This is a genomic window from Bradyrhizobium monzae, from assembly GCF_021458635.1.
Classification (GTDB): Bacteria; Pseudomonadota; Alphaproteobacteria; order Rhizobiales; family Xanthobacteraceae; genus Bradyrhizobium.
Window position 1 is genome coordinate 1237433 of sequence record NZ_JAIRDQ010000001.1, and the last position, 111326, is coordinate 1348758.

At 64.7% G+C, this 111326-nt stretch carries 107 protein-coding genes, 1 other RNA gene, 1 pseudogene and 1 riboswitch (2 of these 110 running past the window's edge); of the genes and pseudogenes, 47 read left to right on the top strand and 62 right to left on the bottom strand.

Going from position 1 to position 111326, the window contains the following annotated elements; genetic code table 11:
- On the bottom strand, window positions 1-203 hold the 5' portion of the coding sequence (locus tag K3F49_RS06065; protein ID WP_234679972.1) for a hypothetical protein. 121 nt of this gene lie to the left of the window's left edge; 203 of the gene's 324 nt are visible here — the first part of the coding sequence; the start codon lies at window positions 201-203; the stop codon falls past the left edge of the window.
- A gap of 304 nt (window positions 204-507) precedes the next feature.
- On the opposite strand from K3F49_RS06065, the gene K3F49_RS06070 reads away from it, so the two are divergent.
- Window positions 508-1299, top strand: a complete 792-nt coding sequence (locus K3F49_RS06070; RefSeq protein WP_234679973.1) for a L,D-transpeptidase — start codon at window positions 508-510, stop codon at window positions 1297-1299.
- Window positions 1300-1351: 52 nt separating this feature from the next.
- On the opposite strand, the gene K3F49_RS06075 is transcribed toward K3F49_RS06070, so the two are convergent.
- Window positions 1352-1708, bottom strand: coding sequence for a hypothetical protein (locus tag K3F49_RS06075; protein ID WP_234679974.1), 357 nt, complete (start codon window positions 1706-1708; stop codon window positions 1352-1354).
- Window positions 1709-1723: 15 nt separating this feature from the next.
- Here K3F49_RS06075 and K3F49_RS06080 point away from each other — a divergent pair, with 15 nt between their 5' ends.
- Window positions 1724-2182, top strand: a complete 459-nt coding sequence (locus K3F49_RS06080; protein WP_234679975.1) for an acyl carrier protein — start codon at window positions 1724-1726, stop codon at window positions 2180-2182.
- A gap of 26 nt (window positions 2183-2208) precedes the next feature.
- Window positions 2209-3909, top strand: a complete 1701-nt coding sequence (locus tag K3F49_RS06085) for a fatty acyl-AMP ligase (RefSeq protein ID WP_234679976.1) — start codon at window positions 2209-2211, stop codon at window positions 3907-3909.
- Between the two features lie 6 nt (window positions 3910-3915).
- On the opposite strand, the gene K3F49_RS06090 is transcribed toward K3F49_RS06085, so the two are convergent.
- The 3 genes from K3F49_RS06090 to K3F49_RS06100 are packed head-to-tail and all read right to left on the bottom strand — an operon-like array spanning window position 3916 to window position 7281.
- On the bottom strand, window positions 3916-4863 hold the full coding sequence (locus K3F49_RS06090; protein WP_234679977.1) for a hypothetical protein: 948 nt from the start codon (window positions 4861-4863) through the stop codon (window positions 3916-3918).
- A gap of 37 nt (window positions 4864-4900) precedes the next feature.
- Window positions 4901-6283, bottom strand: coding sequence for an MBOAT family O-acyltransferase (locus K3F49_RS06095; RefSeq protein WP_234679978.1), 1383 nt, complete (start codon window positions 6281-6283; stop codon window positions 4901-4903).
- A gap of 38 nt (window positions 6284-6321) precedes the next feature.
- Window positions 6322-7281, bottom strand: coding sequence for an acyl-CoA desaturase (locus tag K3F49_RS06100; RefSeq protein WP_234679979.1), 960 nt, complete (start codon window positions 7279-7281; stop codon window positions 6322-6324).
- Window positions 7282-7440: 159 nt separating this feature from the next.
- On the opposite strand from K3F49_RS06100, the gene K3F49_RS06105 reads away from it, so the two are divergent.
- A complete protein-coding gene (locus K3F49_RS06105) occupies window positions 7441-8424 on the top strand; it encodes a glycerophosphodiester phosphodiesterase (protein WP_234679980.1) in 984 nt (327 codons plus the stop codon).
- An 8-nt stretch (window positions 8425-8432) separates the two neighbouring features.
- Here the strand turns inward: K3F49_RS06105 and K3F49_RS06110 are convergent, their stop codons facing one another.
- Window positions 8433-10715, bottom strand: coding sequence for a spermidine synthase (locus K3F49_RS06110; RefSeq protein ID WP_234679981.1), 2283 nt, complete (start codon window positions 10713-10715; stop codon window positions 8433-8435).
- A gap of 169 nt (window positions 10716-10884) precedes the next feature.
- Here K3F49_RS06110 and K3F49_RS06115 point away from each other — a divergent pair, with 169 nt between their 5' ends.
- A complete protein-coding gene (locus K3F49_RS06115; protein WP_234679982.1) occupies window positions 10885-12495 on the top strand; it encodes a phytoene desaturase family protein in 1611 nt (536 codons plus the stop codon).
- 306 nt (window positions 12496-12801) lie between these two features.
- Here K3F49_RS06115 and K3F49_RS06120 read toward each other — a convergent pair whose 3' ends face one another.
- Window positions 12802-12957 carry a Flp family type IVb pilin gene (locus K3F49_RS06120; protein ID WP_452100727.1) on the bottom strand — a complete coding sequence of 52 codons (156 nt, stop codon included), beginning with the start codon at window positions 12955-12957 and terminating at the stop codon, window positions 12802-12804.
- A 164-nt stretch (window positions 12958-13121) separates the two neighbouring features.
- Here K3F49_RS06120 and K3F49_RS06125 point away from each other — a divergent pair, with 164 nt between their 5' ends.
- Complete coding sequence (locus K3F49_RS06125) at window positions 13122-14009, top strand: 50S ribosomal protein L11 methyltransferase (protein ID WP_234679984.1); 888 nt, start codon at window positions 13122-13124, stop codon at window positions 14007-14009.
- Between the two features lie 59 nt (window positions 14010-14068).
- On the opposite strand, the gene K3F49_RS06130 is transcribed toward K3F49_RS06125, so the two are convergent.
- Entirely contained in the window at window positions 14069-14248 is a 180-nt protein-coding gene (locus tag K3F49_RS06130; protein WP_234679985.1) for a hypothetical protein, read from the bottom strand.
- 185 nt (window positions 14249-14433) lie between these two features.
- On the opposite strand from K3F49_RS06130, the gene K3F49_RS06135 reads away from it, so the two are divergent.
- Window positions 14434-16260, top strand: coding sequence for an aminopeptidase P family protein (locus K3F49_RS06135; RefSeq protein ID WP_234679986.1), 1827 nt, complete (start codon window positions 14434-14436; stop codon window positions 16258-16260).
- 219 nt (window positions 16261-16479) lie between these two features.
- On the top strand, window positions 16480-17760 hold the full coding sequence (locus K3F49_RS06140; protein WP_234679987.1) for a multidrug effflux MFS transporter: 1281 nt from the start codon (window positions 16480-16482) through the stop codon (window positions 17758-17760).
- A gap of 66 nt (window positions 17761-17826) precedes the next feature.
- Here the strand turns inward: K3F49_RS06140 and ligA are convergent, their stop codons facing one another.
- From ligA to rsmH, 20 genes are all read right to left on the bottom strand, one after another.
- Window positions 17827-19974, bottom strand: coding sequence for an NAD-dependent DNA ligase LigA (ligA, locus tag K3F49_RS06145; RefSeq protein WP_234679988.1), 2148 nt, complete (start codon window positions 19972-19974; stop codon window positions 17827-17829).
- Window positions 19975-20137: 163 nt separating this feature from the next.
- Window positions 20138-21808 (bottom strand): DNA repair protein RecN, encoded by a 1671-nt coding sequence (gene recN / locus K3F49_RS06150; protein ID WP_234679989.1) that lies wholly within the window; start codon window positions 21806-21808, stop codon window positions 20138-20140.
- A 23-nt stretch (window positions 21809-21831) separates the two neighbouring features.
- Window positions 21832-22719: an outer membrane protein assembly factor BamD gene (locus K3F49_RS06155; protein ID WP_234679990.1), complete on the bottom strand. Its 888-nt coding sequence runs from the start codon at window positions 22717-22719 to the stop codon at window positions 21832-21834.
- 231 nt (window positions 22720-22950) lie between these two features.
- The gene (gene lpxC / locus K3F49_RS06160; protein ID WP_234679991.1) at window positions 22951-23913 is read right to left on the bottom strand and encodes a UDP-3-O-acyl-N-acetylglucosamine deacetylase; all 963 of its coding nucleotides are present in this window, start codon (window positions 23911-23913) and stop codon (window positions 22951-22953) included.
- A 363-nt stretch (window positions 23914-24276) separates the two neighbouring features.
- Complete coding sequence (gene ftsZ / locus K3F49_RS06165; protein WP_234679992.1) at window positions 24277-26052, bottom strand: cell division protein FtsZ; 1776 nt, start codon at window positions 26050-26052, stop codon at window positions 24277-24279.
- Window positions 26053-26139: 87 nt separating this feature from the next.
- The gene (gene ftsA, locus K3F49_RS06170) at window positions 26140-27462 is read right to left on the bottom strand and encodes a cell division protein FtsA (protein WP_234679993.1); all 1323 of its coding nucleotides are present in this window, start codon (window positions 27460-27462) and stop codon (window positions 26140-26142) included.
- Window positions 27459-28475, bottom strand: coding sequence for a cell division protein FtsQ/DivIB (locus K3F49_RS06175; protein WP_234679994.1), 1017 nt, complete (start codon window positions 28473-28475; stop codon window positions 27459-27461). Before K3F49_RS06175 ends, ftsA begins: the two co-directional genes overlap by 4 nt.
- Before the next feature lie 348 nt (window positions 28476-28823).
- On the bottom strand, window positions 28824-29810 hold the full coding sequence (locus tag K3F49_RS06180) for a D-alanine--D-alanine ligase family protein (protein WP_234679995.1): 987 nt from the start codon (window positions 29808-29810) through the stop codon (window positions 28824-28826).
- A 70-nt stretch (window positions 29811-29880) separates the two neighbouring features.
- Window positions 29881-30801, bottom strand: a complete 921-nt coding sequence (gene murB, locus K3F49_RS06185; protein WP_234679996.1) for a UDP-N-acetylmuramate dehydrogenase — start codon at window positions 30799-30801, stop codon at window positions 29881-29883.
- A gap of 187 nt (window positions 30802-30988) precedes the next feature.
- Window positions 30989-32392, bottom strand: coding sequence for a UDP-N-acetylmuramate--L-alanine ligase (gene murC, locus K3F49_RS06190; protein ID WP_234679997.1), 1404 nt, complete (start codon window positions 32390-32392; stop codon window positions 30989-30991).
- Between the two features lie 137 nt (window positions 32393-32529).
- Window positions 32530-33630 (bottom strand): undecaprenyldiphospho-muramoylpentapeptide beta-N-acetylglucosaminyltransferase, encoded by a 1101-nt coding sequence (gene murG / locus K3F49_RS06195; RefSeq protein WP_234679998.1) that lies wholly within the window; start codon window positions 33628-33630, stop codon window positions 32530-32532.
- Window positions 33631-33683: 53 nt separating this feature from the next.
- A complete protein-coding gene (ftsW, locus tag K3F49_RS06200) occupies window positions 33684-34835 on the bottom strand; it encodes a putative lipid II flippase FtsW (RefSeq protein WP_234679999.1) in 1152 nt (383 codons plus the stop codon).
- Window positions 34836-34936: 101 nt separating this feature from the next.
- Complete coding sequence (locus tag K3F49_RS06205; RefSeq protein WP_234680000.1) at window positions 34937-35335, bottom strand: hypothetical protein; 399 nt, start codon at window positions 35333-35335, stop codon at window positions 34937-34939.
- Window positions 35336-35338: 3 nt separating this feature from the next.
- The gene (gene murD, locus K3F49_RS06210) at window positions 35339-36736 is read right to left on the bottom strand and encodes a UDP-N-acetylmuramoyl-L-alanine--D-glutamate ligase (protein ID WP_234680001.1); all 1398 of its coding nucleotides are present in this window, start codon (window positions 36734-36736) and stop codon (window positions 35339-35341) included.
- Between the two features lie 10 nt (window positions 36737-36746).
- Window positions 36747-37850 (bottom strand): phospho-N-acetylmuramoyl-pentapeptide-transferase, encoded by a 1104-nt coding sequence (gene mraY, locus K3F49_RS06215; RefSeq protein ID WP_234680002.1) that lies wholly within the window; start codon window positions 37848-37850, stop codon window positions 36747-36749.
- Between the two features lie 176 nt (window positions 37851-38026).
- Window positions 38027-39406: a UDP-N-acetylmuramoyl-tripeptide--D-alanyl-D-alanine ligase gene (locus K3F49_RS06220; RefSeq protein ID WP_234680003.1), complete on the bottom strand. Its 1380-nt coding sequence runs from the start codon at window positions 39404-39406 to the stop codon at window positions 38027-38029.
- A complete protein-coding gene (locus K3F49_RS06225) occupies window positions 39403-40860 on the bottom strand; it encodes a UDP-N-acetylmuramoyl-L-alanyl-D-glutamate--2,6-diaminopimelate ligase (protein WP_234680584.1) in 1458 nt (485 codons plus the stop codon). The genes K3F49_RS06220 and K3F49_RS06225 overlap by 4 nt, the downstream gene beginning before the upstream one ends.
- Before the next feature lie 81 nt (window positions 40861-40941).
- Window positions 40942-42693 carry a peptidoglycan D,D-transpeptidase FtsI family protein gene (locus tag K3F49_RS06230; protein WP_234680004.1) on the bottom strand — a complete coding sequence of 584 codons (1752 nt, stop codon included), beginning with the start codon at window positions 42691-42693 and terminating at the stop codon, window positions 40942-40944.
- Window positions 42690-43082, bottom strand: coding sequence for a cell division protein FtsL (gene ftsL / locus K3F49_RS06235; RefSeq protein WP_234680005.1), 393 nt, complete (start codon window positions 43080-43082; stop codon window positions 42690-42692). Before ftsL ends, K3F49_RS06230 begins: the two co-directional genes overlap by 4 nt.
- A 3-nt stretch (window positions 43083-43085) precedes the next feature.
- Window positions 43086-44075 carry a 16S rRNA (cytosine(1402)-N(4))-methyltransferase RsmH gene (gene rsmH, locus K3F49_RS06240; RefSeq protein ID WP_234680006.1) on the bottom strand — a complete coding sequence of 330 codons (990 nt, stop codon included), beginning with the start codon at window positions 44073-44075 and terminating at the stop codon, window positions 43086-43088.
- Window positions 44076-44611: 536 nt separating this feature from the next.
- On the opposite strand from rsmH, the gene K3F49_RS06245 reads away from it, so the two are divergent.
- Together K3F49_RS06245 and K3F49_RS06250 are read left to right on the top strand one after the other, a co-directional pair.
- A complete protein-coding gene (locus tag K3F49_RS06245; protein WP_234680007.1) occupies window positions 44612-45397 on the top strand; it encodes an N-acetylmuramoyl-L-alanine amidase in 786 nt (261 codons plus the stop codon).
- Between the two features lie 124 nt (window positions 45398-45521).
- The gene (locus K3F49_RS06250; protein ID WP_234680008.1) at window positions 45522-46544 is read left to right on the top strand and encodes a D-cysteine desulfhydrase family protein; all 1023 of its coding nucleotides are present in this window, start codon (window positions 45522-45524) and stop codon (window positions 46542-46544) included.
- On the opposite strand, the gene K3F49_RS06255 is transcribed toward K3F49_RS06250, so the two are convergent.
- From K3F49_RS06255 to K3F49_RS06265, 3 genes are all read right to left on the bottom strand, one after another.
- Window positions 46541-47776: an RNA polymerase sigma factor gene (locus K3F49_RS06255; protein ID WP_452100521.1), complete on the bottom strand. Its 1236-nt coding sequence runs from the start codon at window positions 47774-47776 to the stop codon at window positions 46541-46543. The genes K3F49_RS06250 and K3F49_RS06255 overlap by 4 nt on opposite strands.
- Window positions 47773-48123, bottom strand: coding sequence for a YciI family protein (locus tag K3F49_RS06260; protein WP_234680009.1), 351 nt, complete (start codon window positions 48121-48123; stop codon window positions 47773-47775). Before K3F49_RS06260 ends, K3F49_RS06255 begins: the two co-directional genes overlap by 4 nt.
- 87 nt (window positions 48124-48210) lie before the next feature.
- The gene (locus tag K3F49_RS06265; protein ID WP_234680010.1) at window positions 48211-48561 is read right to left on the bottom strand and encodes a YciI family protein; all 351 of its coding nucleotides are present in this window, start codon (window positions 48559-48561) and stop codon (window positions 48211-48213) included.
- A gap of 149 nt (window positions 48562-48710) precedes the next feature.
- Here K3F49_RS06265 and rnpB point away from each other — a divergent pair.
- An RNA gene (gene rnpB, locus K3F49_RS06270) (RNase P RNA component class A) lies at window positions 48711-49190 on the top strand.
- Window positions 49191-49439: 249 nt separating this feature from the next.
- Here rnpB and K3F49_RS06275 read toward each other — a convergent pair.
- Window positions 49440-50153 carry an alpha/beta fold hydrolase gene (locus K3F49_RS06275; protein ID WP_234680011.1) on the bottom strand — a complete coding sequence of 238 codons (714 nt, stop codon included), beginning with the start codon at window positions 50151-50153 and terminating at the stop codon, window positions 49440-49442.
- A 74-nt stretch (window positions 50154-50227) separates the two neighbouring features.
- A complete protein-coding gene (locus K3F49_RS06280) occupies window positions 50228-50689 on the bottom strand; it encodes a DUF983 domain-containing protein (protein WP_276575351.1) in 462 nt (153 codons plus the stop codon).
- Between the two features lie 49 nt (window positions 50690-50738).
- Here K3F49_RS06280 and K3F49_RS06285 point away from each other — a divergent pair, with 49 nt between their 5' ends.
- Both K3F49_RS06285 and K3F49_RS06290 read left to right on the top strand, forming a co-directional pair.
- Window positions 50739-52109, top strand: a complete 1371-nt coding sequence (locus K3F49_RS06285; protein ID WP_234680013.1) for an aminotransferase-like domain-containing protein — start codon at window positions 50739-50741, stop codon at window positions 52107-52109.
- 97 nt (window positions 52110-52206) lie between these two features.
- The gene (locus K3F49_RS06290) at window positions 52207-52950 is read left to right on the top strand and encodes a sulfite exporter TauE/SafE family protein (RefSeq protein ID WP_234680014.1); all 744 of its coding nucleotides are present in this window, start codon (window positions 52207-52209) and stop codon (window positions 52948-52950) included.
- Here the strand turns inward: K3F49_RS06290 and K3F49_RS06295 are convergent.
- From K3F49_RS06295 to K3F49_RS06315, 5 genes are all read right to left on the bottom strand, one after another.
- On the bottom strand, window positions 52947-54224 hold the full coding sequence (locus K3F49_RS06295) for an O-antigen ligase family protein (RefSeq protein WP_234680015.1): 1278 nt from the start codon (window positions 54222-54224) through the stop codon (window positions 52947-52949). The two genes, K3F49_RS06290 and K3F49_RS06295, sit on opposite strands and share 4 nt — an antisense overlap.
- 68 nt (window positions 54225-54292) lie before the next feature.
- Entirely contained in the window at window positions 54293-55699 is a 1407-nt protein-coding gene (locus tag K3F49_RS06300; RefSeq protein ID WP_234680016.1) for an MATE family efflux transporter, read from the bottom strand.
- 55 nt (window positions 55700-55754) lie between these two features.
- Complete coding sequence (locus K3F49_RS06305) at window positions 55755-57554, bottom strand: ABC transporter ATP-binding protein (protein WP_234680017.1); 1800 nt, start codon at window positions 57552-57554, stop codon at window positions 55755-55757.
- 390 nt (window positions 57555-57944) lie between these two features.
- Window positions 57945-59531 (bottom strand): DHA2 family efflux MFS transporter permease subunit, encoded by a 1587-nt coding sequence (locus K3F49_RS06310; protein ID WP_234680018.1) that lies wholly within the window; start codon window positions 59529-59531, stop codon window positions 57945-57947.
- Between the two features lie 30 nt (window positions 59532-59561).
- Window positions 59562-60863: an HlyD family efflux transporter periplasmic adaptor subunit gene (locus K3F49_RS06315; RefSeq protein WP_234680019.1), complete on the bottom strand. Its 1302-nt coding sequence runs from the start codon at window positions 60861-60863 to the stop codon at window positions 59562-59564.
- Window positions 60864-61057: 194 nt separating this feature from the next.
- Between K3F49_RS06315 and K3F49_RS06320 the strand changes: the two genes are divergently transcribed.
- Window positions 61058-61693 (top strand): TetR/AcrR family transcriptional regulator, encoded by a 636-nt coding sequence (locus K3F49_RS06320; RefSeq protein ID WP_234680020.1) that lies wholly within the window; start codon window positions 61058-61060, stop codon window positions 61691-61693.
- 54 nt (window positions 61694-61747) lie between these two features.
- Entirely contained in the window at window positions 61748-62089 is a 342-nt protein-coding gene (locus K3F49_RS06325; protein WP_234680586.1) for a DUF6665 family protein, read from the top strand.
- Window positions 62090-62098: 9 nt separating this feature from the next.
- On the opposite strand, the gene K3F49_RS06330 is transcribed toward K3F49_RS06325, so the two are convergent.
- The 8 genes from K3F49_RS06330 to K3F49_RS06365 all read right to left on the bottom strand — a co-directional run bounded on the left by K3F49_RS06330 (window position 62099) and on the right by K3F49_RS06365 (window position 70766).
- Window positions 62099-62827: a Crp/Fnr family transcriptional regulator gene (locus K3F49_RS06330; RefSeq protein ID WP_234680021.1), complete on the bottom strand. Its 729-nt coding sequence runs from the start codon at window positions 62825-62827 to the stop codon at window positions 62099-62101.
- A gap of 72 nt (window positions 62828-62899) precedes the next feature.
- Complete coding sequence (locus K3F49_RS06335) at window positions 62900-64255, bottom strand: amidase family protein (RefSeq protein WP_234680022.1); 1356 nt, start codon at window positions 64253-64255, stop codon at window positions 62900-62902.
- Window positions 64256-64319: 64 nt separating this feature from the next.
- Complete coding sequence (locus K3F49_RS06340) at window positions 64320-65330, bottom strand: taurine ABC transporter substrate-binding protein (protein WP_234680023.1); 1011 nt, start codon at window positions 65328-65330, stop codon at window positions 64320-64322.
- A gap of 28 nt (window positions 65331-65358) precedes the next feature.
- Entirely contained in the window at window positions 65359-66198 is an 840-nt protein-coding gene (locus K3F49_RS06345) for an ABC transporter permease (RefSeq protein ID WP_234680024.1), read from the bottom strand.
- The gene (locus tag K3F49_RS06350; protein WP_234680025.1) at window positions 66195-67493 is read right to left on the bottom strand and encodes a M20 family metallopeptidase; all 1299 of its coding nucleotides are present in this window, start codon (window positions 67491-67493) and stop codon (window positions 66195-66197) included. Before K3F49_RS06350 ends, K3F49_RS06345 begins: the two co-directional genes overlap by 4 nt.
- 205 nt (window positions 67494-67698) lie before the next feature.
- Window positions 67699-68298, bottom strand: coding sequence for a histidine phosphatase family protein (locus K3F49_RS06355; protein WP_234680026.1), 600 nt, complete (start codon window positions 68296-68298; stop codon window positions 67699-67701).
- Window positions 68299-68314: 16 nt separating this feature from the next.
- Window positions 68315-69514, bottom strand: a complete 1200-nt coding sequence (locus tag K3F49_RS06360; protein ID WP_234680027.1) for an extensin-like domain-containing protein — start codon at window positions 69512-69514, stop codon at window positions 68315-68317.
- A 415-nt stretch (window positions 69515-69929) separates the two neighbouring features.
- Window positions 69930-70766 (bottom strand): DUF2147 domain-containing protein, encoded by an 837-nt coding sequence (locus tag K3F49_RS06365; RefSeq protein WP_234680028.1) that lies wholly within the window; start codon window positions 70764-70766, stop codon window positions 69930-69932.
- Window positions 70767-70961: 195 nt separating this feature from the next.
- On the opposite strand from K3F49_RS06365, the gene K3F49_RS06370 reads away from it, so the two are divergent.
- A complete protein-coding gene (locus tag K3F49_RS06370; RefSeq protein WP_234680029.1) occupies window positions 70962-71657 on the top strand; it encodes a DUF2147 domain-containing protein in 696 nt (231 codons plus the stop codon).
- Window positions 71658-71979: 322 nt separating this feature from the next.
- The gene (locus K3F49_RS06375; protein WP_234680587.1) at window positions 71980-73422 is read left to right on the top strand and encodes a FecR family protein; all 1443 of its coding nucleotides are present in this window, start codon (window positions 71980-71982) and stop codon (window positions 73420-73422) included.
- A gap of 198 nt (window positions 73423-73620) precedes the next feature.
- On the opposite strand, the gene K3F49_RS06380 is transcribed toward K3F49_RS06375, so the two are convergent.
- Together K3F49_RS06380 and asd are read right to left on the bottom strand one after the other, a co-directional pair.
- Window positions 73621-74190 carry an NUDIX hydrolase gene (locus K3F49_RS06380; RefSeq protein WP_234680030.1) on the bottom strand — a complete coding sequence of 190 codons (570 nt, stop codon included), beginning with the start codon at window positions 74188-74190 and terminating at the stop codon, window positions 73621-73623.
- A 66-nt stretch (window positions 74191-74256) separates the two neighbouring features.
- Window positions 74257-75120: an archaetidylserine decarboxylase gene (gene asd / locus K3F49_RS06385; protein ID WP_234680031.1), complete on the bottom strand. Its 864-nt coding sequence runs from the start codon at window positions 75118-75120 to the stop codon at window positions 74257-74259.
- Window positions 75121-75155: 35 nt separating this feature from the next.
- On the opposite strand from asd, the gene K3F49_RS06390 reads away from it, so the two are divergent.
- The gene (locus K3F49_RS06390; protein ID WP_234680032.1) at window positions 75156-76820 is read left to right on the top strand and encodes an aminotransferase class III-fold pyridoxal phosphate-dependent enzyme; all 1665 of its coding nucleotides are present in this window, start codon (window positions 75156-75158) and stop codon (window positions 76818-76820) included.
- An 86-nt stretch (window positions 76821-76906) separates the two neighbouring features.
- On the opposite strand, the gene K3F49_RS06395 is transcribed toward K3F49_RS06390, so the two are convergent.
- The 3 genes from K3F49_RS06395 to K3F49_RS06405 all read right to left on the bottom strand — a co-directional run bounded on the left by K3F49_RS06395 (window position 76907) and on the right by K3F49_RS06405 (window position 79496).
- Complete coding sequence (locus tag K3F49_RS06395) at window positions 76907-77566, bottom strand: hypothetical protein (RefSeq protein ID WP_234680033.1); 660 nt, start codon at window positions 77564-77566, stop codon at window positions 76907-76909.
- Window positions 77567-77720: 154 nt separating this feature from the next.
- Window positions 77721-78410, bottom strand: coding sequence for a class I SAM-dependent methyltransferase (locus tag K3F49_RS06400; RefSeq protein WP_234680034.1), 690 nt, complete (start codon window positions 78408-78410; stop codon window positions 77721-77723).
- 33 nt (window positions 78411-78443) lie between these two features.
- Complete coding sequence (locus tag K3F49_RS06405) at window positions 78444-79496, bottom strand: glycosyltransferase family 4 protein (RefSeq protein WP_234680035.1); 1053 nt, start codon at window positions 79494-79496, stop codon at window positions 78444-78446.
- A 274-nt stretch (window positions 79497-79770) separates the two neighbouring features.
- Here K3F49_RS06405 and K3F49_RS06410 point away from each other — a divergent pair, with 274 nt between their 5' ends.
- Window positions 79771-80466 carry a L,D-transpeptidase gene (locus K3F49_RS06410; RefSeq protein ID WP_234680036.1) on the top strand — a complete coding sequence of 232 codons (696 nt, stop codon included), beginning with the start codon at window positions 79771-79773 and terminating at the stop codon, window positions 80464-80466.
- Window positions 80467-80546: 80 nt separating this feature from the next.
- Here the strand turns inward: K3F49_RS06410 and K3F49_RS06415 are convergent, their stop codons facing one another.
- Together K3F49_RS06415 and K3F49_RS06420 are read right to left on the bottom strand one after the other, a co-directional pair.
- The gene (locus K3F49_RS06415) at window positions 80547-80816 is read right to left on the bottom strand and encodes a hypothetical protein (protein WP_234680037.1); all 270 of its coding nucleotides are present in this window, start codon (window positions 80814-80816) and stop codon (window positions 80547-80549) included.
- Window positions 80813-81598 carry a DUF899 domain-containing protein gene (locus K3F49_RS06420; protein WP_234680038.1) on the bottom strand — a complete coding sequence of 262 codons (786 nt, stop codon included), beginning with the start codon at window positions 81596-81598 and terminating at the stop codon, window positions 80813-80815. Before K3F49_RS06420 ends, K3F49_RS06415 begins: the two co-directional genes overlap by 4 nt.
- Before the next feature lie 99 nt (window positions 81599-81697).
- On the opposite strand from K3F49_RS06420, the gene K3F49_RS06425 reads away from it, so the two are divergent.
- From K3F49_RS06425 to K3F49_RS06460, 8 genes are all read left to right on the top strand, one after another.
- Window positions 81698-82918, top strand: a complete 1221-nt coding sequence (locus K3F49_RS06425) for a helix-turn-helix domain-containing protein (RefSeq protein ID WP_234680039.1) — start codon at window positions 81698-81700, stop codon at window positions 82916-82918.
- A 27-nt stretch (window positions 82919-82945) separates the two neighbouring features.
- Entirely contained in the window at window positions 82946-83584 is a 639-nt protein-coding gene (locus K3F49_RS06430) for a Vgb family protein (RefSeq protein WP_234680040.1), read from the top strand.
- Window positions 83585-83726: 142 nt separating this feature from the next.
- The gene (locus tag K3F49_RS06435; protein WP_234680041.1) at window positions 83727-85295 is read left to right on the top strand and encodes a DUF4403 family protein; all 1569 of its coding nucleotides are present in this window, start codon (window positions 83727-83729) and stop codon (window positions 85293-85295) included.
- A 113-nt stretch (window positions 85296-85408) separates the two neighbouring features.
- Window positions 85409-86512, top strand: coding sequence for an ABC transporter ATP-binding protein (locus K3F49_RS06440; protein ID WP_234680042.1), 1104 nt, complete (start codon window positions 85409-85411; stop codon window positions 86510-86512).
- 63 nt (window positions 86513-86575) lie between these two features.
- Complete coding sequence (locus K3F49_RS06445; RefSeq protein ID WP_234680043.1) at window positions 86576-87634, top strand: ABC transporter substrate-binding protein; 1059 nt, start codon at window positions 86576-86578, stop codon at window positions 87632-87634.
- A 22-nt stretch (window positions 87635-87656) separates the two neighbouring features.
- Window positions 87657-88919, top strand: coding sequence for an ABC transporter permease (locus K3F49_RS06450; protein ID WP_234680044.1), 1263 nt, complete (start codon window positions 87657-87659; stop codon window positions 88917-88919).
- Complete coding sequence (locus K3F49_RS06455) at window positions 88916-89746, top strand: ABC transporter permease (protein WP_234680045.1); 831 nt, start codon at window positions 88916-88918, stop codon at window positions 89744-89746. Before K3F49_RS06450 ends, K3F49_RS06455 begins: the two co-directional genes overlap by 4 nt.
- A 328-nt stretch (window positions 89747-90074) precedes the next feature.
- A complete protein-coding gene (locus K3F49_RS06460) occupies window positions 90075-91289 on the top strand; it encodes an ABC transporter substrate-binding protein (RefSeq protein ID WP_234680046.1) in 1215 nt (404 codons plus the stop codon).
- A gap of 167 nt (window positions 91290-91456) precedes the next feature.
- Here K3F49_RS06460 and K3F49_RS06465 read toward each other — a convergent pair whose 3' ends face one another.
- Complete coding sequence (locus K3F49_RS06465) at window positions 91457-92002, bottom strand: PRC-barrel domain-containing protein (protein WP_234680047.1); 546 nt, start codon at window positions 92000-92002, stop codon at window positions 91457-91459.
- Window positions 92003-92220: 218 nt separating this feature from the next.
- Window positions 92221-92790 carry a hypothetical protein gene (locus tag K3F49_RS06470; protein WP_234680048.1) on the bottom strand — a complete coding sequence of 190 codons (570 nt, stop codon included), beginning with the start codon at window positions 92788-92790 and terminating at the stop codon, window positions 92221-92223.
- 179 nt (window positions 92791-92969) lie between these two features.
- On the opposite strand from K3F49_RS06470, the gene K3F49_RS06475 reads away from it, so the two are divergent.
- Together K3F49_RS06475 and K3F49_RS06480 are read left to right on the top strand one after the other, a co-directional pair.
- Window positions 92970-93710: a response regulator gene (locus tag K3F49_RS06475; protein WP_234680049.1), complete on the top strand. Its 741-nt coding sequence runs from the start codon at window positions 92970-92972 to the stop codon at window positions 93708-93710.
- Between the two features lie 15 nt (window positions 93711-93725).
- Window positions 93726-95063: an ATP-binding protein gene (locus K3F49_RS06480; protein WP_234680050.1), complete on the top strand. Its 1338-nt coding sequence runs from the start codon at window positions 93726-93728 to the stop codon at window positions 95061-95063.
- A gap of 10 nt (window positions 95064-95073) precedes the next feature.
- On the opposite strand, the gene K3F49_RS06485 is transcribed toward K3F49_RS06480, so the two are convergent.
- Entirely contained in the window at window positions 95074-95304 is a 231-nt protein-coding gene (locus K3F49_RS06485; protein ID WP_234680051.1) for a hypothetical protein, read from the bottom strand.
- Between the two features lie 235 nt (window positions 95305-95539).
- Between K3F49_RS06485 and K3F49_RS06490 the strand changes: the two genes are divergently transcribed.
- The 7 genes from K3F49_RS06490 to K3F49_RS06520 all read left to right on the top strand — a co-directional run bounded on the left by K3F49_RS06490 (window position 95540) and on the right by K3F49_RS06520 (window position 101646).
- Entirely contained in the window at window positions 95540-96091 is a 552-nt protein-coding gene (locus K3F49_RS06490; RefSeq protein ID WP_234680052.1) for a lytic transglycosylase domain-containing protein, read from the top strand.
- A gap of 27 nt (window positions 96092-96118) precedes the next feature.
- Window positions 96119-96264: riboswitch (TPP riboswitch) on the top strand.
- Entirely contained in the window at window positions 96252-97277 is a 1026-nt protein-coding gene (locus K3F49_RS06495) for an FAD-dependent oxidoreductase (RefSeq protein ID WP_234680053.1), read from the top strand. (Overlaps the previous riboswitch by 13 nt.)
- Complete coding sequence (thiS, locus tag K3F49_RS06500) at window positions 97268-97465, top strand: sulfur carrier protein ThiS (protein WP_234680054.1); 198 nt, start codon at window positions 97268-97270, stop codon at window positions 97463-97465. The genes K3F49_RS06495 and thiS overlap by 10 nt, the downstream gene beginning before the upstream one ends.
- Window positions 97466-97469: 4 nt before the next feature.
- Window positions 97470-98252, top strand: a complete 783-nt coding sequence (locus tag K3F49_RS06505; protein WP_234680055.1) for a thiazole synthase — start codon at window positions 97470-97472, stop codon at window positions 98250-98252.
- Window positions 98239-98847, top strand: coding sequence for a thiamine phosphate synthase (locus K3F49_RS06510; protein ID WP_234680056.1), 609 nt, complete (start codon window positions 98239-98241; stop codon window positions 98845-98847). Before K3F49_RS06505 ends, K3F49_RS06510 begins: the two co-directional genes overlap by 14 nt.
- Before the next feature lie 168 nt (window positions 98848-99015).
- Window positions 99016-100914, top strand: a complete 1899-nt coding sequence (gene thiC, locus K3F49_RS06515; protein WP_234680057.1) for a phosphomethylpyrimidine synthase ThiC — start codon at window positions 99016-99018, stop codon at window positions 100912-100914.
- A gap of 129 nt (window positions 100915-101043) precedes the next feature.
- Window positions 101044-101646: an SPFH domain-containing protein gene (locus K3F49_RS06520; protein WP_234680058.1), complete on the top strand. Its 603-nt coding sequence runs from the start codon at window positions 101044-101046 to the stop codon at window positions 101644-101646.
- 286 nt (window positions 101647-101932) lie between these two features.
- On the opposite strand, the gene K3F49_RS06525 is transcribed toward K3F49_RS06520, so the two are convergent.
- Both K3F49_RS06525 and K3F49_RS06530 read right to left on the bottom strand, forming a co-directional pair.
- A complete protein-coding gene (locus K3F49_RS06525; protein WP_234680059.1) occupies window positions 101933-102478 on the bottom strand; it encodes an HD domain-containing protein in 546 nt (181 codons plus the stop codon).
- A 22-nt stretch (window positions 102479-102500) separates the two neighbouring features.
- Window positions 102501-103094: a DUF4262 domain-containing protein gene (locus tag K3F49_RS06530; protein ID WP_234680060.1), complete on the bottom strand. Its 594-nt coding sequence runs from the start codon at window positions 103092-103094 to the stop codon at window positions 102501-102503.
- Here K3F49_RS06530 and K3F49_RS06535 point away from each other — a divergent pair.
- The 5 genes and pseudogenes from K3F49_RS06535 to K3F49_RS06555 form a co-directional block, all read left to right on the top strand.
- Window positions 103084-103323 (top strand): annotated as a pseudogene (locus K3F49_RS06535) (mismatch-specific DNA-glycosylase); the annotation flags it as partial. The gene K3F49_RS06530 and the pseudogene K3F49_RS06535 sit on opposite strands and share 11 nt — an antisense overlap.
- Window positions 103324-103358: 35 nt before the next feature.
- Window positions 103359-103646 (top strand): hypothetical protein, encoded by a 288-nt coding sequence (locus K3F49_RS06540; RefSeq protein ID WP_234680061.1) that lies wholly within the window; start codon window positions 103359-103361, stop codon window positions 103644-103646.
- Entirely contained in the window at window positions 103643-103936 is a 294-nt protein-coding gene (locus tag K3F49_RS06545; RefSeq protein ID WP_234680062.1) for a type II toxin-antitoxin system RelE/ParE family toxin, read from the top strand. The genes K3F49_RS06540 and K3F49_RS06545 overlap by 4 nt, the downstream gene beginning before the upstream one ends.
- A 21-nt stretch (window positions 103937-103957) precedes the next feature.
- Window positions 103958-104470: a mismatch-specific DNA-glycosylase gene (locus K3F49_RS06550; protein WP_234680063.1), complete on the top strand. Its 513-nt coding sequence runs from the start codon at window positions 103958-103960 to the stop codon at window positions 104468-104470.
- Window positions 104471-104801: 331 nt separating this feature from the next.
- On the top strand, window positions 104802-105452 hold the full coding sequence (locus K3F49_RS06555; RefSeq protein WP_234680064.1) for a glutathione S-transferase family protein: 651 nt from the start codon (window positions 104802-104804) through the stop codon (window positions 105450-105452).
- A 154-nt stretch (window positions 105453-105606) separates the two neighbouring features.
- On the opposite strand, the gene K3F49_RS06560 is transcribed toward K3F49_RS06555, so the two are convergent.
- Both K3F49_RS06560 and K3F49_RS06565 read right to left on the bottom strand, forming a co-directional pair.
- A complete protein-coding gene (locus tag K3F49_RS06560) occupies window positions 105607-106335 on the bottom strand; it encodes an SDR family oxidoreductase (protein WP_234680065.1) in 729 nt (242 codons plus the stop codon).
- 271 nt (window positions 106336-106606) lie between these two features.
- Window positions 106607-107044: a VOC family protein gene (locus tag K3F49_RS06565; protein WP_234680066.1), complete on the bottom strand. Its 438-nt coding sequence runs from the start codon at window positions 107042-107044 to the stop codon at window positions 106607-106609.
- 279 nt (window positions 107045-107323) lie between these two features.
- Here K3F49_RS06565 and K3F49_RS06570 point away from each other — a divergent pair, with 279 nt between their 5' ends.
- The gene (locus K3F49_RS06570) at window positions 107324-107716 is read left to right on the top strand and encodes a hypothetical protein (protein WP_234680067.1); all 393 of its coding nucleotides are present in this window, start codon (window positions 107324-107326) and stop codon (window positions 107714-107716) included.
- Between the two features lie 122 nt (window positions 107717-107838).
- Here the strand turns inward: K3F49_RS06570 and K3F49_RS06575 are convergent, their stop codons facing one another.
- Window positions 107839-108273: a hypothetical protein gene (locus K3F49_RS06575; protein WP_234680068.1), complete on the bottom strand. Its 435-nt coding sequence runs from the start codon at window positions 108271-108273 to the stop codon at window positions 107839-107841.
- Window positions 108274-108697: 424 nt separating this feature from the next.
- Here K3F49_RS06575 and K3F49_RS06580 point away from each other — a divergent pair, with 424 nt between their 5' ends.
- From K3F49_RS06580 to K3F49_RS06595, 4 genes are all read left to right on the top strand, one after another.
- A complete protein-coding gene (locus K3F49_RS06580; protein WP_234680069.1) occupies window positions 108698-109084 on the top strand; it encodes a RidA family protein in 387 nt (128 codons plus the stop codon).
- Window positions 109085-109203: 119 nt separating this feature from the next.
- Window positions 109204-109464, top strand: a complete 261-nt coding sequence (locus tag K3F49_RS06585) for a hypothetical protein (RefSeq protein WP_234680070.1) — start codon at window positions 109204-109206, stop codon at window positions 109462-109464.
- Window positions 109465-109682: 218 nt separating this feature from the next.
- Complete coding sequence (locus K3F49_RS06590; protein ID WP_234680071.1) at window positions 109683-109934, top strand: hypothetical protein; 252 nt, start codon at window positions 109683-109685, stop codon at window positions 109932-109934.
- A gap of 110 nt (window positions 109935-110044) precedes the next feature.
- Complete coding sequence (locus K3F49_RS06595) at window positions 110045-110683, top strand: hypothetical protein (protein ID WP_234680072.1); 639 nt, start codon at window positions 110045-110047, stop codon at window positions 110681-110683.
- A gap of 6 nt (window positions 110684-110689) precedes the next feature.
- Here K3F49_RS06595 and K3F49_RS06600 read toward each other — a convergent pair whose 3' ends face one another.
- Entirely contained in the window at window positions 110690-111175 is a 486-nt protein-coding gene (locus K3F49_RS06600; RefSeq protein ID WP_234680073.1) for a J domain-containing protein, read from the bottom strand.
- A gap of 111 nt (window positions 111176-111286) precedes the next feature.
- On the opposite strand from K3F49_RS06600, the gene K3F49_RS06605 reads away from it, so the two are divergent.
- Window positions 111287-111326 carry the 5' portion of an SDR family NAD(P)-dependent oxidoreductase gene (locus K3F49_RS06605; protein ID WP_234680074.1) on the top strand. It continues 728 nt past the right edge of the window, so only the first 40 of its 768 coding nucleotides appear in the window; it begins with the start codon at window positions 111287-111289; the stop codon falls past the right edge of the window.

Consider the following 111326-nt stretch of genomic DNA (forward strand, 5'->3'; position numbering starts at 1 on the left):
ACGACACCACCGACAGCGCCGCCCACGGGACCGGCAATACGGTTACCCTCGTAAGAACCTTCTTGGGCGCCACGCACGATGCCCTGGGCGCGGCTGGCTTGCGGCAGGCAAGTCAGGGCAAGAACGACGGCGGTGCCCGCGAAGAGCAGGCGAACGGGTAGACCCGCCGGCAAATGCGCGGCGGCGATACGAGCTTTGTTCATCTTGAGTCCCCGGGAGTGGACGGCGGCGACAGCCGCCAATTGACAGGCCGTATTCAACGCCCCAAGCGTCCAAATGGTTGCGCCTTTGTGACGAATTGTCGGCATTGTGACAGCCGCTCCCGCTCGCGAAAATGTCAGCATCGCCAGAGCCGGCGCGGCACAAAGCGGCCTTGCTTACGCCCGGCATGACGTTAACGATGGGTGGCCAGGCCGGTGGAACGACAGCCGGATTGCAGGCATAGTGCACGCCGGGGGACGGAGAGCCGCGGCGCCTAGCTTGAACAGGCCGGAGGCCAGAATTCAAATGCGTTCGTTTTTCATTGCGTTTACTTCCCTGATGCTTTTGAACGCGGGCACCGCGCAGGCCAAGGTCGACATTACCGTCGACAAGGACAATCAGCAGATGACCGTCGTGGTCGACGGCGTCACGCGCTACCACTGGCCGGTGTCGACCGGCATCCCCTCGCGCGAGACGCCGGGCGGTTCGTTCCGCGCCTTCCGCATGGAAGAGGATCACTACTCCAAGGAATTCGACGACGCGCCGATGCCGCACTCGATCTTCTTCACGAAAGTCGGACACGCCATCCACGGCACCGACTCGATCGGACGATTGGGCACGCCCGCCTCACATGGCTGCGTGCGGCTGTCGCGCCAGAACGCTTCGACGCTCTACGCGCTGGTGCAGGAGCAGGGCGTGCTCAACACCACGGTGACGCTGACCGGCTCGGCGCAGGTGGCGCTGGCCCGCAACCCGCGCGGCCGGACCAACAATGCGGTGGCCCGCGCCCAGCAGCCGGCTGACGAGCAGTATGCCACCTCAGGCGATCCCGTGAATCTGGCGCCGCCGATGCAGCCGGCCCGCCGCTACGTGCCGCAGGATGACAACTACATTTATCCCGCCGACGGCAGCGACTCCGGCGCGCGCTATCCGGCGCCGCGCCCGATCGACCGCCCCAATGGCGCGCAGATCTACCAGCAACTGCCGCAACCGCAGCCGGGCTACAGCTACGACCCGGCGTATAGCCAGCAAGGCTACTACTATCAGCAGCAGCAACCCCGGCAGTATTATCAGCCGCGCGGCTACTACCAGAACTGACCTTATTATTTGAGCACGATCTCTTCGGAAAACCGCTCTACACTTTTCCGGATCATGCTCTATCTGAACGCGGCCTCGCCGCGTTCGACGATCTTCCGCACAGCGTCGAAACATCGAATGTTACCGAGACGCCCGACGCGAGCGCTCGCTCGAACGTACCGCGGGCCTTGGCGCCGACCACCATCACCGGCACCGAACATGGTGCGTCCTCCTGCGTCACGTTGTAGGCAAAGCGGTCATCTGCGGGATTGCCGATCATCAGCAGGATGGCGGCCCAGCGCCCTCCTTGCGTCGCCCTATTAATCTGCGCCAGCGGCGAATCAAAATCATTGCCGCGCCCGGCGGTGGCTGGCTTCGATACGGTCAGGGCCGCGGGCAAAAGGGCGGCGTACAAGCGGGCGCGGCTCATGCGAAAATCCGGTCCATGCGCGTCAAATTGCAATTTTCGCAGGATAAGGCGGCCGCGGCCCCTGTCGACCACGGGAAATCGCGCCAGCCTGTGCACGAAATGAGCATCCGGCGACGCAGGAAAGCAACAGTCCCCAACCTTCAACGCCGCGGCGTCTGGGCCAAATTGACAACCTTGAGGTCGGCCGTATTGTCGTTCCGATTGTTTCTGGGAAATAACATGACACACGAGCAGATTTCGGATTTTTGCGTTACGGCGCTGGCCAATATCCTGAGAATCTCAAAGGATCGCGTCGACACCGGCACAAAATTCAGCCGTCTCGGCCTCGATTCGGCGATGCTCGTCTATCTGATGATGGAACTCGAGGAGAAGCTCGACCTCGAACTGTCGACGGACGACTTCTACGACCACCCTACTGTTGAGGCGCTGTCGCGATTTCTCGCCGACAAGCGCGCGCTCCGCTCCGCCGCCTGAGGGCGGCCGAAGCCGGCACAATCCAGATGGACAACCTCCACTCGCTTGTCGCGCTACTGGCCCGGCGCGCGGCGGAGCAGGCCGACGATCGCGCCTATGTCTTCGTCTCCGATCGCGGGGTGGAGGAAGCAGCCCTCACCTTCCGTCAATTGCACGATGCCGCGCGCGCCCTCGCCGCGCGCCTGACCGCGTCCGCGCAGCCCGGCGATCGCGCGATCCTGGTGTTTCCGCCGGGCATCGAGTTCATGGTGGCGTTCTTCGGCTGCCTGATGGCCGGCGTGATCGCCGTACCGATGATGATGCCCCGGCGAAACAGCGCCCGCGATTCCAGCGCCGCGATCCTCGCCAATTGCACGCCGGCGCTCGCGCTGACGACCACTGCATTCGCAATGCGCGGTGACCTGCAGGCGCGTTTCGCGCAGGAGAATATCCGGTGGATCGAGGTCGACCTCACTGAAGCGAGTGGTGCGACGGTCGACTTGCAGGCGCCTGCGCCCGACGACGTCGCGTTCCTGCAATACACCTCCGGTTCGACCTCTGAACCGAAGGGCGTGATGGTCAGCCACGCCAATCTGCTCGCCAATCTCGAGATGATCCGGATCGCGCTCGGCAACACCAGGCAATCGACCTATGTCAATTGGGTGCCGCTCTATCATGACATGGGACTGATCCTGAACGCGCTGCAGGCACTCTATGTCGGGTCGACGTGCGTGTTGATGGCGCCGAACGCGTTCATGCAGCGGCCGCTAGGCTGGCTGCGCGCGATCTCGCATTATCGTGCGGAGGTCGCCTGCGGGCCCAATTTCGGCTTCGACCTCTGCGTCAGCCGCTATCGCGCCGATCAGATGGACGGCGTGGACCTGTCCTCGCTCAGGATCGCGCTCAACGGCGCAGAACCGGTGCGCGCCGATACCATCGCGCGCTTCATCGAAACATTTGCGCCGTACGGCTTCGATTCTCGCGCGATGTATCCCGCCTATGGCATGGCGGAAGCCACGCTCCTGATTTCCGGCGGCACGCGCGGCGGCGGCCACGTCACCCGCAGCGTCAGCCGCGCCGCGCTTCAGGCCCATGCCGCCGACGCGCCGGCCGATCCCGACGACGCCCAGCTCGTTGTCGGTTGCGGCCACGCGCTGACCGGCGAGCAGATTGCCATTGTCGACCCCGAGCGCCACGTGCGGCTCTCGGCCGACCGCGTCGGCGAAATCTGGGTCAGCGGCGCCAATGTGGCCCTCGCCTACTGGCGCAACGATGCGGCGACGCGCGAAGAACTCAATGCGGAGATCACGGGCGAGGATGGCCGATGGCTGCGCACCGGCGACCTCGGCTTTCTCGATCAGACGGGCGAATTGTTCGTCACCGGCCGGATCAAGGACCTCATCATCATCCGCGGCATCAACCACTATCCGCAGGACATCGAGCACACGGTGCAATCGCAGGACAGCGCCTTGCGCGAGAACTGCGGTGCGGCCTTTTCCGTGCCGGACGAAAATGGCGAGGAAAGTCTGGTCATCGTCCAGGAGGTCGAGCGCACCGCCCGCCACACGATCGACACCGCCGAGATCAAGGGCCAGATCCGCGAGGCCATCGCCGACGGCCACGAGCTCTCCGCGCGACACATCGCATTGATCCGTCCCGGCGCGCTGCCAAAAACCACCAGCGGCAAGATCCAGCGCAAGCTTGCGCGCAGGCTCTGGCTCGACGGCGGCTTCGACGAGGTCGGCTGACCCGGTTCAGAAATCGATCTTCGCGCTCTCGCCATCGCGCAGGCTGTCGATGATGCCTTGCTCGATCCGGCGCGCGAGTTTCGGGCGATAGTGGATGAAATCCGCAAAGTTGCCGCGATCGCGCGTCAGCTCGTTGTCGACACGATAATTGATGAAATTGCTGCGTGGGCGGCCCGCGATGACGGATTTCAGCGCGGCATCGCAAGCAACGCGCGCCAGCGCCATATCCGTGCCCGATTTCGGCACGGTGGGCGCGAGAGTCGGCGGCACGATGATGACGATGGGCACGTCGGCCGGCAGCTTCCGGACGATCTCTACCAGCGCAGCGATCTCGGGAAATGTCGCCCGCGTCGCGGCGGATGGAGCCGGCGCAGGATCCCGGGGCCAGCCAACCTCCCTGAATTGGCCGGGCGGCCAGATGTCCTCATAGCTGACGAAGCCGTCCGGATTCATCCGCTGCCGCCAGCCGAGCCCGATGCTGAGCCGCTGAAACGCCTGCTCGATCGCCTGCCAGGAGATCAGCCGCACCGCATAGGTGACGACACTGCTGTCGTAGAGCCAATAAGGGAACGGAGCGCCCTCCTCCTTCGGCTGCGCATGCACGCACCAGCCGGGATCGGCTGCGATCACCAGTGCGCCGACTCGGCCGTGATTGCGCAGGAAGAAGTCGAGCACCGCAAGCTGCTCGCGCGGAGCCGAGCCGGTGGTGTAAAGCTGCACGAAGCGCAGGCCCGTCGCGCGGGACAATTCCGCCGGCTCGATCATCTGCGCCGTCGAGTTGCCGAGGATGGCGGCATTGAAATTCGGGTCTCTGGCCCGGCTCGCGGCCGTGATCTGGGTGAGACGATTGTCGACGCCGTCGATGCCGAGCAGGCCGAGCTTGCCGCTGTCATAGGGATCGACGACCACCATCAACACCAGCACGAGCACGGCCGCGCCGATCAGCGCGCCCATGCAGGCGGTGATGCTCCTCCCCCAGCGGGGATCGGTCTCAGAACTTGAAGTAGACGAATTCATGGAGATCCCGACCACCCATGTGGAGCAGCAAAGCGAAAAGGCAGATCCCGAGCACACCCGCAAGCCAGGGACTCGGGCGGCGCGTGAAGAACGCGACGATGTCCTGGCTCGCGGGCAACAGGAAGGCGAACATCGGCGCCACAATCAGCGGCCAGAGGTGCTTCCCGCGCGCGAGCGGCAGCGGCTGGACGAGCCCGGTAAAGACATGCCAGGCGGCCTCGACCGAGCCGGCGCGAAAGATCACCCCGGTCGCCAGCACGAACAGCACGGTCAGAGCCCAGCCGAGCCATGACGGGATGCGTGGGCCATAGCGCCGCCACAACGAACAAACCACCTGAGCAACACCGTGCAGCACGCCCCAAAGGACAAAAGCCCAGCTCGCGCCATGCCACAAGCCGCACAGTGCCATGGTGATAAGCATCGCGCCGAAGAACTGCACCGGCAGAAAGCGCCGCGGCAGGACGCGCTGATTGACCAGCGGATAGAAGACATAGTCGCGCAGGAAAAACATCAGCGTGATGTGCCAGCGCTGCCAGAAATCCTGGATATTGGTCGAGCGCAGTGGCGCATTGAAATTGTAGGGCAGCTGCACGCCAAACAGCAGCCCGAGGCCGATCGCGATGTCGGAATAGCCGGAGAAGTCGAACAGGATCTGGAACGAAAAACAGAAGGCGAGCCAGGCGTCGCCGCTTGCAAGTGCTCCGGCCGCCGCCTGCCTGTAAATGGGATCGAGCAGGTGCGCGATGCTGTCGGCGATCACGACCTTCTGGAACAGGCCGAGCGCGATGAAGCAGATCGCGATGCAGAACTGTCGCTGCCAGCCCGGAACATAGACCTGCCTTCCGAACTGGTGCATCACCTCCGACCAGCGCGCCAGCGGACCTGCGATCGCCTGCGGGAAGAAGGCGATGTAGAGCGCATAGCGATCGAGCGCGTAGAGCGGCGCCTTGCCGCGCTTCAGATCGACCAGATACATGATGTGGTGGAAGGTGAAGAAGGAGATGCCGAGCGGCAGCCCGATGTCGAGCGTCGGCAGCGTTGCACCCAGCACATGTCCGAGATTGACCAGAATGAAGTTGGCGTATTTGAACAACGCCAGCACGCCGATATCGAGCACGATCACCAGCGTCAGCACCGCCTTCCACTTCACGCGCCCATAGGCGATCGAGGCGAGCCAGTTGATGAGGATTGAGGCGATCAGGAGCAGGATGAAGGACGGACTGCCCCAGGCGTAGAACGCCAGCGACAGCGCCACCTGCACGCCAATGCGCAAATGCGGGTAGGGATCGACCAGGCGGTAGATCAGCAATGCCGCCGGCAGGAACACAAGGAGGAAGGGGTAGTCGTTGAACAGCATCGGTTCAGCGCTGCGCCGTCATCGCCGGACGCCGTTCACTAGTTCGTTTCCAGATCGGGCGCTGCATCACCCGGCTGCCGCAGCATGCGCCGCGCGATCTTCTCCTTGCTCGGCACCTTGACGTCCCAGGCGAGCCCGAGCGCCTCCAGCGCACGGATGAAGATGAAGCCGGGATCGAACTCGTACCAGCGCAGGCCGAAGGCCGCCGAATACGGGAAGGCGTGGTGGTTGTTGTGCCAGCCCTCGCCCCAGGCGAGCCACGCCATCACGCCGAGATTGCGGCTGTTGTCGTCACGGGTAACGAAGGGCTGCGCGCCAAATGTGTGCATGATGGAGTTGATGGCGGACATGGTCTGCTCGACCACGAACATGCGCACCACGCCGCCCCACAGCAGGCCCGTCAGCGCGCCCCACAGGCTCATGGTGGCGAGGCCGCCGATCGCGGCCGGCAGCGCCAGGCCGAGCACAACCCAGCTGTAGTAATAGCTGTTGATGGCGACCAGCCTGCGGTCGGCCATCAGATCCCGCACGTAATGGGCGACGTTGGGATAGTCGTGCGCGATCATCCAGGTCAGATGCGCATGCAGGAAGCCGCGCAGGCGCCCCAGCATGCCGTCCCCGTGCAGGTGCGGCGAATGCAGATCGCCATCGTGGTCGGATAATTCGTGGTGTCGGCGGTGCATGGCCGCCCAGGACAGCATCGGACCGCGCCCGGCCATCGATCCCATCACGATCAGGATCGCGCTCATCGCGGTCGAGGTGGCAAAGGCGCGATGGGTGAAGAGGCGGTGATAGCCGACGGTCAGCCCAAGGCCGGTAATCAGCCAGAAGCCGAAGAACAGGCTGAGCTCGGTCACCCCGATCGGACGGTAGAACAGCAGGCCCAGCGCAATCAGCACACCGACGAAGGGCAAAACGTCGAAAATGATGAAATGCCGCCGCTGCATCTTATGAAAATGCCGGCTGCGGATGATGCGGTGATCGCGTTTCTGTTGCAAGTTCGGGATTCCAAGACGGCGTCTATGAGTACATACCCGGCGGACGAGCGCAACCCAAGCGGCAGCCCCAGGTTTCAACAGGCGCAAAAGGCTATAAAGCAGACCGGACGCACCCTGCCGCGTTCAAACACTGCCGTTTCCCTTGCCCCCGGAACTGTGATGACGTCACGTACTGCGATATTTTTGACTGTGCTGTCCGTTCTCATTCCGGGAAAAGTCATGGCCTTCGATCTCGAGGCGCATCGCGGCGGGCGGGCGCTGATGCCGGAAAATACCCTGCCGGCCTTTGCCAATGCCCTCTCGATGGGCGTGGACACGCTGGAACTCGATGTCGGCGTGACCGCCGACGGCGAGGTGGTCGTGTCGCATGAGCGCGGGCTCAATCCCGATCTCGCGAGGGGCGCGAACGGCGCCTATATTGCTGCGCCCGGCACGCCTTTCGTGAAGCTGCGGTTCGTCGATGTCAGGACCTACGAGGTCGGACAAATCCGGCCCGACAGCGCCTATGCGAAGCAATTTCCCGATCAGCGCGCCGTGCCGGGGACCCGCATTCCCACGTTGAAGGAGCTGTTCGCGCTGGTGCGCAAATCCGGCAACGAACGCGTGCGCTTCAACATCGAGACCAAGATCGATCCGGACCATCCGGATGAATCGCTGGAGCCGCAGGCCTTCGTCGCAAAGCTGCTCGGGGTGATCGCGGACGAGAAATTTTCCGACCGCGTCATGATCCAGTCGTTCGACTGGCGGACCCTGCTGCTGGTCCAGCAGCAGGCCCCGACAATTCCGACCGCTTATCTGACGCTGCAGCGCGGCTCGGCACCGACCATCGCCCTCGACAAGGCCACCAGTTGGACGGCCGGTTACAGCCCGGCCGATCACGCCGGCTCGCTGCCACGCACGATCAAGGCCGCGGGCGGCGCGGTGTGGTCGCCCTATTTCGGCGACGTGACCGCGGCGCTTGTCGCTGAAGCCCATACGCAGGGATTGCGCGTGGTGGTCTGGACCGTCAACAAGCCCGACGACATGGCGCGGATGATCGAGATCGGCGTCGACGGCATCATCTCGGACCGGCCGGACCTGTTGCGGCAGATTGCCGATGACAAGGGAATTGCGCTGCCGCCGCGGACGCCGGTCGAGCCGTAAGGCTCGCGTTACTGCTCCCCGTACCGCAAACGCCGGTACAGCGCGCCCAGGATGTTGGAATAGTCGTCGGTCCAGACCCGCACCTTCTCGTCCGCGTCGGTCTCCTCCCATTGCTTGGAGGAAGCGAGCTTGCCGACGTCATCAGCCTCGCGCGCGGAGATGACGACGTCGGTCGAGAAGATGTAATCGGCGTCACGGCCGGAATCCTCGTCGTAGACCCAGCTCTTCAGATCGTTGGCATCGGCAATGCCGACCACGACGGGCTCGAGGTCGAGATGCCGGTTGGAGACGTGCATCACCACGGCGCCGTGCGGGGCGAGCTTGTCCTTGTAGATCTTCATCGCCTCTTCGGTCGCGAGATGAATCGGGATCGCATCCGACGAATAAGCGTCGACGATGATGAGGTCGTAGACGCCGTCGGGCTCCCTGGCGAAGGTGAGCCGCGCATCCCCGATCACCGGCTTCAGGTCCGGCAGGCAGCTCGAGATGTAGCGGAAGTTTTTCGGGTCACGCGCGGCATCCACCATCGACTGGTCGATCTCGAAGAATTTCCAGTGCTCGCCGGGCTCGGCGGCGCAGGCCAGCGTGCCGGAGCCAACGCCGATCGCCGCGACCTTCAACGGCGCGCCCTTGCGCTCGCGGATCGCACTGATGGCCTGACCAATGCCGCCGTCCTTGTGATAATAGGTGATCGGCTCGGGCCGGCCGGTGACTGGCGTGCCGTCATTGTTGAGGAAACGCTCGGCGCCGTGAATCGTGGTGCCGTGCATCAGCACGTGGAAATAGCCGCCAGGCGTCACCACGATCTTGTGCACCCCGAAGAAGCTGCGGACGGTGGTGACACGGCCCTCGTCGGCCGGATAAATCCGCGTCAAGGCCAGCGCCAGCGCCACAGTGGCAAATATCTTCCAGCGATCAGCGTTGACCACGAGCGCCAGCAGCGCCGCCAGCACGCCGATGGTCGCGGCGATCCAGACGCGGTGATCCTCGAACCAGGTCGAGAGTTCGCCGGTCGTGTAGGACGGCACAACAAGCGCCACCGCGAGCGCGGCCAGCACCAACCAATACCATCTCGCGATGCCCGCAAAACGCTCGTTCACCGAGGGCCGGCATAGCGCCGCGAGCGCGATCAGGATTGGATATTCGGCGATCCAGGAGAAGGTGAAGGGCGCAACCAGGCCCGCGAAGAGGCCGCCGACCATGCCGCCGAACGACAGCGCGACATAGAATCCCGTGAGATATTTCGCTGCGGGGCGCGTCCGCGCCAATTCGCCGTGGCAGGCCATGGCGATGACGAAGAAGCACAATTGATGGCCGCCGAGCGTCAGCAGCAAATTCTGCTCGCCGCCGAAGGCGAGCAGAAAGATGACGCCCGCGATCGCGACCGGCTGGAGCATCAGCATCCATTTGTGCGGCAACAGCGGCCGCGACTGGAACACCACGACCCAGGTCAGGAGGTACAGCGACAGCGGCAGCACCCACAGCAGCGGCGCCGCCGCGACGTCGGTCGAGATATGGGCAGTCACCGCGATGAGCAGTCCTGACGGCACTGCGGCGAGGAAGATCCAGCGCACCCGTGTCACGATGCTTGGCGGCGGCGCATTCACCTCCTCCGCCTGGACATCAGTCACTGCCAGCTTCGGCGAGCGCAGCAACAACACGCCGCAGGCGGCTATCAGCAGGATCAAAAGGCCATAGCCGCCGGTCCAGAGCCGGTTCTGCGTGTGCAGCGTGAAGATCGGCTCCAGCAGGAACGGATAGGACAACAGCGCGAGGAAGCTGCCGATGTTGGAGGAGGCATACAGGAAATAAGGATCGCGGCCATCAGGATGGCCGGTGCGGACGAACCAGGCCTGCAGCAGCGGATTGTTGGCGGCGAGCGCGAAGAACGGCAGGCCGATCGACATCACGAACAGGCCGAGCAACCAGAACGCATAGCCTGTGCTGGGCGGCTCGCCATAGGCGCTGGCAATGCCGAGCGGCAGTGTCACGAAAGCCGTGATCAGCAGCACCAGATGCACCACGACCGGGACCACGCGGTTCTTGATCTGCATCAGGAGATGCGCGTAGGCATAGCCCGCCAGCAGCAGCGACTGGAAGAACACCATCGCCACCGACCACACCGCCGGCGAGCCGCCGAGCCGCGGCAGCACCATTTTCGTGAACAGCGGCTGCACCGAGAACAGCAGAAGCGCACTGACGAAGATCGCGGCGGTGTAGACCGTCAGCAGCAGCCGGTTGCGCGACGAGGATGGCAGCTCCGTGGCGGCGGGTTGCACGATCGAATCCATGGGAGCTCCGGCTTATCTCCGGCGGGCGCCGGGCGCGCGCAATGGAGCACACCGCGGCTGAACGGGCAATAAATGCTCTCGTGATGTTGCAGGGAGGAATGCTTGATATACAGGTGTTACTTCGGATCAGGTCCGACGGACCATCCCCAATGGAACAGCTCGAGCTTTCATGACCGAAACCGACGTCGTCATCATCGGCGCTGGCCATAACGGCCTCACCTGCGCGGCTTATCTCGCGATGGCAGGCTTGCGCGTGCATGTGGTCGAGCGCCGCAAGGTGGTCGGCGGGGCGGCGGTCACGGAGGAGTTTCATCCGGGCTTCCGCAACTCGGTCGCGGCCTACACGGTGAGCCTGCTCAACCCGCAGGTCGTCCGTGATCTGGGCCTCGCCGAGCAGGGCCTGCGCGTGGTCGAGCGGCGCGCGCAGAACTTTCTGCCCGCACCCGAAGGCGACTATCTCCTCACCGGCGAGGGCCGGACCAAGGCCTCCGTCGCGCGGCTGAGCGCTCGCGACGCCGATGCGCTCGACGGGTTTTCGCGCGAGCTCGAGGACATCGCCGACGTGTTGCGGCAGTTCGTGCTGCGTGCGCCGCCGAACCTGCTCGGCAGTTTTGGCATCGGCGCCATCCGCGAGGCAGCGAACGCGTTGACGACGGCCAACATCCTGCGCGGCCTGACGCTGGAGCAGAGCCGCAACCTGCTCGATCTCTTCACCCGCTCGGCCGGCGAGATGTTGGACGAGCGATTCGAGCACGATCTGGTCAAGGCGCTGTTCGGCTTCGATGCCATCGTCGGCAATTATGCGAGCCCTTACGCCGCCGGCTCAGCCTACGTGATGCTGCATCACGCCTTCGGCGAGGTGAACGGCAAGAAGGGCGTCTGGGGCCACGCCATCGGCGGCATGGGCGCGATCACGCAGGCGATGGCGCGCGCTGCGCGCGGGCGCGGCGTCACGATCGACCTTGATGCCGGCGTGCGCGAAGTGATCGTCGAGCGCGATCGCGCCGTCGGCGTCGTGCTGGAGAACGGCGCGACCATTCGCGCCAAATATGTCGCGGCCAACGTCAATCCAAAGCTGCTCTATACGCGGTTGATTGCGGCCGATGCCCTGCCCACGGATTTCCTCACCCGCATCCGTCACTGGAAGAACGGCTCCGGCACCTTCCGCATGAACGTGGCGCTGGATCGCCTGCCCTCCTTCACGGCGTTGCCGGGCAACGGCGATCACCTCTCCTCCGGCATCATTCTGGCCCCGAGCCTCGGCTATATGGACCGCGCGTATCTCGATGCACGGGCGCAGGGCTGGAGCCGTCAGCCAATCGTCGAGATGCTGATCCCCTCGACGCTCGACGACACGCTCGCGCCCGCGGGACAACACGTCGCGAGCCTGTTCTGCCAGCACGTCGCGCCGGAGCTACCTGACGGCAAGTCTTGGGACGACCATCGCGACGAGGTCGCCGATCTCATGATCGCAACGGTGGACAGCTACGCGCCCGGCTTTTCGGCGAGCGTGGTCGGGCGCCAGATCCTTTCCCCGCTCGATCTCGAGCGGCAATTCGGGCTGCTCGGCGGCGACATTTTTCATGGCGCGCTGACCTTGAACCAGCTGTTCTCGGCGCGGCCGATGCTGGGCCATGCCGATTATCGGGGGCCGCTGAAGGGCCTCTACCATTGCGGCTCCGGCGCCCATCCCGGCGGCGGCGTCACCGGCGCCCCCGGCCATAACGCAGCGCAGGCGATCTTGCGGGACCACCGCTCCCCGTTCGCAAGCCGTGGATAGCTCTGTGGATGAGCTGTGGACAGGTCTGTTGGCAGAGTTGTGGAGAAGCCGTGGATGCCCAGCGCGACGGCTTGGTACAAGCCCGGGTCAAGCTGTGGAGAACCGACCGGATAAGTCGGGTATGACCGGGTGGATAGCCATCGCATCATGAGTGGATAGACTGTGGGGGGGGGGGGGCGCCCAACAATGAGCTTTCACTTGCCCCCAAACGACTTCGCCCGCCAGAGGGCAATTCCCCCAGCGGGCGCTGGTCAAATAAGCCGTCTATGAAGAAAGTGGCCCCCACTGGGAAATGGGAGGCAGAAATTACTTCAAGGAGCTGCTAATCGAACCGAACTTGTCGTTCAGCGTGGTGCCCAGGTTGTTCACCACGGTGATGATCGCCAGCGCGATACCGGCCGCGATGAGACCGTACTCGATCGCGGTTGCGCCAGACTCATCGGACCAGAACTTCGAAACCATGCGCTTCAAGACTCGCCTCCATTTCCATTCAAGGGTGTGTTGGCTGGATCCAACATCCGGGAAAGTACGGTCTGCAACCTACGGCCCGGTTAACTTGGGAATTGCAAGTTATACGGAAAATTGGGAACAAAAGTTCCAAAAATTGAACGCGACGGAACCTTAGAATGCAGCCTTTACCCACCCATCGCGCCAGTTTTTCGATCGGCAACGAGGCTGCCGCCAGGCGTGTCGTCGACGTCCTCACGGACGTCTTTTTCGAGGGCGATGCTGCGGTCGCCGCCTTCGAGCGGCCGGACGGCCAATGGGACGTCACGCTGCATTTTGCCGAGGCGCCGGATCAGGAATTGCTCCGCGAACTCGTTGCAACTTCAGCAGGAAATAACATCGCCGCCACGCTTGCCTTCGACACGATCGAGGCCAAGGACTGGGTCAAGGCGAGCCTGGAGGATCTCGTCCCGGTCCCGGCCGGGCGCTTCGTCGTCCATGGCAGCCACGATCGCGACCGCGTGGCGCAAAACAAGCTCGCCATCGAGATCGAGGCGGCGCTCGCCTTCGGAACCGGCCACCACGGCACCACGCGTGGCTGTTTACTTCTGCTTGACCATGTCCTGAAACAAGCGCGGCCGCAGCGCGTGCTCGACCTCGGCACCGGAACCGGCGTGCTGGGGATCGCGGCGGCCAAAGCGCTGCATCGCGCGGTGCTGGCCTCCGATATCGACCCGCCTTCCGTGCGGGTCGCGGCCGAGAACGCGACACTGAACGAAGCCGGTTATTATGTGCGAGTGATCCGGGCCACCGGCTTCGCTGCGCCGGACTTTGCCAAAAACGGCCCGTTCGACCTGGTGCTGGCCAACATCCTTGCCAATCCGTTACGCCAATTGGCAGGTCCGATGGTCCGGCATCTTGCGCCTGGCGCCCGCGTCATCCTCTCCGGCCTGTTGACCCATCAGGCTCCCGCCGTGATCGCCGCCTACCGCGCGCGCGGCCTCGTGCCGTTGCGGCACCTGCGGATCGAAGGGTGGAGCAGCCTGCTGCTGCGGAAGATGGCGTGAACGCGGCCGGCGGGCACGGCGCGTTGCGCCTTTGCCCATCCAGCATCAACGATGCCGCGTTACTCCGCGGGCTTGTCATCCCGGCGCGTCGGCCCCTCGTCTCGCAATGCCCGCCTCGCGCGACGCTCGGCGACGCGATCCATCATCTGGCTGATGAGGCCGCGCGGCTTCTCCGGTGTCGTTGCTGCGGGTGCGCCGCGCACCGGCGGCGAAATCTTTTCAAACGTGAACGCTGGCATCGTGTGTCCCCTCGCCGTTGAGATGAACCACTTGCTCGAATTTCCCTGTTATTCGGACGAAGCGCAACTGCTGCATCCTTTACTCCACTCAATTCGAATGGAATTGTTTCAAGCACAGTCCATGCCAGATGAGACGGCAAATGCGTCTACATTGCGGACCAGTCTCCATGATCCTAAACTGAGCCATGTTCGAAGCACACTTCCAGACATTCGAGGAGCCCGAGGCCGGCGTCGCATTGACGGCGCGGCTCGCCGCACTCCGTGAAGAACTCGCCCGCCGCAAGCTCACCGGCTTCGTCATTCCGCGTGCCGATCAGCAGCAGAATGAATATGTAGCCCCCTGCGAAGAACGGCTCGCCTGGCTGACCGGCTTTACCGGATCGGCCGGGCTCGCAGTCGTGCTGACCCAGGACGCTGCATTGTTCGTCGACGGCCGCTACACGATCCAGGCGGCCAAGCAGGTCGACGCCAAGGCGTGGACGGTGGAATCGCTGATCGATCCGCCGCCGGAGAGCTGGGTCTCGGCGCATCTCAAGTCTGGCGATCGCCTAGGATTTGATCCGTGGCTGCACACTTTTGCGGCAGCTGAGCGCCTCTCGGCCGCCTGCGCCAAGGCCGGTGCCGAACTGGTCGCGGTCGACAGCAATCCCATCGACGCGGTCTGGCAGGATCGGCCGCAGCCGCCGGTCGCGCCGGTCGCGATACATGGCCTGCAATATGCCGGTGTCGCCGAGGCCGAGAAGGTGGCCCAAATCAAGGGCGAGATCGAGAAATCAGGGGCCGACGCGCTGGTGCTGTCGGACAGCCACGCGGTCGCCTGGACTTTCAACATCCGCGGCGCCGACGTCGCACATACGCCGCTGCCGCTGTCCTACGCACTTGTGCCCAAGGTCGGCCGGCCGACTGTGTTCATCGACCACCGCAAGCTATCCAACCTGACGCGCGACCATCTCGAGCAATCGGCCGACGTCCGCGAGCCCGATGCGCTGACGCCGACGCTGATGGCGCTCGCCAAAAGCGGCGCAGCAATCGCGCTCGACAGCGCCACGGCGGCCGACGCGCTGAGCCGGTTGATCACGGGCGGCGGCGGCAAGCCGGTGCGCGGCAGCGATCCGATTGCGCTGCTCAAGGCCGTGAAGAACGCGACCGAGATCAAGGGGACGCAGACGGCGCACCGGCGCGATGCGATCGCACTGGCGCGTTTCCTCGCCTTCATCGATCGCGAGGCAGGAAGCGGCAAGCTCACCGAGATCGACGCGGTCGAAGCGCTGGAGACGTTCCGCCGCGACACCGGCGCGTTGAAGGACGTGTCGTTTCCGACCATCTCCGGCACCGGCCCGAACGGCGCCATCGTGCACTACCGCGTCACCCGCAAGAGCAACCGGCGGATTGCACGCGGCGATCTCTTGTTGATCGATTCCGGCGCGCAATATGAGGACGGCACCACCGACGTCACCCGCACCATGGCGGTGGGCGAGCCCACCGAGGAGATGCGCGACCGCTTCACCCGCGTGCTGCGCGGCCATATCGCGATCGCGCGCGCGATCTTCCCCGACGGCACCACCGGCGCGCAGCTCGACACGCTGGCGCGGCAATATCTCTGGGCCGCTGGTGTCGATTTCGAGCACGGCACCGGCCATGGCGTCGGTAGCTATCTCAGTGTGCACGAAGGCCCGGCGCGGATCTCGAAACTCGGCACCACGCCGCTGAAGCGCGGCATGATCCTCTCCAACGAGCCCGGCTATTACAAGACCGACGGTTTTGGCATCCGCATCGAGAACCTCGAGCTGGTGGTCGCCGCCGACATCAAGGGCGCCGAGAAATCGATGAATGAGTTCGAGACGCTGACGCTGGCGCCGATCGATCGCCGGCTCATCGACGCAGCAATGCTGAGCAAGGAAGAGCTCACCTGGCTCAATGCCTACCACGCGCGTGTCCGCGCCGAGGTTGGGCCAGCGCTGGACGAGGCAACGAAGGCGTGGCTAGAGCAGGCGACGGCGGATTTGACGTAGCGCGCATGGCGCTACGCGGTTCGCGCAAGGCTTGACCGCTTTCGCCCGCAACCATGACGGGCTTTGCACGCTCCTGACGTAGTTTGCCCGTAAAACAACGGCCTCCTGCACACTGTTATTATAACAGTCCCAGAATCGGTATAGCCGCATTCCGAAACGCCGATTTCCGTCTTGTGCAAGCGCGCTACAGTCCGATTCGAATTCGAAAGACGGACGCGCATGCACGGCATGATCAGCAGACCGCCGGGGACGGCGACGGCAAACATTGCGACCTCGCGCGTGGTGTTGCTGCTGCTGGTCGTGATGACCGGGATCGCGCCGATCTCGCTCTACATCCTGGTTCCGGCGCTGCCCGTGCTGGCGACGACGTTCGGCCGCGACATCTCGATCGCGCAGATGACGGTGTCGCTCTACATGGTCGGCATCGCGCTGTCGCAGCTGATCATGGGACCGCTGTCGGACAAATTCGGCCGGCGCCCGGTACTGCTTGGCGGCCTCGCGCTGATGGTGGCGGCGAGCGTCGCCTGCATCTTCGCCGAAACCCTGCCGCAGCTGATCGCAGCGCGCTTCTTCCAGGCGCTCGGCGGCGCCTCCGGCATGGTGGTCAGCCGCGCCATCATCCGCGACATCTACGAGCGCGACCGTGTCGCCTCCATGATCAGCCTCGTGGTCGCCGCCCTGATGATCGGCCAGATGGTGTCGCCGCTCACCGGCGGCCTGATCGAGACCGCGTTCGGCTGGCGCGCGATCTTCTACGCCGTCACGATCGCCGCGATTGCAGTTGCGGTCGGCATTGCGATTGCCCTGCCCGAGACGCGCCGTGACCGCGCGGTCGGAAGTGGCGGCTTTCGCAGCGACGTCGGCACCCTGATCAAGAGCCGCGCTTTCATCGGCTATGTGATGTGCCAGGTGCTGGCGTCCCAGATCATCTTCACGTTCGCCGGCGGCGGCCCCTATATCGTGGTGACGCAGATGGGCCGGACCAGCGCCGAATACGGCGCGTGGTTCGCGACGACGGGCTTTGCCTATCTGGTCGGCAACCTGCTCTGCGTGCGTTTCGCGCCGCGGCACTCGTTGGAAAAGCTGATCTGGTTCGGACTCGGCCTGCAACTCTGCGGCAGCGTGTTGAACCTGCTCTGGAGCTTTACCGGCTGGAACGAGGCGCCAGCCTGGCTGTTCGGCACGCAGATGATCGTGATGGTCGGCAATGCCTTCGTGATGGCGAATTCCGCCGCCGGCGCGATCAGCATCCGTCCCGAAGCCGCCGGCGCCGCATCAGGCGCGATGGGCTTTCTGCAGCAGGGGATCGGCGCGCTGATGTCGCAATTCGGCGCCTATCTCGGCGGCCACTCCGCCACAACGCTGCCGTTGACCTCGGCGGTGCTTGCGGTCTCGCTGCTTTGCGCCTCGACAATGCTCTTCATCGTCCCCCGTCGAGAACTGGTGGTGAGCGAGACATTGATCGAACAGGCGGAGGAGGAAGAGACGGGGATGATGTGAGGTGCGGCGCGCCCTCTCCACGTCATTGCTTCGCCGCTTCGCTCCTCGCAATGACAGGAGGAAACCTCACTCCCCGATCAGCGTCAGCCACTCGTCCTCGGTCAGCACCTTGACGCCGTGCTTGTTGGCCTCCGCGAGCTTCGAGCCCGCGCCGGGACCGGCGACCACGAGATCAGTCTTCTTCGACACCGAGCCCGACACTTTGGCGCCCAATCGCTCCGCGGTCGCCTTGGCTTCGTCGCGCGTCATCTTCTCCAGCGAGCCCGTGAACACCACCGTCTTGCCGGCAACCGCCGAGTTGCTCTTCGGCTTTTCGGCGTCGACAATCTCGACCTCCTTGGTCAACCGCTCGACGATGCCGCGATTGTGGCTCTCGCCGAAATAATCGGCGATGCTCTTGATCACGGTGTCGCCGATCTGGTCGAGCGCATCCATCTCAGCCATCGCCTCCTCGTCACCCTTGGCGACCTTGAGGCAGGCATCGTGAAAAGCATCCCAGGAGCCGTAGCCGCGCGCCAGCGCAAGCGCCGTGGTCTCGCCGACATGGCGCATGCCGAGCGCATAGACGAACCGCTCCAGCGCGATTTTGCGCCGGCTCTCGATGGCGCCGAACAGATTGCGCACCGAGGTCGCGCCGTAGCCTTCGATCTCCTCGAGCTTGAGCTTTGCGTTGCGCTTCTCCAGCGTGAAGATGTCGGAGGGCTCTTTCACCCATCCTTCGTCGAAGAAATACTGCAGCTGCTTCTCGCCGAGACCGTCGATGTCGAAGGCGCGCCGCGACACGAACAGTTTCAAGTGCTCGATCTTTTGATAGGGGCAGGCAAACTCGCCGGTGCAACGGGATCGCGACTCCTCCTCGCCCGCAGCCGTCTCGCCCCGCACGACGTCGGTATGCAGCGGGCACGGACACTTCGTCGGGAGATGAAACTCCTTGGCGCCCTTCGGCCGTTTGTCGATAACGACGTCGACCACCTGCGGGATCACATCGCCCGCGCGCTGGATCACGACGGTGTCGCCGATCCGGATATCGCGGCCCTCGCGCAGCACCTCGCCCTTGTTGCCGATGCCCTTGATGTAGTCCTCGTTGTGCAGCGTGACGTTCTGCACGATCACGCCGCCGACCCCGATCGGCTCGAGCTTGCCGACCGGCGTGAACGAGCCGGTGCGGCCGACCTGGATTTCGATGTCGCGGAGCACCGTCATGGCGCGCTCGGCCGGGAATTTGTGCGCGATAGCCCAGCGCGGTGTGCGCGAGACGAAGCCGAGCCGCTCCTGCCAGTCGATGCGGTCGACCTTGTAGACGACGCCGTCGATATCGTAGTCGAGCTTTGCGCGCTCTTCTTCAATCTTCTGATGGAACGCGATCAGCTCCTCGACTGAGTGACACAGCTTGGTCAGCGGATTGGTCCTGAAGCCGCAGCGCTCGAACCAGTGGATCATATCGCTCTGCGTATCCTCGGGCATCGCGCTCATCTCGCCCCAGGCATAGGCGAAGAAGCCGAGCGGACGCGAGGCGGTGATGGTCGGATCCTTCTGCCGCAACGAACCCGCGGCCGAATTGCGCGGATTGGCGAAGATGGTGTCGCCGGCCGCCTTCTGCCGCTCGTTCAGCGCGAGGAAGGCTTTCTTGGTCATGTAGACCTCGCCGCGCACCTCGCAGATATCGGGGACGTTGCGCCCCTTCAGCTTCTGCGGCACGTCTTCGAGCGTGCGGATATTGGCGGTGACGTCCTCGCCCTCCGCGCCGTCGCCGCGCGTCGCCGCGGTGACAAGCTCGCCGCCCTCGTAGCGCAGCGACATCGACAGGCCGTCGATCTTCGGCTCGGCGGAGAAATTGACCTTGTCGTCGTCGAGCTTCAGGAAACGCACGATGCGGCCGACGAAGTCGCGCACGTCCTCCTCGGCAAAGGCGTTGTCCAGCGACAGCATCGGAACGGAATGCCGCACCTTCCTGAAGCGCCCCGACGGCGCCGCACCGACTTTCTGCGAGGGTGAATCGCCGCTGACGAATTCCGGAAAGCGTTTTTCGATGGCATCGAAGCGCTGACGCAGGGCGTCGTATTCGGCGTCGGTCACCGTTGGCGCGTCGTCCTGATAGTAGCGTTCGTTGTGTCCCTCGATCTCGAGCGACAGCCGCATGTGCTCGACCTTGGCCTGTGCCTTGGTGAGATCGGCAACGTCACGAAGCGTTTTGGATTTTGCTGCTCTTGCCATGGTGCTTGGATACGACGGAGCGGGTAGGACGGTAAAGACGTGTGGAAATCTCGTGCCCCGGACGCGGCGCAGCGCCTCCTTGGCGGTGCGCTGCAGAGCCGGGGCCCATGGGGGCCGGCAGTCTGGGTCCCGGCTCGCGCTGCGCGCATCCGGGACCCGAAGCCTAACTCGCCGCCTTGAGCAGCCGTTCCGCAGCGGCCCTCGCCTCCGCAGTGATCTCGGCGCCGGCGAGCATGCGGGCGATTTCCTCGCGGCGGTGGTCGGCGGCAAGTGCGTTGACGCGGGTGGCGACGCGCTTGCCCTTGTCCAGCGCATCCTTGGAAATCAGCAGATGCTGGTCGGCCCGCGCGGCAACCTGCGGGGCGTGGGTCACGGCCATCACCTGGACCTTACCGGCCAACCGCGCCAGGCGCCCGCCGATGGCATCCGCCACCGCGCCGCCGACGCCGGTGTCGATTTCGTCGAAGACGAGCGTCGGCGCAGAGCCGCGGTCGGACAGCACAACCTTCAGCGCCAAGAGAAAGCGCGAAAGCTCGCCGCCCGAGGCGACCTTCATCATGGGTCCCGGCTTGGTGCCCGGATTGGTCTGCACCCAGAACTCGACGCGGTCGAAACCTTGCGGCCCCGGCGCGGCCTCGTCTGTCGTGACCTGGGTGATGAATTTCGCGCGTTCGAGCTTGAGCGGAGCAAGCTCGGCATTGACGGCCTTGTTGAGCTTCTCGGCCGATTTTTGCCGCGCTGCCGAGAGCTTTTTCGCAGCCGCCGCATAGCGCGCATCGGCCTCGATCGCGGCCTGCTCCAGTTTCTTCAAGCGCGAGGCGCCGGCATCGATCAGCACGACGTCGGCGGCGTATTTGGCGGCAAGTGCGGCCAGGCCATCAACTGGCGTCGAATATTTGCGCGAGGCGGCGCGTAAGCTGAACAACCGCTCCTCGATGCGTTCGAGCTCGGCCGGGTCGAAATCGGTCGCGGCCAGGGCCGCCTGGAGATGCTGGTCGGCCTCCTCCAGCGCATTGATCGCGATGTCGATCGCCTTCACCGCGGGCTCGACCAGCGCCGGCGAATTGACGCCGCGGCGTTCCAAGCGGCGCACCGCAGCCGACAGCGCCGCAACCGGCGAATTGTGGCCGCCGACGACCTCCTGCGCCTCGCGCAAATCGGAGGCGATCTTCTCGCCCTGCATCATGGTGGTGCGGCGCGAGGCGAGCGAGGTCTCCTCACCGTCCTTCGGCGCGAGCTGCTTCAGCTCGTCGGAGGCATGACGCAGATAGTCGGCCTCGCGCGCGGCGCGCTCCATGCCGGCGCGATGCTCTTCCAGCTCGGTGTTGGCGGTGCGGCGCGCGTCCCAGAGGGTCTCGACGGCCGCGACGTCCTTTTCGAGGCCGGCAAAGGCATCGAGCAGGCGGCGATGGGTGGCGGCATCGACCAGCGCGCGCTCGTCATGCTGGCCGTGAATCTCGACCAGCGCGGCACCGACCGCCTTCAGCGTCTGCACGCTGATCGCCTGGTCGTTGATGAAAGCGCGGGTGCGGCCGTCGGCGAGTTGAACGCGGCGGAGAATCATTTCGCCGGTATCGTCGAGCCCGTTCTCGGCCAGAATTTTCGTCGCAGGGTGATTCTTCGCGATATCGAAGACGGCAATGACCTGCCCCTGCTCCGCGCCATGGCGCACGAGGCCGGCGTCGCCGCGGCCACCGAGCGCCAGTGCAAAGGCATCGAGCAGGATGGATTTGCCCGCACCGGTCTCGCCGGTCAAAACCGCAAGTCCGGTGGCGAATTCGATATCGAGCCGTTCGATCAGGACGATGTCACGGATCGACAGACGCGCCAGCATGGAACCAGATTTCCTAGCCGAGACTAGAGGCCTATCCCCTTGAAGGTCCGGCTGATCCAGGACCCCTGATTCTCGCTCGGCTCGAGACCGCCGGATTTTACAAGATTATAGGCGTCCTTGTACCACCGGCTGTCGGGAAAATTATGCCCGAGCACGGCGGCGGCGGTCTGGGCCTCGCCGACGATGCCGATCGACATGTAGGCCTCCGTGAGGCGGTAGAGCGCCTCCTCGACGTGGCGCGTGGTCTGGTACTGCGTCACCACGGCCTTGTAGCGGTTGATCGCCGCCGTGTAGTCGCGCTTCCCCATGTAGTAGCGGCCGACATTCATTTCCTTGCCAGCAAGCTGGTCGCGCGCCCCCTCGATCTTGGCCTTGGCGGAGGTCGCATATTCGGACGTCGGATATTTGCGCACCACCTCTTCCAGCGAGGCGATCGCTTTCTCGGTACGGGCCTGGTCGCGGCTGATGTCCGGGATCTGGTCGTAATGCGAGGCGGCGATCAGATATTGCGCGTAAGCGGCGTCCGGGCTGCCGGGATGCAGGGTAACGTAGCGGGTGGCAGCGCCGATGCAGCTGTCATAGTCGCCGCCCTGGTAGGACGCGTAGGCCGACATCAGCAGCGATTTGCGCGCCCAGTCGGAATAGGGATGCTGGCGGTCAACCTCTTCGAACTTCTTGTTCGCCGCCTTCATGTCCTTCTTTTCGTTCATGAGGTACAAGCCCTCATTGTAGATCTTGTCGGCAGGCTCCTCGACGAAGGTATCGTCCTTGTTGGTGAACTTGTCCCAGAGCGCGCCGGTGCCGCAGCCGGCCAGCGGCAGCGCGAGCACGAAGAGCGTCGCGGCCTGAAGCAGCCCACGGGCTCGCGGTGAAACGAAAAGATATCCGCGCGTCATACGCTGTGCCGACATGAATTTGAGACCTGACGCCCTGTGATGCGGTACCCGCCAGCCCATGATCCCGTCACGGGCGCGAAATGTGACCGTGGTGCCTGCCCTGCGACCACGTCGGTGTAACCGAAAAACGATTGTTAACCCATCGGATAGGCAGGCATTCCGCCCGGATTAAGGCGAAATCGCCGCAATCCTAGTCGATCATGGTTACCAGGAGTTTCCCGGATAAAACGCCAGCCGCAGCAGGCTTCAGGACACGTCCGGCCCGTAGGCGGCAGCGATCCGGCCGCCAACGATGCCGCTGCCGACCTCGACCACGCCACGCGTTGTGCGTCGGGCCGCTTCGCCCTCGACCACCCGCCACGCGGTCCGGTCGGCAAGCAATGCGGTCAGGACGGCGTGGTTGAGCTTGTGACCGCCACGCACCGAACGATAGGCACCGAGCAGCGGCAGGCCGGCCAGCGCGAGATCTCCGATCACGTCCAGCACCTTGTGGCGGGCGCATTCGTCGGCGTAGCGCAGGCCCTCGGTGTTGAGCAGCCGCTCGTCGTCGAACACGACCGTGTTTTCGAAGGAGGCGCCGAGCGCATAGCCCGCGCTCCAGAGCCGGGCAACATCGCCCATCAGACCGAAGGTCCGGGCACGACCGACTTCACGACGGAAGCGTTCGGGACTCACGTCGAAGCCATAGCTCTGCTGGCCGATGACGGGATTGGTGAAGTCGATCTCGACCTCGGCGCGGAAGCCGTTGGCATAGGGCCGGATCTCGCCGAAGGAGTCGCCGATCTTGACTGAGATCGGCTTCAAAACCTGGATGAACCGGCGCTGCGCCGGCTGGTTGACGATGCCGGCTTGGTCAATCGCCGCGATAAAGGCCGCGGCGCTACCGTCCATGATCGGTACTTCCGGACCGTCGACCTCGATGGTGGCGTTATCGACGCCCATGCCCCGCAGCGCAGCCAGCACGTGCTCCGCGGTGGAAACCAGCGGACCGCTGCGATCGCCGAGGACGGTTGCGAAATCGGTCGCGATCACCTGCTCCGCGGTCGCCTGGATCTCGCGGTCACTTCCTTCGAGTCCAGTGCGGACAAAAATAAAACCTGCATCAACAGGTGCAGGTCCAAGCGTAAGGGTGACGGGAAGACCGGAATGAACGCCTACGCCGGCCACGGTGGCTTGCGCACGAAGCGTTGTTTGCCGGCTAAATTTCATCAGGAACCGCCCCACTACGACCCACTGCGACTTATACTAAACCCGACTGATCGATCGAGATCGACCGTCCGAATCTCCGTATCCCCAAGTCACGCCGAACCATAGTCACTGCCTCAAACAGCGCCAACTCACGCTTTTTTACCGATTGTTACCCCAAACCTGCCGTATTCGCGCCAAGGCTTAACCAAATTACGCCGGCGTTTGGGACTATTATCGGCAGCTTTACTGAAGCACCGAACAGGTAATTAATGATTTAAAATCAGTTGCTTGAACGCGTAATCAAGACATGCATAGGACAAAAGGAAAGGCCCCGGTAAGCTTCACGCCGGGGCCTTTTCTACGTCTGCCTTATTGTAACAATTCTCAGGTCGCCTGCCGCCGCAGGAAGGCCGGGATATCAAGATGGTCGTCTCCCTGTGGCGCCGGCGCAACAGGTGCCGGACGGCCATGGGCGTCGAGACCCTGCGGCGCGGGCCGCCGCGCATATTCCGACACCGGTTCGCTGGCGGCGATCTGCTGCTGCACCGTCCGCTGCGGCTTGCGCTCGGGCAGCGCCGGCATAGCGGGGCCGGCGGTGCGGGCGGCGATCGGAGCCTCGGTCTCCTCGTCGCGACGGCCAAGGCCGACATTGGCGAGGCGCTGGAGCAGCGACAGGCGGGTCTTTTGCGGAGTCTCCTCTTCCATCTCCCCACGGGCCTGACGCAGCTCGGCCTGGGCCGGCATCGGCAGCTCCTCGATGCGCGGCATCCGCGGCGCACGCACCGGCGCACGCTCGGCCTGCGGCGGGATGAAGGTTTCCGGCGTCATCGGCTCATGCATGGCCATCGGCGCCTGCTCGGGCTCCGGGAACAGCGTGGGCTTCTGGGCGATCGGGCGGACGGTGACGTCGCCATAGGTCTGCATCGGCGCCGGCGCCTGCGGAACTTCGGAAACGGCAGCCGCGATGGCGGCGAGCGCTGCGCGCTCGACATTGGGACGCGGCGCGACAGGCGCGGCCGGGATCTGCGCATCCAGCTTCTGGGCACGCTCGGCCAGACGCTGATTGTCAGCGCGGAGGCGTGCCGTCAGGTCGGCGAGACGGCTCTCGGCAGCAGCGGCCGGAGCCGCGGGCGCCTGCTGCGGCGCGGCGTTTGCGACCGGGGCGCTGGTGGCCTGGCTGTTGCGGGCGATCGCAGCCTGTTCGATGCCGGTGGCGACGACCGAGACGCGGATCAGGCCGTCGAGTGCTTCGTCGAAGGTGGCGCCGACAATGATGTTGGCGTCCTGGTCGACTTCCTCGCGGATGCGGGTCGCGGCTTCGTCGACCTCGAACAGGGTCAGGTCCTTGCCGCCGGTGATCGAGATCAGGAGGCCCTTGGCGCCCTTCATCGAGCTGTCGTCGATCAGCGGGTTGGCGATCGCTGCCTCAGCGGCGGTCAGCGCGCGCTTGTCGCCGGAGGCTTCGCCCGTGCCCATCATCGCCTTGCCCATCTCGCGCATGACCGCGCGGACGTCGGCGAAGTCGAGGTTGATCAGGCCTTCCTTGACCATCAGGTCGGTGATGCAGGCAACGCCGGAGTAGAGCACCTGGTCGGCCATTGCGAAGGCGTCGGCGAAGGTGGTCTTCTCGTTGGCGACCCGGAACAGGTTCTGGTTCGGGATGATCAGGAGGGTGTCGACCACCTTGTGAAGCTCGTTGATGCCGGCTTCGGCGGTGCGCATGCGGCGGCCGCCCTCGAAGTGGAACGGCTTGGTCACGACGCCGACCGTGAGGATGCCCATCTCGCGCGCGATCTTGGCGATGACGGGAGCTGCACCGGTGCCGGTGCCGCCGCCCATGCCGGCGGTGACGAACACCATGTTGGCGCCGGAGAGATGGTCACGGAGTTCGTCCATCACCTCTTCCGCCGCGGCCGCGCCGACGACCGGCTGCGAGCCGGCGCCGAGGCCTTGCGTGGCGGCCGTGCCCATCTGCACGATACGCTGCGCCTTCGACATCGTCAGCGCCTGCGCGTCGGTGTTGGCGACCACGAAATCGACGCCCTGAAGGCCCGCCGTGATCATGTTGTTGACGGCGTTGCCGCCAGCGCCGCCGACGCCGAACACGGTGATGCGGGGCTTCAACTCGTGAATATCAGGAACGTTGATGCTGATGGTCATGTTTGCCTCTCGATCACGCGCGCGTGGGTTCGCCCCGGCCGACGGCCGCGGGAGTTGGTGAAATTCGAAGATTGCGGAACCGGTTCATCAGAAGCCCTCGCGTAGCCATCGTCCGACCTTTCCAAAATAGCCGCCCGTCCCTGTCTTGACCTGCTGCCGCGTATGCCGCGGTTCGACATGTTCTTGGTGAACATATTGCGGGTAGACGAGAAGTCCGGCCGGCACCGCGAACGCGGCGTTCTTCGCCTCGTTGGGCAGCCGGCCAAAACCGAGCGGACGTCCGACCCGCACGGGCCGGCCGAGAATCTGGGTTCCGAGCTCGACGAGGCCGGTGAGCTGCGAGGCGCCGCCGGAGAGCACGACACGGCCCTTGGGCTCCGCCGCGAAGGGGGAATCCTTCAGCTTGTCCCGAACCATTTCGAAGACTTCCTCGGCACGATGCTTGACGATGTTGGCGATGGTGGCGCGCGAAACGATCTGCGGCAGATCCTGGTCGTCACCGGCTGTCGGTACAGACATCAGCTCACGCGAGTCCGATCCGCCGGTGATGACGGTGCCGTATAACGTCTTGATTCGCTCGGCGTCGGCAATGGTCGCCGAGAGTCCGCGCGCGAGATCCATCGTGATATGTTGCCCGCCGACCGCAAATCCGGCCGCGTGCACGAAGCGGCCGCCGGAATAGACCGCGATGGTGGTGGTGCCCGCCCCCATCTCGACCACGGCTGCGCCGAGGTCGGCCTCGTCGTCGGTCAGCACCGAAAGACCGGCCACATAGGGGCTCGCCGCCATGGCTTCGACATTGAGATGGCAGCGTTCTACCGCCAGCATCAGATTCCGCGCCACGGTGGCGTCACAGGTGACGACATTCATGTCGACGCCGAATTGATGCGCGACCATGCCGCGGGGATCGCGGATGCCCTTGACGCCGTCGAGCGTGTAGCCGACCGGCAGGGCATGCAGCACGGTGCGGCCCTCGCCGGTGGCGTGGCGCATGCCGGTGGAGGTGACACGGCTGACATCGGCCGGCGTCACCGCGCCGCCGCGGATATCGGCGGCGGCTTCGACCAGCTGGCCCGCGAGCCGACCGCCGGAGACCGACAGCAAAACGGACTCGACGCGCACCTTGGCCATTTTCTCGGCAAGCCCGACGGCCTGACGCACCGCCTGCTCGCATTCGGCGAGATCGACCACCGCGCCGGCCTTCATGCCGCGCGACTGGATCTGGCTGTAACCGATCAGTTCCACCGCATGGGTCCGGCCGCCCAGCGCTTCGCTCGGCGCCGACGGCTTCAGCCGCGCGATCATACAGGCGATCTTGCTGGTGCCGATGTCGAGGCAGGCGACGAGACCGCCGCGCTTGTGCGGCATCGGGCGCGTTTTCGGCGTCTGGGTGCGATCAAGACCGGTCATGCGGCGTCCCCGGCCTTCTTTTTCTTCTTGTCCTTGAACAGATCCTCGCGTGCCTTGGCGGCATCATCAGACAGCTGCACCACCAGGCGATCAGGCAGGCGCATGTCGATCGCGACGATATCCTTTGAGAATAGCCTGTCGTCCTTGTCGAGCTTGGAGAGCGCGGCGAGTGCGTTGCCGACATCCTGCTCCGGAAGACGGATGTCGAGCCCGTCCTTCAGCCTCAGGTTCCAGCGGCGCTCGCCGACATAGATTGCGGCTTTGGTCACCGAATTCACCTGCGGATAACGCGCCAGCAGTGCGAGGAAATCGCGGGCCTGCGTGTCGGCGCCCTTGCCGACCACGAGCGGCAGCGACAGGAACCGGCGCGAGACATAGGGTTCGAGCAGTGCGCCGTCGTCGGCGATGACGGAGAGCCGACCGGCCTCCTGCCACAGCGCGAACGCCTTGCGCTCGGTGATCTCGATCATGAGCTGGCCCGGATAGAGCTTCAGCACGGTCGCGTCCGCAATCCAGGGATTGGCCTTGAGCTTGTCGCGGACGTTGTCGGCATCGAGGAACAGCAGTGAGGAACGGCCGCTGACCCCGCCGATCGCGAGGATCTCGTCCTGGGTGAGCTGCTTGCGGCCATTGATCACGACCGAGGTGATGCGGAAGCCGGCCGAGTTGGCCATGGCGTTGCGCGCGTCGCTGACCGCGGTAATGAAGTCCTGGAGATGGCCGCCCTTGACGATGCCAAGGCCACCGCTGCCGATCAGCAGCAGCACGGTCATGCTGATCCCGACCCGGCGTGGCATATAGCGTTCGACCAGCGCGACCAGGCGCGGCGGCGGCTCGCGCTCGACGACAGCCTTGGCTTTGATCTTTTGCTTGGCGGCGACGCGCTGCTGCTCGCGCCGATCCTGCATCCACTCGCGCAGAAGCACGACCGCTCCGATAGCGGCCGCCTTCAGGTCAGCTTGGGGCCTCAGCGATCTCAGAAACGACCGGGTGAGGCTTCCTGCACCATCCATTGCACGAGCTCGTCAACAGTTTGCCCGCGACATCGCGCGGGTCCTGGCGAACATGACGTCTCGGACTTGCCGGGCCGGGTACTGGTCTTCGGCAGAAGAAACCGCTCCCCTTCAAAGCGTTCGCCGGTCGGAGACAATCCGAAACGGCTCACGCGCCGGCAGCCAAAACGCCATATGCGCCGCCAGCGTTAACCTTCGGATGTCCTGGTAAACAAAAGGTAAAGTTCGTTAACGAAGAATGCTTTTTGCCCAGCTCTGTGAGGCAGTTATGCCGCCATATCCGGCATTTTACCGGTTTTGGGCACCAAATCGGCCGTTTTCGCCCTCTCAGCCGTTAACCAATCCTAATTATTTCCGCACCCGCCGCCCGGCCAGCTCGATCAGGTCGCGGAGGAAGTCGGAGAATGCGATGCCCTCGGCTTTCAGCGCCTTGGGGTAGAGCGAGGATTTGGTCAGCCCGGGCAGCGTGTTGGTCTCGAGATAGACCAGTCCCTTCTCCGAGACGATGAAGTCGGAGCGGGAATAGCCGCTGCAGGACATCGCGCGATGCGCCAGCATCGCCTGGGTCTTGAGCGCCGCGGTGACCTCGGCGGTGAAGCGGCCCGGGCAGATCTCCTGGGTCGACTTCAAAAGATATTTTGCGGCGTAGTCGAAATTCCCCTCTCCTGGAATGATCTCGATCGGCGGCAATGAGATGATCGAGCCGTCGCTGCGCTCCAGCACGCCGCAGGTCGCCTCGACGCCGGCGATATAGGGTTCGATCACATACTCTTCGTGCTTGGCCGCATTGCGGACGGCGACGAGATCCTGCCTGGCGTTGACGAAGATCAGGCCATAGCTCGATCCATCACGCGCCGGCTTAGCGATCAGCCTTCCATATTCGGCGAAGGCCTCATCGATATTCTCGAGCGCAATGCCCTCGGGCGGCGTCACGCCACCGAGCGCGGCAAAGCGCTTGGCTGCGATCTTGTCGAAGGCGAGATGCGAGGAGGCCGAGCCGGAGCCGGTGAACGGCACGCCGCGCACTTCGCACATCAGCTGCAATTCGCCATTCTCGGCGCTGCCGCCATGCAGACTGAGCACGAGGACGCGGTCTTCAGTCTTGGCCTTGTCGAGCGCCTGCGCCAGCGGAATGCCACGCGTACCAGGCTTGAACTCGTCCTCGAAGGGCCGGGAATGTTCGAGTAGTTGCCTGGACTGCACGACGTGCACCTTGTCCTCGACGTCCCACCACCAGAGATCGGCCTCGGGCAGCGCCTGATGCAGCGCCTGAGCTGAAGCGACCGAAACCAGACGCTCGCGGTTGGATCCGCCGAAGAGGATGGTGATGCGCATATTCGTAGCCCGTAATCTCTCTAGTTCGTCATTCCGGGGCGCGACGAAGTCGCGAGCCCCGGAATGACACTCACGCGGGAATTCCAATCCGCTTGATTTCCCAGTGCAGTTCAATTCCGGAATTCGCCTTCACCCGCTCGCGCACGGTCTCGCCCAGCGTCTCGATGTCGTGCGCGGTGGCCTCGCCCGTGTTGATCAGGAAATTGCAATGCATCTCGGAGACCTGCGCGCCGCCGACGCGCAGGCCGCGGCAGCCGGCGGCATCGACCAACTTCCAGGCGGAATGACCGGGCGGATTCTTGAAGGTCGACCCGCCGGTCTTTTCGCGGATCGGCTGCGCTGTCTCGCGATGGTTTTGCACCTCGGCCATGCGCGTGCGGATCGCATCAGCGTCCCTGATCTCGCCGCGAAAGCGCGCGGAGGTGAAGATGATGGAGGGGTCGACGCCGCTGCTGCGGTAGACGAATTTCATGCCGGCATTGGAGAAGATTAGCTTCGTGCCGTCCCGCCCGACGCCGCGCGCCTCGATCAGCACGTCCCTGGTCTCGCCGCCATTGGCGCCCGCATTCATGCGCAGCGCGCCGCCGATCGTGCCGGGAATGCCGAAGTAGAATTCGAGCCCGCCGATATTTGCGCCAGCCGCGACCTCCGCGACGCGCTTGTCGAGCGCGGCCGCACCCGCGGTGACGACGTCGCCGTTCGCAGTGGCCTCGCCGAAAGCGCGCGGCGCCAGCCGGATCACCACGCCGGCAATGCCGCCATCGCGAACGATGAGGTTGGAGCCGACACCGACGACATAGACTGGAATGTCACTGGCGAGATGCGCGAGGAAATAAGCGAGATCATCCTCGTCCGCCGGCGTGAACAGCACCTGCGCCGGCCCGCCGACCCGAAACCAGGTCAGCTCGGCCAACGACTGGTTGGCAAGCAGCCGCCCGCGAAGATCCGGCATCGCGGCTTTGAGCTTGGTTGTGATGTCGGGGAAGCTCATGCAGCTTCCTCGCGTGAGGAAGGCACACTCTCCCCGTTCCCTCCCCCCTTGTGGGGGAGGGTCAGGGAGAGGGGTAGCCCCAAGCGAGATCGGAGTGTGTGGCTACCCCTCTCCCCCACCCTCCCCCACAAGGGGGGAGGGAGCGCAGTTTGTCGTTTGGCTGACTGCGAGCCTCTCATCAGCATCCTCACCCCAGCGCCTTCAATTCGCCCGGCAGCGCATACGCCCATTGCGTAATGTTGCCGGCGCCGAGACACACGACGAGATCGCCCGACTTGGCGAGCCCCTTGACGATGCCCGCGAGCTCGGAGGCTGCCGGCAGCGGCACCACCTCGCGGTGGCCGTGGGCGCGCAGGCCCGCGACGAAATGATCGCGATCGATGCCGTCGATCGGCGTCTCGCCGGCAGCATAAACGTCGGCGACGACCACCGCATCGGAGTCGTTGAAGCAGGTGCAAAATTCCTCGAACAGCGATTGCAGACGGGTGTAGCGATGCGGCTGCACCACGGCGATGATCTTGCCGTTGCTGGATTCCCGCGCCGCCTTCAGCACCGCGGCGATCTCGACGGGGTGATGGCCGTAATCGTCGATCACGGTGACGCCGTTCCACTCCCCGGTCTTGGTGAAGCGGCGCTTGACGCCGCCGAAGCCGGCGATCGCCTTGCGGATATCTTCATCGGATACGCCGAGTTCGCGCGCCACCGCGATCGCAGCCGTCGCATTGGAGGCATTGTGGCGCCCCGGCATCGGCAGCATGAGATCGGCTATCTCGTGCACGGCGCCGGTCTTGCGATCGCGGAACGCGACCTTGAACTTCGAGCCGCCGCCCATCGGCGTGAGGTCGACGAACCGAACATCGGCCTGCGGATTCTCGCCATAGGTGATGATGCGACGATCCTCGATCTTGCCGACCAGGGTCTGCACGACGGGATGATCGATGCACATCACGGCAAAGCCGTAGAACGGCAGGTTCTCGACGAAATGCCGGAACGCATCCTGCACGGCCTCGAAGGTCTTGAAGTGATCGAGATGCTCAGGATCGACATTGGTGACGATCGCGACATCGGTCGGCAGCTTCAGGAACGTGCCGTCGCTCTCGTCGGCCTCCACCACCATCCAGTCGCCGGCACCGAGACGCGCGTTGGAGCCGTAGGCGTTGATAATGCCGCCGTTGATCACGGTCGGATCGAGCCCGCCAGCATCCAGCAGGGTTGCGACCATCGTGGTCGTCGTGGTCTTGCCATGCGTGCCGGCAATCGCAACACAGCTCTTCAGCCGCATCAATTCGGCCAGCATTTCGGCACGGCGCACTACGGGAATGCGCCGCTCGCGCGCCGCCATCAGTTCCGGATTGTCGCGCTTGATCGCGGTGGACACGACGACGACCTCGGCCCCGTCGACATTCTCGGCCTTGTGGCCGACCGAGACTTTTGCGCCCTTTTTGCGCAGACGATCGAGATTGTAGTTGTCGGAGGCGTCCGAGCCCTGCACGGCATAGCCGAGATTGACCAGCACCTCGGCGATGCCGCTCATGCCGATCCCGCCGATCCCGACGAAGTGGATGGGTCCGATCTCGCGCGGCAGTCTCATGCTCTATCCTATGGTTCCGTCGTCATGCCCGGGCTTGTCCCGGGCATCCACGAATCCTAGCGTCTTTCTTGCAAGACGTGGATGGCCGGGACAAGCCCGGCCATGACGGTAAAACTATGGAAATTCCCCGTTTCGCGTCAGATTCCGGCGACTTTGACCACCAGATCGGCCAGCCGCTCCGCGGCATCGAGCCGGCCTGCCCCTTTCGCCGCGGCCGCCATGGCGCCAAGGCGCGCCGGCTCGGCTGCGAAGCCGGAGACCTCTGCGGCGAGACGATCCGGGGTGAACTCGGTCTGCGGGATGCGGATGGCGCCGTCGACCTTGGCCAGCACGCCGGCATTGGCGAACTGGTCCTGGTCGATCGCGCCCGGCAGCGGCACCAGGATCGACGGCCGGCCGATCGCGGCGAGCTCGGCGACCGTGCCGGCGCCGGAGCGCGACACCACCAGATGGTTGGAGGCAAGCCGCGCCGGCAAATCCGTGAAGAACGGCGCGAGCTCGGCATTGATCTTGAGCTTGTCGTAGACCGCGCGCACGCGGGCCATGTCCTCGTCGCGGACCTGCTGGGTAACGATGAGCCGGCCCCACAACGCCGGCTCGAGCCGCTCGATCGCGCCCGGCACGATGTCGGCCATGATGCGCGCGCCCTGGCTGCCGCCGACGATGAGGAGGCGCAGCGGGCCATTCACTTCGGGTGCGACATAAGGCACGGCCGCCGCAGCGAGGACCGCCGGCCGCATCGGCGTGCCGACCGTCGTGGTCTTGGCCGCCAGGGCGGGATCGCGATCGAGCACGCCCGGCAACGACGTCGCGATGGCGCGGACACGGCTCGACAGAAAGCGGTTGGCGCGACCGAGCACCGCGTTGGCGTCGTGGATGATGCCGGGTACGCCGGCGAATTTTGCCGCAACCAGTGGCGGCAATGTGGGATAGCCGCCGAAGCCGACGACGGCGACGGGCTTCAACCGCTTGATCAGGCGGTACGCAGAGAGCGTGCCGGTCGCCAGTGTGAGGCCGGCATAAGTGAGCTGGATCGGATTGCGGCCGCGCGCGGTCTCGCTCGCGACGACGTCGATCATGTCCTTGGTGAACAGCCCGCTATAGCGCAGCGCACGCTCATCGGTGACCAGGCGCACGCGAAAGCCGCGCCGGATCAGCTCGACGCCGACTGCCTCGGCCGGAAACAGATGACCGCCGGTGCCGCCCGCGGCGAGAAGAATCAAGGGGGAGTTGGTCATGGAGAGGGTTTTTACAATGTCTCCCCCGTCATTGCGAGCGACGCGAAGCAATCCTACGCGTAACTCCGCATCGCCTCGGCGTGGCCGCTGGCTTCGACCTCGGTGCGTGGGCGCAGCCGCGTCAGCGCCAGCATCATGCCGACGCCATAGGACAGCGACACGATCGAGGAACCCCCGTACGAAATGAACGGCAGCGTCATGCCCTTGGCCGGGATGAGCTGGAGGTTGACCGACATGTTGATCGCGGCCTGCACGCCGAACAGGATCGCCAACCCCGAGGCCGCAAAGCGCGAGAACATGTCCTCATTGGCATAGGCGCGCGACAGCGTACGAATGACGACGAAGGTAAACAGCGCCAGCATCGCCAGGCACAGGATGATGCCGAACTCTTCGGCGGCAACCGCGAACACGAAGTCGGTGTGGCTGTCCGGCAGGCTGCGTTTTGCGATGCCCTCGCCCGGTCCGAGGCCAAACCAGCCACCGTTGTAGAAGGCCTCCATCGCGGTATCGACCTGGAAAGTGTCGCCGGAAGCCGGATTCATGAAGCGCTTGATGCGTCCGGCAACGTGGGGAACAAAAAGATAGGCGCTGAACAGGCCCGCCGCGCCGATGCCAGCGAGGCCAAATACCCAGATCATGCGCATGCCCGCGATGAAGAACAGCGAGCCCCACACCATCAGGATCAGCATGGTCTGGCCGAAATCCGGCTCCATCACCAGCAGCGATACCAGCATCATCAGCAGAACCAGCGCCATCGAGGTCGCCGGCATCTCAGGCCGCTTGGTCGATTCCGCGAACAGCCACGCCGCGATGACGACGAACGAGGGCTTTGCGATTTCGGAGGCCTGGATGTTGACGCCGAGCAGCGTGATCCAGCGCCGCGAGCCCTTCACCTCGGGGCCGATGGCGAGCGTCACCACGATCAGGATGATGCTGACCGTGAAGATGATCAGCGCGCTTCGCCGGATCGAGCGCGGCGACAGGAAGGAGACGCCGACCAGCACCATGAAGGACGGCGCCAGGAACATCACGTGGCGGCTGAAGAAGTGGAAGGGATCGAGCCCGATGCGGGTCGCGACCGGCGGGCTCGCGGCCAGCGACAGGATGACGCCGGTCAGCATCAGCACCAGGATCGCGCCGAGCAGCGGCTTGTCGACGGTCCACCACCACTCGGTAAAGGGGGTGCGTTCTTCACGGGAGAGCATGGGCGGCCGCTTTCGGACAGAGGTCCGTCCATTGGTCGCCGAGGTTGGTTACCGCAGGGTTAAGGAAATGGATATCTTTGTCGATAGAGCCACCCGCGGCCCTATTCGTAGTTGATCGTGATATCCCCCGCGCGCTGATCGCGCTTGTAGATCTGGCCCGCCTCCGGAATGAAGCCGATCCTGACGGCCCGCTCGCTGCTCCAGGCGACGACCACATCAGGATGCCCGCCGACGCTGACAAAGGTCGGCGTGCTCTCAGGCGAGAAGGTCCGGCCACGCGCCACGATGCTGGCTTGCGTGCTGTCGGGCACGTTCGCTCCGCACGACTTCCAGATCACGACAACCAGCCTGTTGCCGCTCGGGGAGGCGAATAATTTCTGGCGGACGACACGACATGCGCCGAATTCGTGCATGACGGTGTCAGCGAGGAAGACACAGAGGAAGCCGATGGGAATAGCAAGCGCAACGACGACAAGTCCGATCCAGCGTCGCCGCGACATTCGTCAGACCACCGGCTTCACACCTGGCAGCGCCTGCACCAGCTCACGGAACCTGGTGCCGCGGATCTCGAAGTTGCGGTACTGGTCGAACGAGGCGCAGGCCGGCGACAGCAGCACGACCGCGTCGGTAAGGCCCGACGCTTCCGCGTCGCGCGCGGCGTGCTCCACCGCGACGTCGAGCGTCTGGCTGATCTCGTGCCCGACTGGGCCAAGCGTGCCGGAAAATTCCTGCGCGGCCTCGCCGATCAGATAGGCCTTGCGGATGCGCGGGAAGAAGGAGGTCAGGCTGGTGATACCGCCCGCTTTCGGCTTGCCGCCCGCGATCCAGAAAATGTCGGCAAAGGACGATAGCGCATGCGCGGTGGCATCCGCGTTGGTGCCTTTGGAGTCGTTGACGAACAGCACGTTGCCGCGGCGGCCGACCTGCTCCATGCGGTGCGCGAGGCCCGGAAAGCTGCGCAGGCCGTTCTGCAGCACATCAAGGCCGATGCCCATTGCAAGCGCGGCAGCGGCCGCGCACGCCGCGTTCTGCGCATTGTGCAGGCCGCGCAGCGAGCCGATGCCGCCGAGCCTTGCGACCTCGCTGCGGGCCCCCCCCGAGGTCCGCACGATGGTGCCGTGCTCGACATGAATGCCGCTCGCCAGCGGATTCCTGACGGAGATGCGCACCACGTTCTTGCCGGCGCGGTCGAGCCGGTCGGCGATGTCGCGGCAATAGCCGTCATCGACCCCGACGATCGATGTGCCGCCAGGCTGCACGCCTGCAACCAGGCGCTCTTTCACCGCAGCGTAATGTTCGATGGTGCCGTGACGATCGATGTGATCCTCACTGACATTGAGCAGAATGCCGACGGAAGGATCGAGCGAGGGCGTGAGGTCGATCTGGTAGGACGACATCTCGATGACGTGGACGCGGCCCGTGCGCGGCGGCTCCAGCGACAGGATCGCGGTGCCGATATTGCCGCCCATCTGGGTGTCGTAGCCCGCAACCTTCGTGAGATGCGCGATCAGCGCCGTCGTGGTCGACTTGCCGTTGGTACCGGTGATCGCAATGAACGGCGCGTTCGGAGCGTGGCGTCGGCGCTCGCGGCAGAACAGCTCGATGTCGCCGATCACCTCGCAGCCCACCTCGCGCGCCTTCAGCACGCTCCAGTGCGGCACGGGATGGGTCAGCGGCACGCCGGGGGCGAGCACGAGCGCGGCGAAATTCGACCAGGAGACGTTGCGCAGATCCGCGGTGATGAATCCAGCCTGCGCCGCCTTGGCGACATTCTCGGCATTGTCGTCGGCGGCGATCACATCGGCGCCGCCGGCCTTCAGCGCGTGGCAGCAGGCGAGGCCCGAGCCGCCGAGGCCGAACACCGCGACCGTCTTGCCGGCGAAGGATGTGACCGGGATCATCGTGGTACCGTCAGCGCAGCTTCAGCGTGGAGAGGCCGGCAAGCGCCAGCATCACCGAGATGATCCAGAAGCGGATCACGATCTGGGGCTCGGTCCAGCCGAGCTGCTCGAAATGGTGGTGGATCGGCGCCATGCGGAAGATGCGCTTGCCCGTGAGCTTGAACGACACCACCTGCACGATGACGGAGACCGCTTCCAGCACGAACAGGCCGCCGATCACCGCGAGCACGATCTCGTGCTTCACCGCGACCGCGATCGCCCCCAGCATGCCGCCGAGCGCGAGCGAGCCGGTGTCGCCCATGAAGATCGAGGCCGGCGGCGCGTTGAACCAGAGGAAGCCGAGGCCGGCGCCCAAGAGCGCGCCGCAGAGCACCGCAAGCTCGCCGGTGCCCGCAACATATTTGATCTGGAGATAGTCGGCGAACACCGCGTTGCCGGCGAGATAGGCGATCATCGCAAAGCTCGCGGTCGCGATCATCACGGGCACGATGGCGAGGCCATCGAGGCCGTCGGTGAGGTTCACCGCATTGCCTGCACCGACGATGACGAAGGCGCCGAACACGACGAAGAACCAGCCGAAATGCAGCACGGTGTCCTTCAGGAACGGAATCGTCAGCGCGGTCGAGGCTGGGTCGCGGTTCAGCCGCACCAGCGCATAGCAGGCGACCAGGGCGATGACCGCCTCGATCAGCAGGCGCAGCTTGCCGCCGAACCCGCTCGTGGTCTGCTTGGTCACCTTGAGATAATCGTCATAGAAACCGACGAAGCCGAAGCCGAGCGTCACCGCCAGCACGATCCAGACATAGGGATTGAGCGGATTGCACCACAGCACCGTGCCGACCGTGAGGCCGGACAGGATCATCAGCCCGCCCATGGTCGGCGTGCCCTTCTTGGCCAGATGCGATTGCGGGCCGTCGGTGCGGATCGGCTGGCCCTTGCCCTGCCGGATGCGCAGATGATCGATGATCCAGGGCCCGAACAGGAACACGAACAGCGCGCCGGTGACGACGGCGCCGCCGGTGCGGAACGTGATGTAGCGAAAGACGTTCAAAACGGTGCGCACAGCACCGAAGCCCGGAAATGTATTGGAAAGCTCGATCAGCCAGTAAAACATTCAGACAGTCCTATGGCGCCTTTCGCACGCAGGCCTTTTAGACGCGGATTTCGCCTCACGCGCATTCATTGGTTTTCATCATCGGTCGGGCGACCTTCAAGAAACCTGCCGGCAAGAAACCTGCAGGCTTGGTACCGTAAAACGATGAGATTCGGGAACAGCGCCTTCCAAGCAGTTTACGCCTTTGCCTGCAAGGCGGCCACTAGGCCCGGCACAAACTTGTTGACCCAGAACATCTTCTTGCTGCCCTTGACAACCACGACATCGCCTGCCTTCAGCAGGCCCGCGACCTCGCCCGGCTTCAGCGTGGCGGGATCGTCGTGCCAGCCGAGGCCTTTGCCGGCGGGAAGCGCGTCATAAAGGTGCCGCATCAGCGGCCCGACGCAATAGATGCCGTCGATGCCGTCGAGATGCGTGGTCAGCGCGGTGTGGTAGCTTGGTGCATCGTCGCCCAGTTCCAGCATGTCGCCGAGCACCGCAATGCGGCGGCCGCCGGTCATGTTGCGCGCCTGCAGACTTTGCAGCGCAGCAGCAACACTCGCGGGATTGCCGTTAAAGCTGTCGTCGATCACGGTGACGCCGCCGACCGCCTGCTCCACGCCGCGGCCGGTCATGATGCCGACGCGGTCGAGCTTGATCGCGAGCGTCGCGGCATCGAGATGCGCGGCATGAACAGAAGCAAGCGCGGCAAGCGCATTCTGCACGCGGTGCGGCGCGCCCGGCGTCAGGCTGAAGGCGATTTCCTTCTTGCCGATCCTGGCCACGACCTGCCAGCTCTCGCCATGCGGCGCGTGCGCAACCTCATGAACCTCGGCCTTCTCGCCAAAGCGCACCACCTTGCCCCTCCATTCGGACGCCTTGATCCCGGCCGGCAGCACCAGCACGCCGTCCTCGGGCAGGCCGAGCGCGATCGACACCTTCTCGCGGCGGATGGCTTCGAGCGAGCCGAGCTTCTCCAGATGCACCGGTTGGACGTTGACGACGAGCGCGACGGTCGGCCGCGTCAATTCGCTGAGTTGGGCGATCTCACCCGTCTGATTCATGCCCATCTCGACGACCCAGAGGCTGGCATCGGGCCGGGCGTTGCACAGCGTCAGCGGCACGCCCCAGAAATTGTTGAAGCTCGCCGGGCTCGCATAGGCATTGGGATAGGCCGCAAGATATTCCTTGGTGCTGGTCTTGCCGGCACTACCGGTCAACCCGATCACCGGCCCGTTGAAACGCGCGCGTGCGGCGCGGGCGAGGCCCCAGAGGCCGTCGATCAGCGTGTCCTTCACGACGATCTGCGGAATACGAACGCCCGCGATCTCGTGCGGCACGATCATCGCGACCGCGCCTGACGCTTCCGCCTTGTCCGCGAACTCCCAGCCGTCGCGCGCACTGGCGAAGGCCGAGATGAAGCCGCCGCTCGGCGTACCGCTCAACGCCACGAACAGGCTGCCCGGCTTCACCAGGCGGCTGTCCTGGGTAACGAAGTCGATGGCCGTGTCCGGGAATGATCCTGTCGCGCCAAGCGCACGCGCCACCTCGGCAACCGTCCATATTGGCGCGCTCATGCAACCCTCGATGCTAATGCGGCGGCGACCGCCTCGTGATCACTGAACGGCAGGACCTCGCCACCGACGATCTGCCCGGTCTCGTGGCCCTTGCCGGCGACGAGCAGCGCATCGCCATCTTCCAGTTCATCGATCGCGGCACGGATCGCGGTCGCGCGGTCGCCGATTTCGCGCGCGCCCTTGGCGGTGGCGAGGATCGCGGCGCGAATGGCTTCCGGCCTCTCGCTACGCGGATTGTCATCGGTGATGATGACGCGATCGGCATTCTCGGCCGCGATCTGGCCCATGATCGGCCGCTTGCCGGCGTCGCGATCACCGCCAGCGCCGAACACGACGATCAGCCTGCGCTTCGCGTAAGGCCGCAGCGCCTGCAACGCTTTCGCCAGCGCATCGGGCTTGTGCGCATAGTCGACGAAGATCGGCGCGCCGTTGCGCTCGCCGACGCGCTCGAGTCGGCCCTTGGCGCCTTCGAGATGCTCGAGGCTCGCAAAGACACTGGCCGCATCGCTGCCGGTGCCGATCGCGAGGCCGGCCGAGACCAGCGCATTCTCGATCTGGAATTCGCCGACCAGCGGCAGCCGAACCGCATAGCGCTTGCCGCGATGCTCGAGCGCAAGCTTTTGCGAGAAAGCTTCGACCACGGCTTCGATGAGGCGAATGCCTTCGCCCGCCCCGTCGCCGTGACGGCCCACCGCCATCACGCGCAGGCCGCGCGACTTGGCGGCGTCGATCGCTTCCGCCGAGCACTCATGATCGGCCGAGATCACCGCGGCGCCCCCGGGCGGAACGAGCTCGCGGAACAGCCTGAGTTTTGCGGCGAGGTAGTGCGCGACAGTCGGATGGTAATCCATGTGGTCGCGCGAGAGATTGGTGAAACCGCCAGCAGAGAGGCGCACGCCGTCGAGGCGATATTGATCGAGCCCGTGCGACGACGCTTCGAAGGCGAGATGCGTCACACCCTCGTGCGCGATCTCATCGAGCTGTCGATGCAACGCAATCGGATCCGGCGTCGTCAATGAGCCGTAGACTGTGCGTTTCGGCGAGACGAGGCCGATGGTGCCGATGCTGGCCGAGGCGTGACCGAGCCGCTCCCAGATCTGGCGCGTGAACGCGGCAACCGAGGTCTTGCCGCTGGTTCCGGTCACCGCCGCAATCGTCGCAGGCTGGGCCTGGAACAATCTTGCTGCAGCCAACGCCAGTGCGCGGCGCGGATTGGCAACAGCAATGAACGGCACCCTGCAGGCACCAGGCGCATGATCGCCGACCACAGCCACCGCGCCGGCCGCAATGGCAGCATCGACGAAGCGCGCGCCGTCGGTCTTGCTGCCTGCGAGCGCAAAGAAGAGATCGCCCGGCTTCACCACGCGGCTGTCGAGGGCGACACCGCTCACATCGAGCGCCGCGACAGCAGGCTCGATCGTGGCGTCATTGCCTAGGAGGTCACGCAGCTTCATGGTCTTCCAGTCGCCATGCCGGAAAGCCGAATGCAAGGGATAATCCCCCGACTCAGCCGCGGCTACGGCCTACCCGATTGATTACTGGGTTGTCCTGGATGCTGCAAGAATAAGGCGGTCGGACGGCGGCAGATCGAAGCGGGGCTCGATTCCAAGCAGCGGAGCGATACGGGCGATGACCTTGCCCCCCGTCGGCACAGCATTGAAGCCCGACGTGATGAAGCCATACGTCTCCTGCAGCGGCTGTGGCTCGTCCAGCATGATGAGAATCTGATATTTCGGATTGTCGGAGGGCATGATCGCGGTGAAGGAGTTGAGCACCCGCTTCTTGGCATAGCGGCCGTTGATGACCTTCTCGGACGTGCCGGTCTTGCCGCCGATATAATAGCCAGGAACATCGGCCTTCTTGGCGGTGCCGATCTCGGCGTTGAGCCGCATCAGATAGCGCATCTTGTCGGAAGTCTCGGGCTTGATCACGCGCTTGGCCATCGCCGCGGCTTCTTCTTCGCTGCGCTTGAGGAACGTCGGAGGAATCAGATAGCCGCCGTTCATCAGGGCGTTGATGCCCATCACCGCCTGTAGAGGTGCCACGGATAGGCCCTGACCGAACGCGATGGTGACCGTGTTCAGCTCGCCCCAACGGCGCGGCACCAGCGGAGCCGCGCTCTCCGGCAACTCAGTGCGCAGCCGTGTCAACTGGCCCATTTTGGCCAGGAACGCCTTGTGCGCCTCGACGCCCTGACCGAGTGCGATCCGCGCAGCGCCGATATTGGACGAGTACGTGAACACTTCCTTGGTGTTGATGAAACGTCCGAGCGAATGGCTGTCGTGAATAGTGAACTTGCCATAGTGCAGGTTTCCGCGCGCGTCCCACGACGAGTTCAGATTGATCTTGCCGGAATCCAGCGCCATTGCCAGCGTGAACGCCTTGAAGGTCGAGCCCATTTCGTAGACGCCGGTGGTCAGACGATTGATGCGGTCAGGATCGTGGGCTTCTTTCGGACTGTTGGGATCGAAATCCGGGAGAGAGACCATCGCGACGATTTCGCCGGTCTTGACGTTAGAGATAATGCCGGAGGCCGCCTTGGCGTGGAACTTGTCCTTGGCCTTCAGCAGCTCGTCGCGCAGTGCGTGCTCGACGCGCAAATCGACCGACAGCTCGATCGGCTTCTGCAGGCGGTCGGTGGCAAAGCCTGCACGATGGAGGTCGGCGAGGCCCTGATTATCGAGCCACTTCTCCATGCCGGCGATGCCCTGGTTGTCGATGTTGACCAGACCGATGAGGTGGGCGACCTCGTTGCCGGTCGGATAGACGCGCTTGTTCTCGCGGAGGAAGCCGATGCCGGGAATGCCGAGCTTGTGGATGTCCTGCTGCTGCTTTGCCGTGATCTCGCGCTTCAGCCAGACGAAGCCCTTGCGCGACGACAGGCGATCGCGCACCTCGGCTTCGTCGAGGTCGGGCACGGTTGCGGTGAGAAGCTCGATTGCCTCGTCCTTGTCGATGATGCGGCGCGGCTCGCCGAACATGCTGGCCGCCTTGACGTCGGTCGCAAGGATCGCGCCGTTGCGGTCGACGATGTCGGGCCGCGCGGTTGCGACCACTTCCTGCGAGGCCGCGCGCCGCGCACTGTGGGCGTCGGCGCCGATTGCGAACATCACGAGCCGACCGCCGATCAGGGCGTAGACCGAGGCAAAGGCCAGCATCGCCAGGCCGACGCGCGCACGCGCCTTCGCGGCGCGATCGACATTGCGCCCGTAAAGCAGGCTGCGGATCAGCCGCTGCCGCCAGGGCTCGGTCGGACGCTGATTGGGTTTAGCCGGAACAGTGCTCATTGCTTGTCCTCGGGCTGAGGCACGGAGCCCGTCACGGTATCGGGGTCGCTCGCGGCTTCGATGGTGTTGAGCATGGCGCCGATCGGGTCAGGCTCGCCCGGCCTGAACATCCGCGGCGGACGCTCCGGCAGGTTCTTCAGCGAGTCATATTGCGTGCCGTTGACCGGCTTGAGCGGCAGATGGCGGTCGGACAGACCCTGCAGCCGCAAGGGCGCATCAAGCTTGGCCCATTCGGAGCGCAGCGATGCGATCGCATCGCGCTGCTCGCGGATTTCCGCGTGCAGCCGCAGCACCTTCTCGGTGCGCGCGGTGGAATCCATCTTGATCCGGTAGACATAGGCGGCGGCAAAAATCAGCGCGCCGATGACGAGAAGGTGGATGAAGCGCATGTGCTAGCCGCCCCTCATCACGTCGGAGAGTTTTGGCCAGGACGATGGCTCGGCATCGTCATGCGCCGGCGCCGCGGTGCGCTCGGCGGCGCGAAGCTTTGCGGATCGCGCGCGCGGATTATGCGCAACCTCCGCCTCGCCGGCGGTCACGGGCCGCCGCGTCAAAAGCTGGAAGCTCGGCGCACCCTGCGCCACCTCCGGCAGATGGCGCGAACCGCCGCCGGTCTTGGAGCGCTCGGAGAGGAAGTTCTTGACGATACGGTCTTCAAGCGAGTGGAACGAGACCACGACCAGACGGCCGCCGGGCTTGAGCATGCGCTCGGCCGCCGCAAGCGCGGTCTGGAGCTCCTCGAGCTCCTCGTTGACGAAGATGCGCAGCGCCTGGAACGTTCGGGTCGCCGGATGAATATCGCCCGGCTTGGAGCGCACCACCCTGCCGACGAGATCGGCGAGCGCGCGCGTGGTGGTGAACGGCGTCTCCTTCCGATCGGCCACGATGGCGCGGGCAACGCGGCGCGAATGCCGCTCCTCGCCGAAGAGATAGATGATGTCGGCGAGATCGCTTTCCGAAGCGCGCGCAACGACGTCAGCGGCCGTCGGCCCAGCTTGCCCCATCCGCATGTCGAGCGGACCGTCGAGACGAAACGAGAAGCCGCGACCGGCCTGGTCGAGCTGCATCGAGGACACCCCGACATCCATCACGACGCCGTCGACCGCATCGACGCCTTGCGCGGCGCAGACCTCGGCGAGATTCGAGAAGCGGTCTTCGACCAGCGCCAGCCGACCCGCGGCGCGCGTGACCAGCTCCGCGCCGCCGGCAATCGCCGTTTGGTCGCGATCAATCGCGATGACGCGAGTTCCCGTCACATCCAGGATGGCGCGGCTGTAGCCGCCGGCCCCGAAGGTGGCATCGACATAGATGCCGCCCTCGCGCGGCGCGAGATGCTCGATCGCCTCGCGGCCAAGCACGGGAATGTGCGGCGCGTCGCTCATGCGTCGCGCCTGCCGAGTGCGCAGGCCAACGACCAAGTGAAATCGGGAGCGAAGCAGCCCATCACGCCTCGAATAATTCCGCGTCGCGGCGGTTCCACGACCCAACCCCTTTCCAGCATGCTTGCCAGCATGCGTGCCGAGCCCGGTCGTCCCAGGCGGCAGGCCCGGTGTTCCCAGTGGAATATGTCGGGCAGCCATGGGATTTCGAGCCAAAATCGCTTCTGGCCGCCTCCGGACGCGGGTCGGCTCTTCACCCCTCAGTAACGGCCCTTAGCGTTAAGAAAGCGTTGATCGGCTCGTTACAAGTCGAAAAGGCGGCCTGGCGGTGATGCGTCATCCACACACATGCGCCAAAATGCACCCGTTAACCGCACCGCGCGATTGCGCGGACCGGACAGTAAAGAAATAGTAAAGAGAAGGGCTTGGCCCATTCTCCTGTCCGACCTGAGCTGTTTATGTCGTCCGGTTCGTCCACGCCGCCTGGAACTGATTCGAAGCGCCAGCGCGTTCTCCCGGTTCCCAAGGCCGCGGCGAACATGCGGACGTTCGAACCGGATTCGTCGATCGTCTCCGACATCATCCCCTCGCCCAATCATGGCGAGCGCAACAAGGGCCGGCAACCCGACATGATCGTGCTGCACTACACCGGCATGCCCGACGTCGAGGGCGCGCTGGCGCGGCTGTGCACGGCAGGCACCGAAGTATCGGCGCATTATGTTGTTCTCGAAGACGGCCGCATCGTGCAATGCGTCCCCGAAGCGCGGCGTGCCTGGCACGCCGGCGTCTCGTCCTGGGCCGGCGAAGACGACATCAACTCCTGCTCGATCGGAATCGAGATCATCAATCGCGGCCACGATTGGGGTTATCCGGAATATCCGCTGCGCCAGATCGCCGCCGTGATCGCGCTGTGCCGAGGCATCATGCTTCGCCGCAAGGTCACGCCGCAACGGGTGCTCGGTCACTCCGACGTCGCGCCCGCGCGCAAGAAAGATCCCGGCGAAAAATTTCCCTGGCATTCGCTGGCCAATTCCGGCGTTGGCCACTGGGTGACGCCGGCGCCGGTCGTGCGCGGCGAAACCTTGATGCTCGGTACCATCAGCGACGAGGTGCTGAGCCTGCAGCAGGCGCTTGCGCGCTACGGCTATGGCGTGCCGCTGACCGGCAAATACGACGCAGCGACGATGGAAGTCATCACGGCATTCCAGCGCCACTTCCGTCCGGCGCGGCTGGACGGCGTTGCCGATCACTCGACACTGTCGACCTTGCAGGCGCTGCTCGCGAGCCTGCCCGCCGATGGGGCGACGACGCTCGCCGCAAAGTAAGACGCATTCCTTCGCGACAAGACACCTTCCGCTGTTCGCTTGAATGTGATCACGCAATCGTCGCTGCGATGGCGCGCGCCCGGCTATTGTTCGACGATCGGACGCGCGCGGAACGAGCAAAACGATGCAGATCGATCATAAGCCGCTGACTGAGCGCCTCGCAGCCTTTCCGCGCCTGGGGCTGGCCGATCTGCCCACGCCACTCGAACCGATGAAACGGCTGACGGCTCACCTCGGCGGGCCGCGGCTATGGGTCAAACGCGACGACGCAACCGGGCTCGGCTTCGGCGGCAACAAGTTGCGCAAGCTCGACTACGTCCTCCACGATGCAGTCCTGGAGGGCGCCGATACGATCGTCTCGGGTGGTGTCGTGCAATCGAACAGCCAGCGGCAGGTCGCGGCGGTTGCGGCAAAGCTCGGCCTCGCCTGTCATCTGGCCGTCTATCACGGCCGGCTCGCACCACCGACGCCGGAGTACGAGACCTCGGGCAACGCCTTTCTCAATCGGCTGTTCGGCGCGCACCTGCATGACGTGCCCTGGACCGGCGACCGCAACACAGCCATCCGCACGCTCGTCGACGATCTCCGGGCGGAGGGGCGCAGGCCGTATTTCGTGCCCTACGGCGTCTCGAATGCGCTGGGCGCGGTCGCCTATGCCAGCACGATCTGCGAAATCGAGCAGCAGGCGGCGCGGTCGGGCTTCAGGCCGGCCGCGATCGTACATTGCACCGGAAGCGCCGGCACGCAGGCCGGTCTCGTGGTCGGCGCGGCGGCGGCAATGCCGGGGACGAAAATCGTCGGGATCGATATCGATGCGGAGCCTGCGCGGGTGCGCTCCGATGTGATGGCCCTTGCACGGCAAGCAGCCGATCTGCTCGGCGTTGGCTTCGACGTGTCCGCGGTCGAAGTGGTCGCCGGTCATGCCGGACCGGCCTATGGGGTACCGCACGAGGCCACGATCGAAGCGATCCGGCTAGCAGGACAAACGGAAGCGCTTGTGCTCGACCCCGTCTATTCCGGCAAGGGGCTCGCCGGCCTGATCGCAATGATCCGCCAAGGGCGTTGGCGCAGCGACGAGGATGTCATCTTCCTGCACACCGGCGGCGCCCCCGCCCTCTTTGCCTATCAAAGCGCGCTCGGCATCTAGTCGAGCTCCCGCACCCGCCGCGCATACAGCCGCCGTACCGGGTCGAGCTGCGTCGCCTCCGTCGCCACACGATAGGCCTCGCGGGCTTCGTCCTTGCGGCCGAGCCGCCGCAACAGATCGGCACGCACCGCCGGCAACATCTCATAGCCGTCCAGCCCGCCGCGCGCGGTGATCGCGTCGACGAGATCGAGCGCACGCGCCGGACCGTCGACCATCGAGACCGCGGCAGCGTGGTTGAGCTCGATCACCGGCGATGGGCTGATGCGCAGCAGCACCTGGTAGAGCCCGGCGATCTGCGGCCAATCCGTCTCTTCAAAGCTCGGTGCGCGGGCATGCAGCGCGGCGATCGCCGCCTGCACCGCGTAAGGCTGCGGCCGACCCGGCACGCGCAGCGCGTCATCGACGAGACGCAGGCCTGCCTCGATCTGCGCGCGATCCCAGAGCGAGCGGTCCTGCTCTTCCAGCAGAACGATGTCGCCGGCCGCGGTCTCGCGACCGGCACGGCGCGCATCATGGAGTAGCATCAGCGCCAGCAACCCCTTGATGCCCGCGCGGTCGGGCATCAGCCGGTCGAGCAAGCGGCCGAGCCTGATCGCCTCGACCGCAAGATCGGGCCGCATCAGGTCCGCGCCCGAGGTTGCGACATAGCCTTCGGTGAAGACGAGATAGATGACGGCGAGTACGCCGTCGAGCCGCGGCGCCAGCGCGGCGCGTTCCGGCACTTCATAGGGAATGCCGGCGAGCCTGATCTTCTGCTTGGCGCGAACCAGGCGCTGCGCCATCGCGTCCTCACCGACAAGGAAAGCGCGCGCGACCTGCGCGATGGAGAGGCCGCAGACCGTGCGCAGCGTCAGCGCGACCTGGACCTCGGGCGCGAACGCCGGATGGCAGCAGGTGAATATCAGCCGCAGCATGTCGTCGTCGAGCATTGCCGGCGGTTCGGCCGGCGTATCTGCGTTAAGCTCGAGCTCCTGCAGAAGCGCCTGCTGCTTGCCGCGAAAAGCGGCCTGGCGACGCACACGGTCGATCGCCTTGTTGCGACCGACATTGACCAGCCAGGCACGCGGGTTGTCGGGCAGTTCGCCCGCCGCCCAGCGCTCCAGCGCCGCCGCGAACGCATCCTGGAGCGCATCCTCGGCCAGATCGAAATCCCCGACGAGGCGGATCAGGGTGGCCAGCGCCCGCCCCGCCTCGTCGCGGAAGATCCTGTCGATGTCGGTCGCGGCGATCACTTGTAGATCATGACCGGCCTGACCTCGATCGAACCTTCGCGGGCTTCTGGAATACGAGCAGCCAGTGCAATGGCGGTGTCGAGATCCTTGGCCTCGACGAGATAGTAGCCGCCGAGCTGCTCGCGGGTCTCCGCGAAAGGACCGTCGGTCGCCAATGTCTTGCCCTCGCGAACGCGAACGGTGGTCGCGGTCGAGGTTGGCTGAAGCCCGTCGCCGGCCTTGAAGTTGCCGCTCTGGATGATGGACTGCGTATAGGCACCGTACTCCGCGGCCACCGCCTGACGGTCGGCGGGGGTCATGTTGATCAGCTTCTGTTCGTTCCGATAGATCAGCAGCAGATACTGCATCGCTTAACTCCTGTTGTTCAGCTGGATTGCCGACACCAGTCGAACGGGCCGGCACCAAACGACATCATCGCGAGATTATTTTCGAGATCATTTGTAGATCATGACCGGCCGAACTTCGATCGATCCGGCCCGGGCGCCGGGAATCCGCGCAGCCAGTTCGATTGCCGCGTCGAGATCTCTGGCTTCGACGAGATAATAGCCGCCGAGCTGCTCGCGGGTCTCCGCGAAGGGCCCATCGGTCGCAAGCGTCTTGCCATCGCGGACGCGCACGGTGGTCGCAGTCTTGGCCGGCTGCAGTCCGTCGCCCGCCTTGAAATGACCACTCTGGACGATCGACTGGGTGTAGGCGGAATACTCCGCCAGCAGCTTCTGGTAATCCGCGGGCGCCATCTGGCCCTGTTGCGCTTCGTTGCGGTAGATCAGCAGCAGATACTGCATTGCTCAACTCCTGTTGCTGGCGGGATCGCCGGCACCCAGTCGAACGGGGGCCGCGCCCAACGACACGTTCAGGATAAATTATTTACGCCGCCGCGTGCGCGACGATCTCCGCTTGACGAAACCGTCACAATTGCTCAATGCCTAGGCCGTCAGTCGGCCGGACGGCCGCTCCGGCAAGTGCCGAAAGGCCGCCGGGGAGGAAAGTCCGGGCTCCCTTGACATACGGTGCCGGATAACGTCCGGCGGGGGCAACCCCAGGGAAAGTGCCACAGAGAACGAACCGCCCGCCTCCGCCCCTTCGGGGCTTTGGCGCGGCAAGCCCTCGGGCCTGCCGTGCCGTAGCAGCGCAAGCTGCGAAGGCAGGTAAGGGTGAAAAGGTGCGGTAAGAGCGCACCGCGGGTCCGGCAACGGAGCCGGCATGGTAAACCCCACCGGGAGCAAAACCGAATAGGGACGGCGTAGCGGGCTGTTCGCGCAAGCGATAACGCCGCGGGGCGATGTCAGGCCCGCCGTCCGGGTAGGTTGCTCGAGGCCATGTGCAAACATGGTCCCAGAGGAATGGCCGTCACGTATCGTCTGCGCAAGCAGGCGGTGCCTTACAGAACCCGGCTTACAGGCCGGCTGATATTCTAAAACGCTTTCGAGCGAAGTGGCGTTCCGGTTCGCGTGAAGAAAGCGCGTCTTGACTAGGAAGCAACGAGGGGTTCGATGCCAACGCATCGGACCCCTCACCATTTTCCGGGCCGAGCGCCCAGCCATTCAAATGGTGTCATTCCGGGGCTCGCGAAGCGAGAGCCCGGAATCCATCGGACCGCAGGGTTGGTGGAGAAGTGGATTCCGGGTTCGTGCTGCGCACGCCCCGGAATGACGAGCATGAATTACGCTACGATCTCGAGCAGCGTCTTCATCAACGCCTCCGGCGCCGTGACATTCGGCGCGTGACTGGCGTCGAGCTCGACATAGCGCCAGCCCTCTTCGCTCTTCGTGCGTTTTGCGAATTGCCCGAACACATCGCCCGGCGGAATGCGCTTGCAGTAGATGTAACTGCGCGGCATTGCCGGCTCGCCGTGCTGAAGCTTCAGCTTCGTCTCAAAACATTTGATCGGCATGTTGATGCGGCGCGCGTTGAGCCAGTCGAGATCGGCCTGCGGGGTGTCCGGCGGCGGCGGGTTCGGCGGGATGCGATAGCCGTCGGCGGAGGCTGCCGCCTTGCGCATTGGTTCGCGGCCCCCTTCGTTGAGATCAAACAGCGACTGGCCGTCACGCGGCACGAATGCATCGAGATAGATCAATTGCGTCACGCGCTCACGCGCGCGATCGGCGACGCCGGTGGCGACCATGCCGCCATAGCTGTGGCCGAGCAGCACGATGTCGCTGAGATCCTCGAACGTGATGACGTTGAGGATGTCCTTTATATGCGTGTCGAGATCGACCGCGGGGCTGGCGAGATGCGATCGCTCGCCGAGCCCGGTGTAGGTTGGCGCGACCAGCCGGTGGCCGGCCTGCGCCATCAGCGGATGCATCTTCTTCCACGACCACCCGCCGGACCATGCGCCATGACAAAGCAGGAAGGTTCTTGCGCGTGCGGTCATCGGCGTTTCCATCGTTCTTGTTTTGATGCGATGGAGTTTAGCGGGCAGAAGCGCGATGTAAACGCCGCCGGGCCTCAGGCCGCGCGCGGCGCCTTCACCAGCGCGGGCGCAAGCTGACCCGCTTCCCGCCGCAGCTTGCTCGCCTCAAAGCCGTGCATGCCGATCTGCCATTGCAGCCCGACGATGGCGCCCTTGGTCGGTTGCAGCAGCGCGAGCGAAGCAAACAGCGTCACCGGGAGCCAAACCGACAGTTGCAGCCAGACCGGCGGCGCATAAGCGGTCTCGACCGCAAGGATCGCCGGCACCACGAGATGGCCGACCACGACCATCACCAGATAGGCCGGGAAGTCATCGGCGCGCTGGTGAAACAGCTCCTCGCCGCAATGGTCGCAGCTGTCCGCCACCTTCAGGAAGCGACCGAACAGATGCCCTTCGCCGCAGTTCGGGCACTTGCCGCGAAAACCGCGCCACATCGCCTTTGCCAGAGAAACCGAACCGGTCGCCATGACGACACCTCTTCCGTTTTGTTGATCCATACAATACTATCTTGCATCCATACATTCAAAGGATTTGGGCTTAAATTGCATGGATTGGACTCCTACAATCTCGGAGCTGAGCGGGCCGCGCTACCAGCGCATCGTCGAGGCCATGGAGGCCGACATCGCTGCCGGCCGGCTGGTGCGCGGACAGCAATTGCCGACGCAGCGCGCGCTCGCCAAGGCACTCGGCATCGACCTCACCACGGTGACGCGTGCCTACACCGAGGCGCGGCGCCGCGGCATCATGGAGGCCCGCGTCGGACAGGGATCGTTCGTATCGGAGACCAGCGCGCGCCGCGCGATCGACCTGCCGCATCCGGTGGCGATCGACCTCTCGATGAACGTGCCGCCGCAACCGCTCGAAGCGCAGCTCGACGAGCGTATCATCGCCGGCCTCGAAGCCATTCGCGCGCAGTCGGGCCTGACCGCATTCCTGAACTACCAGCCACCCGGCGGCAGCGCGCATGAGCGCGAGGTCGCCGCGCGCTGGATGCGCACGCGCGTTCCGCACGCGCATGCCGACAAGCTCGTGATCTTTCCCGGCGCGCAGACGATCCTGTTCAACTTGCTCGCCCATCTCGCGCGGCCGGGCGACGTCATACTGACTGAGGCCCTCACCTTCCCCGGCATCAAGGCCGCAGCAGCACAGCTCGGCGTCAAGCTCGTCGGCGTCGCCATGGATGACGGCGGCGTTTTGCCCGATGCGCTGGCGAAGGCCTGCCGCACGCACAGGCCGAAGGCCGTCTATCTCATTCCGACGCTGCACAATCCGACCACAGCGACATTGTCTGCGGAGCGGCGCAGCGCGATCGCCAAGATCGTCCGTGATGCAGATACGATGCTGATCGAGGACGACGCCTACGGGCTGCTCGATCGCGCGGCATCACCGATCGCAAACCTCATCCCGGAGCGGACCTATCTCGCGACCACGCTGTCAAAATGCATCGCGCCAGCGCTGCGCGTCGCTTATCTGCTAACGCCCGACAGCGGCGCGCAGCTTCAGATGCGCGGCCATCTCCAGGCCACCGTACAGATGCCGGCACCGCTGATGGTCGCGCTGGTGACGCACTGGCTCGAGACCGGCGTCGCCGACCGTATCATCACCGCAATCCGCAGCGAGGCCGTCGGCCGCCAGCAATTGGCGCAACGCGCATTGAAGGGGTTTCAGTTCCAGGCGAGGCCCACCGCACATCATTTGTGGCTGCACCTGCCGGAAGGACGACCGGACGTCGCCGCGCATCTGCTGCGCAACGGGCTCGCGATCGTTGCCGGCGACGCCTTCACCGTCGACGGAACCTCGCCGCACGCGGCGCGTGTTTCACTCGGCGCGGCACGCAACAGATCGGAATTGACCGAGGCACTGCGCATCCTCGTTGGCGCGCTTCACAAGCCCGCCGATACGCGGCAGATCGTCTAGCAAACTTCTCTGAAATTGACCTCCCGCGCCGCATCTGTGCTATGCGCCATGAGGCGATTGCCGCTTCAGAATCGCCCACAACGGCAGGAAATAATTGGTGGAAACGCTCACTTACGTGCTGCTCCTGTTCGGCGCGCTGGCCGGCGGCTTCGTCTCGGGGCTGGCAGGATTCGGCACGGCGCTGATGGCGCTCGGCATCTGGCTCTACGTGCTGCCGCCCTCGCTCGCGGTGCCCCTGGTGCTGATCTGTTCGGTGATCGCGCAGACCTCGACGCTGCCCTCGATGTGGAAGAGCTTTGACCTGTCGCTGGTGTGGCCGTTCCTGATCGGCGGGCTGATTGGCGTGCCTCTCGGGACCATGCTGGTCGCCTCCGCCGATCCAAAAGTGTTCAAGCTCAGCGTCGGCGTGCTGCTGCTGATGTTCTCGAGCGCGCTGTATCTCAACAAGAAGCAGTTCGCCGTCACCTTCGGCGGCCGCATCGCCGACGGTGCGATCGGCTTCGCCGGTGGCATTCTGGGCGGGCTCGCCGGACTGTCGGGGCCGCTGCCGATCCTGTGGGCCAACATCCGCGGCTGGAACAAGCACGAGCGGCGTGGCATCTTCCAGCTCTTTAATTTCACCATCCTGGCGGCGGCATTGGTGTTGCAGACGGCCTCCGGCCTGGTCGAGCTGAAAGTGGTCTGGCTCGCGATGGTCGCATTCCCGGGCACGCTGATCGGGGCATGGCTAGGGGCGCGCGTCTATCATGCGCTGAGCGACAAGCATTTCGGCGATGTCGTGCTCGGCCTGCTGTTCTTGTCCGGCCTGACCCTCGTCTGGAACAGCATCGGCGCGTTCTAGCTCCCTGTCTTTGGCTTCTTCGCCAGCGCCATGCCGCCGGCGACACCGACGCCGAGCACATAGATCCAGCCCGGCGCAAAATCGAACAGATGGCTGTTGAGCAGCGAGGACAGCATGTTCTGCATCACGACCAGCAGGCCTATCCAGCAGGCCAGCCCCTCGCCGCGGAACATCAGCAAATGCGCAAACCACAGCGCATAGAGGACCAGGACGCCCGCCACGCCCCACTGCACGGCAACGCTCAAGGTCTGATTGTGCGGATTGCTGACGATCTGACCGCGCAGCGGATCGACTTCTTGATCTGCGGCCACGCCCGCAAACAGTCCCCGGATCGAGCCGGTACCGTGACCGATCAGCGGCGCTTCCGCGATGAACCCCAGCGATTTCCGCCAATATTCCAGACGCGAGCCCATGCCGCTAACCTTGTTGTCCTGCGCACTCATCTCATAGTCGCCCTGGAATTTCGCCACGGTCGCGCGCAGACGCGGCGAGACCGACCAGAGAGCGACCGCAACCAGCGCCATCCCGCTCGCGGCGAGCAGAGCCGTGCGCCAGCGCAGATGCAGCAGCGCGAACACCACGACCAGGATCGGCAGCGTCACCAGCGCCGTGCGCGAGACCACGACAAAAATCATGTTGAGAAGAAAGCCGAGCAACAGCACAGCAAGGAGCATCGCGATGCAGGCGCGGCTTTCACGAAACCGCGTCAGGATCGGATAGACCAGCGCGATCGCGCAGAGTCCGAACTCCTGGCTCTGGTCGATATAGTTGCGTACCGCGACCCCGCTCTCGACCTTGTAAGGTCCGCGCGACAGATAGAGTTTCAGAGACAGGTCAGGGTTGATCGCGACGGCGAAGGAATAAAACATCAGCAACGCGCAAGACGCCACGAATGCGGCAAACACCCAATTGCCGTAGGGCCATCGCTCGAACTGGTAGATCAAAAGCGGGATCACCAGGAGCTTCAACGCCGGTCCGACTGCGTGCAACCGGTCCGGCCAGGGTGCATCCGACCAGAGCGTCCCGACAACTGCGAGAACCACCAGCGCGATCGGCAGCAGGCAAACCGGACGGAGCAGCGAACGCGGCAACTCGCGCAAATCGACGAAAGCGAAGGCGATCAGCCAGGGGATCAGCGCAAAGGTCACGCCGGTCGTCGTCCACGGCAGCAACAACGCGACCAGCGCGACGAAACGGGCCGGCGTGCGGTAGCGCGCGGCCCAGATCGCAGAGAGCATGGACGCCGAATGCTGCTCGTTCACCCCCTCGGCCATCCATATCCCTTGCACCATTCCGGCAAACTAGCCGGAGCCGCGGGTCGGCGACAAGCGTAGCATCCTCGCTACGCCGGCTCGCGCAGCGAAGGCGCAACCGGCTTAGGCGTCGCCTGTTGCGGAGCATCCTGCTGCCGGCGGGTCACCAGCCGCGTCCTGAACTCGCGGCGAAGCAACCACAGGCTCTGGACCGCCTGCAGCGTCGTTGCCGCGTTCGACAGATACCAGACATACTCGATCCGAAAGCCCGGCCGTGTCGAGAGCCAGATCGCCGGCAGGGAATAGGTGATGACGCGCGTCGCCGAGCTCCACAACACCGGCTTGGTGTTGCCGAGGCCCTGGAACATGCTGGAGCAGGTGAAGATCAATCCCTGCGCGACCATGTTCAACGAGATCATCTTCAGAAACAGCAACGCCACGCTCATCGTCTCCGGATCATTCGAGAAGCCGGCGAGCAGCAATCCGGGCGCGAGCTGCGCGAGAACCGTCAGCGCGATCATCACGACGGTCGCGATCAGCGCCGCCTTGACGAAGGTCTCCCGCACCCGCTCGTAATTGCCTGCACCGAAATTCTGGCCGACAATGGGCCCTGCCGCGAGGGAGACGGCAAGGGCCGGCATCTGGATCAAGCCCACGACACGCGTCCCGATACCAAAGCCCGCCTGGGCCGCCGGGCCGAGATCGCGCAGCACGTAATAGATCGCTGCCATGAAGATGAAGATCATCACGAACTCGCCGCCCGCGGGCAGACCGACATTGAGGATTCTTCTCCACTGCCGCAGTTGCGGACGCCACTGCGCAGGATGGAAGGCGACGTAGCGCTCCAGCCTGCGAAAATAGCTGAGCAGCATCAGCACGCCGATGAAAACGGCGATCGTGCTGGCCAGCCCCGCTCCGGCGACACCGAGCGCGTATCCGGTGCCCCAGCCCGTGATCAGCACCGGCGCCAGCGCGATGTTGATGACCACGGCAAGCACCTGCACCAGCATGCTCGGCCGCACGATGCCGGTGGCCCGCAGCGCGGCCGCCATCACCTGCGTGACGAATTGCAGCGCAAGCGCCGGCATGAACCAGAGAAAATAGGTGGTGCCGGCATTGATGGTGGCCTCATCGGCGGCAATCGCGCGCATATAAGGGCGCGCCAGCACAAAGCCAGCGAGCAGCGTCAACAGCCCGAACAGCACCGACAGCACGACCGCCTGGTTGAATACGAGATTGGCGTCGTCGCGATCCTTGCGGCCCACCGCATGCGCGACCAGCGCCACCGTGCCGACGCCGAGCATCTGCATCAGCGCATTGACGAGGAATCCTGCGTTGCCAGCCGCAGCGACGCCGGCAACTGCGGCATCGCCGAGCCCGGACACGAAGTACAGGTCGACCAGCTGGCAGATCATGATCGTGATCATGCCGACCACGATCGGTGGTGCCATGCTCAGGATGTGGCTCACGATGGAGCCGCGCGTCAGGTCCTTCATCTCATTCCATCCTTGACGACGTGACGGCAGGGCTTTCGACCTGCCGCCGCGCGCCTCATTCCGCTGCTGCGATATGCCCGAGCTCCACCACCTGGCGCTCGAACAGACTGCGATAGATTCCGCCAGGCTTGCCCGCGAGCATGGCATGCGTGCCTTGCTCGACGATCTCGCCGCGGTCGAACACCAGGATGCGATCGAGGCTGCGCACCGTCGACAGCCGGTGCGCGATCACGATCGAGGTGCGGCCTTTCATCAGCCGCTCCATCGCCTGCTGGATCAGCGCCTCCGATTCCGAATCGAGGCTCGAGGTCGCCTCGTCCAGGATCAGCACCGGCGCATCGGCCAGGAAGGCGCGCGCCAGCGCCACGCGCTGCCGCTCGCCGCCGGACAGTTTCACGCCGCGCTCGCCGACCAGCGTGCCGTAGCCCTTCGGCAGGCGCAGGATGAAGTCGTGCGCATTCGCCAACCGCGCCGCCTGCTCGATCGCCTCGAGGCTGGCACCGGGCCGGCCATAGGCGATGTTCTCTGCGAGCGAGCGGTGAAACAGGATCGGGTCCTGCTGCACGATCGCGATCTGGCTGCGCAGCGATTGCTGCGTGGCCTTCGCGATGTCCTGCCCGTCGATCAGCACGCGACCGTCGGTGACGTCGTAGAGCCGCTGCACCAGCTTGACGAACGTCGTCTTGCCGGAGCCGGAGCGACCGACGAGGCCGACACGCTCGCCGGCGCGGACCTTGACCGACAATCCGTCGTACAGCGGCGCGCGATGGCCGCCATAGTGGAACGTGACGTCGTCGAACACGATCTCGCCGCCTTCGATCGCGATCGGACGCGCATCGGCAGCATCGGCGATGCCGATCGGCTCGTCGTGGATCGCCACCAGCTCCTCCATGTCGTTGACGGAGCGCTGCAGGTTGTTGATGTGCATGCCGACGTCACGCAGATAGGCGTGGATGACGTAGTAGCTCGTCAGCACATAGGTGACGTCGCCGGGCGAGGCATGCCCGTACATCCACAGCAGCACCGCACCACCGATCACGGACCCCCGCAGGCACAGCAGCAGCGAGAACTGCACCATGGCAGTGTAGTTGTAGCGCAACCAGGTCCGCCGCACGCGCGCACCCCAGCGCTTGATGACGCGGGCGAGCCGCGCATCCTCGCGCTCCTCGGCGCCAAACGACTTCACCACCGCATTGCATGTCAGCGCATCCGCCAGCGTGCCGCCGACCCTGGTGTCCCAGGCATTGGAGACGCGTGCCGCCGGCGCGATGTAGCGCGTCGAGAACAGCACCGTCATGACGACGTAGCCCAGCGCGCCGAGCGCGATCACCACGCCGAGCGAGGCCCAGTGTGCGCCAAGCAGGATCATCGATCCGATCAGCACGATCAGCGACGGCAGCAGCGCCAGCAGGATAGTGTCGTTCAACAGATCGAGCGCCCACATTCCCCGCGTGATCTTGCGCACCGTGGAGCCGGCGAAGGAGTTCGCGTGCCAGTCGGTCGAGAAACGCTGCACGCGCAAGAAGGCATCCTGCGCGACGTCCGACATGATCTTCAGCGTGAACGGCACGATCACCTGGAGGCCGGTCAGGCGCAACACGATCGAGGCCGCGCCCAACACCACGATGCCGCCAAACGCCACCAATGCGGCGTCGCGCGCATCGGGATCGGCCGGACCGCGCGTCAGCGCATCGATCAAATGTCCTGAAAACACCGGCATGAACAGGTCTGCGGCGGTCGCACCCAACAGGCTGCCGGCGATGGCGATCGTGCGCCCTGGCTGCTTCAGCCAGTGCCGGAACACGAAGGGCAGGACCACGCGGATAGCCGCGGGCTTTTTTGACAAAGCGGTCATGGCATCATCCGGCCGCTTTGGCGCGGGCCGGCTCCATCGATGGACGCAGGCCGGCCGCGCGGGCCGAGACGGCGTCACTTGAAACTGATTTTGACTTGGGAAGCGGAGCGATCGGGGCGTTTGGTCGAAACCCTGGCCCAATCGAAGCTGGCGGAAGTGGCCTCTAACAGGCCGAGAACGTACCGAGCCAGACCATCATCGAGCGCGGAAACGCGATCTGCGAATGCGACGAAATCATGCAAATCTCTCCCCGGTTCGATTGAATGAGGTGCGCTTTATAGATGTGTGATTCGCGATTTGCAACGGGCCCCGCGCGAGATCACGCACGAGTGTTGCATTTTGGTGCGCAGCCGCCCGGCCGGGCCGGGCGACGGCACGCGTGTGTGACCGCTAATGCGCGTCGCCGCCGGCGCCGAACGGCGAGGCCGGCCTGTTCAACAGCATGACCAGGAGGCTGAGGCTCAGATAGAACAAGGTCAGAATGAAGAACGCGTCGCCAAAGCTCATCACCACGGCCTGGCGGTGCAGGATCTGGCTGAGCTGCTTCATCGCCATCAGCGTGGAATCACCGAGCCCCTGAAACTTCTGCTGGAGCATGGTCAGGGTTTCGGTCGCGGTGGCATTGCCCCAGGTCACGCGCTCCTGCAAACGCGTGATGTGCAGGTCGGCGCGCTGGTTGAGCACGGTGTTGATGACGGCGAGCCCGACCGCACCGCCGAGATTGCGCATCAGGTTGAACAGGCCGCTCGCGTTCTTCACCTTGTCGGGCGGCAGCGTGCCGAGCGCGATGTTGTTGGTCGGCACCATCGCGAACATCATGCCGATGCCGCGCAGGATCTGCGGCACGAGCAGCTCGTAGAAATCGTACTCGCGCGTGATCCAGGTCATCTGGTAGGAGCCGATCGCGAACACGATCAGGCCGAACGCGATCATGTAGCGCATGTCGAGGCTCGCCATCAGCCGGCCGACCAGCGGCGCGACCAGGAACATGGTGATGCCCGAGACGAACATGGTCTCGCCGATCATCAGCGCGCTGTAGCCGCGCACCTCGGCGAGATAGCGCGGATAGATGTAGGTCAGGCCGTAGAGGCCGATGCCGATGCAGAATTGCAGCGTGGAACCGACGGCGAAATTTCGATTGGTAAAGGTACGCAGATTGACGATCGGCTCGGCCGCCGTGAAGACGCGCACGAAGAAGGCAATCGCCGAGACGAGGCCGATCCAGGCGCAGATCGCCACGGTCGTGTCCTGCAGCCATTCATATTGCGGACCTTCCTCAAGGACGTATTCGAGCGTGCCGAGGAAGCCGGCCATGAAGATCAGGCCCCACCAGTCGAAACGGTCGAGCAGCTCGAAATGCGGCTCGTCGAAATCGACCAGCGCAAGCACGCCCAAGGTGATGCCGATGCCGGGAACGACGTTGATGAAGAACAGCCAGTTCCACGACATCAAATCGGTGATGTAGCCGCCGACCGTCGGGCCGATCGTGGGAGCCAGGGTCGCAACAAGCCCGATGATGGGACCGACGATGTGGAATTTCGTGCGCGGGAACACGGTGTAGGCCGAGGCGAACACCGTCGGGATCATGCCGGCGCCGAGAAAGCCCTGGAGCGCGCGCCAGAGGATCATCTCCTCGATGGTCGTGGCGAAGCCGCAGAGCAGGCTCGAAATCGTGAAGCCGGCCGCCGAGATCGCAAACAGCAGCCGCGTGCCGAAGGCGCGCGACAGGAATCCCGACAGCGGGATCGCGATCACTTCGGCGATCAGATAGGCGGTCTGGACCCAGGAGACCTCGCTCGAGCTCGCCGACAAGCCGGCCTGGATTTCGCTCAGGGACGCCGAGACGATCTGGATGTCCAGGATCGACATGAACATCCCGAACACCATGATGATGAAGGCAAACAGCCGCTTCGGCGCGATGCGCTCCGAATCGGCGGCCGCCATCATGGCAGGTGAAGCAGTCGTGGCGTTCGCCATGGTCTGACCTCGCAGCGCCAGGTCGCGCGCTTACTGCGGATGGCTCATGGTGGGATCGTCGAGATCGATCTCGCTGTCGGCGTCGGCGGCACCCTTGTTGGTGTCGACCGTCGCGTAGACCGACATGCCGGCGCGGAGCAGGTTCTGCCTCGCAACCGCCTTCGGGACGCGGATGCGGACCGGCACGCGCTGCACGATCTTGGTGAAGTTGCCGGTGGCATTGTCCGGCGGCAGCAGCGTGAACACCGAGCCGGAGCCCGCGGCGATGCTGTCGACGACGCCCGAGAACTTGCGCATGCCGTAGGCATCGACCTTGATCGTCACCGGCTGGCCGGGACGAATGCGCTTGAGCTGGGTTTCCTTGAAATTGGCGTCGATGTAGACGTCGTCGAGCGGCACGACATTGCCGAGACGCTGACCGACGGCCACGAAGTCGCCGGCGCTGACGAGGCGGTTGGAGAAGATGCCGTCGACCGGCGCGCGCACCGCCGTGAAGGCAAGATCGCGCTCGGCCTTGGCGAGCGTGGTCTTGAGCTCGGCGAGCTGCGCCTGGGCTTCGGCCTGCTGCGCCTTGGCGACATCGACATTGCTCACTGCGACGTCGTAGGCGGCCTGCGCGGCCTTGACCGCGGCGGCGCCCTGGTCGCGACCGGCTTCCGAGGTTTCGAAGGTGGCGCGCGAGGCAAAGCCCTTGTTGCTCAACGCCTGCTGGCGCTCATAGTCGAGATCGGCGCGCTTGAGGCCCGCCTCGGCGGAGACGAGCTGCGCCTTGGCCTGCGCGACCTGGCTGTCGAGCGCTGCGATCTGGCGGCCGATGCGATCGATCGTCGCCTGCTGGGTCGCGATCCGGGTCGCGGCCGCGTCGACTGCGATCTTGTAGTCGCCGTCGTCGATGCGCAGCACGGTGTCGCCGGCATGCACCAGCGTGTTGTCTCGGGCGAGGATCGAGGAGATGTGGCCGGCCACGCGCGCGCCCAGCATGGTGTTGTTGGCGCGGACGTAAGCGTCATCGGTGGACACGTAGAAGCGGCCCACCAGCGTGTAGTAGCCGGCATAGCTTGCCGCCGCGAGCGCCAGCACGAGGCCGATGCCCATCATGACGAATTTGCGCTTGCCGGATTTCGGCGCGGCAGCGGCGGTCGGGGCCGGCTGGTCGGTCACGGGCGTCTCCGGCGCCTCGCTGGTGCGCCGCTTGGTTTCTTCGGCCACTTGAGAGCGCAGCTGCTCGGCGACAACTGCGGGTGTCCCGGTCGCAGCTTCACCGTTCGCCGTCGTTGTCTCCACCGCTTCCTGGCGAAGGACGCGCGCAGCCTGGTCTCTCGATGTGGCCACTAAGGCCTCCCCAATAAAACGCGCTACGGGCAGCCGTCGCACGGCCGCTGTCCCGCTTGCCCATCTCAAATATCATTGACCGAACGGTTCGGTCAATATACTTGATGTTCCCGGGCGGACCGTACTGGCCCGAATCCTTTATTTGCGTTTCATGGTCCAAGCCCCGGTCCAAAACCTTCCGAGACCCTAAACCAATGGTTGCACCGAACCGCGAACAATTGAACGCCCTCCCGGACGAGGACAGCTCGAAGCGCCGCCAGATCCTCGCAGGCGCCCGTAAAGTGTTCATGGATTTGGGTTTTGACGGCGCCAGCATGGGCGAGATCGCGCGAGCGGCCGGCGTCTCCAAGGGCACGCTCTACGTTTACTTCGCCGACAAATCCGCGCTGTTCGAAGCCATCCTCGAGGAAGAAGCGCTCCAGCACGGCCAGGTCGTGTTCAATTTCGACCCCGCGCGCGATGCCGAGACCACGCTGAGGGATTTCGGCGCGGTCTATCTCCATCTGCTCTGCCGGCCCGGTGGCGGATCCGCGATCCGCACCGTGATGGCGATTGCCGAGCGCATGCCCGACGTCGGCCGACGCTATTATTTCTGCGTGCTGGACAAAACGATCAGCCGGCTGTCCGAATATCTCAAAGCCCATGTCGCCCCCGGCGATCTCGCGATCGACGATTGCGACCTTGCCGCCTCGCAGTTCATGGAACTGTGCAAGGCCTCGCTCTTCCTGCCTTTCGTGTTCCAGGCCGCGCCGGCCCCATCGGAAGAGCGCATGATGGAAGTGATCGACAGCGCGACGCGGATGTTCCTGGCCGCGTACAAGGCGAAGTAACGGAGGCAGGCCACGCGTTGCGCATGCGGTTCGCGCCGCATTATATTGAGCGCCATGTCCTGTGATCTTCGCCCGCCGGTCGATATCCTCCATTACGAGATCGTCCAGGAACAGGCCTCAGCGCTTGGACGGATGGGCCGCGCGCTCGAACAGGCGCTCGCGCAATTGCGCGATTTCGACGCCGCGCACGCGCGCCCGGAGATTCCGGCCGCGCTGCAGCCGGCAAGGCGCAAGCTGGTGATGGCCGCCGGCCAGGCGCTCTGGATGTTCGTGGTGCAACGTGAAGCGACCGGCCTGCGCGACAGCCGCCACATCATGCGGACCTACAACGTCCCGGCCGAAGTGCAGCTGTGCATGGGGATGGCTCCGGCGCCGTCGAAGCGGATCTTGAAATGACTTTGGGCGCTAGTCGGTGATCTGCTTCCTCAACGCGGCGAGATCGTTGACGACCATTTTGGTCGGGCCGGTCGAGATGATGCCGTCATCCTGCAAGCGACTGAGGATAAGGCTGATCGACTGCCGCGTCGCTCCGATCATGCGCGCGAGATTCGCTTGCGTGATGCGACCGAGCGAAATCGGGCCGCTCTCGTCCTGAGCGGCGTTTTCGCACAGCTTCACGAGCAGCAGCACCAGCCGTTCCGCCGCCTTCTGCCCTGCCAGCGTCTGCGCCAGCATCGAATAGGTCTCGCCCTTGAAGCCGAGGCACTCGATCAGCGCGACCGCGAACGAGGGCGACTGTGCGATCAGCGTGCGGATTGCAGTCTGGTCGAGATGCAGCGCCTCGACCCGCCCCAGCGCGCGCGCCGACCAGCTATGGCGGTGATCGCCGAGAATGTAGGGTGCGCCGACGAAGTCGCCGGCCTCCCAGGTCGCCAGCATCAGTTCGCGGCCCTGCGTGCCGGCATGGGTGCTTTCGACGATCCCGTTCAGGATGATGTGGATGCCGTTCGCGGGCTCACCCTCCCGAAGCAGATAGTCGCGGTTCTGGTAGGCCACTAACCGCCCGGTCCGCATCACCAGGTCGAGATCGGCTTTGTCGAGCGCTTTCAGCACATAACGTCCGGTCCCCGCCCTTTGCACCTCGGCGCACGGCTTACCGGGATCGGCCACCTCATGCGCATGACTGCGCCCCACAATCGATCTCCCTTCGAGTGACGGCTCGAAGGCTAGGAGGTCTCCGCTCGGATTGCAACGCGACGCAGATTTCTAGGGCTGGGCTACCGCTCCCGTGAATGCGCAAGCGAGGTCGGTGAGCAGTCGCTCCCGGCCTGCCGGCGCGAGAAACGTAACGCCATAGGGCACGCCGGCCCCGGTCACCGCATTCGGAACCGCGATCGCGGCGAGCCCGAGCGGATTGGCGTAGTTAGTGTAGTAGCCATTGTTGAAATTGGCCGTCAGCGGATCCCGCGCGACGTCATCGATGGCAAGAACGGTTCCGACCGTCGGCACGACCAGCGCGTCGTGGGTTTGCCAGAAGTCGCGGAGCACGCGCTGGACCTCCTTGACCTCATAGAGCGCGCGATAGGTGTCGGCCGCGGTAAATTTCCGGCTCCCGATGACGAGATCGCGCACGATTTTGACGCCGGCATCCGGATTAGCATCGAGAAATGCCCCGACCGAAACGTCCCGCTCGGCGAGGAACGGCCCAAAGAACATCAGATCATTGATCGAAATGAACGGCGAGAAATCGGCAGCAGCGATCGACATGTCGAGCTGCCGCAATTTGCGAAGCCCGCTGCCGAACAGCTTCTCAGTCTCCGCGTTGCCGAAGAACTTGAGCTGGTCGGGACGAGGCGTTGCGATCCGAAGCGGCCGCACGGGCGATGCCTGCTCGGTCCAGCCGGCAAAATCGACCGGCGAAAAGCAGTCCTCGGGATCGCGTCGCGCCAGCGCGCGATAGACACCGTAGCCGTCGCCTGGTGTCCGCGTGTAGAGCGATATCGTGTCAAAGCTTCGGCAGGCATAGACCATGCCGCGCTGGCTGAAGGCGCCGGGCGCCGGCTTGAAGCCGGTGACGCCGCAATACGACGCCGGCACCCTACCCGATCCACCGGTATCGGTGCCAAACGCAAAGGACGACGTCCCGGTCGCGACCGACACCGCAGCACCAGAGCTGGAGCCGCCGGGAATGTAGTCCGGGTTGTGCGGGTTGCGCGCGATGCCATAGGGCGAGCGCACACCGACAAGGCCGGTCGCAAACTGGTCCATATTGGTCTTGCCGATGTAGACCGCCCCGGCGGCGATGGCGTCGGCGACAACCGGACTCGTGTCTTTTGCGATATAGGCGAATTCCGGGCAGGCCGAGGTGGTCCGCTCGCCCGCGACGTCGATACAGTCCTTCACCGAGAAGATCAGCCCATAGAGCGGCAGCTCGTCGATCTCATCGACGCGCGCATCGAGCGCTCGCGCAGCGGCCACGACATTTTCGGGTTTTGCTTTCGATATCCAGACGCCGCTCTGGTCGGCATCCGCCAGACGCGACAGCACGTGCGCGGCGACATCGGACGGCTTGAGCGCGCCGCTGTGATAGGCGGCGCGAAGATGGCTGGGCGAGATATCCATGCCGCTCACATACCTGCAGGGATGGGAATGTGCCGGCGAGACGAGCCCGCCGGCATAGGCCGCCTTAGCGGCCCACGACCTTCTCGAGATAGGCCGGCTGTATGAAGGTTTCGAAGTCGGCGCGCGGGAGCAGCTTCGGCAAGCGTTCCTGCTTCACCAGGAAGTCAGCGGTCGATACCAGCGTATCGACGAACTTGCCCTTCTTCGCCGACGTGCCGAGATAATCCTCGGTGAGCTGCTTGTTGCAGGGGACCATTCCCGTACCCGTCATCATGCGCGTCGCATCATCGAGCGGCAGCGACAGCTCCTCCGCGATGATCTCGGCCGTCTTCTCCGGGTTCTTCAGCCAGAAATCGATGCCCTCGCACTCGGCCTTGACGAACTTCTCGACATAGGAGGGATATTTCTCCGCGAAGGCGTTCATGACGACGCCGATGTCCCAAGTCGGATAGCCGCGCTTGGCCATCTCGCCCGAGGTGATGAGGATCTTGCCGCCGTTCTTCACGGCCTTGTCGAGATTCGGCTCCCAGAACCAGGCGGCATCGATGTCGCCGCGAAGCCAGGCGGCCGCGATATCTGACGGCGCGAGGTCCAAAATCTTCATCGAGGTGGGATCGACACCCTCATCCTTCAACGCCTGGAGCAACAGGTAATGCGTGGTCGAGCCGAACGGCGCCGCCACCGTCTTGCCCTTGAGGTCTTTGAGGGAGGTGATGTTCTTGTCGGTGCGGACCACCATCGCCTCGACATAGTCGAGCATGTTGATGACGAGGATGCCCTTGATCGGCAGGGCGCGCGTTGCGCCGATCGCGGTCGGCGGATTGCCGAGGCCGCCAAAATCGACGTCGTTGCCGGCGATTGCGCGCAGCATGTCACCGCCGCCGCCGACCTTGACGTATTTGATGTCGACGCCCGGCATCTCCCTGGCGAGCAGGCCGAGATGTTTCGTCACGAGCTGCGCGTTCACCAGGTTCAGATAGCCGACGGTCACTTTCGCCGGCTTGTCTTCTGCACGTGCCATGGCTGTGAGCGCCAGGGTGGCAAGTGCGAGCGTGGCAACAAGTCTCTTCATCATATCGATCTCCCCTCGATCAGGATTGGATTCAGGCCCACGGCATCAACAGTTTGGCTATGCCGCGCATCATGAGGTCGAGCACGACGCCCGTGAGGCCGAGCACGATCAGGCCCATGATCACGACGTCAGACAGCAGAAACTTTGCAGCATCCCAGATCATCCAACCGATACCGGCGGAGGCCGCGACGATCTCGGCGGCGACCAGAACGGTGTAGGTGAAGCCGAGCGAGATACGCATACCCGCAAGGATCAGGGGTCCCGCAGCCGGCAGATAGACGTGAAACAGGAGATGACGCCGGGTCGCACCGAGCGATTGCGCGGCCCGCACATAGACGGGATCGACGCTGGTGACGGCCTGGATCGTCGAGATCACGATGCCCGGCAGGCCGGCGAGGAACAGCAGCGAGAGCTTCGAGCTCTCGCCGATGCCGAGCCACATCACCAGCAGCGTGTAGAGGCCGAGCGGCGGCAGCGGCCGGTAGAACTCGATCAGCGGATTGAGCAGAGCGCGCGCATTGCGCGACACGCCCATGAGAACGCCGAGCGGAATGCCGATCAGGCAGGCCAGTGCGAAAGCGGTGAGGATACGATAGAGGCTGGCACCGAGGTGCTGAAGCAGCGTCGCGCCCTGATATCCCCTGGTCATCGTCTTGATGAACGCGGCCCACACGGCCTGCGGCTTCGGCAAAAAGAGCTCGTTGGCCCAACCCATCTCCGTGACGATGGTCCATGTCGCCAGCAGCACGGCGATGGTGAGCGACGAGAGCAGAACGGACCGCGAGACCTTCGGGAGCCTAAGTCGCAGAGTGCTCCGCCGCGTGCGATCGGCCGATATCGGAATGGCCATGGGGCTAGCCTCGACGCTCATGTGCGAACTCCCAGGATCTGCATGATGGTCAGCGCATAGATGCGCGTCGCCATCACCGACTTGGTGATCGAGATGTTCTCGTTGTCGACGGCCCAGCCATCCTCGCCGGGACCGAAAGTCACCGCGTTGATACCGGCCTCACGGAAACGAATGGTGTCGTTGAACGCGTTCTTGCGGTTGACGCCGGGCTCGCGGCCCATCAGCCGCCGATAAACCGCACGCAGCGAACGGCAAGGCTCCTCCTCGACCGGCACCGGTTCGGTCGCGTTGACGAACAGCGAGCCGGCCACCTGGCGCACCGCGACCTTGACGTCGTTGACGCCCGCGAACGTTTGCTGCCCAACGCGCTCGATGTCGGACATCACGCTATCGAGCGTCATGCCCGGCACGATGCCGACCACCGCGAGCGTGATGATGCAGGCATCCGGCGAAAACTGCATCTCGCCGGGCAGGCCGCCGCGGATGCGCACCACCGAGCAGCACGGCGGCGTGTGCCCCATGAACTTGCTGGGCACATGCGTGAACGCCATCTCCTTCAGCTTCGGCAGCAGCTTTGCCGCCTCCATGATGGCATTGACGCTGATGTCAGGCCGCCAGATATGCGACTTGATGCCCTGGACCGCGACCTCGACCAGGCAATGACCGGAATTGGCGACAGAGAGGTTCATGCCCCAATCCCTGGACACGTCGCCCCACGCGGTCGGCTCCGCCGTGATCTCGTAGTCGGCGGTCAGGCCGACCTTGTTCAGCATGTAGATGGAGCCCTCGGTACCGTTGCGCTCCTCGTCGACGGTATAGCAGCACATCAGGGTGCCATCGAACGTCACGCCTTCTTCGATCAGTGCCTGCACCGCGAGCAGTGATGCGGCGAGATTGCCGCGCGTGTCGGAGGTGCCGCGGGCATAGAGCAGATCGCCGTGCCGCGTCGCCTTGAACGGATCGAAATCCGTCATGTGCCATTTTTCGGGCTCGACCACCGGATAGGTGTCGAGGTGATCGTTGAGGATCAGCGACGGTGCGCCGTCGCGTCCCTTCAACACGCCGAGCACGTTCGGCCGGTGCGGCTGCGCACTGTGTTTTGTCACTTCCATGCCGAGAGCTTCGAGCTTACCGGCGACCAACATCGAGATCGCCTCTTCCTCTGCCGGCGGCAGGTCGGGATCGAGCGGATTGCCGGAGCGCGGCTGGCCGGTGCGGATCAGCTCCGATGCCAGCTCGAGCCAGCGCTCCTCCGTAATGCGCGACAGCACGCGCTGCTCGAGATCAGAGGAAGGCAGGGTGACAGACATCTGCATGACGGGTTCCGTTGGCTCACAGCGCCGGCCGCGCCGCTTCGTTGCAGCCCCCTCATTGCAGCGACTGTGCCAACCGGCGGAAGGGCCCGTCAGAGCACGATTAATGATTTCAATTCAATGATTTGGACGGAAATCTCGACCGCGCAAATTTTTGCGCCCGAGATGCGGTTTGCCGAAGACGCACCGTGGGCTGAGCAGACTGGTCTCAGCGTGAGGATGGCTGGACCGGATCGTTCATCCGGCGCCAGCCATGCAGGACCTGCCGTCCCTCCCGCGCGAAGGCGAAGACGTGGCCGCCGCCGGCGGGCTGGTCGTGAACGCGATCGATGGGACGGCCGGCAATGTGGCAGAACAGCAGCGTGCCGACGGCGCCGTGGCCGACGAAGAGAACGTCACCCGGCCGATTGCGCGTCAGCACCGCTTCGGCTTCACCGACGATGCGCGCCTGTGCGTCGATCGCGCGCTCCCAGCCGCGGACGCCGAGATGCGGCTCTGCAAAGAACCGATTGGCGACGTCCTCGAATTCGGCCGGCTGCAGAAAGCCGGTCGCCGAGCGGTCGTTCTCGTGCATGGCCTCGCGGATCTCGATCACGAGGCCGAGCCTGTCGGCGATGATCTCCGCGGTCTCGATCGCCTTGCGTTCGCCGCTGCAGATGATCTGCGTGGTGCGCGCAAGCCAGGGCGCGTTCGCGATTGCCTCGGTGCGCGCGCGCCCGACCGGGCTCAGGCTCCATTGCGGCACCGGCACGGCGGGATCGATTTGCACCTGCGGGTGCGTGAGATAGCGGACAATATCGACGGTCATTTCGAGTCGTGTCCGGCTAATCGTCCGAGAACTCGTCTTCCTCGTTGACCTTCTCGCGCTTGCTCTTGTGCGCGCCGAGCGAGCCGGTGACGGAGGGATCGCGCGAGCTCGCGTAAGGACTGCGCCGCTGCGCGCGCGCGGCGACTTCGTCGCCGGAGACCGCAGCCGGCTGGCAGATCAGGCGGCGACTGGCGCGACGCATCAGGTCGACGTGGATGTGATCGTAATGATAGACGTTCGAGCCCGGCGCGAGCACGGTGGTGAAATGCGCGCACGCGCCGGATTGCACGTCGCGCAAAAACCCCTGTTCTTCCGGCATGCCGTGCCAGCCGTCCTTCACGGTGATGCGACGGCCGTCGGCGAGCACGAAGGCGGCGACGTCGAGCGCATTGCCGAAGGCATGCTCGGAGATATGGGCGTTGGAGTTGCCGTTCATGCCGCGGCAGGAATAGGCGGAGATCTGCTTGATCTCGACCACGCGGGCGCCGAACCAGCGCATCGCGGACGGCTGCACGCTGTCGGCGAACCAGCGGTCGAGCTCGGAGACGATCGGACAGGCGAGCGTCGCCGTCGGCTTCACTGCGACGGGACCGACAGCGGTGACGGGATTGCCCTGCGCAGGGCCCAGCCGCGGCGGCGGCTGTTGCGCGGGGGCCTGCGAATAAGGCGCCGGACCGGGCTGCCGGGCCGGATAGCTCGGCGCATTCATGTAGCGCGCCGCACCCGCGGCATCGGTGCCCTCGGGCGGCAGATCGATCTCGTCTTCCTGCGGCGCCACGCCGGGTGCGCTAAGCGACACAGGACCGGAGGACGCGCCATAGCCGGAGGGCTGGCGCACCGCGCTCTCGGGATAGTTCGACCGTTGCGGATAGCCGGACGTCGGATAATTGGGTTGCGGCTGCTTCACCGGCCAGCGCGGCTGGTTGCCAATGCTGCCGGGCGGGCGCAGCTCCTCGTCGGCGAAACCGTAGCTGCTCGAGCCCTCGCCGATGGCGGCGACCTTGAGCGGGAACTCGGCGCCGCACATGCCGGGGCCGGAGATCGGCTCGATCCGGACGATGTCCGGGCTCTCCTTCACGGCGCCCGATTTCAGGCACGCCGCTTCGGCCTCGGCCCGCCACGGTTCACGTTCGGCCTGGAACAAGCCGCGTCCGCAACCCGCGAGCGAAACGAGGACGATGGAGCCGACGAGATACAAACGAACTCCGCGCGTCATGCGCGCACGTTCGGTGAATTTACTTAAAGACTCTTCAACGTGTCGATTTCAGCTTTCCTTTACCATGACGCGACCGCAGACGAACGACAACGAGGCTTACTTTTAAAGCGGTGAGTTTCTGTTAACCATGAGAATCGCGCAAAGCAGCGCGCAGAGGGAGCGATCCCAAGCGCGATCTCAGGGAGCAACGTCATGACGTTCGTCGGGAGACTGAGCGTTGTCACCGCGTGCCTTGCAATGGCCTTTGTCGGCGCCATCGTGCTCGGCATGATCTAGCAGCGTCCACCGACCTCATCGCAGGGTTCGCCCGGCCCACTCGCGCTTCACGCGATCGACCCACGAGCGAGCTACGCTCGTCGCGGACCCCTCCAGGGAGGGTAAGAGCAGCGCGCGTTGCTTACGACCGCGCGCATCACTACCGCGAGGTCGTCGTCAGCTTCTCCTGCCCCTCCTCCACCCGAATCCAGTCATTGCCCGAGCACCAGAAGTGGCCGAACGCGCAGGCTTCGACGCGGAGCGTGCCGGAGTTCTTCAACGTCATCGAACCATAATAGGTGCTGCCACTGGAGCGGCTGTAGACGTTGCCGGTCCAGACGTCGTGCGCTTTCTGCTTCATGTTGACCAGCACGTTCTCGCCCCGGGTCGACGCCTCGGTCAGCGCGTAACCGCATAGCGCGGCGCCGCAGCGTTCAATGCGGACCGTGTTCTTGGCGCCGTCGCTCTCCCATTCACCGAACGGCAGGTAGGCCGGCTCATCGTCGCTGCGCGGTGCGATCCCCACGGTCTGTTTGGTCTCGGGCTGCGGCGGGACAAGCGGTGTATCTGCGCGCGACAGATCAACGCGTGGCGGGTTGGGGCTCAGAGCTTCGAATTTTGGTGGCTCGAGTTTTGGTGCCGGTGGCGACACGACGGGCCGCGAACTCGTCCCGGCAAGAACCGGGGCCGGCGGTGTCGGAGGCGGCGCGACTACAGTCGCTTGGGGCGGGCGAACTGGAGTGGCCAGATTGGCGGGCTGCGGCGCCTGGACCACCGGCGCGGGCGGTGGAGCCGGCGGCATATCGGAATCCTCGGACGGCCGGAGGTTTCGATCGGTGGAGATCGAAACGCAGGACGTCGATCGGCAATTGCGCGGCGCCTCGACACGGAACCGGTGGCCATCGATCGTAAAATTGTAGGAACCGGCCTGCGCCGCGGGCGCGATCGCAGTCAGCACGATCAAGATATTCAGCAAAGTCGCAGCAAGCCGCTTCATCGACACCTCCCACACTGTCACGCCGATGTTAGGCAGATGACCGGCCACTGAATGTGCGTCGGCTCACCCAGGCCGCGGCATCGCTGTTGTGAGGTCCATCACAGAAGGCCCGACAGCCCCGGCATAGGGTCGAACCACATCCGATCCACCACCGACTTCTGGCCATATCGGACCCACGCATTTTCGGAGATTGTCATGAACAAGCTCGCCGTCGCCGCCACTGCCTTCTTTCTCGCTTCGACTGCCGTCGCACATGCCGGCAATGCGATCTCGTTCCAGATCGACGGCCAGCGCGTCCGCATTGAGAGGCCGCGCAACTGCGTTGCTCTCGATTGCCTCAACATCGCGACGCAGGACCTGTCGAACAAGCCGGCCAGGCCGACCACGACACAGCCCGCGCCGGCTCCGGCACAGCAGCAGCCCATGCAGCAGCCGGCACCGGTGCAAGCCGCCGCTCCGGCAGCCCCTGCCACTCCCGCCGCTCCGACCACCGTTGCGGCCGCGCCGTCCGTCGACATGACCACGCAGTCCGTGCCTGCCGCACCTCCCGCGCCTATCGCAGCTGCGCCCACTCCGGTCCCGGTGGCCGCAGCGCCCGCGCAGGCCGCGAGCACGCCGATCGGCGTGTGGGCCACCGAGGAGAACAAAGGCAACGTGCGCGTCGAACAGTGCGGCACCAATCTCTGCGGCTATGCCGAGAAGACCAATGATCAGATCCTGATCAACATGAAGCCCGACGGTGCCAAGTGGAGCGGCCGCATCCACGATCCCAATTCCGGCCGCAACTACGACTCGACGATCGCGATGAAGAGCCCGAATGCGATGCGTGTGCAGGGCTGCGCCTTCGGCGGCATGTTCTGCGGCGGCCAGACCTGGAAGCGGGTGAGCTGACACCGACGCATTGTCACGAACTATCGTCATCCCGGGGCGATGTGAGCCATCGACCCGGGATTTCCTGCGACAACCACACTCTATCCCCTCACCCTGAGGAGCCTGCGAAGCAGGCGTCTCGAAGGGCGAGGCCCGGGCCGAGAGCCGGGCCTGCATGGTTCGAGACGCGCGCAAGGGCGCGCTCCTCACCATGAGGGGAGAGAGCTCTGTTTGAACGTCCGCCCGTCCCGTGCGACAGACGTTCATTCGGCGTTCAGCCAGCTCCGGCTGATATCGGCGGATCTCGCCTCGTGTTCTCACCGGGACCTCATTCGTGGCTTTGATGGTGGCTTGGCGCCGCGTCGTATTTGCTTTGCCGCTGCTGGCGTTGCTGCTGGCCGGCGCGGACAGGGCGTGCGCGTCCGATGCAATCGAGCTCGCGCAAGCCCAGACCCGGGCGCAGCCGCAGGCCCGACCGACGGCCGCCCCCTCCCCTGCGCCATCGGCTTCGCCTGCGCCCGTCGCCGATGCGCAGCCGGCCGCCGTGGAGCCGATCGGCAACGTCGCGACCGTGACGGGGATCGCGACCGTGATCCGCGACAAGAACTCCTACCCGCTGAAAGTGCGTGACGACATCTATCTCAACGACGTCGTGCAGACGTCCTCGAACTCGTCGCTCGGCATCACCTTCATCGACGCCACCACGTTCAATCTCTCCGCCAGCTCCAAGATCACCATCGACAATTACGTCTATGAGGACGGCGGCAAGCAGAACTCGGGGATATTCGACATCGGCAAGGGCACGGTCGCGTTCGTCGCGGCGGCGGTGGCGAAGACCGGCGACATGAAGATCGCAACACCGACCGCAACGCTCGGCATTCGCGGCACCACCGGCGTCGTCGACGTGCCCGAGAACGCGACCGCGAACACCACCAACAACGTCAACATCAAACTCTATCCCGATGCCGACGGCCGGGTCGGCCATATCGACGTCAACGACCGCGCCAGCGGCACGCGGCTTGGCGCGCTGACGCAAGCCTCGAGCGGCTTTGCGATCCGGCCTGGTGCGGCCGGCCCCGGCGGCATGCGCTTTGCCGCGGTGCCGATCACGATCCCAGCGCAGCAGATTGCGCGCGACCGCGGCTTCGTCAGCCAGGTGCATGCGGCGCAGACCACCGGCCGCCAGATCGTCACCGAGCAGCGCGACTTCCGCCGCGCCAATCCGGCCGCGATCAGCCGCATTCCGCGACCGGCGCAGCCGCCGCAGCAACAGCAATTGCGTCCGAACACGGCGCCGAACCAGCAGCCGCAGCGGCCGAATGGCCCGCCCGGCCAGCCGGGTCAGAACAACCGTCCGGGTCAGCAGACGCCGGCCGCGCCGAACCGCCAGGGTACTCAACCAGGTACGCAGACGCCGCAGCGCCAGGGACAAGGCGGCGCCGCGCAACCGGGCACGCCGCGCGCGGGCCAGGCTAAGCAGCAACCTGGCCAGCCGCAGGGCACGGGTCAGCCGCGCACCGGACAAGGCACCCAGCCCGGCGGCGCAGCGCCGACGCAGCCACAGCGCAGCGGACAGACTCCGCAAGCGCCCGGAAGCGTCACGCCGACGCAACCGGTCACGCCCCCGCAAACGCCGCGCACCGGATTACAGCCCGGCACACAGCCGCAACAAGGCGCCGCACCACGCCAGCCTGGCCTGCAGCAGCGCCTGCCCGCCGCGCAACGCCCAGCCGCGCCGCGCAGGCCTGCGCCGGCTCCGGCGCCGAAGGAAAAGAAGAGGCGATAGAATGGAGATGCCTCTCCGTCATTGCGAAGCAATCCAGAGTCCCTCAACGGTGACAGTATCGTAGGGTGGGCAAAGGCGCGTGAGCGCCGTGCCCACGTCATCGATATCGTGGGCACGCGTTGCTTTGCCCACCCTACGATTCCGGACTCGCGGAGAGAGGGTGCAGGGTCGCGCGGCACTAAAATTCTTTCAGACCGTCTACGCCTCGCCGCGCAACCACGCCCGCACTTTCTGCAGCAGGCCGTGCTGCAGCTCGTCGTCAGAGTCAGCCTCGCCGGGTGTCAGCGTCTGCAAGGCTGCGTCGATGTCGTCGGCCGCGAGCGTCGGCGTCGGCTCAGCCGCGGGTGACGGTACAAGGCCTGTCGCAGCGATCGCGATCGGGCCGACCTGGGTGAGGAAGGCGCGCTCATATTCGCGCGACAGACGCGCGAGCGCTTCCTCCAGCGGCACCCAGTCGACTGCCTTGATGTCATTCATCAGCTTACGGACCTGGCGGCCCTCGGCTTCCATGCGCCAAAAATGCACGACCTTGGATCGGCCACCCGACTGATAGACGAGCGAGCCCAGAAATTCATGGATGGCGACCTCGTGGCCAGTCTCCTCCAGCACCTCGCGGTGCGCGGCCTGTTTCGGCGTTTCGCCGTCGTCGAGCTTGCCCTTGGGCAAGACCCATTCATTGCGCTTGCGCTGACGCACGATGGCAATCAGCGGCGTGTCGCCACGCCGCAGCACAATACCACCCGCCGCCATCACCGGCGCCCGCGCCATCACCAAATCCGTATCGTCGAACCGTCCCCGCCGACGATATAGGCGGCGGGGACGGCGGTTTGAAGGCTACCTTCTTCGCAGCAGCGGCTGACCTGCGCGGATGCGCGTCCCCTCGGCGATGCCATCGCCGAACGAGAAATCGCCGGGCGCCAGGATGATGATGGTCGAGCCATGCTCGAACCAGCCGAGCTCCTCGCCCTTGGTCACGTTGACATCACAGGGGAAATTGACCGGCCCCTTGGTCTGCGCGTTCAGCACCATGTCGAGGAAGTGCAACCGGATGCTGGCGACCAGGATCGCTGCGACCGGCACCAGCGTCACGGCCTCGCCGGTCGACAAATGCGTGCGGATCACCGCACGCTCGTTCTTGCAGAACAGACGCTCGACCCGCTTCAGCGCGATCGGGTTGACATTCCAGACGTCGCCATGGATCAGCGTGACGCGCTCGACATGCGCATCAAACGGTGCGTGGAAGCGGTGATACATGCTCGAGGTCAGCCGCAACGTCACGAAGCTTCCGTTGCGGTGCTGCTCGACCAGCGCCGGATCGCCAAGCAGGTCGAGCAGCGAATAGGGTGCGCCCTTGACCTGGAACAACTCGGTGTCGGCAATCCGGCCATGGGCGCCGACGATGCCGTCGGAGGGACTGGCGACAACCGAAGGGTCCGGATCAAACGGACGCAAGCCCGGCTTGAGCTCCCGGGTGAAGCAGTCGTGCAGGCTCTTGAAATGATCCTTCCTGGCCTCCGACAAATCGAGGTCGGAGAACAGCTTCCACAGCGCGATGGAGCCGTCTCGCACCAACGGGTTGTCGATCTTGGAGAACCAGCCCATGAAGCGGGTCAGCGCCGCGCGGGGGATACGATTGGTCAACAGGAAGTTGAGGTCTTCCTGCTGGGTGAAAGAGGCGATGAGGGCTTTGACTGTCATGAATCTGTCAGCTCGCAGTATTAGCGCTTGTTGTCATGGAAACGACACTCCCGATTCTCTCATTTTCCGTGGCCGCCGCAGCGTCTGCTGCCGCCGTCCTTCCGAAGCTCAAGGCGCGGGTCGAGCTGTCCCGCGCCAAGCACCGTTCGCTCGCCGGGCACTCCAAGATGTCGCGCCGGGTGGCAAAGCTGCTCCCGTTCTATGAGTTCGAGGGCGACAAGTATTTCGGTTGCGACGGCGCGCCTGACAACGTGGTGAAGCAGCGCAAGGACGCCTTCTTCCGTCTCGCGGCCATCTACGCCGAACGCTACCCCAAGGGTCGCGCGATGACGAAGGAGGCGGCGGAGACGATCTCCGACCTCAACTTCACCGAAACCTACCGCGTGCCGTTCCAGTTCTCGCGTCTCGTCCGCGAGCATCTGGGCACCTCGACCTTCATGGAATCCTCGAGCGGCGTCACCGTCACCGATGTCGACGGCAACACCTCCTACGACCTCACAGGGTCCTACGGCGTCAACATCTTCGGCAACGACTTCTACAAGGAGTGCATCGAGGGCTCCGAGAAGCGCGCGCATGCGCTCGGTCCTGTGCTCGGACCCTACCATCCCGTCATCCTCGAGAACGTGCAGCGGCTCTGCCAGATCTCGGGCCTCGACGAGGTCTCGTTCCACATGTCCGGCACCGAAGCCGTGATGCAGGCAGTGCGGCTCGCGCGCTACCACACCAAGCGCACGCATCTGGTTCGTTTCGCCGGCGCCTATCACGGCTGGTGGGGCGACGTGCAGCCCGGCGTCGGCAATCCGCTTCCCGCGCACGAGACCTACACGCTCTCCGAGATGTCGGAGAAGACGCTGCATGTGCTCCGCACGCGCAAGGACATCGCCTGCGTGCTGGTCAATCCGCTGCAAGGGCTGCATCCGAACGGCAATGCGCCCGGCGATTCCTCGCTGGTCGACTCGTCGCGCGGCGGTCATTTCGATCGCGCGGCCTACACCGAGTGGCTCACGAAGCTGCGCGAAGTCTGCACCGAGCGCGGCATCGTGCTGATCTTCGACGAGGTCTTTGTCGGTTTCCGTCTCGCCGCCGGCGGCGCCCAGGAATACTTTGGCGTCAAGGCCGACATGGTGACCTACGGCAAGAGCCTTGCCGGAGGTCTTCCGGTCGGCGTCGTCTGCGGCAAGAAGGAACTTATGCGCCGCTTCCGCGACGATCGTCCCGCCGACATCTGCTTCGCCCGCGGCACCTTCAACTCGCATCCCTACGTCATGACGGCGATGGACGAATTTTTGAGCCGGCTCGCCAGCCCGAACTTCCGCGCCATCTATGACGGCCTGGACGCGACCTGGAACGGCCGCGCGCAAAAGCTCAACCAGATGATGACCGATGCAGACCTGCCGGTGCAGTTCGCCAATTTCTCGTCGATCTGGACGGTGAAATACACCACCCCGTCCCGCTACAACTGGATGCTGCAATACTATCTGCGCGCCGAAGGCCTGTCGCTGAGCTGGGTCGGCACCGGACGGCTGATCTTCAGCCTCAACTACACCGACGCCGACTTCAGCGAAGTCGCCGACCGCTTCGTCCGCGCCGCCGAGAAGATGAAGGCCGACGGCTTCTGGTGGCACGACGGCGTGCTCACCAACAAGAACATCAAGCGGCAGATCCTGAAAGAGATGGTGGCCAAGCGCCTGGGGCGCTGAGGCCAGCTCCTCCAAGACGTGGATGCCCGGGACAAGCCCGGGCATGACGTAAACCATGGACATTCGCGATCTGGGCAACAGCCGTATCAGGCGTGCTGCTCTTCGAGCGTGGGCTCGTCGATGAAGCCCAGCGTGTGCTCGGGGTTGAGGTGCAGGCCGGGATCCATCAGCTCGCCACGGATCAGCGCCAGCGGCGCATTGCGATAGAGCATCAGATCGTGGAAAGGGTCGGTCAGGATCTTGGTCATCCAGACCAGGCCGGTCTCGACGTCGCGGATGAAGAACAAGTGCACGGTGCGGAACAGGAGACCGCCGCCGCCGATCACGAGCCAGATCTTGGCGACCTGCCGCATGAAATCGGTCGCGCTGGCCCAGGGCGTGAACAGGCCGAACAGCGTCGGATCGGCGAACAGCACCAGCGGCGACAGCGCCCAGATCGCCATCAGCACCACCTTGCGCTGAAGGTTGTAGCCGACCTTGATGTCTTCCTTGTACTCGTGCGTCGCCTGGTTGATGTGGTCGTAATCATGCGGCTCGAAGAAGAAGTGACCGGCCTGGCGCGAGGTCATCGAGACCAGCCAGCCGACCAGCGCCGAGATCATGGGATCGACGAACAGCCAGAGATAGGCGAAGAGAAAGCTCAGCGCGCTGACGAAGTGCAGGCTCTGATTGATGCGGCTGTGGTGATAGTAGCGATGGTCGTCCCAGCGCTGGATCCGCAGCTGCTCGAGATAATTCTTGATCATGCTATTCCCCAAATGCTTTCGGGTAAGGGATTTACAGAGATTCGATGTACGCCGTGTGACATCATCATTTTGTCATGTGACGACGTGCAGTGACGCGATGACGCACGCGAACGCGCAAGCGGCGGATCGAACCGCCGCTCTGACGCAGCCTTGCTCAGGCTGCCTTGGCGACGTCGACCTTGCGGAAACGCACCAGGGAGAAATGGCCGAGCGGCGGAATCAAACGACGCTCGGCGAGCTCGATTCCCTTGGCGCCGGCAAGCCACTTGGCGTAGCGCGACCAGGCGAACTCGGCGGTGCGGAAGCCGAGCGGACGCACCACCGGCTGGAGCTTCTGCTCGATGAAGCGGCGCATGCCGGTGTCGGCGCTGACGCGGGTGAGGATGATCAGCTCGCCGCCGGGACGGAGCACGCGGGCGAATTCGTCGAGCGCCACTTCAGGATTCGGCACCGCGGTGACGACATATTGCGCCATCACGACGTCGAAAGAGTTGTCGGGGAATTCGAGCTTCTCGGCGTCCATCACCGCGAGGCCCTCGACGTTCTTGAGGTTGCCGTCGGTGACGCGCTGGCGCGCCTTGTCGAGCATGGCTTCCGATATGTCGGTGCCGAAGATGCGCAAGTTCGGGGCATAGAGCGGCAGCGAGATGCCGGTGCCGACGCCGACCTCGAGCACGCGCCCGCCGATCTTGTTGGTGGCTGCGATCGCGGCCTGCCGGCCCTTGGCGAACACACCGCCGAACACGAGATCGTAGACCGGCGCCCAGCGATCATAGGCCTGCTCGACCGTACCGCGGGTGAGGTCGAGCTGCTGGGTGCCGTCAAGGTTCATGATCTTAGACATCGATGAGGTTCTCGCTGTGGGTCAAAGTATGGATCAGCCGCGCACCGGCCGCCGCGCCATGACCGGCGAGGCGCGCAAGGCACGGCTGGGCTGAAGAGACGCGAGGTTTCCGACAAACTGGCGCGCGCTGTTTTCCCAGGAGCGCTCCAGCGCAAAGTTGCGGCAGGTCTCGCGCGACATGGTGAGTGCGCGCAGGCAAGCGGCGCGCAGATCGTTGTCGATCGCGCCGATCGGATGATCGGCGATGACGTCCTTCGGTCCCGTCACCGGAAACGCCGCAACCGGCGTGCCGCAGGCGAGCGCTTCGAGTTGCACCACGCCGAAGGTGTCGGTGCGGCTCGGAAACACGAAGACGTCGGCGGCGGCGAGGTGCGCGGTCAGATCCGCGCCCTTCTTCTCGCCGAGGAAGACGGCATCCGGATATTTCTTCTCGAGCGCGGCCTTCTGCGGGCCATCGCCGATGACGACCTTGGTGCCGGGCAGATCGAGCGACAGGAACGCCTCGAGATTTTTCTCCACCGCGACGCGGCCCATCGTCATGAAGATCGGGCCCGGCAGATCGAGCCTGGCCGGAGCCTCCGGATGGAACAGCTCGGTGTTGACGCCGCGCCCCCAGAAACCGAGCCGCTTGAAGCCGCGCCCGGCCAGTTCCTGCCGCAGCGACGGCGTCGCCACCATGGTCATGGCGGCGGCATCGTGGAAGTGGCGCAGCACGGCATAACCGACGGCATCGGGGATGCCGGTCCGCACCGAGACGTATTCCGGAAAGCGCGTCGTGTAGGAGGTGGTGAAGGCGAGGCCGTTGCGGCGGCAATAGGCCCGCGCGGCCCAGCCGATCGGGCCTTCGGTTGCGATATGCAGAGCTTCCGGTGCCGCCTTCTCGATCCGCCGCGCGATCTCCTTACCCGTCGGCAGCGCGATGCGCAGGCCCGGATAGGTCGGCAGCGGCCAAGACCTGAAGCCATCGGGCGTCAGGAAGTCGATCTCGACATCGAGGGCCTTGGCGGCGGCGGCCAGCGAGGTCAGCGTCCGGACCACACCGTTGACCTGCGGATGCCAGGCGTCAGTCGCGATTAATACCCGCATGGGAAAATCCCGAGAGTTTGATGATTCTCGGCTTAGGACCATCAACCACGGATATTTCAGGCGTGTGACGTCACATAAATGTCGGCGCGCTGTTTTGTTTGTTAACGGGCGCGCCCGGCCACGAAACTGTCATGAAACAATCCTTGCCGCGACGAAACCGTTTTCGGTTTTCCGTGCAAACGTCCCGAAACTTATTGCCGTTAGTGATTTAGGCAACGGAGCACCGAAACGGTGCCGGGGTGACCAAGAAACACCACGCAAACAGGGGCGACCAATGTTCAATCTGGACACGTTCAAGACGTTTTCGCGCGCCTTTGCCGTCAGTGCAGTGGCCGTGACCGCAATCGCATTTGCCGGCCCGGCCAAGGCCGCGCCGGTGCAGCTGTTTCCGTTCTTCCAGCCGCTGCCGACGATGACTGCGCCGCAGCCTTACCAGCCCTATCAGGCGCCGACCTATCAGACTGCGCCGTCCGAGGATCAGGACGCGGTCGAGACGCCGGCCCGCTTCCGCCGCCAGACCGTCAGCTACGCAACACGTGAAGCTCCGGGCACCATCATCATCGATACGCCCAACACCTATCTCTATTACGTGCTGGGGAACGGCCAGGCGATCCGCTACGGCATCGGCGTCGGCCGCGATGGCTTCACCTGGTCCGGCACGCAGTCGGTGACCAAGAAGGCCGAGTGGCCGGACTGGACCCCGCCCCCGGAAATGATTCAGCGCCAGCCTTATCTGCCGCGCCACATGGCCGGCGGCCCCGGCAACCCGCTCGGCGCCCGCGCGATGTATCTCGGCGGCACGGTTTACCGCATCCACGGCACCAACGCCCCCGACACGATCGGCAAGCACGTCTCCTCCGGCTGCATCCGCCTGACCAACGACGACGTCTCCGACCTCTACTCCCGCGTCAACGTCGGCACCAAGGTGATCGTGCTGCCGATGACCGAGCGCCGCGCCGAGCTTCGGTAACGCGAGGCGCGAACGAGATTGCGCTGCGAACGGCCCCGGCGATGTCGGGGCTGTTTTCGTTTGGCCTGGTCGCCCGACTCTCAGCGGCGCATTCCACGCCGTCCCGGGATCAGTCGCAGCCACGCGGCCGAGTGAAACGCGCTCATCAGCAGATACATCGGCACCATCCCGCCCGGCGACAGCCCGTGTCCGGCGGAGCAGAGCATGCCCGCCGGACCGCCGCCGGTCATGGCCGTCAGCACGGCCATGACCGCGAAGGTCGGCGTGGCCGCAAGACCCAGCCATCGGGCGAGGTGAGATGCGGCCTCGCTGCCGTCACGGCTGGCGCCGGCGGGATGGGCGTCGCTCACTGCGCGCCCGGCGTGCGGAGCGCGATCTCGCCGGCGTCCGACACCTCGACCCACTTCTTGTCGGGTGCCGCACCCACCTCGTAGCTGTCGTTCCAGTTCCACCATTTGTAGGTCGGCGTCTGCGGATAGCCGGCCGGCGAATCCTCCCATGGCTCCTGGCGGCCGAGCGGGGTGATGTCGAGATAGTTCCAGGTGCCGCCCATCTGCTCGTCGCCGCGGCTCTTGATCAGATAGGTGCGGAAGATGCGCGTGCCGTCGCGGTAGAACACGTTGGTGCCGTGCCACTCGCCGACGCCGAAATCGGCATCGAAACTGTCGGTGATAGTGACCCACGGGATGTTCCAGCCCATCCGCGTCTTCAGCCGCGCGATGTCCGCCTGCGGCGCCCGCGAGGCGAACACCAGCGTGGTGTCGCGGGCGTTCAAATGGGAGACATGGGCGACCTGGTCGGCCACCATGGAGCAGCCGCGGCAGGCATGGTCGGGCCAGCCGAACACGCCTGGCTCGAAGAACGCCCGGTAGAGGATGAGCTGCTTTCGGCCCTGGAACAGATCGAGCAGACTGGCCTTGCCCGAGGGCGCCTCGAATGCGTAGGTTTTGTCCACTTCCATCCACGGCATGCGCCGGCGTTCGGCGGCGAGTGCGTCACGGGCGCGGGTATGCGCCTTTTCCTTCACGAGCAGTTGCTGACGGGCTGCCTCCCAGTCCTGCGGCGACACCACCGGCGGTGTCTGCATGGCGGTCTGTCCGTTAGTCCCTGCTTTGTCTGCTGACGTCATCATGGCTCTCCAAATCTGTCGCTCACCGCACCTTGTCGGCCGTCAACGATTTCTGGCACCAAGCGGTTGCGTGGTGGGAGTAACAAGTGTGGCGGGATTTTCATGGAGTCGCTGATCACGGCCGCCGCGCGCGCGTTAGCGGCCGGCGATCCCCTCGGCGCGCTGAACCGTGTCGCGCTGCGCAACGATGCCCCCTCGCTGGCGCTGCGCGGCATCGCGATGGCGCAGCTCGGCGATCTCGCGAAAGCGAAGACGCTGCTGCGGAGCGCTGCGCGCGCGTTCGGGCCGAGAGAGGCGGTCGCGCGTGCCAGATGCGTGGTGGCCGAGGCCGAGATCGCGCTCGTCTCACGCGATCTGAGCTGGCCGGCGCACACGCTCGCAAGCGCACGCGCGACGCTCGCAAGCCATGGCGATCTCGCCAACGCCGCCCATGCCGGCCATATCGAGGCCCGCCGCCTGCTCCTGCTCGGACGCATCGAAGAGGCCGAGCGCACGCTGGCCGAGATCAGCGTCTCCCCGCTCCCGCCCGCATCTCTCGTCGTTCGCGAGCTGGTGGTCGCCGGCATCGCCATCAGGCGATTGAAAACAAGAGATGCGCGCGCAGCGCTCGATCTCGCGGCGAAGGCAGCGCGGCTGGCGAGAATCCCGGCGCTCGTCGCCGAGGTCGACGCTGCGTGCCTGATCCTGAACACACCGGCCGCGCGCCTGATCGTGCGCGGCAGCGAGCACCCGCTGCTGCTCGGCGAAGTCGAGAGACTGGCGACCTCGACAGCGCTCGTCGTCGACACCTTCCATCATGTCGTGCGCAGGCAAGGGACGGCCGTGTCGCTGGGAACGCGACCGGTGCTGTTCGCGCTCGCCCGCCTGCTGGCGCAGGCATGGCCCGCGGATGTCTCGCGCGAGGCGCTGATATCGGGCGCGTTCCAGGCCAGGCACGTCGACGAGTCCCACCGCGCGCGATTGCGGGTCGAGATCGGGCGGCTCCGCACCCAGCTCAAGCCGCTGGCCGAGATCAGCGCGACCAAGCAGGGTTTCGAGCTGGCGCCGCGGAAAACGCGCGACGTCATCGTGCTGGCGCGGCCGGTCGAGGAGAAGCACGCCGCGGTCCTCGCCATTCTCGCCGATGGCGAGCCGTGGTCGAGCTCGGCGCTCGCGCTCGCGCTTGGCATGAGCGCGCGCACGGTGCAGCGGGCGCTCGAAGAGCTGGCGCGATCGAACAAGGTGCAGTCGTTCGGACACGGAAGGGCGCGTCGCTGGATGACCCCGCCCGTCCCCGGATTCCCGACAGGCTTGTTACTCCCGGGACCGTTGTTAAAGGCGTAGATTGGTCGCAGCACAGGGATCGAGCAGATGAAGCGTTCCGCCGCAGAGATTATCAGGGAGTACGGGCCTTTTCCGGGCGTCGAGGCCGTGCATGGCGTCAGCTATGACGGCACCCATGTCTGGTTCGCGTCGGGCGACAAATTGAATGGCCTCGATCCGGCCAAAGGCGAGATCGCGCGCACGCTCGATGTCGCCGCACATGCGGGCACGGCGTTCGACGGCCGCCATTTGTTCCAGATCGCGGAGGATCGCATCCAGAAGATCGACGCTGCGACGGGCAAGGTGCTCACCACGATCCCCGCCCCCGGTGGCGGCGGCGATTCCGGATTGGCCTGGGCCGAAGGCTCGCTGTGGGTCGGGCAATATCGCGAGCGCAAGATCCATCAGGTCGATCCGGACACGGGCACCGTGCTGCGCACCATCGAGAGCAAGCGCTTCGTGACCGGCGTCACCTGGGTCGACGGCGACCTCTGGCATGGCACCTGGGAAGGCGACGACAGTGACATCAGGCGGATCGATCCTGACACCGGCAAGGTGCTCGAGCAGCTCGACCTGCCGGCCGGGACGATGGTTTCAGGGCTGGAATCCGACGGCGGCGATCGCCTGTTCTGCGGCGGCGGTGACAGCGGGCGTGTGAGAGCGGTCCGCCGTCCCAGGCGCGGTTAGCTGCGCGGCTGGCAGCCTGAACGGACGGACACGGCACGGTCGCAGCCGTTAACACATTTGCCGCAATTCCACCCCATCGGTGCGCTCTAGCGCCCTCCTCGCCCGCCCTGTAAAATACCCGTCGGGGCGGCTTGGGGGATCGATGCGTCTGACGTTGAACTTGAAGACTGTCCTGATCGCCGTTGCGGTGCTCGCGGCGTCGTTTTTCATCAGCCTGAAGGCAATGGATTTGCTGTCGCCGCGCGCGACCAATTCGGCGCCGCCGGTCGCCCAGTTGCCGCCGCTGCCGCCGGTCTCGAAAAGCTCGATCGTGGTGGCGCCGGTGGCGATCGCGCTGTCGGCGATCCGGGAGCAGGCCGAGAAGGCCTCGCCGCGCAATTTCGCCGGCAAGGCCGAGAACCCGATCTCGCAGATCCTGCAGGACGCCGATATTGGCTGGACCGCCGCCCGCGGACCGATGTCAGCGACCGGTGACAAGGACGTGCTGACGCTGTCGACGCCGATCAGCGGCAAGCTGAACGTGACGGGGTCGCTGTCGGCGAAAGCCACCGGCGCGCTCGGCGATGCGCTCGGCAGCGTGCTCGGCGGCGACGCGGCGAAACGGATCGGCGCGGTCAACATCAAGAATTTGAACGCCAGCGCCGAGATCAAGGGCAACGTCGTCGTCACCTCGCGCCCAAAACTCGCGGCCGCCTGGCATATCGAGCCGAATTTGGGCGCGCAAGTCAATCTCGGCGACACCAACCTCAACGTCGCCGGCGCCAAGGTCAACGTTCCCGCGCAGGTGAAGCCGCTGATCGACAAGACGGTCGGCGACCAGCTCAACGTCGTCTCGGAGCGCATCCGCAACGACCCCAGCCTGCGCGAGAACGCGAAGGTGCAATGGGCCAAGGCCTGCCGCTCGATCCCGCTGCAGGGCAGCGGTTCCTCCGCCGCGCTGCCGCCGCTCTGGCTCGAGATGAAGCCGACCCGCGCGATCGCAGCGCAGCCGCGCGTCGACGCGCAGAACGTGACGCTGCTGCTCGGCCTCGAGGCCGAGACGCGCGTGACGTCGACCCAGACCAAACCGGACTGCCCGTTCCCCGACAAGATCTCGATCGTGCCCCCGACGGGCACCGGCGTGAACATCGGCGTTCCCATCGACGTGCCCTTCACCGAGATCAACAAGCTGATCGCGGCGCAGATGGTCGGCCACACCTATCCCGAGGACGGCTCCGGTCCGGTCGAGGTCACGGTGAAGAGCGTCAACGTCGTCCCCTCCGGCGAGCGGCTTCTGATCTCGCTGCTGGTGCGTGCCAAGGAGAAGAAGAGCTGGCTCGGGCTCGGCGCCGAGGCGACCGTGCACATCTGGGGCCGGCCGATGCTCGACCAGGCGCAGCAGACGCTGCGGCTCGCCGACATCCAGCTCGCGGTGGAGTCCGAGGCGGCCTTCGGCCTGCTCGGTGCAGCGGCCCGCGCGGTGGTGCCGCAGATGCAGCAGGCGCTGGTGCAGAAGGCGACGCTCGACCTGAAGCCGATCGCCGCCAACGCGCGCGAGAAGATTGCAGACGTCATTGCCGACTTCCAGAAGAGCGAGGACGGCGTCAAGGTCGAGGCCGATATCAGCAGCCTCACGCTGGCCGACATCGCCTTCGATTCCAAGACGCTGCGCGTGGTCGCGGAAGCCGGCGGCACACTCAACGTGTACGTGACGAAGCTGTCGGGGATGTAGCGTGCTTTCCCGTCGCTTGCGCCGCTGGCATTATCGTCGGAGGGTGCTAAGCTGCTCGTCGCAACCTCGGACGAGGTGCTGACAGCGGCAGTTGAGTGGGGCGCGAAGACGATATGGAAGCCGGCATGGTTACGCCCGCACTGGTGCGGTTTTCCGGCATTCAGAAGAGCTATGATGGCGAGCACCTCGTGGTGAAGAACCTCGATCTCGACATCAGGAAGGGCGAGTTCATCACCCTGCTCGGACCGTCAGGCTCGGGCAAGACGACCACGCTGATGATGCTGGCGGGCTTCGAGGTTCCGACCCAGGGCGAGATCTACCTGGCGGAACGGCCGATCAAGAACATGCCGCCGCACAAGCGCGACATCGGCATGGTGTTCCAGAACTATGCCCTGTTTCCGCACCTGACGATCGAGGAGAACGTCGCGTTTCCGCTGTCCGTACGCAAGGTTAGCAAGGCGGAAACCCAGGCGCGCGTCAAAGCGGCGCTGCGCATGATCAAGATGGAAGCCCTGGCGCAGCGTCGGCCCGGGCAATTGTCCGGCGGCCAGCAACAGCGCGTGGCGCTGGCCCGCGCGCTGGTCTTCAACCCGCAGCTCGTGCTGATGGACGAGCCCCTGGGCGCCCTGGACAAGCGCCTGCGCGAGCAGATGCAGCTGGAGATCAAGCAACTGCACGAGACGATGGGCATCACCGTCGTCTACGTCACCCACGACCAGAGCGAAGCGCTCACCATGTCGGACCGCATCGCCGTGTTCAACGACGGCATCGTGCAGCAGATCGACAGGCCCGACGCGCTGTATGAGCATCCGGTCAACAGCTTCGTCGCCAACTTCGTCGGCGAGAACAATGTGATCGCCGGCACCGTGGAGACGATCGAGAAGGACTATTGCCGCGTCGCGCTGGCGGCCGGCGGCTCCGTCATGGCCCGCGCGGTCAACGTCTCAGGTGCGGGCGCATCGACCTCCTTGTCGGTGCGGCCGGAGCGGATCGCCATTATCCCTGATGGCGCCTCCGGCGACGGACCGAACCGGCTTCCGGCCAAAGTGCAGAACACCATCTATCTCGGCGACCACGCGCTGGCCGTGCTCGAGGTCGCGGGGAATGCCGAGTTCATGGTCAAGCTTCAGCCGGGGGCGCACGATAATCTGCGACACGGCGACAACGTGGTCATCAGCTTCCGCCCCGAGGACTGCCTCGCCCTCGATCCCGTCTGATCCAACAAACGCACCGCAATCGATCGACCTCAACACAACGCAGATGAAGAAGGAACAAGGACCATGCTGAAGCGCAAGATTGGCAAGATTGCTCTGGGTTTCGCCGCGGCGTTCAGCGCCAGCGCTGCTCTGGCCACGGTCGCGCAGGCGCGTGACCTCACCGTCGTGTCGTGGGGCGGCGCCTATCAGGATGCCCAGAAGAAGGTCTATTTCGAGCCGTTCAAGAAGGCGGCCGGCATTCCCATGAACGACGAATCCTGGGACGGCGGCGTCGGCGTGTTGCGCGCCAAGGTCCAGGGTGGTGCTGCCACCTGGGACCTCGTCCAGGTCGAGAGCGACGAACTCGCGGTCGGCTGCGAGGAGGGCCTGTTCGAGAAGCTCGACTATGCCAAAATCGGCGGCGAGGCCGCCTACATCCAGCCGTCGGTCAATCCCTGCGGCGTCGGCGCCATTCTCTATGATTTCGTGCTCGGCTACGACAAGGACAAGCTGAAGGAAGCCCCCAAAGGCTGGGCCGACTTCTTCGACACCAAGAAGATTCCGGGCAAGCGCGCCCTGCGTCAGGGCCCGAAGACCACGCTCGAGATCGCCCTCATGGCCGACGGCGTCGCGCCGAAGGATGTCTACAAGGTGCTGGCGACCGACGAAGGCGTCGATCGCGCATTCAAGAAGCTCGACACCATCAAGGGCGACCTCGTCTGGTGGAAGGCCGGCGCCCAGCCGCCGCAATTGCTCGCCTCCGGCGAGGTGGCAATGACCTCGGTCTACAACGGCCGCATCGACACCGCGAACAAGAACGAGAAGAAGAACTTCGGCATGGTGTGGGACGGCGCGCTCTTCACCCTCGACAGCTGGGTCATCCTGAAGGGCAGCCCGAACAAGGACGCGGCCTACAAGTTCCTGGACTTCGCCGGCAAGGCGGAGAACCAGTCGAAACTGTCGGAGAACATTGCCTACGGCACCTCGAACAAGGATGCCGCCGCCCTGATCCAGCCGGCCGTCCTGAAGGATCTGCCGACCGCGCCTGACAACATCAAGAACGCGGTCGAGATCAACGTTGCCTTCTGGCTCGAGAACATCGACCGCCTGACCGAACGCTTCAACAAATGGGCCGCGAAGTAGCGCGCCCCACAGGGCTCGTCTCATGACGGATGCGCTCTTGACCGGCGCCAATGCGTCGACCGAGGTGCCGCTCAAGCGCCGATTGAGGCGTGCGGAGCGGACACGCCAGGTCAAGGCATTGGCGCTGGTGCTGCCGCTTCTGGTCTTCCTGCTCTTCACTTTCGCAGGTCCAATCGCCGGCATGCTGTGGCGCGCCGTCGATGACCGCGAGGTGCGTCAGGCTCTGCCTCAAACCGTCGCTGCTCTCGCCAGTTGGGACGGCAAGGACCTGCCGAATGAGGCGGCCTACGCGGCGCTGGCGAGCGACATCCAGGTCGCGCGCGCCTCCGGCACCATTGCCATCGCGGCCAAGCGGCTCAACTACGCCCTGAACGGCTTTCGCACGATCCTGACCAGCACCGCGCGCAATCTGAAAGCGGTGCCGGAACCAGGCACGGCGAAGGAGACGCTTGGCAAGATCAACCCGGCCTGGCGCGAGCGCACCACCTGGACGACGATCAGGGATGCCGGTGGCCCGGTCACCGGCTTCTACCTTCTGGCCGCACTCGACCTGACGCGAAACGTGGACGGCGCGATCATCGCGGCCCCGCCGGATCAGGCCATCTACCGCGATGTTTTCGGCCGCACCTTCCTCATCAGCCTCGGTGTCACCGCACTCTGCTTGATCCTTGGCTTTCCGGTGGCCTATTTGCTGGCGACGCTGCCGCCGGGCCGGTCGAACCTGCTGATGATCTTCGTGCTGCTGCCGTTCTGGACCTCGCTTCTGGTGCGCACCTGCGCCTGGATCGTGCTGCTGCAGAGCAAGGGCGTCGTGAACGACAGCCTGCACTGGCTCGGCATCATCGACGAGCCGCTCCGCCTGATCTACAACCGCTTCGGTGTCTGCGTGGCCATGACCCACGTGCTGCTGCCGTTCATGATCCTGCCGCTGTACAGCAGCATGAAGGCGATCTCGCCGGCTTACATGCGTGCCGCCGCCTCGCTCGGCGCGCCACCCCTCACCGCCTTCCTGCGGATCTACCTGCCGCAAACCCTGCCCGGCATCGGCGCCGGAAGCCTGCTCGTCTTCATCCTGGCGCTCGGCTACTACATCACGCCTGCGCTGGTCGGCGGCGCCGCCGATCAGATGATCAGCTACTTCATCGCGCTCTACACGACCGAGACCGCCAATTGGGGCCTTGCTTCGGCGTTGGGTGCGGTGCTGCTGCTGGCCACCATTCTGCTCGCTCTCGTCTACGGCAAGCTGGTGCAGGGCCAGCAGGTCACGGGAGGGATGAAGAATTGAGCGACAGCGCTTCCCTCCGCACGCCCAGCCAGCGCATCGCGTGGACCGTGACCATCGTCGTCTCGACGCTGGTGTTCATCTTCCTGATCGCGCCAATCCTCGCGATCATGCCGCTGTCCTTCAGCTCGGGCTCATACCTCACCTATCCGCTGCCGGGCCTCTCCTTGCGCTGGTACGACGACTTCATCAATTCGCCGCGCTGGATGAATTCGCTGAAGAACAGCATGATCATCGGCGTCGCATCGACCGTGCTGTCGATGATTTTGGGCACGCTGGCCGCACTGGGGCTCGCGCAGTGGAAGAGCCGGTTCAAGCCGCTGGTGCTGGCTTTCGTGCTGTCGCCGGTCGTCGTGCCCGGTGTCATCACCGCGGTCGGTCTGTATTTCTTCTTCGCGCCGATTGGACTGACCGGCAGCTATCTCGGCCTGATCCTGGCTCACACCGCGCTGGCGACGCCCTTTGTGGTGATCACGGTCGGCGCGACACTGCAAAGCTTCGACACCAATCTCGCGCGCGCCGCCGCCTCCCTCGGCGCATCGCCGCTTCAAGCGTTCCGCCGCGTGATCCTGCCACTGATCCTGCCGGGGCTCGCGTCGGGCGCACTGTTCGCCTTCGCGACCAGTTTCGACGAGGTGGTGATCGTGCTGTTCATGGCGGGGCCAGAGCAGCGCACCCTGCCACGCGAAATGTTCAGCGGCATCCGCGAGAACATCAGCCCGACCATCACCGCAGCCGCGGTGATCCTGACGACGGTCTCGGTGATCCTTCTCGCTACGCTCGAAGGCCTGCGCCGCCGCAACGAACGGCTCAAGGGCAGCAGCGGTTGAGCAAGCGCCTCGTCCTTCGAGACGACCGCGTTGCGGTCTCCTCAGGATGAGGCTTAGCTGCATCGGTGGTCGCTGAAACTGCTGCCACGTACTCCGCCCTCATCCTGAGGGCCCGCCAAAGGCGGGCGTCTCGAAGGATGCGCCACGGGGTAGCTGCTCCCAAATACGATCGTCCTGCCGCGAGCGGGGAGAGGCGAAGGAAACACCGCCCCCCCTACTTATTTCCCACTTCTCCTCATGCCTCCCCGGCTTTGCTCCCGCGACGGTTTGTCGCTAGAACAGTCCCCGCAACAAAGCCCCAAACAACAAAACTGAGGGAGAAAACGATATGCATAAACTCATCGCCGCCGTCGCGGCCGGCTTCGCCGTTGCCGCAACCTGCGGCACGGCGCAGGCGCAGATTTCCGACAACGTCGTCAAGCTCGGCGTGCTCACGGACATGTCGAGCCTTTATGCCGACGCGACCGGCAAGGGCTCGCTGGCCGCGGTCGAGATGGCCGTCGCCGATTACGGCGGCAAGGTCGCAGGCGTACCGATCCAGATCGTGTCCGCCGACCATCAGAACAAGCCCGACGTCGGCGTCAACATCGCCCGCAACTGGTACGACAACGAGAAGGTGGACGCGATCCTCGACGTGCCGACCTCATCGGTCGCACTCCCGATCTCCGCGCTGACGCGCGAGAAAAACAAGATCAACCTCAATTCCGGCGGCGGCTCCTCCGACATCACAGGTGCCTCCTGTTCGCCCAACACGGTGCACTGGACCTACGACACCTACGCGCTGTCGAACGTCGCCGGCAAGGCGATGGTCAAGCGCGGCGAGGACACCTGGTTCTTCGTCACCGCCGACTACGCCTTCGGCATGGCGCTCGAGCGTGATGCCGCCAACGTCGTCAAGGAGAGCGGCGGCAAGGTGCTGGGCGACGTCCGCCATCCGCTCAATTCCTCGGACTTCTCCTCCTTCCTGCTGCAGGCCCAGGCGTCCAAGGCCAAGGTGGTCGCGCTGGCGAACGCCGGCGGCGACACCACCAACGCGCTGAAGCAGGCCGCCGAGTTCGGCATCACGCAGGGCGGCCAGAAGATGATCGCGTTGCTGCAGGAGATCACCGACACGCATTCGCTCGGCATCAAGGCCACCCAAGGCCTGATCGTCACCGACGCGTTCTACTGGGACATGAACGACGAGACCCGCGCCTTCTCCAAGCGTTTCAACGAGAAGGTCGGCCACATGCCGACCATGATCCAGGCCGGCCTCTATTCGGCGACCATGCACTATCTGAAGGCGATCGAAGCCATCAAGACCGACGAAGCGCCAAAGGTGATGGAGCAGATGCGCAAGACGCCGGTGAACGACTTCTTCGCCAAGAACGGCAAGATCCGCATCGACGGCCGCATGGTTCACGACATGTATCTGTTCGAGGTGAAGAAGCCGGAAGAGTCCAAGGGCGAATGGGACCTCTACAAGCTGATCGCCACCGTGCCCGGCGACGAAGCCTTCCGTCCGCTCGACAAGGGCGGCTGCCCGCTGGTGAAGGGGAATTGAGTTCTCCGTCATTGCGAGCGCAGCGAAGCAATCCAGAAATGCGTCCGCAGTAACAGTCTGGATTGCTTCGTCGCAAGGGCTCCTCGCAATGACGGGAGTCCTAAAGACACGACAGCGCGCCCAGTGAAAACCGGGCGCGCTTCGTTTAGGTCATTAGCCGACCCGCGTTACTCCGAGTACTTGAACTCGGGCATGTTCTTCAGCTCGTCCTTGGTCGCATTGAACACGGCGTGGTCCGGATACCACTTCGAACCCGACGATGCCGTCGGGGTCGTCGCAGTCTTCTCGGTGCCGGTCGCAGCACCTGTGGTCGTGGTCGCAGCCGGCGGCCTGGTGCCCGGGGCCGTGCCGGTGCCGGCGCCGCTATAGGCCACAGCCTCATTGACGAATTTCAGCTTCTCATACGGCACGGCGACGAGATGCTCGCCCATGCCTAGGAAACCGCCGACGCCGATCACTGCGATCTTGACGGCGCCGCTCTTGTCCATCAGCAGGTCGTTGATCGAGCCGATGTTCTCGTTGGCGTCGTTATAGATCTTCAGGCCGGCCATTTTCGACGCGCGCCACTCGCCCGAAGCGGTCGTGGTGGTCGTCGTCGCGGTGGTGGCCGCGGTTGGCGACTTGTCGGTGGTGGCCGTCGGGTTTTGCGCAAACGCAACGGTCGCAAGCAAAGCGGTGCCGGCAAGGCCGGCGGCGATCGATTTCATCAACATTGTTGTCCTCTCCTTCAGCAGAAACTGATGCGGAGAGAACCGCCACGATCAACAGCAGTTCCTGAGCTGCGGCAATTTCGTCGCGTGATTGTGGCGCTGCGTTGCGAGGAAAAGTTCCTGCCGAGGAACGTGCGAGACGCACAGTTCCCCGCCGGCGATCGTGCGCCCTGGGTGAAGCACGATCGCGCCGAGGAACGCACCAACCGGCGTCGCGCGGGTCAGCTCTGGTAGTCGATCAGCAATGCCGAAAAATCCGAACTGCTCGACGCGCCCGTCGAGCTGCCATTGGCACTGTAGGACGAGCTCGCGGACTGCGACTGCTGCAGCGCCTGGAGAAAATGCTCGCGGATTTTGGCCGTGCTGGACTCCGTCGAGCTGCTGCTCGTCGAATCCGCGGACGACGAATCCGACGAGCCGTCATCCGACGGCGGCGGACCGCCTGCACCATGCGCGCCGCCGGGACCACCGGGCCCTTTGCCGAAGGCGGACTGAAACACGCCCTTCAGCTCGTCGGCCTGGTCCGACGTCAGCGTCCCATTCGAGACCTCGCCTGCGATGAGATCGTCGATCTTCGACTTCAGGCCGTCCTTGGACGGCTTGGTGCCGCTGGACTGATCGCTGGACTTGCTCTGCTGAAGCGACGTGTCGATGTCCTGCAGGGCGGTTGTGAGTGCGGACTGGTCCGACGACGAGATCGTGCCGTCGGACACTTCCGATTGCAATTCCTGCTGCAGTTTCTGCAGCGGCGACTGGTAATGACCGGCGGAGGCCGCCGAAATCGAGGTCATGAATGGCACCGTGGTTTGCGGGGTTTCGAACGCAACGGCGCCACGTTATGGTTAGCGGGCTTAACGAGACCTTGCCGTACGACGACGCGGTCGTTGCGGGGTGTTGCGGAAACATATCCAGAAACAAACTGTAACAAAAATCTTCGCCTTTTGGCCCGAATCTTGGACAAACAAAGCTCATGGCCAATCCTTCTCCCAACATCCTGGTCGTCGAAGACGACCGCGAAACCCGGACGTTGATTGCGAAATATCTCCGCAGCAATTCCTGCAATGTTACCGCTGTGAGCGACGGCCGCGAGATGTCGCGTGCCATGGCCGACCACCGCGTTGATCTCATCATCCTCGACGTCATGCTGCCGGGCGAGGACGGTCTCAGCCTGTGCCGCAAGGTGCGTGCCGAAGCACAGACGCCGATCATCATGCTGACCGCGCGCGGCGAGGACGTCGACCGCATCGTCGGCCTCGAGATGGGCGCGGACGACTATCTGCCGAAGCCCTTCAACCCGCGCGAGCTGCTCGCCCGCATCAACGCGGTGCTGCGGCGCCAGGCCTCCGCGCAGGCCGCGAGCTCGATCGAGGGTGCCTCCACGCTCGCCTTCGAAGGCTGGCGCATCGATTTGCGGCTGCGCGAACTGCGCAATCCGGAAGGCGCGCGCGTCGCAGTGACCAGCGCCGAGTTCGACCTGCTGCGGACGTTCTGCGAGCGTCCCGGCCGCGTGCTGTCGCGCGACAGCCTGCTCGACCTCACGCAGGGCCGCAACACCGGCTCGTTCGAACGCTCGATCGACGTGCTGGTCAGCCGCATCCGCCGCAAGATCGAGCCCAATCCGGCCGATCCCACCATCATCAAGACGGTGCGCTCCGGCGGTTATTTGTTTACGCCCAGAACGGAAGCGGTTACGACGCCCCTGAGCAACTGACGGGGCGTCAAGACGATGAGGCCGTTCGGGTTCTTCCACCTCAAGGGCATCGGCGGCCAGATCGCCGCGCTGGTGCTGGCCTCGACCGTCGCGCTGCATCTCGTCGTCACCACCGCGTTCCTGATCGGCCGGCCCGACCGCCCGAACCAGCCGCCGGATGGCGCACCCCAATTGATGGATGCCGCGCTGCTGCTCGGCTCGGCCAAGCCGGACGACCGGCCGCGCCTCGCCGCAGACATCGCGCGCGCCTTCCCGAAGCTCAACCTCGAGACGCACCCGCCGGGCACGGCGATTGTGGTCGAGGACAGCGAGAGCCAGCACCTGCACGGGCTGCGCCGCCATCTCGGCCGCGGCTACAAGGTGGTGCAGCTCGCGCCCGAGGGCGGCGCTCATCGCATCGGCGTGGAACTGCCAGACGGCACCATAATCGCGGGTCACGTCGAGAACGGCCCGCGTCCGTGGTTCTGGGGCGCGCCGTGGCTGGTGACGCTGATGACCGCCTTCATCTGCATCTCCGTGCTCGGCCTGTGGGCGGCGCGCGCGCTGGCCACGCCGCTCTCCGCGTTTGCCAAGGCGGCCGAGAATTTCAGCCTGGACGGCGAGGCCGATCCGCTGCCCGAGCGCGGCCCGGAGGAGATCCGCTCGGCGGCCCGCGCGCTCAACCGCATGCACGAGCGGATCGCGCGGCTGATGTCGGATCGCACCCGGATGCTCGCGGCGATCAGCCACGATCTGCGCACCCCGATCACGCGGCTGCGCCTGCGCGCCGAGTTCATCGAGGACGAAGGCAACCGCAAGCGCATGCTGATCGACCTCGACCAGATGCGCTCGATGCTGGAAAGCGTGCTGTCGCTGCTGCGTAACGACCGCAAGGTCGAGGCGATCACGCTCGTGGACATCGCCAGCACGCTGCAGCTGATCGCCGACCAGTTCGGCGACACGGGTCATGTCGTACACTATGATGGTCCATCGTCGGCGACCGCCGCGGCGCGTCCCGACGATCTGCATCGCGGCGTCACCAACCTGGTCGAGAACGCGGTGCGCTACGGCGCCGAGGTGACGATCCGCCTCGATGTCGCCGGCACGAAGCTCGTCATCGACGTCGAGGATGACGGTCCCGGCATTTCGGATGCGCGCAAGCAGGAGATGCTGGAGCCGTTCGTGCGCGGCGACGACGCTCGCACCATGGACGATTCCACCGGCTTCGGCCTCGGCCTGTCGATTGCGCGCGCGATCGCGATCGCCCACGGCGGCGAGCTGTCGCTGCACGACCGCCAGCCGCACGGGCTGATCGTGCGGATGCAATTGCCGGTGTGGCAGCAGCCGCCGCTGGCGGCGCAGGTCGCCGCTTAAACGTCGCCGCTTAAGCCGCGAGCGGTGGATACTCTACAGCTGGCTCGTGGAAGATCGCGATCGCCTCGAACTGATAGCCGCAGGCGTGGCAATTCCAGAGATAGGAGACCCGTCCCTCGCCCGGCTCGATCCAGTCGGGCTGCGCGATCGGCGCGCCGCACTGGGCACAGGGGTTCTGTCTTGGAATAGAGTGTCCCGGAATCTCGCCGGTGTTGGTCTTGACCATGGTTGTTTTTGTCATGGCACCTCTCCCGATTCGCAGGCGCTTCATACTCGCTTTCGAGGGCCCGCGCGAATAGACAGGCCTGCTGTCGCGACGCGGGCCTCCGCCTGAGGGAACTCCAGCGCCGGCATTGAGCCGCAACCACGGCTCTGCGCCGCAAAATCGTCAGCGGCGGCGTTTGGTCACATCATCGCCGCGTTCAGGAGGCCTAACGGCAGCCGGGCGCAGGTGCTCAGGACATCTGGGATATCTGATGAAAATTTTACGCGTCGCCGCATTCATCGCGGCCGGACTGATGTCGCCGCAGGCCGCATTCGCGGGCCAGGCCGAATATGCCGAGATGGTCGCGATGCATGCCCGCGCCAACGGCGTGCCGGAGGCGCTGGTGCATCGGGTCATCATGCGCGAGAGCCGCTATCAGCCGGGTCTGGTCGGCCGTGGCGGCGCGATCGGGATGATGCAGATCAAGCTCGCGACCGCCCGTGGGCTGGGCTACACCGGCGATGCCGCCGGTCTGCGCGATCCCAACACCAATCTCACCTATGCCGTCAAATACCTCGCCGGCGCCTATCACGCCGCCAATGGCGACCACGACCGTGCCGTGCGTTATTTCGCGGGCGGGTATTACTACGTTGCAAAGCATCAGCGCCAGCAGGCCGTGCAACAGGCGAGCTTCGAGGCGCGTGAGCAGGCCTGGCTCGAGCCGAACGGCAATCCGCAACCGATGTTCGGCGCCGCGCCGCATCGGAAACTCGCCCAGCATGTCCGCAATGCGCGGGCGCAGGTTCCCGGGAACATGCGTTGACCACCCCGCCCCACTAGCCTACATTAGAGCCGTTCCGAGGGGTGCTCCGAGGAGGAGCTGAGATACCGCTAAATGGGCAAAGTCTGCAAATCAGCAGGCCTTCCCAAGACCGCGGTGACCCTTTGAACCTGATCCGGGTCATGCCGGCGAAGGGACAGGGATGTTGCAGACGACCAAGCGACCGGAGTCTCCGGTATCCATCATCGGTGCAGGCATAGCAGGAGCCTGGCAAGCGCTGTTGTTCGCGCAGGCCGGCCATGCCGTCACGCTACACGAGCGCAGTGACGCCGGCATGACCGACGCCACCAGCCATTGGGCCGGCGGCATGCTCGCGCCTTACTGCGAGGCGGAGGTCGCCGAACCCATCATCTCCAGGCTCGGCTTGCGCTCGCTCGACATCTGGCGGCGCGAATTGCCCGATACGCCCTTCAACGGCTCGCTCGTGGTCGCCCATCCGCGCGAGCGCAACGACTTTGAGCGCTTTGCGCGGATGACCGAGGGCCACCGCCGGCTCGATGCAGCGGGCCTCGCCGCGCTCGAGCCGTCGCTGGAGGGCCGTTTCCGCGATGCGCTGTTCTTCCCCACCGAGGGCCATGTCGAGCCGCGCCGCGTGCTGCCGAAACTGCACGCGCGCATCAAAGCTGCCGGCGGCACCATCAGGTTCGGCAGCGATGTCACCGCGGCCGAACTTGCAAACCTTGATCCAAAAGGCATCGTGATCGACTGCCGCGGCCTGTCCGCACGCGACGAGCAGCCCGGCTTGCGCGGCGTCAAGGGCGAGATGATTTTGATCGAGACCCCTGAGGTGCAGCTTTCGCGCCCGGTGCGGCTGATCCATCCGCGCTGGCCGCTCTACGTGATCCCGCGCGAGGACAATCTGTTCATGCTGGGCGCCACCTCGGTCGAGGCCGAGGACACCGGCGTCAGCGTCCGTTCGGCGCTGGAGCTGCTGGGCGCGGCCTATGCCGTGCATCCGGCCTTCGGCGAAGCCCGCATCGTCGAGTTCGGCTCCGGCCTTCGCCCCGCTTATCCCGACAATCTGCCGCGCATCGGCGTGCGCGGCGGCAAGATCAGCGTCAACGGGCTCTACCGCCACGGCTTCCTGCTCGCGCCGGCACTCGCCGAGCTGACGCTTTCCTATGTCGAGCGCGGCCAGATCGACAATGAGGTGATGCAATGCGCGTGATCGTCAACGGCGAGCAGCGCGAAATCAATGCGGCCAGCGTCGACGCGCTGCTCTCCGAGCTCGACTACGAGGGCACGCATTTCGCCATCGCGCTCAATTACGACGTCGTGCCGAAGAGCCGCTGGGCCGAGACGGCGCTGAAAGCGGGCGACGAGATCGAGATCATCACGCCGAGGCAGGGAGGGTGAGGACATGGTGACCTTCTACGGCAAAACCTTCGCTTCCCGCCTGCTGATCGGCAGCGCGCTCTATCCCTCGCCCGCGATCATGCAGGACGCGATCCGGGCCTCCGGCTCCAACATCGTCACGGTGTCGCTGCGGCGCGAATCCGCCGGCGGCAAGACCGGCGATGCGTTCTGGAAGCTGATCCGCGAGCTCGACGTCACCGTGCTGCCGAACACCGCCGGCTGCCGCAGCGTGCGCGAAGCCGTGACCACGGCAAAGCTCGCCCGCGAATTGTTTGCGACCTCCTGGATCAAGCTCGAAGTCATCGCCGACAACGACACGCTGCAGCCCGATGTCGTCGGCCTCGTCGAAGCCGCGACCATCCTGATCAAGGACGGCTTTGAGGTGTTCCCCTATTGCACCGAGGATCTTTCGGTTGCGAACCGGCTGGTCGATGCCGGCTGCAAGGTGGTGATGCCGTGGGCCGCGCCGATCGGCAGCGCGAAGGGCATCATCAACCGCGACGCGCTGAAGCTGATGCGCGAGCGGCTGCCCGACATCACGCTGGTGGTCGACGCCGGCATCGGTGCGCCCTCGCACGCAGCTGAAGCACTCGAGCTCGGCTATGACGCCGTGCTGCTCAACACGGCAATCGCAAAGGCTGCCGATCCCGTGGCCATGGCCAACGCCTTCCGCCTCGGCTGTGATGCCGGCCGCACCGCATACGAGGCCGGGCTGATGAACGCCCGCGACTTCGCCTCCCCCTCCACCCCTGTCGTTGGGACCCCGTTCTGGCATGCCGTATCCTGATCGATTTTACCCCGTCGTCGACAGCCTCAAATGGGTCGAGCGCCTGACCAAGCTCGGCGTCGGCACGATTCAATTGCGCGCGAAAGACCTCAACGACGCCGACGCATTGCAGATCGTGGCCGATGCGCTGGCGATCACCAAGGGCACGCAAGCCAAGCTGGTCGTGAACGACTATTGGCGCGCCGCGATCGTTGCCGGCGCAAAATATCTGCATCTCGGCCAGGAGGATCTGGCGGACGCCGACCTCAAGGCCATCCGCGAGGCCGGCCTGTCGCTCGGAATCTCCACCCACGACGACGCCGAGCTTGAAGCCGCGCTCGCGGCAGAGCCCGATTACGTCGCGCTCGGCCCGATCTTCTTCACCACGCTGAAGTCGATGCGCTTCGAACCGCAGGGCATTGCAAAAATCACGGAATGGAAGCAGCGCATCGGCACCATTCCGCTGGTCGCGATCGGTGGCATCAAGTTCGAGCACGCCGCGGAGATTTTTGCGGCGGGCGCGGATTCAATCGCGGTGGTGTCCGACGTCACCCAGAATGCCGACCCGGATGCACGGGTGCGGCAATGGCTCGGCCAGGCGAAGGAGGCAGCGTAATGCGCATGCTCTCTCCCCTCGTCATTGCGAGGAGCCCTTGCGACGAAGCAATCCAGACTGCTTCCGCGGAAGCATTTCTGGATTGCTTCGCTGCGCTCGCAATGACGGAGCAAGAAGTCAGCAGCGTCGCCCCGACGCACACACATACGAATTAAACCGGAGGATCCCATGAACATCCGCTCCAACCCTGAAAAAACCGTCCCCGCCGTCACCACCGGCCCGCTGCCGTCGTCGCGAAAGATCTTCGCCTCGCCTGACGCCGCACCGGATATCCGCGTGCCGCTGCGCGAGATCATCCTGTCCGAAGGCGCCGGCGAGCCGAACCTGCCGGTGTACGACACCTCGGGCCCCTACACCGATCCGTCCGTCACCATCGACGTCAACGCCGGTCTCGCCCGTGGCCGCAAGGCGTGGGTGCTGGAGCGCGGCGGCGTCGAGGAATATCAGGGCCGGCAGATCAAGCCGGAGGACAATGGCAGCGTCTCCACCGACAAGGCCGCGCGCGCCTTCTCCGCCTATCACCAGCCGCTGCGCGGCCTTGACGGCCACAAGATCACCCAGCTCGAATTCGCCCGGGCCGGCATCATCACCAAGGAGATGATCTACGTCGCCGCCCGAGAAAATCTCGGCCGCAAGCAGCAGCTCGATCGCGCCGAAGCGGCCCTCGCCGACGGCGAAAGCTTTGGCGCCGAAGTCCCCGCCTTCATCACCCCGGAGTTCGTGCGCAGCGAGATCGCGCGCGGCCGCGCCATCATCCCCTCCAACATCAACCACTCAGAACTCGAGCCGATGATCATCGGCCGCAACTTCCTCACCAAGATCAACGCCAATATCGGCAACTCGGCGGTGACCTCGTCGGTCGAGGAAGAGGTCGAGAAGATGGTGTGGGCGATTCGCTGGGGCGCCGACACCGTGATGGACCTCTCGACCGGCCGCAACATCCACACCACCCGCGAATGGATCCTGCGCAACGCGCCGGTGCCGATCGGCACGGTGCCGATCTATCAGGCACTGGAGAAGTGCAACGGCGATCCGGTCGCGCTGACCTGGGAGCTCTACAAGGACACGCTGATCGAGCAGTGCGAGCAGGGCGTCGACTATTTCACCATCCACGCCGGCGTGCGCCTGCAATACATCCATCTCACCGCCAACCGCGTCACAGGCATCGTCTCGCGCGGCGGCTCGATCATGGCGAAGTGGTGCCTGGCGCATCACAAGGAGAGTTTTCTTTACACCCACTTCGATGAAATTTGCGACTTGATGCGCAAATACGATGTCTCCTTCTCGTTGGGCGATGGATTGCGTCCCGGCTCGATCGCAGACGCCAACGACCGCGCGCAATTTGCCGAACTCGAAACCCTCGGCGAATTGACAAAAATCGCGTGGGACAAGGGCTGCCAGGTCATGATCGAAGGCCCCGGCCACGTGCCGATGCACAAGATCAAGATCAACATGGACAAGCAGCTCAAAGAATGCGGCGAAGCGCCGTTCTACACCCTCGGGCCCCTGACCACCGACATCGCGCCGGGCTATGACCACATCACCTCGGGCATCGGTGCCGCCATGATCGGCTGGTTCGGCTGCGCCATGCTCTGCTACGTCACGCCGAAGGAGCATCTCGGGCTCCCTGACCGTAACGACGTCAAGGTCGGCGTCATCACCTACAAGATCGCGGCCCACGCCTCCGATCTCGCCAAGGGTCACCCGGCCGCCCAGCTCCGCGACGACGCGCTGTCACGTGCTCGTTTCGACTTCCGCTGGAGCGACCAGTTCAACCTCGGCCTCGATCCCGACACCGCGAAGAACTTCCACGACGAGACCCTGCCGAAGGAAGCCCACAAGGTCGCGCATTTCTGCTCGATGTGCGGCCCAAAATTCTGCTCGATGAAGATCACGCAGGACGTGCGGGATTATGCCGCGACGCTGAACGATCCGAACAGCATCGGCATGTCGATCAGCGGGACGGCCGAGGATGGCATGGCCAAAATGAGTGCGAAGTTCAAGGAGATGGGCTCGAGCGTTTATCTGGATGCGGAGAAGGTGAAGGAGAGTAATCGGGTGTTGTGAGGGATTGGTTTCGATCCACGAAGAGCGGGTTGATCTCAGTCAACCCGCTCTTTTCTTGGGCTAAGATGCTCCTCACTAGGATCTCACAAAGCAACGCCCGTTAGTCGGAGGGGATCGTTGGACAGGAACATGGACCAAATACTCGGCTCCCTACTGATCTCGTTTCTGTTGATAGGCACTATTGTTGGCGCTTGGGTTTGGATTTTGGTCCTGTTCAAGAAGGGAATTATGGGCCTGATCGGTTATGATCGAATCAGCGTTCGCCAATTCGAGAGCATCCTCGTTTACAAAAGCGGCGACTTTGAACGAACATTGTCGCAGGGTAGCCACTGGATACGAGCAAAGAATCTCCAATTCGTTCGGATCGATACACGCCCCGAAGTACATCGAATCAGTCAGAGCGCAATTTCGTTCGATCATTTTTCTCTCAACCTCCTCTATGTCGCCCGGACACAAATCATCGACGCAAAAGCCTCATTCGAGAGCACGCAAAATCTCCGGGACGATGTTTTCGTCCAACTGCAATCGACCGTGAAGAACGTTTGCCGACTTAAGCCGCGCGTTGAAATTCAGTTGGACCAAGAAACTTTTGGCGCCAGTGTAAAAGACGCCGCCAATTTGGCGTTGCGCAACTTCGGCTGTGCATGCTTGACATTTGAACTACTGCAAACCGACTCTGCAGGCCCGGTTGCAGACCTGAGCGACAAGCGGATGGGATTTGGGCCGCACTAACGTGCCCGCATGAGCTGTAGGCCTTGCGCCGTCGCGTGTTGAATGACCGCACTTGTGAGCGGCTAACCCACCCTGAGCCGCTCAGCTCAACTACGCGAACTCCCGCGCAAGATTGTCGCGGGCCCGCCGATCATATTTCGCGGTGAAGCCGGCGTCGGGATAGCTCGTAGGATGGTAGAGCGCAGCGAAACCTATCAACTTGCTACGGGACGAGCGATGGGTTTCGCTTACGCTCTACCCATCCTACGTGCCCGCCAGGAAGCACCTGCGCGAGACCGACACAGCCTCAGCTCAGCGAAGCCAACTCCCGTGCGAGATTGTCGCGAGCACGCTGATCATATGTCGCGGCGAAGCCGGCGTCGGGATAGATGACCGGACGGGCGGCGAACCTGCGAAGCACCGCAGCGCGGCCCGCGCGAAAGTCTGCATCGCTGACATGGATGAACTCCTGCCGGACGGCTGCAGCATATGCGTCATACCGCGCCGGCTCCGCGCCCAGGATGCTGAGGTCGATCGAGATCAGGATGGCGCCAGGGCGATCATCCGACTTGACATCGTGCGTCCGCGTCAGACGGATCAGGCGACCGACCTCGACGCGAAGATCGGCACGCACATGCTGTTCGGCCAGTTGCGCACTGAGCTCCTCGTTGTCCGGTCGGGACGGAACATAAATGATGTCATGCCACCAGATCGCTTCCGACGGAAGCTCGCACTCGTGAGCCGAGAGCCCTTCCAGCCGCGTGAGCGCAGCGAGGCAGTCCTCGATATGCGCGAGGTTGTGATAGTGTCGGCCGGGCGCCGCGTAGGCGGCAGCCAATTCTTCACGGTTCATTGTCAGACCATTTCGCAAGACGTCAAGAGACTGTCCTCTTCAACAGCGGCTGATCCCGCCTGACGTCGAGCGAGCAGTCCGCCTCCCACGGAAAATGACGATCAGCATCTTGCCAGACGACCTGGAGACAGGGGAATGAGAGCCGCGATTTCCTGTAGAACCAGATCGCGGTGCCGAGATAATCGGGATAAGCTCCGAACGGCACCTGCCAGAAACCGAGCTTGTAGCCGTTCTCCAGCAGTTCATCGGAGATATCGCCGTCGGCGAATTTGTGTCCCGCAGCAGCACGATCGCGGATAAGGTTGATGATGGCCTGCGCGTTTTGGGCGCTCTGGCCGAAGATGATGAGTTCGGAGTGGCCGTAGTTCAGATACAGACCGATTGAAAATGCAAACGGTGGATTGGCATCGGGTATGCCCGTGACATGGCAGCCATGGTTGCGGACGTTGCGCAAAATGACCTTGTCGGCATCGTGCTCGGGCTCGGGCCACTCAAACCGGTCTTGCATTCTTCCCCCAACCGGCCCGAGGCGCGCGGCGCTCACACGACCCTGACAATACCGACGGCAAACTCGGGGAAGAAGCAAGCCAATAGTCGCATCGAAGATGTCCAACACCTTCCACCGCCTCCCCGACCAACTCCGCCCCAACCTCCGCCTCGTCTTCGTCGGCACCGCCGCCTCGACGCGCTCGGCCGAGCTCGGGCACTATTACGCCCATCCCGGCAACCGCTTCTGGCGCGCGATCCATGAAGCCGGCATCACGCCGCGGCGCTATCAGCCGGGCGAGTTTGCGGCGCTGATCGAGCTCGGGATCGGCTTCACCGATCTCTCCAAGTCGGGCGCCTCGACAAATTGGTCCTCCGCGCCTATTCTGGTTGCATGAACATCATTCGCCGCACGCTGGATATCGACACCCACACCGACGCGCGTTTGCGCGAGATGGCCGACGAGCGCGGGCAGGATGTCGCAGCCGTGCTCGCGGAAGCCGTGGCGCTCCTCGATTCCGTGGTCGATATCGCCGGCCCCGACATCGCTGAGGATCGCCGGCGGCTGGATGATTTCAAGAAGACTCGCGCAGCTGTTCCGCTCGACGAGGTGAAGGACTGGGTCGCGAGCTGGGGTACGGCGAAGGAGCTGCCGCGCCCGGCGGCGCGCAGGATCGGATGATCCTGCTTTCGCCCGACGCCGTCGAGGACGTCGAGCGATTGCGTTCGTTTCTAGATCAACATAGCCCGGTTGCTGCGCAGCGCGCGCTCGCGTCGATATGGCGCGTGATAGATAGGTTGCAGGAGTTTCCCAACCTGGGAGCGCCAACTGGCGATGCCGAGCTTCGCCAGATCGTGGTCCGCTTTGGCGCCTCCGGCTACATCGTGCGGTATACCGTGCTGGCGGAGAAACGAGACATCCTGATCACGCGGATATGGCATGGCCGCGAAGCCCGCAAGTCGGACGATTGAGCGTAGCCACGGACGATTGACTTGCCTCAAGCCCACCGCCTCCCCGACCAACTGCGCCCCAACCTCCGCCTCGTCTTCGTCGGCACCGCCGCCTCGACGCGCTCGGCCGAACTCGGGCACTACTACGCCCATCCCGGCAACCGCTTCTGGCGCGCGATCTATGAGGCCGGCCTCACGCCGCGGCGCTATCAGCCGGGCGAGTTTGCGTCGCTGATCGAGCTCGGGATCGGCTTCACCGATCTCTCCAAGGCGGGCGCGGGGATGGATCACCAGATCGCGGCAGAGACGATCGACGTGCCGGGGTTCAGGGCGAAGATCGAGAAGTATCAGCCAAGAACGATTGCGTTCACGAGCAAGAAAGCGGCGAGCTTGTTTTACGGCAGGCCGTCGAGCGGGATTTTGCTGGGGCGGCAGAAGCGCGACGAGAGCTTGCCGGAGGTGTTTGTGTTGCCGTCGCCGTCCGGTGCGGCGTCCGGGCATTGGACGCTGGAGCCGTGGCGAGAATTGGCGGAGTGGATCGCCTGCACGCCTTAAGCCGCTCACTAACGGGCCCCCTCCGCTCTCGTGTCCCGGGCAAGCGCAGCGCAGACCCGGGACCCAGAAGCTCCGGCACGGATGCGGCATGGGCCCCGGCTCTGCAGCGCATCACGCCGCAAGTGGCGGCGCGCTGCACTGCGTCCGGGGCACGCCACCATCCGTATCCCGCATACCCCCTTGTCGGATTCGCGATCTCGATTTTCGCATATCCATCATCGCCAGCATGTCGCAGTTTGCCCTACGTACCACGACATTTAGATAGCCTGTCGGAATCCACCCCACTCGTTCGTCCTCTGCACGCCGAACCCGATCACGCCGGAGACCCCGCATGCCCCCGACCATCACCGCCTTCGCAAACTCGCCCGACCGCGGCAGGGGACAGGCGCGCGACATGCGGGTGCGCTGGGCGTTCGAGGAGGCGGGGCAGCGCTATGACGTTCGGCTGGTGTCGTTCGAGGCCATGAAGCAGCCGGGGCATCTTGCGCTGCATCCGTTCGGGCAGATCCCGACTTTCGAGGACGGCGATCTCGCACTGTTCGAGTCCGGCGCAATCGTGCTCCATATCGCCGAGCGTCATGACGGCTTGCTGCCGGCCGAGCCGAACGCCAGGGCGCGCGCTATCGCGTGGATGTTTGCTGCGCTCAACACCGTCGAGCCGTCGATCGTCGATCTCGGCATGGCGACGCTGCTCGAACGTGACGAGAGCTGGTATGACGAGCGCTTGCCCATTCTGAGGGATCGCGTTGTTGCCCGGCTCGACGAATTGTCCCGCCACCTCGGCGGGGCCGACTGGCTCGACGGCACGTTCAGCGCCGGCGATCTCCTGATGGTGACGGTGCTGCGCAGGCTGAATGCATCGCGCATCCTCGGCGGCTATCCGACCCTCTCATCCTACGTTGCCCGCGGCGAAGCGCGCCCCGCCTTTCGCCGCGCGTTCGATGCGCAGCTGGCGGTTTTCACGGCGGCGTCAGCTGGCTGACGATGTCGTTCGTAGGATGGGTAGAGCGCAGCGAAACCCATCAACTGGGCCGAAGCAACAGGTGCGCCCGTTCGACTGCGCCACAGGCTTGCTAGACCGCAGACCGGGCGATGGGTTTCGCTTCGCTCTACCCATCCTACAAGAACACGCGCGCCTACAAATCGAAATTGGTCGGCAGCATGACCACGTCGCGGATGGTCATGCCGCGCGGCCGCGTCAGCATGAACAACACGACATCAACGACTTCGCTGGCCTCCAGCAAGCTTCCCGAGTCTCTGGCTTCCTTCAGCTTCTCGGGCGGCCAGTCCGCGAGCAATGCGGTGACGACCGGGCCGGGCGAGATCGAGCCGACGCGAATGCCGTGCTTGAAGACCTGGCGCCGCACCGTCTGGACGAAGCAGTTGATCGCCCATTTGGATGACGCATAGACCGGCTCCCACGGCGTCGGAAAATGCGCCGCCAGCGAACTCGTGACGATGATATCGCCTGTCCGGCGCGCGATCATGTGCGGCAGCACGTCGTGCACGTTCTTCATCACGACGTTGACGTTCAGGTTCAGCATCCGGTCGATCGCCATGTTGTCGGCGTCGATGAGGTCGCCACCGACATAGGTGCCCGCGTTGGCATGCAGGATGTCGAGCTGCCCTGCCGTCTCCAGAACGCGCGGCAGCAGCGTGGCGCAGTCGTCGGGATCCAGCAGGTCGACGGCCAGCGGGATCACCGCGTTGCCATGCTTGTTGCCGAGCGCCTTCAGCGCGGCCTCGTCGCGATCGACCATCACCACGCGTGCGCCCGCGGCCAGCATTGCCTCGGCACTCGCCAATCCGATGCCCGACGCGGCCCCGGTTACGGCCGCAACCTTGCCTTCCAATTCGTTTGCCATGAGGTCACCATTCGGCTGATGGTGGGCAGTATAGCGATCCTGGCCGAATTGGCGAAGCGGGTCGCTTCGTAGAGCAAGTTAGCGATAGCGCCACTCGCTCAGCCGTCGTCCTGGCGAAAGCCAGGACCCATTACCCCAGGGCAAAGTTTGGCGACGACTCGTGGTCCGGTACACGACCGACCGTAACCGATAGATTCCGCGGTATGGGTCCTGGCTTTCCGCCAGGACGACACCGTGGATTTGGTTACGCGGCCGCAGCACCGTCACCGCCTCACCCGGCATACGCCTTGTCCAATTCCGCGATCACGATCTTCCGCATCCCCATCATCGCCTGCATGACGCGATTGGCCTTGGTCCGATCGGAGTCGCCGAGATAGCGGCCGAGCGCCGTCGGCACCACCTGCCAGGAGAGCCCGAACTTGTCCTTGAGCCAGCCGCACCTCGATTCCTCGCCGCCGTCGGCGGTGAGGCGGCCCCAAAAATAGTCGACCTCGTCCTGCGTCTCGACGCTGATGAAGAACGACACCGCCTCGTTGAAGCGGTGTTGCGGCCCGCCGTTGAGTGCGTTGAAGCGCTGTCCCTCGAGCTCGAACACCGCCATGAAGTCGCTGACGTTCTCGACCTTCGCGTTGGGGAATACCGATTTGTAGAAGGCGACGGCTTCCGGAACGTTGTTGTCGAACCAGAGAAACGGCGTGATGGAGGTCATATTCGGATATCCTTTCGCGACGAATCCGGACGCGCACACACGCGCGCCGTCATTCGAAGGACGAACGCGCAGGCGATAATCCGACAGGCGGAATAGCACTCTTTCCGTTTCCGAGGCGCGACCTCCGCCAAACGGCTGACGCCGTACCTCCTCCGATCGATCGACGTCGCATGCGGACTATTGCAAGGGCGCGATGGCGGCGATACGACTTGGGGGAAGAACGTGGGACGGAACAGCCGAGCCTCAACCGGCGCACGTCATGTCGAGGAAGCCGCCGCCATGAGCGACGATCTCTCCGGTGTCTGGGACGGCACTTACATTCAACCCGGCACGGGAATGGTCACGTTCACGGCGACGCTGGTCGAGGCCGGCGGCGCGATCAGCGGCCGCGTCACCGAACCCTGCTCGAATCCGCGCTGTCCCCGGCGAACCCACAGCGCCTCGATCACGGGCCATCGCTCAGGCAGCGTCGTGTCGTTCGTCAAACGCTACGAGCCGCCGGGTTACGGCTTCGACATCGTCCACTACGACGGCATCATGAATGGAGAGGCGACCGAGATCGACGGGCGCTGGCAGCTGCCGGGCACATCCGGCTCGTTCCTGATGATCCGCTCCGGCAAACGCGCACAGGCGAGCACCACTGACGATCAGACCAGGCAACCGGCACGCTGACAACGCGATGAGATTTGCTGACTCGATGCTGGCCCAGAACTCGGCCCACGATTTGTATCCATCACGGAAGAATGGTGGACGCGGCGCCTGCGCGCCTTTGCCCACCCTTGCGGCACCGTCTCCTACCGCATCGTGATCGCGAGACCGCTCAGATCCGCATTCGCCATCAGGCCGGTCTGGTAGCCCGACAGCTCCAGCACCGCGCCCTTCTGGTTGGTGAGCACGATGGCGCGGGCGCCGCGGCCGACCGCGAGGCCGGCACCGGCGGCGCCATAGACGCCGGCGACATCGGAGGGACGGTTGATGTTGGAGACGCGGCCGCGCAGCACGGTCTTGGAGCCGCCGAAGACGAGGCCGTAATCGAGCCCGCCGGTCGAGAGCGAATAGGAGCGGCCGCGGAAGTTCAAAACGCCCGAGCCGCCCGAACCGCCGATGATCCAGCCCGCCTTGTAGATCGTCAGCACCACGGTGCCGCCGTCGGCCAGCGCCGCGGTCGAGAGGCCGGCAAGTGCTGCAATGGCGACGAACGCGGCACGCAAGGTGGAAGCAATCTTCATGGGGCGTCTCCGGGAGCTATTTTTCAAGGGGAAAGCGAATCAGATGCAGCAATCTATCCGATCGATCGCGGCGGCAACATGATCGGGGATGGTCTCCTCATTCTCCGTCATTGCGAGCGAAGCGAAGCAATCCAGAATCTTTCCGCGGAGACAGTCTGGATTGCTTCGCTGCGCTCGCAATGACGGGGGATGGATTGCGGCCTTCCCGCCAGCGGGTCGCACGCGGGGAAAGCCTCCGCGAACACCACTCCCATCATGCCATGATGCCAGTGTTTTGCCCGACGGGTCAATCAAAATTTCTGTATTTCAGAAATTTAATTCCACCGATGATTTCTACTGTGCATGGGGTTGTTTTCGCGTTTTTGGTTGGAGCAGGCCCGGCATGCCGCTACGCTCATGCTGAAACCATCACCCCGAGGTCCCCATGCCGATCCAGCATTTCGCTGCCCCACCGCACGTCAAGGCGCCGCCGCTCTCCTTCGCGACCCGCGTCGGCGACCTCTTGTTCGTCTCAGGCATTCCCGGCTTCGACGCCCATGGCGCGCTGCCTGACGGCTTCGAGGCGCAATTCGCCAATGTCGTCGTCAACATCAAGCGCGTGCTGGACGAGGCCGGCGCCACGATGCGCGATCTCGCCAAGGTCAACGTGCTCTTGACCCGCGCCTCGGACGTCGCCGCGATGAATGCGCTCTATGCCGGCGCATTCGGCCCGCCGCCTTTCCCTGCACGCACCACCTGCGTGGTGCAGGCACTGCCCGATCCGAAGATGCTGATCGAGATCGAGGCGGTGGCGTCGCTGGCCAAGGGATAGTCAGAGGGATAGTCAACGGGGAGCTGCCTGACATATCCGTGATCGGCCACGGTGCGGCTTGCAAGCTGTGCAGTTTTGCCGCACCAGTCTCCGGCCACGTTCCCATCAGGAGATCTTTCATGCGTCGCGTTCTCGCCCTTTGTGCCGTTGCCGGCATCGCCTCTTCCGTGTTCGCCGTGCCGGCCTCGGCGAAGACCGGCTATTACGTGATCCGCTGGGACAACACCGGCGTCTGCCAGGTCTGGAACGAGGATCTCCGCTACAAGCCGTTCCAGTGGGGCGTGTCGACCTACAAGGTCGTCAGCAAGCCGCTCCCGACTTTCACGCAGGCCTCCGAGCTCCAGATCAAGATGCGCGCCGAGCGCCGCTGTACGCTCTGAGCCGATCGGCTGATCCAATGCGAGGGCGGGTTGCGCAGGCAGCCCGCCCTCTTCTTTTGGCCAGCGAATTCCGCCATTTCCGGCACGCGCGCTTTGAACCTGATCCGCACACGGAACTACTCACATCTTGTCCGGGGCGCAGGCTGAGAGCGCCCCGCACCCCCTCCCCGTCATTGTCGGGAGGCGCATCACATCTTTCATTTTTGAGGAGCTGATCCATGCGTCGTATCTCCATGCTGTGCGCTGCCGCCGGTCTCGCTGCGGCCGCCTTCGTCGCCGCGAGCCCGGCCGAAGCCGGCTATCATCTGATCCGCTGGCAGGACAGCGGCGTGTGCCAGATCTGGGACGAGAGCATCCCGACCACGCCGTGGCCGGCCGGTTACCATCGTGCCAGCACGTCCGTGCCGACCTTCCTCGACGCGCTCGCGCTGAAGGATAATGCATTGAAGGCCGGTCACTGCAGCTGGTAGAGTTCGGCAGCTGCTAAGAATTCGGTCGGCGGACGACAAGGGCCGGGCAAGGATGCAATGCTAGCATCCTTGCCCGGTCGTTTTTTCACCTCGCGGATTGGAGCAGGTCGATGCGCGCACGGACGACGACGCTGGCTGCTTTCTCCGCTTTGCTCCTGCTCGCCGCGGCAGCGCAGGCGCAGGCTCCGCAATCCTTCCGCGTGATCTCGCCAATTTTCAGTCAGCTCGTCAGCTTTGCGATGCCGTCGAATTTCGCAGCCGTGTTCGAGAACACCAAGGGCGGCCACTACATCCGCGAAGCCGTGCTCAAGGGCGAGACGCCCGAGATCTGGACGCAGATGATCACGGTCACCGGCGAGAAGGGCATGACGTTGACGCCAGGCGCATCGCCGCAGATTTTCGCAGGCACGATCGCAGGCGGGTTCAAGACGGCATGTCCCGACAGCTTTGCGGCCAGGCCTTTGGGCGAGACGAGATTCGGCCGTTTCGAGGGCTTTGTCGCGGTGATCGGTTGCGGCCGCATCGACAGCGGCCCGACCCGGCACGCCGAAACCGCGCTGCTGATCACGCTCAAGGGCGCCACCGACTATTACACCATCCAATGGGCCGAGCGCGGCCCCGAAAGCGACGAGCCGCCAGTCAACGACAACCGCTGGGAAGCCCGCCTGCGCGATCTGAGCCCGATCGATCTCTGCCCGATCATGCCGGGTGAAGCCGCGCCTTTTCCGAGCTGCGTGAACAAGAGCTGAGCGCTCTCACGCGTCCTTATGCGCGCCTGGGTGAATGAGAATATCACGCGCGGAGCTGAGGTCGATAAAGGCCTGCGCGCTGCCGCCCTGGTCGGGATGCATGCCCTTGGCGGCGCGGCGATAGGCCTGGTTGATGTCGTCGCAGGTGAGCTGCACCGCGAGCGGCAGGCCCAGCATCTTGCGCGCGCGATCCTCGCTCGACAATTTCTTCGGCGCGGCGTTGCGACGGCCGAAGCGCGGCGCGGTCAGATCATGGACGACCTCGAGGATCACGCCGACACGGCGCCGGGCCGCCAGCGTGACGCCGCGATCGTCATTGTCCGCGGCCTGGCGCAGCACGGGCAGCGCCTGCTCGGCGGCCTGCCGCAGCGTGGCATCGGTGCTCATCCGCACGATCTCGGCCACCAGCCGCCCTGCTTCGGCCCAGTCGGCGAAGTCCGCCGAGCGCAGGCGCTCGAGCGCCAATTTCCAGGATTCAAGTCGTTCCATCATGCGCGCAACGTTTAGCAATGAAGGCGAGTATGCCAAGCCGGCCGTTTCCGACCCCTTAATTTCGAGTTAGCCTTTCATGAAACTTAGAAACGAAATCGGGAGGAAAATGTCATGGCATTGCTCGCAAACCACATCGCTGTCGTCACGGGCG

Coding starts and splice junctions, on each gene's coding strand:
- ftsL (WP_234680005.1), bottom strand. CDS start 43,082: ATGCGCTTCATCCACCTTCTCGTCATCGGCGCGCTGATTTTTGCCGCC.
- K3F49_RS06560 (WP_234680065.1), bottom strand. CDS start 106,335: ATGGCAAACGAATTGGAAGGCAAGGTTGCGGCCGTAACCGGGGCCGCG.
- K3F49_RS06285 (WP_234680013.1), top strand. CDS start 50,739: ATGGATTGGACTCCTACAATCTCGGAGCTGAGCGGGCCGCGCTACCAG.
- K3F49_RS06520 (WP_234680058.1), top strand. CDS start 101,044: ATGGACCAAATACTCGGCTCCCTACTGATCTCGTTTCTGTTGATAGGC.
- K3F49_RS06505 (WP_234680055.1), top strand. CDS start 97,470: ATGGTGACCTTCTACGGCAAAACCTTCGCTTCCCGCCTGCTGATCGGC.
- K3F49_RS06365 (WP_234680028.1), bottom strand. CDS start 70,766: ATGAAGCGGCTTGCTGCGACTTTGCTGAATATCTTGATCGTGCTGACT.
- K3F49_RS06475 (WP_234680049.1), top strand. CDS start 92,970: ATGGCCAATCCTTCTCCCAACATCCTGGTCGTCGAAGACGACCGCGAA.
- K3F49_RS06565 (WP_234680066.1), bottom strand. CDS start 107,044: ATGACCTCCATCACGCCGTTTCTCTGGTTCGACAACAACGTTCCGGAA.
- K3F49_RS06490 (WP_234680052.1), top strand. CDS start 95,540: ATGAAAATTTTACGCGTCGCCGCATTCATCGCGGCCGGACTGATGTCG.
- recN (WP_234679989.1), bottom strand. CDS start 21,808: ATGCTGGCGCGTCTGTCGATCCGTGACATCGTCCTGATCGAACGGCTC.
- K3F49_RS06335 (WP_234680022.1), bottom strand. CDS start 64,255: ATGGATATCTCGCCCAGCCATCTTCGCGCCGCCTATCACAGCGGCGCG.
- K3F49_RS06580 (WP_234680069.1), top strand. CDS start 108,698: ATGCCGATCCAGCATTTCGCTGCCCCACCGCACGTCAAGGCGCCGCCG.
- K3F49_RS06430 (WP_234680040.1), top strand. CDS start 82,946: ATGAAGCGTTCCGCCGCAGAGATTATCAGGGAGTACGGGCCTTTTCCG.
- asd (WP_234680031.1), bottom strand. CDS start 75,120: ATGACAGTCAAAGCCCTCATCGCCTCTTTCACCCAGCAGGAAGACCTC.
- murC (WP_234679997.1), bottom strand. CDS start 32,392: ATGAGACTGCCGCGCGAGATCGGACCCATCCACTTCGTCGGGATCGGC.
- K3F49_RS06080 (WP_234679975.1), top strand. CDS start 1,724: ATGCGCGTCAAATTGCAATTTTCGCAGGATAAGGCGGCCGCGGCCCCT.
- K3F49_RS06075 (WP_234679974.1), bottom strand. CDS start 1,708: ATGAGCCGCGCCCGCTTGTACGCCGCCCTTTTGCCCGCGGCCCTGACC.
- K3F49_RS06090 (WP_234679977.1), bottom strand. CDS start 4,863: ATGGGCGCGCTGATCGGCGCGGCCGTGCTCGTGCTGGTGTTGATGGTG.
- K3F49_RS06440 (WP_234680042.1), top strand. CDS start 85,409: ATGGAAGCCGGCATGGTTACGCCCGCACTGGTGCGGTTTTCCGGCATT.
- K3F49_RS06110 (WP_234679981.1), bottom strand. CDS start 10,715: ATGGATTCGATCGTGCAACCCGCCGCCACGGAGCTGCCATCCTCGTCG.
- K3F49_RS06460 (WP_234680046.1), top strand. CDS start 90,075: ATGCATAAACTCATCGCCGCCGTCGCGGCCGGCTTCGCCGTTGCCGCA.
- K3F49_RS06465 (WP_234680047.1), bottom strand. CDS start 92,002: ATGTTGATGAAATCGATCGCCGCCGGCCTTGCCGGCACCGCTTTGCTT.
- K3F49_RS06175 (WP_234679994.1), bottom strand. CDS start 28,475: ATGGATGGTGCAGGAAGCCTCACCCGGTCGTTTCTGAGATCGCTGAGG.
- K3F49_RS06540 (WP_234680061.1), top strand. CDS start 103,359: ATGAACATCATTCGCCGCACGCTGGATATCGACACCCACACCGACGCG.
- K3F49_RS06390 (WP_234680032.1), top strand. CDS start 75,156: ATGGAAACGACACTCCCGATTCTCTCATTTTCCGTGGCCGCCGCAGCG.
- K3F49_RS06155 (WP_234679990.1), bottom strand. CDS start 22,719: ATGTCGGCACAGCGTATGACGCGCGGATATCTTTTCGTTTCACCGCGA.
- K3F49_RS06085 (WP_234679976.1), top strand. CDS start 2,209: ATGGACAACCTCCACTCGCTTGTCGCGCTACTGGCCCGGCGCGCGGCG.
- ftsA (WP_234679993.1), bottom strand. CDS start 27,462: ATGACCGGTCTTGATCGCACCCAGACGCCGAAAACGCGCCCGATGCCG.
- K3F49_RS06140 (WP_234679987.1), top strand. CDS start 16,480: ATGCACGGCATGATCAGCAGACCGCCGGGGACGGCGACGGCAAACATT.
- K3F49_RS06180 (WP_234679995.1), bottom strand. CDS start 29,810: ATGCGCATCACCATCCTCTTCGGCGGATCCAACCGCGAGCGTCTGGTT.
- K3F49_RS06125 (WP_234679984.1), top strand. CDS start 13,122: ATGCAGCCTTTACCCACCCATCGCGCCAGTTTTTCGATCGGCAACGAG.
- K3F49_RS06115 (WP_234679982.1), top strand. CDS start 10,885: ATGACCGAAACCGACGTCGTCATCATCGGCGCTGGCCATAACGGCCTC.
- thiS (WP_234680054.1), top strand. CDS start 97,268: ATGCGCGTGATCGTCAACGGCGAGCAGCGCGAAATCAATGCGGCCAGC.
- K3F49_RS06250 (WP_234680008.1), top strand. CDS start 45,522: ATGCAGATCGATCATAAGCCGCTGACTGAGCGCCTCGCAGCCTTTCCG.
- K3F49_RS06380 (WP_234680030.1), bottom strand. CDS start 74,190: ATGGCGCGGGCGCCGGTGATGGCGGCGGGTGGTATTGTGCTGCGGCGT.
- K3F49_RS06555 (WP_234680064.1), top strand. CDS start 104,802: ATGCCCCCGACCATCACCGCCTTCGCAAACTCGCCCGACCGCGGCAGG.
- mraY (WP_234680002.1), bottom strand. CDS start 37,850: ATGTTTTACTGGCTGATCGAGCTTTCCAATACATTTCCGGGCTTCGGT.
- K3F49_RS06400 (WP_234680034.1), bottom strand. CDS start 78,410: ATGTCTAAGATCATGAACCTTGACGGCACCCAGCAGCTCGACCTCACC.
- K3F49_RS06485 (WP_234680051.1), bottom strand. CDS start 95,304: ATGACAAAAACAACCATGGTCAAGACCAACACCGGCGAGATTCCGGGA.
- K3F49_RS06435 (WP_234680041.1), top strand. CDS start 83,727: ATGCGTCTGACGTTGAACTTGAAGACTGTCCTGATCGCCGTTGCGGTG.
- K3F49_RS06395 (WP_234680033.1), bottom strand. CDS start 77,566: ATGATCAAGAATTATCTCGAGCAGCTGCGGATCCAGCGCTGGGACGAC.
- K3F49_RS06575 (WP_234680068.1), bottom strand. CDS start 108,273: ATGAAGATTGCTTCCACCTTGCGTGCCGCGTTCGTCGCCATTGCAGCA.
- ftsZ (WP_234679992.1), bottom strand. CDS start 26,052: ATGACCATCAGCATCAACGTTCCTGATATTCACGAGTTGAAGCCCCGC.
- rsmH (WP_234680006.1), bottom strand. CDS start 44,075: ATGAGCGACGCGCCGCACATTCCCGTGCTTGGCCGCGAGGCGATCGAG.
- K3F49_RS06225 (WP_234680584.1), bottom strand. CDS start 40,860: ATGAAGCTGCGTGACCTCCTAGGCAATGACGCCACGATCGAGCCTGCT.
- K3F49_RS06260 (WP_234680009.1), bottom strand. CDS start 48,123: ATGCAGTATCTGCTGCTGATCTATCGGAACGAACAGAAGCTGATCAAC.
- K3F49_RS06480 (WP_234680050.1), top strand. CDS start 93,726: ATGAGGCCGTTCGGGTTCTTCCACCTCAAGGGCATCGGCGGCCAGATC.
- K3F49_RS06345 (WP_234680024.1), bottom strand. CDS start 66,198: ATGAGCGTCGAGGCTAGCCCCATGGCCATTCCGATATCGGCCGATCGC.
- K3F49_RS06205 (WP_234680000.1), bottom strand. CDS start 35,335: ATGTCGCGGCGACGCTGGATCGGACTTGTCGTCGTTGCGCTTGCTATT.
- K3F49_RS06095 (WP_234679978.1), bottom strand. CDS start 6,283: ATGCTGTTCAACGACTACCCCTTCCTCCTTGTGTTCCTGCCGGCGGCA.
- K3F49_RS06370 (WP_234680029.1), top strand. CDS start 70,962: ATGAACAAGCTCGCCGTCGCCGCCACTGCCTTCTTTCTCGCTTCGACT.
- K3F49_RS06470 (WP_234680048.1), bottom strand. CDS start 92,790: ATGACCTCGATTTCGGCGGCCTCCGCCGGTCATTACCAGTCGCCGCTG.
- K3F49_RS06265 (WP_234680010.1), bottom strand. CDS start 48,561: ATGCAGTATCTGCTGCTGATCTACCGCAACGAAGCGCAACAGGGCCAG.
- K3F49_RS06300 (WP_234680016.1), bottom strand. CDS start 55,699: ATGAAGGACCTGACGCGCGGCTCCATCGTGAGCCACATCCTGAGCATG.
- ligA (WP_234679988.1), bottom strand. CDS start 19,974: ATGGCAAGAGCAGCAAAATCCAAAACGCTTCGTGACGTTGCCGATCTC.
- K3F49_RS06275 (WP_234680011.1), bottom strand. CDS start 50,153: ATGACCGCACGCGCAAGAACCTTCCTGCTTTGTCATGGCGCATGGTCC.
- K3F49_RS06325 (WP_234680586.1), top strand. CDS start 61,748: ATGTCCTGTGATCTTCGCCCGCCGGTCGATATCCTCCATTACGAGATC.
- K3F49_RS06230 (WP_234680004.1), bottom strand. CDS start 42,693: ATGAGCACTGTTCCGGCTAAACCCAATCAGCGTCCGACCGAGCCCTGG.
- K3F49_RS06280 (WP_276575351.1), bottom strand. CDS start 50,689: ATGGATCAACAAAACGGAAGAGGTGTCGTCATGGCGACCGGTTCGGTT.
- K3F49_RS06245 (WP_234680007.1), top strand. CDS start 44,612: ATGCGGACGTTCGAACCGGATTCGTCGATCGTCTCCGACATCATCCCC.
- murD (WP_234680001.1), bottom strand. CDS start 36,736: ATGATCCCGGTCACATCCTTCGCCGGCAAGACGGTCGCGGTGTTCGGC.
- K3F49_RS06420 (WP_234680038.1), bottom strand. CDS start 81,598: ATGATGACGTCAGCAGACAAAGCAGGGACTAACGGACAGACCGCCATG.
- K3F49_RS06525 (WP_234680059.1), bottom strand. CDS start 102,478: ATGAACCGTGAAGAATTGGCTGCCGCCTACGCGGCGCCCGGCCGACAC.
- K3F49_RS06600 (WP_234680073.1), bottom strand. CDS start 111,175: ATGATGGAACGACTTGAATCCTGGAAATTGGCGCTCGAGCGCCTGCGC.
- K3F49_RS06070 (WP_234679973.1), top strand. CDS start 508: ATGCGTTCGTTTTTCATTGCGTTTACTTCCCTGATGCTTTTGAACGCG.
- K3F49_RS06425 (WP_234680039.1), top strand. CDS start 81,698: ATGGAGTCGCTGATCACGGCCGCCGCGCGCGCGTTAGCGGCCGGCGAT.
- K3F49_RS06595 (WP_234680072.1), top strand. CDS start 110,045: ATGCGCGCACGGACGACGACGCTGGCTGCTTTCTCCGCTTTGCTCCTG.
- K3F49_RS06360 (WP_234680027.1), bottom strand. CDS start 69,514: ATGACGCGCGGAGTTCGTTTGTATCTCGTCGGCTCCATCGTCCTCGTT.
- K3F49_RS06510 (WP_234680056.1), top strand. CDS start 98,239: ATGCCGTATCCTGATCGATTTTACCCCGTCGTCGACAGCCTCAAATGG.
- K3F49_RS06410 (WP_234680036.1), top strand. CDS start 79,771: ATGTTCAATCTGGACACGTTCAAGACGTTTTCGCGCGCCTTTGCCGTC.
- K3F49_RS06120 (WP_452100727.1), bottom strand. CDS start 12,957: ATGGTTTCGAAGTTCTGGTCCGATGAGTCTGGCGCAACCGCGATCGAG.
- K3F49_RS06355 (WP_234680026.1), bottom strand. CDS start 68,298: ATGACCGTCGATATTGTCCGCTATCTCACGCACCCGCAGGTGCAAATC.
- lpxC (WP_234679991.1), bottom strand. CDS start 23,913: ATGAAATTTAGCCGGCAAACAACGCTTCGTGCGCAAGCCACCGTGGCC.
- K3F49_RS06545 (WP_234680062.1), top strand. CDS start 103,643: ATGATCCTGCTTTCGCCCGACGCCGTCGAGGACGTCGAGCGATTGCGT.
- K3F49_RS06320 (WP_234680020.1), top strand. CDS start 61,058: ATGGTTGCACCGAACCGCGAACAATTGAACGCCCTCCCGGACGAGGAC.
- K3F49_RS06105 (WP_234679980.1), top strand. CDS start 7,441: ATGACGTCACGTACTGCGATATTTTTGACTGTGCTGTCCGTTCTCATT.
- ftsW (WP_234679999.1), bottom strand. CDS start 34,835: ATGCTCTCCCGTGAAGAACGCACCCCCTTTACCGAGTGGTGGTGGACC.
- K3F49_RS06220 (WP_234680003.1), bottom strand. CDS start 39,406: ATGAGCGCGCCAATATGGACGGTTGCCGAGGTGGCGCGTGCGCTTGGC.
- K3F49_RS06495 (WP_234680053.1), top strand. CDS start 96,252: ATGTTGCAGACGACCAAGCGACCGGAGTCTCCGGTATCCATCATCGGT.
- K3F49_RS06375 (WP_234680587.1), top strand. CDS start 71,980: ATGGTGGCTTGGCGCCGCGTCGTATTTGCTTTGCCGCTGCTGGCGTTG.
- K3F49_RS06295 (WP_234680015.1), bottom strand. CDS start 54,224: ATGGCCGAGGGGGTGAACGAGCAGCATTCGGCGTCCATGCTCTCTGCG.
- K3F49_RS06305 (WP_234680017.1), bottom strand. CDS start 57,554: ATGACCGCTTTGTCAAAAAAGCCCGCGGCTATCCGCGTGGTCCTGCCC.
- K3F49_RS06135 (WP_234679986.1), top strand. CDS start 14,434: ATGTTCGAAGCACACTTCCAGACATTCGAGGAGCCCGAGGCCGGCGTC.
- K3F49_RS06405 (WP_234680035.1), bottom strand. CDS start 79,496: ATGCGGGTATTAATCGCGACTGACGCCTGGCATCCGCAGGTCAACGGT.
- K3F49_RS06350 (WP_234680025.1), bottom strand. CDS start 67,493: ATGCAGATGTCTGTCACCCTGCCTTCCTCTGATCTCGAGCAGCGCGTG.
- thiC (WP_234680057.1), top strand. CDS start 99,016: ATGAACATCCGCTCCAACCCTGAAAAAACCGTCCCCGCCGTCACCACC.
- murG (WP_234679998.1), bottom strand. CDS start 33,630: ATGACCAACTCCCCCTTGATTCTTCTCGCCGCGGGCGGCACCGGCGGT.
- K3F49_RS06590 (WP_234680071.1), top strand. CDS start 109,683: ATGCGTCGTATCTCCATGCTGTGCGCTGCCGCCGGTCTCGCTGCGGCC.
- K3F49_RS06340 (WP_234680023.1), bottom strand. CDS start 65,330: ATGATGAAGAGACTTGTTGCCACGCTCGCACTTGCCACCCTGGCGCTC.
- K3F49_RS06570 (WP_234680067.1), top strand. CDS start 107,324: ATGAGCGACGATCTCTCCGGTGTCTGGGACGGCACTTACATTCAACCC.
- K3F49_RS06130 (WP_234679985.1), bottom strand. CDS start 14,248: ATGCCAGCGTTCACGTTTGAAAAGATTTCGCCGCCGGTGCGCGGCGCA.
- murB (WP_234679996.1), bottom strand. CDS start 30,801: ATGAGCTTCCCCGACATCACAACCAAGCTCAAAGCCGCGATGCCGGAT.
- K3F49_RS06585 (WP_234680070.1), top strand. CDS start 109,204: ATGCGTCGCGTTCTCGCCCTTTGTGCCGTTGCCGGCATCGCCTCTTCC.
- K3F49_RS06450 (WP_234680044.1), top strand. CDS start 87,657: ATGACGGATGCGCTCTTGACCGGCGCCAATGCGTCGACCGAGGTGCCG.
- K3F49_RS06310 (WP_234680018.1), bottom strand. CDS start 59,531: ATGGCGAACGCCACGACTGCTTCACCTGCCATGATGGCGGCCGCCGAT.
- K3F49_RS06445 (WP_234680043.1), top strand. CDS start 86,576: ATGCTGAAGCGCAAGATTGGCAAGATTGCTCTGGGTTTCGCCGCGGCG.